83 protein-coding genes (2 of these 83 running past the window's edge) are annotated in these 115,343 nt (G+C 70.3%); 54 read left to right on the top strand and 29 right to left on the bottom strand.

The window, feature by feature from the left end:
* The 3 genes from ACFWGP_RS14260 to glpK all read left to right on the top strand — a co-directional run.
* Window positions 1-1,392: the 3' portion of an FAD-dependent oxidoreductase gene (locus ACFWGP_RS14260; RefSeq protein WP_376931258.1), read on the top strand. The gene continues 354 nt to the left of window position 1, outside the view; the window shows 1,392 of its 1,746 coding nt (coding positions 355-1,746); its start codon lies off the left edge, out of view; the stop codon is at window positions 1,390-1,392.
* 221 nt (window positions 1,393-1,613) lie between these two features.
* A complete protein-coding gene (locus ACFWGP_RS14255; RefSeq protein WP_231431651.1) occupies window positions 1,614-2,363 on the top strand; it encodes an MIP/aquaporin family protein in 750 nt (249 codons plus the stop codon).
* Window positions 2,364-2,424: 61 nt separating this feature from the next.
* Window positions 2,425-3,939, top strand: a complete 1,515-nt coding sequence (glpK, locus tag ACFWGP_RS14250; RefSeq protein ID WP_376931191.1) for a glycerol kinase GlpK — start codon at window positions 2,425-2,427, stop codon at window positions 3,937-3,939.
* A gap of 121 nt (window positions 3,940-4,060) precedes the next feature.
* Here the strand turns inward: glpK and ACFWGP_RS14245 are convergent, their stop codons facing one another.
* Genes ACFWGP_RS14245 through ACFWGP_RS14225 form a run of 5 tightly spaced genes read right to left on the bottom strand, consistent with a single transcriptional unit; the run spans window position 4,061 to window position 8,615 of the window.
* Window positions 4,061-4,849: an HAD family hydrolase gene (locus ACFWGP_RS14245; protein ID WP_231431649.1), complete on the bottom strand. Its 789-nt coding sequence runs from the start codon at window positions 4,847-4,849 to the stop codon at window positions 4,061-4,063.
* Window positions 4,846-5,421: a GNAT family N-acetyltransferase gene (locus ACFWGP_RS14240; protein ID WP_231431648.1), complete on the bottom strand. Its 576-nt coding sequence runs from the start codon at window positions 5,419-5,421 to the stop codon at window positions 4,846-4,848. The genes ACFWGP_RS14245 and ACFWGP_RS14240 overlap by 4 nt, the downstream gene beginning before the upstream one ends.
* Before the next feature lies 1 nt (window position 5,422).
* Window positions 5,423-6,433, bottom strand: a complete 1,011-nt coding sequence (trpS, locus tag ACFWGP_RS14235) for a tryptophan--tRNA ligase (RefSeq protein ID WP_231431647.1) — start codon at window positions 6,431-6,433, stop codon at window positions 5,423-5,425.
* 24 nt (window positions 6,434-6,457) lie between these two features.
* Entirely contained in the window at window positions 6,458-7,297 is an 840-nt protein-coding gene (locus ACFWGP_RS14230) for an exodeoxyribonuclease III (RefSeq protein WP_275506546.1), read from the bottom strand.
* A 10-nt stretch (window positions 7,298-7,307) separates the two neighbouring features.
* The gene (locus ACFWGP_RS14225; protein ID WP_275506547.1) at window positions 7,308-8,615 is read right to left on the bottom strand and encodes a YihY/virulence factor BrkB family protein; all 1,308 of its coding nucleotides are present in this window, start codon (window positions 8,613-8,615) and stop codon (window positions 7,308-7,310) included.
* A 342-nt stretch (window positions 8,616-8,957) separates the two neighbouring features.
* Here ACFWGP_RS14225 and ACFWGP_RS14220 point away from each other — a divergent pair, with 342 nt between their 5' ends.
* The 4 genes from ACFWGP_RS14220 (at window position 8,958) to ACFWGP_RS14205 (ending at window position 33,041) form a co-directional block, all read left to right on the top strand.
* Complete coding sequence (locus tag ACFWGP_RS14220; protein WP_376931190.1) at window positions 8,958-12,473, top strand: VWA domain-containing protein; 3,516 nt, start codon at window positions 8,958-8,960, stop codon at window positions 12,471-12,473.
* Between the two features lie 218 nt (window positions 12,474-12,691).
* On the top strand, window positions 12,692-15,187 hold the full coding sequence (locus ACFWGP_RS14215; protein WP_376931189.1) for a hypothetical protein: 2,496 nt from the start codon (window positions 12,692-12,694) through the stop codon (window positions 15,185-15,187).
* A 381-nt stretch (window positions 15,188-15,568) separates the two neighbouring features.
* Window positions 15,569-22,777 (top strand): collagen binding domain-containing protein, encoded by a 7,209-nt coding sequence (locus tag ACFWGP_RS14210; RefSeq protein ID WP_376931188.1) that lies wholly within the window; start codon window positions 15,569-15,571, stop codon window positions 22,775-22,777.
* 259 nt (window positions 22,778-23,036) lie between these two features.
* Window positions 23,037-33,041, top strand: coding sequence for a hypothetical protein (locus ACFWGP_RS14205; RefSeq protein WP_376931187.1), 10,005 nt, complete (start codon window positions 23,037-23,039; stop codon window positions 33,039-33,041).
* Between the two features lie 145 nt (window positions 33,042-33,186).
* Here the strand turns inward: ACFWGP_RS14205 and ACFWGP_RS14200 are convergent, their stop codons facing one another.
* From ACFWGP_RS14200 to sdhC, 4 genes are read right to left on the bottom strand one after another with little or no spacing between them, the layout of a single operon-like run.
* A complete protein-coding gene (locus ACFWGP_RS14200) occupies window positions 33,187-33,957 on the bottom strand; it encodes a succinate dehydrogenase iron-sulfur subunit (RefSeq protein WP_231431640.1) in 771 nt (256 codons plus the stop codon).
* 2 nt (window positions 33,958-33,959) lie between these two features.
* Window positions 33,960-35,768 carry a succinate dehydrogenase flavoprotein subunit gene (sdhA, locus tag ACFWGP_RS14195; protein WP_231431639.1) on the bottom strand — a complete coding sequence of 603 codons (1,809 nt, stop codon included), beginning with the start codon at window positions 35,766-35,768 and terminating at the stop codon, window positions 33,960-33,962.
* A 7-nt stretch (window positions 35,769-35,775) separates the two neighbouring features.
* Window positions 35,776-36,225: a succinate dehydrogenase hydrophobic membrane anchor subunit gene (locus tag ACFWGP_RS14190; RefSeq protein WP_231431638.1), complete on the bottom strand. Its 450-nt coding sequence runs from the start codon at window positions 36,223-36,225 to the stop codon at window positions 35,776-35,778.
* An 11-nt stretch (window positions 36,226-36,236) separates the two neighbouring features.
* Window positions 36,237-36,659, bottom strand: coding sequence for a succinate dehydrogenase, cytochrome b556 subunit (gene sdhC, locus ACFWGP_RS14185; RefSeq protein ID WP_231431637.1), 423 nt, complete (start codon window positions 36,657-36,659; stop codon window positions 36,237-36,239).
* 169 nt (window positions 36,660-36,828) lie between these two features.
* Between sdhC and ACFWGP_RS14180 the strand changes: the two genes are divergently transcribed.
* The 11 genes from ACFWGP_RS14180 to ACFWGP_RS14130 all read left to right on the top strand — a co-directional run bounded on the left by ACFWGP_RS14180 (window position 36,829) and on the right by ACFWGP_RS14130 (window position 48,484).
* A complete protein-coding gene (locus ACFWGP_RS14180; RefSeq protein ID WP_376931186.1) occupies window positions 36,829-37,947 on the top strand; it encodes a mannose-1-phosphate guanylyltransferase in 1,119 nt (372 codons plus the stop codon).
* 34 nt (window positions 37,948-37,981) lie between these two features.
* Window positions 37,982-39,052 (top strand): BMP family protein, encoded by a 1,071-nt coding sequence (locus tag ACFWGP_RS14175; RefSeq protein ID WP_376931185.1) that lies wholly within the window; start codon window positions 37,982-37,984, stop codon window positions 39,050-39,052.
* A 184-nt stretch (window positions 39,053-39,236) separates the two neighbouring features.
* Window positions 39,237-40,349 carry a BMP family protein gene (locus ACFWGP_RS14170; RefSeq protein WP_231431634.1) on the top strand — a complete coding sequence of 371 codons (1,113 nt, stop codon included), beginning with the start codon at window positions 39,237-39,239 and terminating at the stop codon, window positions 40,347-40,349.
* Window positions 40,350-40,516: 167 nt separating this feature from the next.
* Window positions 40,517-42,034, top strand: coding sequence for an ABC transporter ATP-binding protein (locus ACFWGP_RS14165; protein ID WP_376931184.1), 1,518 nt, complete (start codon window positions 40,517-40,519; stop codon window positions 42,032-42,034).
* Window positions 42,031-43,365 (top strand): ABC transporter permease, encoded by a 1,335-nt coding sequence (locus ACFWGP_RS14160; protein WP_376931183.1) that lies wholly within the window; start codon window positions 42,031-42,033, stop codon window positions 43,363-43,365. Before ACFWGP_RS14165 ends, ACFWGP_RS14160 begins: the two co-directional genes overlap by 4 nt.
* Window positions 43,362-44,678, top strand: a complete 1,317-nt coding sequence (locus tag ACFWGP_RS14155) for an ABC transporter permease (protein ID WP_376931182.1) — start codon at window positions 43,362-43,364, stop codon at window positions 44,676-44,678. The genes ACFWGP_RS14160 and ACFWGP_RS14155 overlap by 4 nt, the downstream gene beginning before the upstream one ends.
* Window positions 44,679-44,743: 65 nt before the next feature.
* On the top strand, window positions 44,744-45,160 hold the full coding sequence (locus ACFWGP_RS14150) for a cytidine deaminase (protein ID WP_244854905.1): 417 nt from the start codon (window positions 44,744-44,746) through the stop codon (window positions 45,158-45,160).
* Window positions 45,157-46,470: a thymidine phosphorylase gene (locus ACFWGP_RS14145; RefSeq protein ID WP_376931181.1), complete on the top strand. Its 1,314-nt coding sequence runs from the start codon at window positions 45,157-45,159 to the stop codon at window positions 46,468-46,470. The genes ACFWGP_RS14150 and ACFWGP_RS14145 overlap by 4 nt, the downstream gene beginning before the upstream one ends.
* A gap of 100 nt (window positions 46,471-46,570) precedes the next feature.
* The gene (locus ACFWGP_RS14140) at window positions 46,571-47,683 is read left to right on the top strand and encodes an adenosine deaminase (protein WP_374201168.1); all 1,113 of its coding nucleotides are present in this window, start codon (window positions 46,571-46,573) and stop codon (window positions 47,681-47,683) included.
* Window positions 47,684-47,750: 67 nt separating this feature from the next.
* Window positions 47,751-48,203 carry a PTS sugar transporter subunit IIA gene (locus ACFWGP_RS14135; protein WP_231431627.1) on the top strand — a complete coding sequence of 151 codons (453 nt, stop codon included), beginning with the start codon at window positions 47,751-47,753 and terminating at the stop codon, window positions 48,201-48,203.
* A complete protein-coding gene (locus ACFWGP_RS14130) occupies window positions 48,200-48,484 on the top strand; it encodes a PTS sugar transporter subunit IIB (protein WP_231431626.1) in 285 nt (94 codons plus the stop codon). The genes ACFWGP_RS14135 and ACFWGP_RS14130 overlap by 4 nt, the downstream gene beginning before the upstream one ends.
* Window positions 48,485-48,677: 193 nt before the next feature.
* Here ACFWGP_RS14130 and ACFWGP_RS14125 read toward each other — a convergent pair whose 3' ends face one another.
* Both ACFWGP_RS14125 and ACFWGP_RS14120 read right to left on the bottom strand, forming a co-directional pair.
* Window positions 48,678-50,402 carry a phospho-sugar mutase gene (locus ACFWGP_RS14125; RefSeq protein ID WP_376931180.1) on the bottom strand — a complete coding sequence of 575 codons (1,725 nt, stop codon included), beginning with the start codon at window positions 50,400-50,402 and terminating at the stop codon, window positions 48,678-48,680.
* Window positions 50,403-50,437: 35 nt separating this feature from the next.
* Entirely contained in the window at window positions 50,438-51,265 is an 828-nt protein-coding gene (locus ACFWGP_RS14120; protein ID WP_231431624.1) for a purine-nucleoside phosphorylase, read from the bottom strand.
* A gap of 85 nt (window positions 51,266-51,350) precedes the next feature.
* On the opposite strand from ACFWGP_RS14120, the gene ACFWGP_RS14115 reads away from it, so the two are divergent.
* The 3 genes from ACFWGP_RS14115 (at window position 51,351) to ACFWGP_RS14105 (ending at window position 55,959) form a co-directional block, all read left to right on the top strand.
* Window positions 51,351-52,781, top strand: a complete 1,431-nt coding sequence (locus ACFWGP_RS14115; protein ID WP_231431623.1) for an NAD(P)H-quinone dehydrogenase — start codon at window positions 51,351-51,353, stop codon at window positions 52,779-52,781.
* Window positions 52,782-52,875: 94 nt separating this feature from the next.
* The gene (locus tag ACFWGP_RS14110; RefSeq protein ID WP_231431622.1) at window positions 52,876-54,378 is read left to right on the top strand and encodes an amino acid permease; all 1,503 of its coding nucleotides are present in this window, start codon (window positions 52,876-52,878) and stop codon (window positions 54,376-54,378) included.
* A 141-nt stretch (window positions 54,379-54,519) separates the two neighbouring features.
* Window positions 54,520-55,959 carry a flavin monoamine oxidase family protein gene (locus tag ACFWGP_RS14105; RefSeq protein WP_376931179.1) on the top strand — a complete coding sequence of 480 codons (1,440 nt, stop codon included), beginning with the start codon at window positions 54,520-54,522 and terminating at the stop codon, window positions 55,957-55,959.
* 86 nt (window positions 55,960-56,045) lie between these two features.
* On the opposite strand, the gene ACFWGP_RS14100 is transcribed toward ACFWGP_RS14105, so the two are convergent.
* Both ACFWGP_RS14100 and ACFWGP_RS14095 read right to left on the bottom strand, forming a co-directional pair.
* A complete protein-coding gene (locus tag ACFWGP_RS14100; protein WP_231431620.1) occupies window positions 56,046-57,815 on the bottom strand; it encodes a biotin carboxylase N-terminal domain-containing protein in 1,770 nt (589 codons plus the stop codon).
* Between the two features lie 92 nt (window positions 57,816-57,907).
* Window positions 57,908-58,549 carry a nucleoside triphosphate pyrophosphatase gene (locus ACFWGP_RS14095; protein WP_231431619.1) on the bottom strand — a complete coding sequence of 214 codons (642 nt, stop codon included), beginning with the start codon at window positions 58,547-58,549 and terminating at the stop codon, window positions 57,908-57,910.
* 45 nt (window positions 58,550-58,594) lie between these two features.
* Between ACFWGP_RS14095 and ACFWGP_RS14090 the strand changes: the two genes are divergently transcribed.
* From ACFWGP_RS14090 to ACFWGP_RS14075, 4 genes are all read left to right on the top strand, one after another.
* Entirely contained in the window at window positions 58,595-59,959 is a 1,365-nt protein-coding gene (locus ACFWGP_RS14090) for a class I SAM-dependent RNA methyltransferase (RefSeq protein ID WP_376931178.1), read from the top strand.
* An 87-nt stretch (window positions 59,960-60,046) separates the two neighbouring features.
* Window positions 60,047-60,724: a response regulator gene (locus ACFWGP_RS14085; protein ID WP_231431617.1), complete on the top strand. Its 678-nt coding sequence runs from the start codon at window positions 60,047-60,049 to the stop codon at window positions 60,722-60,724.
* Window positions 60,711-62,015: a sensor histidine kinase gene (locus tag ACFWGP_RS14080; RefSeq protein ID WP_376931177.1), complete on the top strand. Its 1,305-nt coding sequence runs from the start codon at window positions 60,711-60,713 to the stop codon at window positions 62,013-62,015. Before ACFWGP_RS14085 ends, ACFWGP_RS14080 begins: the two co-directional genes overlap by 14 nt.
* Window positions 62,012-63,022, top strand: coding sequence for a hypothetical protein (locus ACFWGP_RS14075; protein ID WP_231431615.1), 1,011 nt, complete (start codon window positions 62,012-62,014; stop codon window positions 63,020-63,022). Before ACFWGP_RS14080 ends, ACFWGP_RS14075 begins: the two co-directional genes overlap by 4 nt.
* 286 nt (window positions 63,023-63,308) lie before the next feature.
* Here the strand turns inward: ACFWGP_RS14075 and ACFWGP_RS14070 are convergent, their stop codons facing one another.
* Window positions 63,309-63,581, bottom strand: a complete 273-nt coding sequence (locus ACFWGP_RS14070; RefSeq protein ID WP_376931176.1) for an acyl-CoA carboxylase epsilon subunit — start codon at window positions 63,579-63,581, stop codon at window positions 63,309-63,311.
* A gap of 10 nt (window positions 63,582-63,591) precedes the next feature.
* A complete protein-coding gene (locus tag ACFWGP_RS14065; RefSeq protein WP_231431613.1) occupies window positions 63,592-65,214 on the bottom strand; it encodes an acyl-CoA carboxylase subunit beta in 1,623 nt (540 codons plus the stop codon).
* 87 nt (window positions 65,215-65,301) lie between these two features.
* On the opposite strand from ACFWGP_RS14065, the gene ACFWGP_RS14060 reads away from it, so the two are divergent.
* From ACFWGP_RS14060 to ACFWGP_RS14045, 4 genes are read left to right on the top strand one after another with little or no spacing between them, the layout of a single operon-like run.
* Complete coding sequence (locus tag ACFWGP_RS14060; protein WP_376931175.1) at window positions 65,302-66,174, top strand: biotin--[acetyl-CoA-carboxylase] ligase; 873 nt, start codon at window positions 65,302-65,304, stop codon at window positions 66,172-66,174.
* Between the two features lie 7 nt (window positions 66,175-66,181).
* Entirely contained in the window at window positions 66,182-66,742 is a 561-nt protein-coding gene (locus ACFWGP_RS14055) for a PH domain-containing protein (protein ID WP_231431611.1), read from the top strand.
* A gap of 39 nt (window positions 66,743-66,781) precedes the next feature.
* On the top strand, window positions 66,782-68,758 hold the full coding sequence (locus ACFWGP_RS14050) for an acyltransferase family protein (protein WP_275506562.1): 1,977 nt from the start codon (window positions 66,782-66,784) through the stop codon (window positions 68,756-68,758).
* 6 nt (window positions 68,759-68,764) lie between these two features.
* On the top strand, window positions 68,765-69,730 hold the full coding sequence (locus ACFWGP_RS14045) for a DarT ssDNA thymidine ADP-ribosyltransferase family protein (RefSeq protein WP_275506563.1): 966 nt from the start codon (window positions 68,765-68,767) through the stop codon (window positions 69,728-69,730).
* On the opposite strand, the gene ACFWGP_RS14040 is transcribed toward ACFWGP_RS14045, so the two are convergent.
* Window positions 69,688-70,347 carry a GtrA family protein gene (locus ACFWGP_RS14040; RefSeq protein WP_275506564.1) on the bottom strand — a complete coding sequence of 220 codons (660 nt, stop codon included), beginning with the start codon at window positions 70,345-70,347 and terminating at the stop codon, window positions 69,688-69,690. The genes ACFWGP_RS14045 and ACFWGP_RS14040 overlap by 43 nt on opposite strands.
* Before the next feature lie 59 nt (window positions 70,348-70,406).
* Between ACFWGP_RS14040 and ACFWGP_RS14035 the strand changes: the two genes are divergently transcribed.
* The 3 genes from ACFWGP_RS14035 (at window position 70,407) to ACFWGP_RS14025 (ending at window position 73,495) form a co-directional block, all read left to right on the top strand.
* Entirely contained in the window at window positions 70,407-71,558 is a 1,152-nt protein-coding gene (locus ACFWGP_RS14035; RefSeq protein WP_376931174.1) for a 5-(carboxyamino)imidazole ribonucleotide synthase, read from the top strand.
* A gap of 99 nt (window positions 71,559-71,657) precedes the next feature.
* Window positions 71,658-72,125 carry a 5-(carboxyamino)imidazole ribonucleotide mutase gene (gene purE / locus ACFWGP_RS14030; RefSeq protein WP_376931257.1) on the top strand — a complete coding sequence of 156 codons (468 nt, stop codon included), beginning with the start codon at window positions 71,658-71,660 and terminating at the stop codon, window positions 72,123-72,125.
* Window positions 72,122-73,495 (top strand): LCP family protein, encoded by a 1,374-nt coding sequence (locus ACFWGP_RS14025; RefSeq protein ID WP_231431606.1) that lies wholly within the window; start codon window positions 72,122-72,124, stop codon window positions 73,493-73,495. The genes purE and ACFWGP_RS14025 overlap by 4 nt, the downstream gene beginning before the upstream one ends.
* 51 nt (window positions 73,496-73,546) lie before the next feature.
* Here the strand turns inward: ACFWGP_RS14025 and ACFWGP_RS14020 are convergent, their stop codons facing one another.
* Window positions 73,547-74,686, bottom strand: coding sequence for a glycosyltransferase (locus tag ACFWGP_RS14020; protein WP_275506565.1), 1,140 nt, complete (start codon window positions 74,684-74,686; stop codon window positions 73,547-73,549).
* A 143-nt stretch (window positions 74,687-74,829) separates the two neighbouring features.
* On the opposite strand from ACFWGP_RS14020, the gene ACFWGP_RS14015 reads away from it, so the two are divergent.
* From ACFWGP_RS14015 to ACFWGP_RS13995, 5 genes are all read left to right on the top strand, one after another.
* Window positions 74,830-75,780 (top strand): glycosyltransferase, encoded by a 951-nt coding sequence (locus ACFWGP_RS14015; protein ID WP_376931173.1) that lies wholly within the window; start codon window positions 74,830-74,832, stop codon window positions 75,778-75,780.
* Entirely contained in the window at window positions 75,777-76,610 is an 834-nt protein-coding gene (locus ACFWGP_RS14010; protein WP_338029121.1) for a glycosyltransferase, read from the top strand. The genes ACFWGP_RS14015 and ACFWGP_RS14010 overlap by 4 nt, the downstream gene beginning before the upstream one ends.
* 132 nt (window positions 76,611-76,742) lie before the next feature.
* Window positions 76,743-79,094, top strand: a complete 2,352-nt coding sequence (locus ACFWGP_RS14005) for an FG-GAP repeat domain-containing protein (protein ID WP_376931172.1) — start codon at window positions 76,743-76,745, stop codon at window positions 79,092-79,094.
* 41 nt (window positions 79,095-79,135) lie between these two features.
* A complete protein-coding gene (galE, locus tag ACFWGP_RS14000; RefSeq protein WP_275506567.1) occupies window positions 79,136-80,116 on the top strand; it encodes a UDP-glucose 4-epimerase GalE in 981 nt (326 codons plus the stop codon).
* Window positions 80,113-82,068: a DUF6541 family protein gene (locus ACFWGP_RS13995; protein WP_376931171.1), complete on the top strand. Its 1,956-nt coding sequence runs from the start codon at window positions 80,113-80,115 to the stop codon at window positions 82,066-82,068. Before galE ends, ACFWGP_RS13995 begins: the two co-directional genes overlap by 4 nt.
* Before the next feature lie 31 nt (window positions 82,069-82,099).
* Here the strand turns inward: ACFWGP_RS13995 and ACFWGP_RS13990 are convergent, their stop codons facing one another.
* Window positions 82,100-82,501 carry a DUF2304 domain-containing protein gene (locus ACFWGP_RS13990; protein ID WP_376931256.1) on the bottom strand — a complete coding sequence of 134 codons (402 nt, stop codon included), beginning with the start codon at window positions 82,499-82,501 and terminating at the stop codon, window positions 82,100-82,102.
* 2 nt (window positions 82,502-82,503) lie between these two features.
* The gene (locus ACFWGP_RS13985; protein WP_275506570.1) at window positions 82,504-83,205 is read right to left on the bottom strand and encodes a glycosyltransferase family 2 protein; all 702 of its coding nucleotides are present in this window, start codon (window positions 83,203-83,205) and stop codon (window positions 82,504-82,506) included.
* 72 nt (window positions 83,206-83,277) lie between these two features.
* Between ACFWGP_RS13985 and ACFWGP_RS13980 the strand changes: the two genes are divergently transcribed.
* The 7 genes from ACFWGP_RS13980 (at window position 83,278) to ACFWGP_RS13950 (ending at window position 91,742) form a co-directional block, all read left to right on the top strand.
* Window positions 83,278-83,889, top strand: coding sequence for an acyltransferase (locus ACFWGP_RS13980; protein ID WP_275506571.1), 612 nt, complete (start codon window positions 83,278-83,280; stop codon window positions 83,887-83,889).
* Entirely contained in the window at window positions 83,886-84,986 is a 1,101-nt protein-coding gene (locus tag ACFWGP_RS13975) for a DegT/DnrJ/EryC1/StrS family aminotransferase (protein ID WP_376931170.1), read from the top strand. The genes ACFWGP_RS13980 and ACFWGP_RS13975 overlap by 4 nt, the downstream gene beginning before the upstream one ends.
* Window positions 84,986-85,972, top strand: coding sequence for a Gfo/Idh/MocA family protein (locus tag ACFWGP_RS13970; RefSeq protein WP_275506573.1), 987 nt, complete (start codon window positions 84,986-84,988; stop codon window positions 85,970-85,972). Before ACFWGP_RS13975 ends, ACFWGP_RS13970 begins: the two co-directional genes overlap by 1 nt.
* A gap of 17 nt (window positions 85,973-85,989) precedes the next feature.
* A complete protein-coding gene (locus ACFWGP_RS13965; RefSeq protein ID WP_275506574.1) occupies window positions 85,990-87,171 on the top strand; it encodes a glycosyltransferase family 4 protein in 1,182 nt (393 codons plus the stop codon).
* Entirely contained in the window at window positions 87,168-88,586 is a 1,419-nt protein-coding gene (locus ACFWGP_RS13960; RefSeq protein WP_376931169.1) for a glycosyltransferase, read from the top strand. The genes ACFWGP_RS13965 and ACFWGP_RS13960 overlap by 4 nt, the downstream gene beginning before the upstream one ends.
* A 177-nt stretch (window positions 88,587-88,763) precedes the next feature.
* Window positions 88,764-90,551 (top strand): ABC transporter ATP-binding protein, encoded by a 1,788-nt coding sequence (locus ACFWGP_RS13955; RefSeq protein WP_376931168.1) that lies wholly within the window; start codon window positions 88,764-88,766, stop codon window positions 90,549-90,551.
* Between the two features lie 9 nt (window positions 90,552-90,560).
* Window positions 90,561-91,742: a hypothetical protein gene (locus ACFWGP_RS13950; protein ID WP_275506577.1), complete on the top strand. Its 1,182-nt coding sequence runs from the start codon at window positions 90,561-90,563 to the stop codon at window positions 91,740-91,742.
* Window positions 91,743-91,757: 15 nt separating this feature from the next.
* On the opposite strand, the gene ACFWGP_RS13945 is transcribed toward ACFWGP_RS13950, so the two are convergent.
* On the bottom strand, window positions 91,758-93,032 hold the full coding sequence (locus tag ACFWGP_RS13945) for an acyltransferase (protein ID WP_275506578.1): 1,275 nt from the start codon (window positions 93,030-93,032) through the stop codon (window positions 91,758-91,760).
* 140 nt (window positions 93,033-93,172) lie between these two features.
* Between ACFWGP_RS13945 and ACFWGP_RS13940 the strand changes: the two genes are divergently transcribed.
* From ACFWGP_RS13940 to ACFWGP_RS13930, 3 genes are read left to right on the top strand one after another with little or no spacing between them, the layout of a single operon-like run.
* The gene (locus ACFWGP_RS13940) at window positions 93,173-94,249 is read left to right on the top strand and encodes a glycosyltransferase (protein WP_376931167.1); all 1,077 of its coding nucleotides are present in this window, start codon (window positions 93,173-93,175) and stop codon (window positions 94,247-94,249) included.
* Between the two features lie 47 nt (window positions 94,250-94,296).
* Window positions 94,297-95,451 (top strand): glycosyltransferase family 1 protein, encoded by a 1,155-nt coding sequence (locus tag ACFWGP_RS13935; RefSeq protein ID WP_275506580.1) that lies wholly within the window; start codon window positions 94,297-94,299, stop codon window positions 95,449-95,451.
* Window positions 95,448-96,575 (top strand): glycosyltransferase family 1 protein, encoded by a 1,128-nt coding sequence (locus ACFWGP_RS13930; RefSeq protein ID WP_275506581.1) that lies wholly within the window; start codon window positions 95,448-95,450, stop codon window positions 96,573-96,575. The genes ACFWGP_RS13935 and ACFWGP_RS13930 overlap by 4 nt, the downstream gene beginning before the upstream one ends.
* Before the next feature lie 64 nt (window positions 96,576-96,639).
* Here ACFWGP_RS13930 and wecB read toward each other — a convergent pair whose 3' ends face one another.
* Complete coding sequence (gene wecB, locus ACFWGP_RS13925) at window positions 96,640-97,710, bottom strand: non-hydrolyzing UDP-N-acetylglucosamine 2-epimerase (RefSeq protein WP_275506582.1); 1,071 nt, start codon at window positions 97,708-97,710, stop codon at window positions 96,640-96,642.
* A gap of 62 nt (window positions 97,711-97,772) precedes the next feature.
* Between wecB and ACFWGP_RS13920 the strand changes: the two genes are divergently transcribed.
* The 3 genes from ACFWGP_RS13920 (at window position 97,773) to glf (ending at window position 101,398) form a co-directional block, all read left to right on the top strand.
* A complete protein-coding gene (locus tag ACFWGP_RS13920) occupies window positions 97,773-98,846 on the top strand; it encodes a glycosyltransferase family 2 protein (protein WP_275506583.1) in 1,074 nt (357 codons plus the stop codon).
* Between the two features lie 102 nt (window positions 98,847-98,948).
* Entirely contained in the window at window positions 98,949-100,250 is a 1,302-nt protein-coding gene (locus ACFWGP_RS13915) for a nucleotide sugar dehydrogenase (protein WP_376931166.1), read from the top strand.
* Window positions 100,247-101,398, top strand: a complete 1,152-nt coding sequence (gene glf / locus ACFWGP_RS13910) for a UDP-galactopyranose mutase (protein ID WP_275506585.1) — start codon at window positions 100,247-100,249, stop codon at window positions 101,396-101,398. Before ACFWGP_RS13915 ends, glf begins: the two co-directional genes overlap by 4 nt.
* Window positions 101,399-101,457: 59 nt before the next feature.
* Here glf and ACFWGP_RS13905 read toward each other — a convergent pair whose 3' ends face one another.
* Window positions 101,458-103,380 (bottom strand): glycosyltransferase, encoded by a 1,923-nt coding sequence (locus ACFWGP_RS13905; RefSeq protein ID WP_376931165.1) that lies wholly within the window; start codon window positions 103,378-103,380, stop codon window positions 101,458-101,460.
* Window positions 103,381-103,433: 53 nt separating this feature from the next.
* Window positions 103,434-104,663, bottom strand: coding sequence for a lipopolysaccharide biosynthesis protein (locus tag ACFWGP_RS13900; RefSeq protein ID WP_275506587.1), 1,230 nt, complete (start codon window positions 104,661-104,663; stop codon window positions 103,434-103,436).
* Between the two features lie 246 nt (window positions 104,664-104,909).
* Between ACFWGP_RS13900 and ACFWGP_RS13895 the strand changes: the two genes are divergently transcribed.
* Complete coding sequence (locus tag ACFWGP_RS13895; protein WP_376931164.1) at window positions 104,910-106,436, top strand: methyltransferase domain-containing protein; 1,527 nt, start codon at window positions 104,910-104,912, stop codon at window positions 106,434-106,436.
* Window positions 106,433-106,663, top strand: a complete 231-nt coding sequence (locus ACFWGP_RS13890; protein ID WP_275506589.1) for a hypothetical protein — start codon at window positions 106,433-106,435, stop codon at window positions 106,661-106,663. The genes ACFWGP_RS13895 and ACFWGP_RS13890 overlap by 4 nt, the downstream gene beginning before the upstream one ends.
* A 29-nt stretch (window positions 106,664-106,692) precedes the next feature.
* Here the strand turns inward: ACFWGP_RS13890 and ACFWGP_RS13885 are convergent, their stop codons facing one another.
* The 5 genes from ACFWGP_RS13885 to ACFWGP_RS13865 are packed head-to-tail and all read right to left on the bottom strand — an operon-like array spanning window position 106,693 to window position 112,394.
* Complete coding sequence (locus ACFWGP_RS13885; RefSeq protein ID WP_275506590.1) at window positions 106,693-108,084, bottom strand: bifunctional cytidylyltransferase/SDR family oxidoreductase; 1,392 nt, start codon at window positions 108,082-108,084, stop codon at window positions 106,693-106,695.
* A complete protein-coding gene (locus tag ACFWGP_RS13880; RefSeq protein WP_275506591.1) occupies window positions 108,081-108,830 on the bottom strand; it encodes an ABC transporter ATP-binding protein in 750 nt (249 codons plus the stop codon). The genes ACFWGP_RS13885 and ACFWGP_RS13880 overlap by 4 nt, the downstream gene beginning before the upstream one ends.
* Entirely contained in the window at window positions 108,814-109,683 is an 870-nt protein-coding gene (locus ACFWGP_RS13875; protein WP_376931163.1) for an ABC transporter permease, read from the bottom strand. The genes ACFWGP_RS13880 and ACFWGP_RS13875 overlap by 17 nt, the downstream gene beginning before the upstream one ends.
* Window positions 109,684-109,740: 57 nt before the next feature.
* Complete coding sequence (locus ACFWGP_RS13870; RefSeq protein ID WP_376931162.1) at window positions 109,741-110,997, bottom strand: O-antigen ligase family protein; 1,257 nt, start codon at window positions 110,995-110,997, stop codon at window positions 109,741-109,743.
* The gene (locus ACFWGP_RS13865) at window positions 110,994-112,394 is read right to left on the bottom strand and encodes an O-antigen ligase (protein ID WP_275506594.1); all 1,401 of its coding nucleotides are present in this window, start codon (window positions 112,392-112,394) and stop codon (window positions 110,994-110,996) included. Before ACFWGP_RS13865 ends, ACFWGP_RS13870 begins: the two co-directional genes overlap by 4 nt.
* A gap of 79 nt (window positions 112,395-112,473) precedes the next feature.
* Here ACFWGP_RS13865 and ACFWGP_RS13860 point away from each other — a divergent pair, with 79 nt between their 5' ends.
* Window positions 112,474-113,271, top strand: coding sequence for an acyltransferase (locus ACFWGP_RS13860; RefSeq protein ID WP_275506595.1), 798 nt, complete (start codon window positions 112,474-112,476; stop codon window positions 113,269-113,271).
* A 74-nt stretch (window positions 113,272-113,345) separates the two neighbouring features.
* Window positions 113,346-114,956 (top strand): glycosyltransferase family 2 protein, encoded by a 1,611-nt coding sequence (locus tag ACFWGP_RS13855; RefSeq protein WP_275506596.1) that lies wholly within the window; start codon window positions 113,346-113,348, stop codon window positions 114,954-114,956.
* Here ACFWGP_RS13855 and ACFWGP_RS13850 read toward each other — a convergent pair.
* Window positions 114,913-115,343, bottom strand: the 3' end of a protein-coding gene (locus ACFWGP_RS13850) for a CDP-glycerol glycerophosphotransferase family protein (protein ID WP_376931161.1). 2,212 nt of this gene lie beyond the right edge of the window; the window shows 431 of its 2,643 coding nt (coding positions 2,213-2,643); its start codon lies off the right edge, out of view — the gene reads right to left on this strand; the stop codon is at window positions 114,913-114,915. The two genes, ACFWGP_RS13855 and ACFWGP_RS13850, sit on opposite strands and share 44 nt — an antisense overlap.

Below are 115,343 nucleotides of genomic sequence, written 5' to 3'. Positions count from 1 at the left end.
ACCTTCTCGGGCGTCCTCTCGGCCCCGCTGCGCTTCCTGACCCACAAGTCGGGCAAGCCCACCGAGCGCGGGGCCGCCCTCATCAAGACCGGCCTCACGATCTACGACGCGTTCTCGCGCGACGGCGGCGCGGTGCCGCGGCACCGGTTCCACGGTGCGAAGCGCTCGCTCGCGGAGCTGCCGGCGCTGAACCCCGGCGTGAAGTACACCGCGACGTACTACGACGCGAGCATGCACGACCCCGAGCGGCTCGCCCTCGACGTGCTGTTCGACGGCCTCGCCGCGGGCCCCCTCGCCCGGGCGGTGAACTACGTCGAAGCGATCGGCCACGACGGGGCGGGCGTGCGCCTGCGCGACACCACGACGGGCGAGGAGTTCTCGGTCGCGGCCGACGTCGTCGTCAACACGTCGGGTCCGTGGACCGACCTCACGAACGCCGACCTCGGCGAGGAGACCCGGTTCATGGGCGGCACGAAGGGCTCGCACATCGTGCTCGACCACCCAGAGCTCCTCGCCGCGACCGCCGGCCGCGAGATCTTCTTCGAGCACGAGGACGGCCGCATCGTGCTCATCTACCCGCTCAAGGGCCGGGTGATGGTCGGCACGACCGACCTCGAGCACGACATGCGCGAACCCGCGATCTGCACCGAGGAGGAAGTCGACTACTTCTTCGACCTCATCGCGCACGTTTTCCCAGCGATCCGAGTCGACCGGTCGCAGATCGTCTACCGGTTCTCGGGCGTGCGCCCGCTGCCCCGGCACGACGACACGCAGCCCGGGTTCGTCTCGCGCGACTACCGCATCGAACGGGCGGATGCCTCCGGCCGGCCGGGCACGACCGTGCTCAGCCTCGTCGGCGGCAAGTGGACGACCTTCCGGGCGCTCGCCGAGCACCTCTCGGGCGAGGTGCTCGCGCTCCTCGGCGGCGAGCGGGTCGTGTCGACGAAGGGACTCGCGATCGGCGGCGGCGCGGGATACCCGGCGACCGACGACGCGCGACGCGTCTGGCTCGTCTCGCACGGCGACGAGGTCGGCCGCGCCCGTGCCGAGGAACTGCTCGAGCGCTACGGCACCCGGGCTGCGGCCTATCTCGCCGACATCGAGGGCGAGCCCGAGACGCCCCTGGCGCACCACGACGGCTACAGCCGGAACGAGATCGCCTGGCTCGCCCGAAACGAGCGAGTCGTGCGTCTGCAGGACGTCGTGCTGCGGCGCACGAGCCTGGCCTTCACGGGTTCGCTCACCGCGCCGCTGCTCGACGAACTCGCCGCGGTCGTCGGCGCCGAACTCGGATGGCCGGCCGGGCGCATCGCGGCGGAGGTCGCAGCGACCGCGTCGCTGCTCGCCGAGCGCCACGGGGTGGAGCTGGGGGTCCCGGCGCCGGTCGAGTAGGCGCACAGCGCCGTGTCGAGACGACGGCGACGTGGTCTCGATACGCGCTCTCCTCCGTCGAACGCTCCTCGACCGACGGGTGCCGGAATCTGCACGGATGTGCACGCGGAAACGCCTCGCACCGGCCATTCCGGCGGGTACGTTTCATCGGGGCCGAATGCGGCCCGTTGCTCGGAACGGGCGGATGAGGCATCCGCCCCGCCTCTTGAAAGAAGGTCAACGTGGACAATCTCGGTCTCGTCTTCCTCTCGGAAGTCGTCGGCACCGCACTGCTCGTGCTGCTCGGCTGCGGCGTCGTCGCCAACGTCGCGCTCGCGAAGAACAAGGGTCACAACGGCGGCTTCCTGATGGTGAACATCGGCTGGGGCCTCGCCGTCTTCGCCGGCGTCATCGTCTCGTACGCCTCGGGCGCGCAGCTCAACCCCGCCGTCACGCTCGGGCTCGTGGCGAACGGCGCCCAGGAGTTCGGCTCGGGCGTGCCGGTCAACGTCGTCTCGGTGCTCACCTACATCGGCGCCCAGATGGTCGGCGCGTTCATCGGCGCGGTGTTCTGCTGGCTCGCGTACAAGCAGCACTTCGACGCCGAGCCCGAGGCCGGCAACAAGCTCGGCGTGTTCTCGACCGGCCCGGCGATCCGCTCGTACGGCTGGAACCTCGTGACCGAGATCATCGGCACCTTCGTGCTGGTGTTCGTCATCATCGGCTTCACGAACGGCGGAACCCCGGCGGAGCTCGGGGCGATCCCCGTGGCGTTCCTCGTCATCGGCATCGGCGCCTCGCTCGGCGGCCCGACCGGCTACGCGATCAACCCGGCCCGCGACCTCGGCCCGCGCATCGCGCACGCCCTGCTCCCGATCAAAGGCAAGGGCGGATCGGACTGGTCCTACTCGTGGGTGCCGGTCGTCGGCCCGATCATCGGCGGCATGCTCGCCGGGTGGGCCGCGCTCGTGCTGCTCCCCGTCCTCGGCTGACGCCGAGGCCTCCGCACCCACCAACATCACCACCATTCACTGACAGCAACGGAGTTCTCAGATGGCTGACTACGTCCTCGCGATCGACCAGGGCACCACCTCGTCGCGCGCGATCATCTTCGACAAGGCCGGATCGATCGTCTCGACCGGGCAGCTCGAGCACGAGCAGATCTTCCCCCGCGCGGGCTGGGTCGAGCACGACCCGGCCGAGATCTGGCGCAACACCGGCGAGGTGATCGGCCAGGCGCTCGGCAAGGTCAACCTGACCCGGCATGACATCGCCGCGGTCGGCATCACGAACCAGCGCGAGACCACGGTCGTCTGGGACCGGACGACCGGCGAGCCCGTCTACAACGCGATCGTCTGGCAGGACACCCGGACGCAGCCCATCGTGGACCGGCTCGCCGCCGACGGCGGCGTCGAGCGGTTCAAGGCGAAGGTCGGCCTGCCGCTCGCGACCTACTTCTCGGGCACGAAGGTCGTCTGGATCCTCGACAACGTCCCAGGGGCTCGCGAGAAGGCCGAGGCGGGCGACCTGCTGTTCGGTACGACCGACACCTGGGTGCTGTGGAACCTCACCGGCGGCGTCGACGGCGGCGTGCACGCGACCGATGTCACGAACGCGAGCCGCACGATGTTCATGGACCTCGAGACGCTGCAGTGGGACGACGAGATCCTCGCCGCCTTCGGCGTGCCGCGCTCGATGCTGCCCGAGATCAAGAGCTCGTCCGAGGTGTACGGCGTCGCGAACGAGCACTCGCTGCTCCGCGAAACCCCGATCGCGGGCATCCTCGGCGACCAGCAGGCCGCCACCTTCGGCCAGGCCGCGTTCGCGACCGGCGAGGCGAAGAACACCTACGGCACGGGCAACTTCCTGATCTTCAACACGGGCGAGGAGATCGTCCACTCGAAGAACGGCCTGCTCACGACGGTGGGCTACAAGCTCGGCGACGCGCCGGTGCACTACGCCCTCGAAGGCTCGATCGCGGTGACCGGTTCGCTGATCCAGTGGCTGCGCGACAACCTCGGCCTCATCTCGTCGGCCGCCGAGGTCGAAGAACTCGCGAAGTCGGTCGAGAACAACGGCGGCGCCTACTTCGTGCCCGCGTTCTCGGGCCTGTTCGCCCCGTACTGGCGACCCGACGCGCGCGGTGCACTCGTCGGCCTCACCAGGTTCGTCAACAAGGGCCACGTCGCACGGGCCGCCCTCGAGGCGATCGCGTTCCAGACCCGCGACGTCATCGAGGCGGTCAACGCCGACGCCGGCGTCGACCTCACCGAGCTCCGCGTCGACGGAGGCGCAACGGCGAACGACACGCTGCTGCAGTTCCAGGCCGACATCCTGGGCGTGCCCGTGGTGCGTCCGGTCGTCGCCGAGACGACCGCCCTCGGCGCGGCCTACGCGGCCGGTCTCGCCGTCGGATTCTGGTCGAGCCTCGACGAGCTCGCGCAGAACTGGCAGGAGGACAAGCGCTGGACGCCGTCGATGGACGACGCCGAGCGCGAGCGCCTCGACCGCAACTGGAAGAAGGCCGTCTCGAAGACCCTCGACTGGGTCGACGACGACGTCATCTGACGTCGAATGCCCCCACCGCAGGTTACGGTGGGTTCTCGGGCCGAGCGCATGGGGGTGCGCTCGGCCCTCTCTCGTACGCGCGCGCACGAGGGTCGCGAGCGCCGCCCGCCGGAACGGGGGATCAGTCGACGGCGGGGTCGAGCCGCGCGCCGAGCACGGGCGCGAGCTCGTCGAGCGATGCGATCTCGATGACGCCGGCATCGGCAGCGGCCTCAGCGTCGGCGGCATCGGGCCGCGCACCGGTGCGATTGAGCCAGACGCCGACGAGCCCGGCACGGGCGGCACCGATCGCGTCGGTGACGAGGCGGTCGCCGACGTACGCGGCGCGGCCGACCGGGCCCGCCTCGCCGAACCGGGCAACCGCGAGTTCGAAGATCGCGGGATCGGGCTTCGCGACGCCGACGTCGCCGGAGGCGATCACGAGCTCGAAGCGCTCGCGCAGCCCGAGCCGGTCGAGCTTCGTCAGCTGCAGGTCGAGCTCGCCGTTGGTGATGACACCGAGTCGGACTCGGGGCAGGGCGGTCGCGACGGCGTCGAGCGCCGGCAGTGCGTCGTCGTGCAGCGACCAGGATTCGCGGTAGCGCTCGAAGTACCGCTCGAACCAGGCGCTCGCCGCCAGGTCGTCGAGCTCGTCGTCATGGGCGAGGGCGAAGTCGCGTGCCCGTGCCCGGCGCTGCCCCTCGTAGGTCGCCCGACCGGCGAGGTATTCGTGGTAGTGCTGCTCTTCGAGTTCGTGCCAGAGGCGTTGCGCCGAGACGTGGTCGCCCGTGTATGCCCGCTCGCGCATGTGCAACACGATCGCCATGGCGACCGCCTCGCGATGCGCCATGAGCGTGTCGTCGAGGTCGAACAGCACGAGCGGTGCGGCCCCGGTTCGCGGAGCCGTGCTCGGGTCGTCGATCGAGGTCATGCCCCGTCGCCGAGGAGCGGCGCCCAGCTCGAGGGCGCGTCGGCCTCGGGTGTCGGACCGCGCTCGCCAGACCAGCCCGGCAGGTCGACGCCGTCGCGGCCGGGCACGGTCGTCGACCCGGTCGTGGTGTTGCGGAACCCGGCGGCCCTCGCGACCATCGCCGAGGCGATGTTGCCCCGGTTCGCGCGCCACGTGACGGGGTCGGTGCCGGCGAGTCCGACGAACGCCCAGTCGCAGACGGCGATCAGGGCTTCGGTCATGTACGCCGAACCGCGGTGGTCGGCACCGAGCCAGAAGCCGACCTCGCGCGCCTTCGTGCGGAGACCGATCACACCCATCAGCGGGCCACCCGACTCGGTGCGGATGGCCCAGGTCAGCTCGGTGCCGGCCTGCCACGCCTCGGGTACATACTCGTCGAGGAATCCCCGGGCGTGCGACTCGGTGTACGGCCAGGGCGTCGTGAGGAACTGCTCGAAGATCGGGTCTTGGCAGTAGCGGGCGACACGCTCGGCGTCGGCCGGCACGGGCAGGTCGAGCACGAGCCGGGGAGTCTGCAGCGTGACGGGGCGCACGTCAGCCCTTTCGCACGAAGCCGACGCGGTCGTAGACCTCGCGCAGCACCTTTTGTGCGCGTTCGGCTGCCCGGTCGGCGCCGATCGCCAGCAGGCGATCGAGCTCGGCCGGGTCTTCGAGGAGCTCGAGCGTGCGGGCGCGGATCGGCGTGAGCCGGTCGACGACGATCTCCGCGAGGTCCTTCTTCAGGTCGCCGTAGCCGCGCCCGGCATACCGGTTCTCGATCGCGGCGATCGACTCGCCCGAGATCGCGGCGTAGATGTCGAGCAGGTTCGAGATACCGGGCTTCGCCTGCGGGTCGTAGCGGATCTCGCGCTCGGCGTCGGTGACCGCGCTCTTGAACTTCTTCGCGGTGACCGCTGGGTCGTCCATGAGCTTCACGAGCCCGGCCTCGGAAGCGGCGGACTTCGACATCTTCGCCGTCGGGTCCTGCAGGTCGTAGATGCGCGCCGACTCCTTCGGGATGAACGCCTCGGGCACGACGAAGGTCTCGCCGTAGCGCGAGTTGAAGCGGCCGGCGAGGTCGCGGGTCAGCTCGAGGTGCTGGCGCTGGTCGTCGCCGACGGGCACGAACTGCGTGTCGTAGAGCAGGATGTCGGCGGCCATCAGCACCGGGTAGGTGAAGAGCCCGACCGTCGTGGCGTCGGCGCCGTACCGGCTCGACTTGTCTTTGAACTGCGTCATGCGGCTCGCCTCGCCGAAGCCGGTCATGGTGCCGAGCACCCAGGCCAGCTCGGTGTGCGCGGGCACGTGCGACTGCACGAAGAGCGTCGAGCGCTCGACGTCGACGCCGGCGGCGAGGTACTGGGCGGCGGTGCGGCGCACGTTGTCGTGGAGCGCCTTCGGGTCCTGCTGCACGGTGATCGCGTGCAGGTCGACGACGCAGTAGATCGGGTCGTACTCGTCTTGCATCGCGACCCAGTTGACGAGCGCACCCAGGTAGTTGCCGAGGTGGAGCGAATCGCTCGAGGGCTGCATGCCCGAGAAGACGATGGGGCGGGCGGAGTTCATGTATCGGTCCTCAGAGAAGAAAAGTCAGATGGCGTAGTCGACGACGACGGGAGCGTGGTCGGACCATCGCTCGTCGTAGGCGGCCGCACGGTCGACGACGTACGCGGCGACGGTGTCGGCGAGCGCCGGGGTCGCGAGGTGGTAGTCGATGCGCCAGCCGGTGTCGGTGTCGAAGGCCTTGCCGCGCTGCGACCACCACGTGTACGGACCGGGCACCTCGCCCGCGTCGCGGCGGCCGACGTCGACCCAGCCGAGCCCGGCGCCGGCGTTGTACGCATCGTCGCCCTCGGCGCCGATGAACCGGTCGAAGTAGGCGCGCTCGGTGGGCAGGAAGCCGGCCTTCTTCACGTTGCCCTTCCAGTTCTTGATGTCGAGCGTGCGGTGGCCGACGTTGAGGTCGCCGACGACGACGGCGAGCTCGGAGTGGGCGGCGAGCTCGGGCAGGCGCTGCTCCATCGCATCGAGGAACTTGTACTTCTCGACCTGCTTCGGGGTGCCGTCTTCGCCCGAGTGCACGTAGGCGCTCACGACCGTGATCACGCGGTCGCCGACCTCGTAGTCGGCCTCGAGCCAGCGGCCGGCGCTGTCGAAGTCGGCGGCACCGAGCTCGACGCGGTGGATGTGGGCCCGGCGACGGCTCGCGATCGCCACACCGGCCCGGCCCTTCGCGGTCGCGGGGTCGTGCAGGATGTCCCATTCGTCGCCGAGCAGGCCCTGCAGGTCTTCGGTCGAGGCGCGCACCTCTTGGAGCGCGAGGATGTCGACGTCGCGACCGGCGAGCCAGTCGCCCATGCCCTTGCGGAATGCGGCACGCACTCCGTTCACGTTGACGCTGGCGAGACGGAGGGGCTTCGCAGAGGGCATGTCCTCGATCCTACGGGAGCCCTCCGACGTGCTTCGTCGTCGGTGCGCCGTCGTCCATCGCCTCGAGGTCGGCGAGGTCCTGCTCGGCACGCGCGAGCCGGCGCTTGGCGCCGAACTGCTCGAACCAGTTCGCCGAGGCCGTCTCGTTGCGGGCCTCGCGCACGCGGACGCGCGCCGCCGTGAGCAGCGCTTCGCGCTCGCGCTGGCGCGCCTCGGCTGCGAGCTGCTCGGCCGACACCACCCGCAGGCTCTCGTTCGCGTCGGAGGCCTCGACCGCGATCCAGCTCGCGGCGACGAGGATCACGATGCTCGTGAGGTGGAACCAGAGCAGGAGGCCGACGAAGACGGCGAAGGTCGCGAGGAGGGGATTGCTCGTGACACCAGACACGAGGAGACCGCTCAGCATCTGCATCGCCGACAGGGCGGCCGAGCCGAGCAGCGAACCGACCCACATGCGCTTCCACGGCATCGCGGCGCCCGACAGGAATCGGAACATGACGGCGAGGGCGAAGGTGTCGATGGCGAACACGACGAGGAGCGTGCCGAGCTGCACGCTGAACGCCTCCCAACCGTCGGCGTAGGGCAGGTTCAGCGCGTCGAAGACGGAGCTGATGAACGACGTCGTCGCGACCGAGAGCACCGATGCGAAGATCAGGATCGCCCCGAATGCGAGGCCGGCGAGCAGGTCGCGCGCCTTCAGCAGCACGTAGGCCCTGGTGTCCTTCGGCAGGCCGAAGATGCTGCGCACCGCAGTGCGCGCGTACGTGATCCACCCGATGGCGGTCCAGATGAGGCCGATGACGGCGATCGCACCCGTCCACCCGAGCACACCGCTCGACTGCTCGACGATCGCGTTGAGGTCGTCGCTGGAGATCACGCCGGTCGTGTCGGCGTCGCCGATCAGGCCCGGTGCATAGGTGTTGACGAGCTTGACGAGCGCGGCGAGCGTGTCGGGGTTGCTCGTGAGCCAGAGCCCCGCGACGGCGAAGAGCACGTAGACCGCGGCGAACACCGCGAACAGCGCCTGGTAGCTGAGGCCGGCGGAGAGCAGGAACCCGTTGCGGGCGAGGAAGTGCCGCCACACGCGTACCGGGAAGAGCGCCATCGTCTTCCGGGTGAGCGTCGACACCGTGCTGATCGGCTCTTCGAAGCGGTCGAGGATCGGCTGGCTGATCGCGTCGAACCGCTCCTTCGCGCTGGGCCCCGCATCGGAGGTCGCTCCCGGCTCGGCGGCGTCCGCCTGCTCGTCGCTCGGACCGGCGGCGGCCCCGCCCTTCGGCGTCGTCCTGCCGCGACGTCGGGGGGTTCGCTCACTCACGGTCCCAACGATAGCGAGCCGCACGCCCGCGGCCTCGCACGGCTCGTCCGACACGGTGGACGCCTCGGCCGAGGCCGCTCAGGGACTGCACTGAGGCGGCCTCCGCGTGTACCCCGAAATCGCCACATTCTGTACCCCGACTTCGGGGGGTCAGACATGAGGATCCCTTGAAAACGGGGGACAGGCCGAGGAACATCGGCCGGGCCGACCCGAAGGCCGAGCCGGTCGAACCAGCACGAGATGAGCGAAGCCATGCAACAACGCAGGAGAACCCGACCCGAGCACCGTAGGGGTGTTCGGGGGACAGCGAAGCGGAACCTCGGCGGCCTCGTCGCCGTCGTCGTGACCGGTGCGCTCGTGTTCGCCGGAGTCCCGGCGATCGCCTCAGCCGACGAGCCCGTCGCTCCCACTGCCGCGGCGAACGACGCGGGCATCGAGGCGGCCGTCGCCGCTGCCGGCGATTCCGCCGCAGACCAGGCGGGGACCGACACGAGCGACCCGGCCCCCGACCCGTCGGCGGAGCCGTCGCCGGCCGCGCCCGCGGACCCGGGATCCGGGCCGGCCGGAGGACCCGAGCCGGCACCGGAACCCGAGACGGCGCCCGGGCCGTCGCCCGCGGAAGAGCCGGAACCGGCGCCGGAACCCGCTCCGGCCCCCGGTGCGGAATCGCCGCCCGGTACCGCGCCGCCCGCCGTCGAGACGCCGTCCCCGGCCGAGGCGACGACCACGCCGCGGGCGAAGGCGGCCACGCCGGCCGACTGCGCGTCGATCCCGATCGCGAACGACGACCGCAGCGCGCGCGACGACTGCCTCGCGAAGCAGCCCGGTCTCCGCGCCGCCGCAGCGGCTCTGGGCGCCACGGCGACGAACCCCGACCTCCAGCCGAGCTGCGGCATCGACATCGCGCTCGTGCTCGACAAGTCGGGATCGATCGGCGGCGACGGCATCGCGAACCTCACGTCGGCCGCCGACGCGTTCACGACGGCGCTCGTCGACACCGGCTCGCAGGTGTCGGTCACCGCGTTCGACCAGGACGCCACGGTGCTCCTCGGCGCGACCGACCTTACGAGCGCGAACCTCGCGGCCGTCCAGGGGTCGTACGCAGGCCTCACGAGCGACGGCTGGACGAACTGGAAGCGCGGCCTCGAGGTCGCCCACGGCACGTTCGGCGGCTTCGACGATGCCGTCGAGCTGACCGTGATGATCACCGACGGCAACCCGAACACGGTGGACCCGTCGATCGGCGGCGAGTTCCCCGACGGCTCGGCCGCGGCGCTCGACCCCGCGATCGCCGAGGCGAACTCGATCAAGGCCGCACCGTCGCACCTCTTCGGCATCGCCGTGGGCAGCGACCTCGACCTCGACCCGATCCGTGCGATCACGGGCGACGACGGCTACGCCGGCGACCTCGCGAGCGCCGACCACGTCGTGACCGCCGACTACGGCACGCTCGGCGCGCAGCTCAAGCAGATCGCGTTCGAACTCTGCGGCGGTTCGGTCTTCGTGCACAAGGAGATCGCCGGTCAACCGACCGCCGGCTGGGAGTTCTCGACCGACGACGCCGCGGTGGCGCCGTCGTCGCAGACGACCGACGGCAGCGGGGCGACCGCCGCGTTCGAGGTCACCGGCTTCACGACCGATGCGCGCACGGTCGAGTTCTCCGAGGAGGACCGGCCCTTCCACCACCGCACGAGCGTGGTGTGCCAGGACGCCGACGGGCCGCTGCCGGTCACCCTCGTCGGCGACCTCGGCTGGCGAGTCGAGGTCGGCATCGAGGCGATCGTGCACTGCAACGTGGTGAACGAGCTCGAGGCGCCGGTCTGGCGCGTCACGAAGAGCGCCGACCCGCCGAGCGGAACGGCCGTGGAGCCGGGCGACGAGATCGAGTACACGCTCGCGATCGAGCACGTCTCCGGTCCCGCCGCGACCGACCTCGAGATCTTCGACGACGTGTCGCAGCTGGCGCCGTACGTCGACTTCGACGGGTTCGTCGGTGCACCGCCCGTCGTCGAGTCGAGCTGGAACGTGCTGCACCCGGGGCGCCTCTTCCTGAAGCTCGCCTCGCTCGAGCCCGGTGAGACGCTGCAGGTCGCGTATCGCGTCGTCGTGTCCGACGACACGGCGCCGGGAGCGGTGCTGCGCAACCACGTCCTCACGAACTGCCCGGGCGGGGGGCCGGTCATCGTCGGTCCCGACGAGCCAGATCCCGTGGCCGACGAGTGCGTGACCGAGCATCCGACGCCCGGATTCGTGCTGTGGAAGACGAGCGATCCCGCCGACGGGCTCGTCGAACCCGGCGAGACGATCGAGTACACGCTGCACGCGTGGAACTTCTCGCAGGCCGAGGTGGAGGGCGCGACCGCGGTCGACGACCTCGCCGACGTGCTCGACGACGCGGCGCTCACCGAGCCGCTCGACCCGTCGCTGACGCTCGACGGCACGAGCCTCGAGTGGGCGGTGCCGACGCTGGCGGTCGGCTCCGGCGAGGCCACGGTGTCGTTCGAGGTCACCGTCGACGAGAATGCCTGGAACGCCGACCTCGTCAACGTCGTGACCCCCGAGGCACCGGGCATCTGCCCGACGGAGGGCGAGGGCGGAGCACCGCCGGTCCTCGTCGAGCGGCTGGACGGCTCGTCGTCGCGCTCGCCCGAGGCATCCGTCGCCGCCGTGCCTGAGGTGACCGACTGCACGACCGGGCACCGCACGCCGAACGTCGACCTCGCGGTCGCGAAGACCGCGACGACGGCCGACGGCGACGCGGTCGACTCGGGCTCGACGCCGCCCGACGTCGTCTCGTACGAGGTGGTCGTCGAGAACCTCGGCGAGGATCCCGCGTACGGCGTCGAGGTGACGGACGCGCTGCCAGAGGGCGTGGTGTTCTCGGCCGGGTCCGAGGTCGTGGCGACGGCGCCGCCGGGGGAGGAGGCCGACTGGACGATCGACGACTCGATCGACGGCGAGCTGACCTTCCGGTACGCCGGCCCCTTCGCGCCCGGCGACACGGCGACGATCACGTTCGACGTCGAGGTCGGCGAGCTCGAGCAGCCCGACCCGACCGTGCCGATCCCCGATCTCGTGAACACGGTCTGCGTGTTCAGCGGTCCGATGCCGGCACCCGAGCCGCCGGCACTCGTCGCCGCGCTCGACGTCGTCGGCCCCGGGGCCGATGGGCCGAGCCGCGATGCGAACCCCGAGAACGACTGCGACGACGCCTCGACACCGGTCAAGTCGATCGCGCTCGACGGCGCCGCGCAGTGCGTGAACGACACGCCCTGGTTCGAGTACTCGGTCACGCCGGTGAACGTCGACGCGCCCGAGGTCGTCCTCATCTGGTGGACGGCCGACGCCTTCGCGGCGCACGACCCGTCCATCGACGCGGGCGACGAGGCGGCGATCCTCGCCGACGGGGCGTCGCAGGTCGACGACCTCGAGGTGCCCGACGACTGGGCGCCGGGCGACGCCATCGAAGGCCGGCAGCTCTGGCCGGGTGCGGCGATCGACGAGAACGGCGACCCGATCGCCTGGCCGGGCTGGACCGAGCTGGCCGACGGCTCGTGGGTGCTCGACCCGGAGGCGCCGTTCTACGACCTCCGAGACGAGGCCGTCGTCGAGATCCGCATCAACCCGTCGACCGACGTGATCACGGTGTACCCGCCGGCCACGCCGAACTGCACCGCGGCCCCGCCCGAGAACGAGGCGCCGCCCGTGAGCCCCGAGCAGCCGTCGACCCCGTCGTCGATGGCCGCGACCGGTATCGACCCCGCGGGCCTGGTGTCGGGCGCCCTCGCCCTGCTCGTGCTCGGCGCGCTCGGCGCCGCTGCCGCGCGGGTGCGATCGCGCCGGGCGGACGGCGCGTGAGCGCCGCCTGATCGGGCAGGGGATGCCTCGGTGCGACGCGCGCCGAGGCATCCCCTCTTCAGGGCACAAAAGCTGAGGAATCCTTGTCGGTGATGCGACGGGCGGCGCACACTGGCAGTGCTGACCCGTAACCCGAGCCGGCTCCGTACCCGATGTCAGGAGCTGTCATGTACCGTCATCCGCCTGCCCACCGAGCAGCCCGACCCGGAGGCGGGGGCGTGCGCGCCGCGCTCGCCGCCGTCACCGTGGGCGCACTCGTGATCTTCGGCGCCCCCATGGTGGCCGCCGCCGACGAGGCGCCCCCAGCAGAGCAGACCGTCGCGACCGCGACCGAGGCGCCCGCCGCCGAACCCGCACCGGCCCCAGAGGCGGAGGCGCCCGCCCCGGCGCCCGAGGTGGAAGCGCCTGCGCCGGCCGAGGAGCCGGTCGCCGAGCCGGCGCCCGAACCCGCACCGGAACCCGCGCCGGAACCCGCGCCGGTCGCCGAACCCGAGGCGGCGGCGCCGGTCGTCGACGCCCCGGCCGAGGAGGCACCCGCGGCCACGGCTCCCTCTGGCGACGCGCCCGCGGCGCGCTCGCTCGCGCCGGCCGCCGACGACGAGAACGGCGGACCGCCGGTCACGACGATCCCCGAGTGGAACGACCACGTCGCGATCTGCCATGCGACCGCGAGCGAGTCGAACCCCTACGTGTTCATCAGCCCGAGCGTCCGGTCGATCATCGATCCGAACGGCGACCCGAGCGATCCGTACTCGGGAGGTCACGCGCACTCGACCCATCAGGAGCTGCAGGACATCATCCCGGTGTTCGACTACTACGACGATGACGACGTGCTGCAGCACTTCCCCGGCCTCAACACCACGAAGACCGAGCTGACCGAGGAGGACTGCAACCCGGCCCCGCCGACGATCCAGCTCTTCGCCGAGGTGTGCACCGAGGTCGGCGGCACGCCGCCGGCGCTGAAGGTCGCGCTGCTCGGCCTGCTGCTGAACTTCGACTACACGATCACGGTGTTCGTGTCCGGCACCGACGACGTCGTCGCGACGTTCGACTTCACCGACCCCGACGGCGCCCTCGACCACGACTTCCAGCTCCCACCGGGAACGTACGACGTGGTGCTGCATCGCGAAGGCGACGACCCCGAGAACGACCTGCAGAAGACGGTCACCGTGAACCCCTGCCCGACGGCGCCCGTGCCGCACTGGCTCCTCCAGAAGTGGTCCGAGCCGGTCGACGGGGCGACGGTCGAGCCCGGTGACGTCATCACCTACACCCTCCAGGCCTACAACGACTCGGATGCCGTCGTGACCGGGGCGCAGGCGTTCGACGACGTCTCGGACGTGCTCGACAACGGCACGCTCGGCGTCCTGCCCGCTGGGCTCACCGGACCGGTCGGCGATGTGCTGACCTGGAACATCCCCGACCTCGAACCGGGGGCGACCGCGACCGTGTCGTACACGGTGATCGTCGGCGCTGATTCCGCAGGCACGCTGCTGCACAACGTCGTCAGGCCCGGGCCCGGCGGCGAGTGCCCGACCGACGACTCGATCGTCGTCGACGACGACCCGTGCGTCGTCGACCACCCGGTGATCGACATCGACCTCGTCCTCGTCAAGGACGAGGCGACCGAGAACGACGAACCCGTCGACTCGGGCGAGGACGACGTCATCACCTACACGCTGACGATCACCAACGAGGGGGATGACCCGGCGTACCGCAGCCTCGTCACCGACACGCTGCCCGACGGCGTCACGTACGTCGACGGTTCGGCCGTCATCGCGCCCAACCCGGGCGAGTGGGACCCGGTCGAGGTGGCGGACGGCGTGCTCACCGTCCAGCACAACGGCTGGATCAACCCGGGCGACGTCATCACGATCACGTTCGAGGTCACCGTCGGCGAGCTCTCTCAGCCCGCGTCCGACCAGCCGATCCCCGATCTCGTGAACGGCGCGTGCGTCGCGAGCGAGCAGTACCCCGACCCCGAGGTGCCCGAGATCGCCGCCGCAGCCGAGGCCGAGGCATCCGAACCCGGATTCGACTCGAACCCCGACAACAACTGCGACGACGCCGAGACGCCCGTGAAGTCGATCGGCCTCGTCGGGCTCGCCCAGTGCGTGAACGACACCCCGTGGTTCACGTACGAGATCACGCCGTTCAACATCGACGACCCGAGCGCGAACCCGATCTCGCTGATCTGGTGGACCCCGGAGGCGTTCGCGAGCCGTGATCCGTCGATCCCCGCCGACGACGTCGCGGCACTCCTCGCCGACGGCGCCTCGCAGGTCGATCCGATCGCCTATCCCGACGGGTGGGTGAGCGGCGAGACGATCTCCGGACAGCAGCTCTGGCCGGGCGCGGCGATCGACGAGAACGGCGACCCGATCGCCTGGCCGGGCTGGACGCAGCTCGCCGACGGCACCTGGGTGCTCGATCCGAGCGCACCGTTCTACGACCTGCGGTCGCTGGCGGTCGCCGAGATCCGCATCAACCCGTCGAACGACGCCGACGTGGTCTACCCGCCGCCGACGCCGAACTGCAACGCGGCGCCCGACCAGCCGACGCCGCCGACGCCCCCGTCGACCCCGTCGTCGACCCCGCAGGGGCTCGCCGAGACCGGCGTCGAGACCGGCCTGATGCTGCCGTTCGCGGTGCTGCTGACGGCGATCGGGGCCGCGGCGATCGCGCGCGGCCTGCGCCGTCGTCGCGAGAGCTGAACCACTGGGTGCGGATGCCTCGTCGGGAGCGATCCCGGCGAGGCATCCGTCGTTCGTGCAACGACCGGATTCGGGGGACAGGCCGTTCCGGGTGCGACCTGTCGCGGGCGAATCATCCGGATGCATCGAATATGTACCCCGTTTCGAGGAATTCCGGCCGAAATCTGTACCCCAAAGGTGAGGATCCCCCCGTTTTGGTGCCAGCGCGGCCCTTCACGCCGCTGGTCCGCGCTGCGAGGATGAGCGCGAGTCCGCACCCACGGGCTCGCTGGTCCGCATTCAGCGGACTTCGGGGTTCGTACCCGCGAACTCCGGAAAGGCTCGGTCGCCCGGGCCGGAATACAGCCGGAAGTGCCCACTTCCGAAACCCGAAGGCTGATGATGAACGTCAAGCGATCTCTGCGCACCCGTTCCACCGACCCGGCGACCGGCCCTCGGGCCCTGCGCCTCCAGATGAGGAGGGCGAGGCAGCGGCTGATCAGTGCGCTCGCGATCGCCGGCCTCGTCGCGACCGGCGGTGCCGTGTTCGTGGCGGTCGCGCCGGCGCAGTCGGCGGCTGCCGCCACGTTGTCGAACGGCATCCAGACGTCGTTCGAGATCGACGGCAACACCGCGGGGGCGAACGACTGGATCGGCGTCGTCGGGTCGACGCCGAAGCCCGCGTACACCACGGCTTCGGGACATCAGTCGTCCGGCATCCTCCAGGCGCAGCGCACGGCGGACAGCGGGGCGACCTACGGCACGCCAGGCACGTGCGGCGCGTCGGAGACGCTGAGCGTGTTCCCCGGCGGTGCGAAGGTCGACGACGATCCGTGGAAGACGCTCATCAGCAACTCGGCGAACGCCAAGGGCGATGCCTGTACGGGTGGGTCGGCGTACGAGGTCGTCACCGTCAACGGCGTCGCTCACACGATCTTCTACGCCTACTGGACCCGCCTCTCGGGCAACGGCGACATGACGTCGTACGAGATCTTCCAGGGTCCGCAGGCCGGCCGCTCCGACGACTACCTCATCGAGTTCAACTACGATCCGGCCGGCAACCCGACCACGTCGGTTCGCGTGCTCTCGTGGGACGGCAACAGCTGGGAGCCGATCGGCAACCCGATCGTGTACCAGGCGGCCGTCGGCGGGAACACCGACACGAACACGAGCGGCACCGACGCCACGTTCGGCGAGATGGCCGTCGACCTCACCGCGTCCGGCCTGCTGCCGTCCGACGGCTCGTGCCGCTCGTTCCTCGATGCGGGCTTCATCACGCGCACCGGCAACAGCGACACGGCCACCCTCCAGGACATGCTCGTCTCGCAGAACCCCATCACGCTCTCGAACTGCGGCAACCTCGTCGTGAAGAAGATCGGCACCGCCGGGGGACCCGACGCGACGTTCAACTACACCGTCAACCGCACGGGCGGCGGCCTGGTGCACGACGGCACGCTGACCGGTCCGACCGACACGGTCGCCGGCAACAACGGCCTCGGCGCGGCGATCAAGATCGGCGACACCCACAACTGGGGCAACGTCTTCGCCGGCAACGACTACAAGCTCACCGAGGCGGCACCGCCGGCCCCGTGGGCGTTCAAGCAGACCTCGTGCTCGGTGACCAACCCGACGACGAACCAGGTCGAGTCGACGACCGACGGCAGCTTCAAGATGTACGTCGGCGCCACGACGACCTGCACCGTCGAGAACGTCACGTCGGGCGTCAAGATCACGAAGGTCGCGCAGGGCGATGCGGCCACGTTCGACTTCACGATCACCGGGCAGCAGGGCAACGTCCAGGTTCCCGGCAACTCGAGCTCGCAGGTGTTCTACTACACGCCGGGCTCGGTCGTCGACATCAAGGAGATCGCCGAGCCGGGCGACCCGAAGTGGAAGCTCCAGACGATCGCGTGCACCCCGCAGGGCGGCGCCTACCAGACCGATGTGCCGACCGCGTCCGCGTCGGTGCAGACCGTCGCCGGCCAGGTCATCGACTGCACGTTCACGAACCGCCAGGACGGTCAGATCAAGATCATCAAGAAGGTCCAGGGCGACAGCGGCGAGTTCGACTTCGAGGGCAACTGGACCGGCGGCTCGTCGTTCTCGCTGACCCCGGGTGAGAACGGCACCGCTGAGACGCTGTACGCGAGCGTCACGCCCGGTCAGTACAGCGTCAAGGAACTGACCCCGGCCCCCGAGTACGACGTGACCGCGCTCACCTGCGCCGGTGACGTCGCCGACGACACCTCGAGCGGCGACGTCGCGACCGGCGTCGGCACGATCGACCTCGACCCGGGCGAACTCGTCACCTGCACCTACACGAACACGCAGCGCGGCGACCTGACGGTCATCAAGCAGACCATTCCCGACGGCGCGACGCAGGTGTTCGACTTCACGGTCGAGGGTCAGCCGGACTTCTCGCTGCAGGACGACGCGCAGAAGGTGTTCGACAACATCAAGCCCGACACCTACACGCTCGAAGAGGTGAACCTGCCCGACGGCTGGAAGGTCGACAACATCTCGTGCGCGGTCGACGGCGGCGTTCCGTCGCAGACGACCTCGGCGACGCGCGACGTGGTGGTCGGCATCGGCCAGAGCGTCGTCTGCACCGTCACGAACGAGGCGACCAAGGGCAAGCTCGTCGTCGAGAAGCACGTCGAGAACGTGCCCGACGGCGTCGAGTGGGGCCCCTTCTCGCTGAGCCTCAGCGACGCCCCGGCGAGCGAGCAGAACCCGCAGACGGTCGACAGCGACGACCCGACCGCCGAGTGGGACAACCTGGTCGTGGGCAAGACCTACACGATCACCGAGACGGTGCCCGACGGGTGGACGCTCAAGAGCTTCACCTGCAACGTGACCGACCAGGACGGCGACGCGACCAACGCGTCGGTGACGTTCACGGTGACGCCCGGCCTCGTCGTCGAGTGCGACATCACGAACACGGCGAAGGCCGGCGAGGTGACGCTCGAGAAGACGGTGTCGGGGGTGGCCCCGGGCTTCGCATGGTCGTTCGACTTCACGATCGACCCGTCGGCCGGGGTGACGCCGTCGGCGACGCAGACCGTCTCGGGCACGGGCAACTCCACCGAGAGCATCACGTGGAAGAACCTCACGATCGGTGAGACGTACACGATCACCGAGACCGCGAAGCCCGGTTGGGAGTCGAGCCCGGTCGACTGCGGCATCGAGGATGCCGACCCGAACACGGCCGGCGACCAGTTCACGGTGACACCGGGATTCACCCTCACCTGCGAGGCGACGAACCGGGCCGTGCCCGCGACGGCGAAGGTCACCAAGACCGCGATCGGTGCGGCCGGCACCTTCACCTTCGTACTCGACCCGATCGCTCCCGACGGAGCGCCGATCGAGCAGTCGGTGAGCGTGGCCGCCGGCGGGTCGGACTCCACCACGTTCACGAACCTCGTGCCGGGCACGAAGTACTCGATCGCCGAGAAGGCACCCGGCGGCGGGTGGACGGCGGGCGCCCTCATCTGCAAGGTGAAGGCGGTCGGCTCCGACACGTGGACCGACATCGACGAGACCGGGTTCACGGTGCAGCCGGGCGACACGTTCGAATGCACCATCACGAACACGGCGAAGGCCACCATCGTGATCGTCAAGAACATCGACGGTGACGACGCGACGTTCAACTTCACCGGTGACTGGGCGGGGTCGGGTCCGTTCTCGATCTCGACCGACCAGGGCACCGGCTCGACGACGTACAACGACGTGCTTCCCGGCACCTACCACGTGACCGAGATCCTCACGAACGCGCACGTCGGCACCCTGCAGTGCGCCGACCCCGACCAGGGTTCGAGCGTCGACGGCCTCGTCGGCACGATCGACCTCGACCCGGGTGAGACCGTCGTCTGCACCTACTCGAACACGCAGCTCGGCAAGATCATCGTCGACAAGGTCGTGCCGGGTGTCGACTCGATCCCCGGTGGCGCGACGCAGGAGTTCGACTTCGAGTTCGGCGACGACTCGTTCGCACTGACCGACGGCGACGACCCCTGGGAGTCGGCGCTGCTCGTGCCCGGTGAGTACACCGTCGAGGAGCTCGCCGAGGCGAACTGGCACCTCACCGGTCTCCAGTGCACGATCGGCGAGGGCGACACGTCGACCGTCGAGTACGACGACGCGCTCGCGACCATCGACCTCGCCGCCGGCGACGTCGTGCACTGCACCTACACGAACGCGCCCGACACCGGCGACCTGACGGTGCGCAAGACCGTCGACGGCGTGCCCGACGGGTACGACTTCGAGTTCGAGATCTTCCTGACGCCCGGTGACCCGGCGTCGCAGACGGTGACCGACGAAGACCCGAGCGTCAGCTGGAGCGACCTCGAGGTCGGCCAGACCTACACCCTCACCGAGGGCGACGAGTCCGGCTGGAACGAGGGCGACTTCGTCTGCAACAGCGGCCAGCTCGAGGATGCCGACGCGAATGCCGACGGCTTCCAGTTCCTGGTGACGCCCGGCCTCTCGATCAGCTGCACGATCGAGAACGCCGCGGTGCCCGGCAAGGTGACGGTCGAGAAGAGCGTCTCGGGCGTGCCCGATGAGTTCGAGTGGTCGTTCCAGCTCGCGATCAGCCCGACCGCCGGCGTCGTGGGCGACAGCCCGCAGACCGTCAGCGGGACGGGCGACACGACCGACACCGCGACCTGGTCGAACCTCGCGATCGGCGAGCAGTACGTCATCACCGAGCTGCCCGTGCCCGACGGGTGGACGGGCGGCGAGATCACCTGCTCGGTCGGCGGCGACCTGCTGACCGACGAGAACGGCGACGACGCCGGCTTCGCCTTCACGGCGACGCCGGGCCTCGAGGTCGAGTGCGGGCTCACGAACAAGGTGATCCCGCCGACCGGCGTCATCACCAAGGAGCTCACGTCGATCGCCCAGGCGACCGACGGAACGTGGGACCTCGAGTACGAGGTGACAGTGACGAACCAGAGCCCGGTGGCTCCGCTGGTCTACGACCTGACCGACGAACCGCAGTTCGGCGCCGGCGTCGTGATCAACGACGCCGAGGCATCGGGCCCGGCCGACAGCTCGGCCGCGACGTGGAACCCGATCGGCGACCCGCCGAGCTTCGTGCTCGCCGACGACACCTCGGTGCCCGCATCGCAGACCGACACCTACGTGATCACGATCAATGCGACGGTGCCGGCCGAGGTCTACGAGACCGGTCAGGACCAGTGCCAGGAGGGCGACAACGGCGGATTCCGCAACACCGCCTGGCTCACCGTCGGCCACGGCGAGCCGCAGGAGGCCACCGACTGCGACGTTCCCGGCCGCACGACCGTCACCAAGACGCTCGTCGAGAGCACCGAGGAGAGCCCGAACCCGTCGCGCGACGCCGTCACCGGCGACTGGACGGTCCGGTACGAAGTGGTCGTCACGAACCTCAGTGACGTCCGCGACCAGTACTACGACCTGAACGACGACCTCGGCTTCCCCGCCGGTGTCGAGATCGTCTCGGCCACGGCGACGACCGACGCGCCCGACACGGGCTCCGTCGACGTCGCCGACTGGAACGGCGACACCGTGACCGCGCTCGCCGACGACGCCCCGATCGAGAAGTCGGCCGTGCACACCTACGAGATCACCGTGGTGGCCGACGTCGACGAGATCACGGACATCGATGAGGCGACGTGCGTCGAGTCGACGAGCGGCAAGGGCTTCTTCAACGCCGCGACGCTCGACAACGGCACGATCGTCACCGACGTCGATGACTGCGCCAACATCCCGGTCGGTCAGATCACGCTGGCCAAGCACGTCGACCTGAGCGCGTTCGAGGGCATCGACCTCAGCGACCTCGGGCTCGGCGACGGCCAGCTGCTCCTGGCTGCGAAGGACTGGTGGCTCAAGGCCGCAGGCAGCGCCCACACGCTGCAGGTGCTCGGCCAGGCGGGCACCGTGTTCACGGTTCCCACGGGCGACTACGGGCTCACCGAGCAGGTGACCGCCGAGGCATCCGCGCACCCGCTGCTGAAGTACTTCTTCGCGAAGCTGTGGAGCTGCACGATCGGCGACGGCGATCCCGTCGAAGGCGCAATCGCCACGGTCGAGGTGGGCAAGCTCACGAGCTGCGACATCACCAACAAGGCCGAGCTCGTCGACGTCGGCATCGAGAAGGCGTACGACCTCGGCGACGATCCCGACGGGTACATCGAGCAGGGCGACACCTTCGACTTCGTGCTGACGGTGACGAACCACTCGAGCATTCCGGTCGAGGGGCTCGACGTCACCGACGTGATCGACCCCGAGCTCGTGGTCGCCGGTGCGCCGACGTTCGAGGGCCCGGGCACCTGGGCGGAGACGGGCACGGCGGGCGACAACGAGTTCGCCGCCCACGGTGACGGGCCGTTCGCGCCGGGCGACGTGATCACGATCACGATCCCGGTGACGCTGCCCGCGGCGCCCGTCGAGACGCCCGACGCCGTCGGGCCGGACGACCCCGCCCCGACCGTCGAGCCGGTCGACCTCGACGACGTGCCGAACGAGGCGTGCGTGGCGATCACCGCCGGCGAGGGCGTCTTGCCCGACCTCATCGAGCGCAACAACTGCGACTCGGTCGAGGTGCCGAAGAAGGCGATCGACGCCGGCGCGTACGTGCGCTGCGTCGCCGATGTGCCGTGGCTCTACTTCGACATCGAGGTGTCCGACGGCGTCGAGCCGGGCGACATCACGGTGACCTGGACGAGTGCCGACGGCACGCTCACGAAGACGCAGACCGTCCCGTGGGACGAGCGCGACGGCAAGCTGCTCTGGCCGGGGGCCGCGGTCGACGAGAACGGCGTCCCGTACGAGTTCCCGGGCTGGCGTCCGATCACCGAGGAGGACCTCGCGAACCCGCCCACCCCGGGCACGAGGTTCGGCGACCTGATCCTCGACGAGACCGTGCCGACGTACCCGTGGCGCGACATGGAGAACCCCGCGACGATCACGTTCTCGATCAACCCGTCGCAGTCGGTCCTCGCGGTCTACCCGCAGGCCCTCCCGACGTGCGCGATCGACCGTGAGCCCGAGGTGAGCATCGTGAAGGAGGCGAGCGTCACCCAGGCGAAGCCGGGCACCGACTTCGAGTACACGCTCTCCGTCAGCGCGACCGGCACCGGCGCGGCCGACCCGGTGGAGATCTTCGACGAGATCCCGTCGGAGCTGCGGGTCGACGACATCACGACCGCCGGCTCGCCGACCTTCCCGCGCTGGGAGGACTGCGAGGTCACGGGTCAGGACAGCGACGGCTACGGCGGCCTGCTGCACTGCGACCTGCTCGGGGTGCTCGGGCCCGACTACCCGGAGGCGCCGGACATCGTGCTCGACGTGCACGTCGATCCCGACACGACGTCGACCGAGGTCGAGAACATCGGCGAGGTCTGCTGGCAGAACGCCGACGACACGTCCGAGGACCCGGCCGTGGTCTGCGACGACGACTCGGTGACGGTGACGATCCCGCAGCCCAAGCCCGCGATCGCCGAGACCGGCTTCGCCGGTCAGCCGTTCATCTGGGGCGCTGCCGGGCTCGTCATCCTGGGCGGCATGCTGGTCGCCGCGGGCGTGGTGATCCGTCGGCGCAAGCAGCACGGGGCACCGCAGGCATAGCTCCGCACTCACCTTCCGGGGGTCGGGCCAGTAGGCCCGGCCCCCGGTTGTCTTGTCCCCCGAGCAGAAGAATTCGAGTACCCCGCTTTCGGGTGACAAGAATTTCGTAAGTCCTGATCAGCGCGTAATCGAAACCTGTTCTGTCCCCCGTTTTGGTGCCAGCTGTACCCTGTTGTGTCCCCCGAATTCTCTGATTGACTCAGCGCAACTGCGCGACCTCCGAATGCCGCGGCATACCCGATCAGAAGGTTCGACGACCATGGACAGCTTGTTCGACCCGTTCCGCTCAGCCTCGAATCCCGACGGCCGTCGTGCGCGCCGCCGCCGCGCCGAGCGCCGGTCCCGATCGGTCCGCGCGACGATCGCGGCGATCACCGCGGGCGCCATGCTCGCGATCGGCCTGCCGACGATGGCGTTCGCCGCGGCCGGCGGCGTCGACGCGTCGGACGCCTCGTCGACGGCGTCGTCGCAGACGCCCGAGCAGCTCGCGGCGGACGCATCCGAATCGGAGCCGAGCGCGGGGGACGGCTCAGGCGAGGGGGCGGACGCCCGGGAGACGGGCTCGGATTCGGCCGCGACGCCGAGCGAGGCGCCCGCCGACGAGCCGACGACCGAGCAGCCGCCGGCCGAGCCCCAGTCCGGTGACGAGCCGCCCGCCGCCACGGAGACGCCCGACGTCGAGGCGCCCGAGGCGAGCGACCCGCCGAGCTCCGAGCCGAAGGCGACATCGGGCACCGACCCGCCGGCGGACCGGCAGCAGCAGGCGGCCGCGATCGCGCCGCTCGCGGCGTTCCCTGCGGACACGGCCGACTGCACGAGCAACTGCTCGGACCTGACGATGCGCATCGAGGTCGTCGGCGGGTCCGCGACGGCGGACGCCTGGACGCTGCACGCGATCCGCGCGAACGCCGCGCAGGACAACTACGACTTCGACGACGACGAGGAGCGCCCGGTACCGCGCAACTCGACGTACACGCTGTACGCCGACGGCGGCGCCGCCGGGTACTCGCTCACCGGGTTCGACTGCGACGTCAGCAGCCAGCAGGGTGCCGATCCGAGCTTCGACGCCGATGACCGCACGGTGACCTTCCCCAACTCCAACGGCCGCTGGGCCGACTGCACGTTCACGTTCACGCTCGTCGAGCCCGCCACCATCGCGGTCCGCGTCGGCGGCGACCGCACCGGCCCCGCGAGCGTCTCCGGACTCGCCGGCGTGCAGCTCGAACTGCGGGCCGACAGCGCAGGCACCCCCGGTGCGCTCATCGGCCAGCCGTGGTCGACCTGCACGTCGAACGCCTCGGGCGTCTGCACCTTCACCGTGCCGACCCCCGACGGCAGCCGCTACTGGGTCGTGCAGCGCGTCGCGCCGGACGACGTTCCGGCCGGCTGGTTCTCGAACGACACGCTCGCCATCGGTTCGACGCCCGGCTCGCAGGCGTACCGCTTCCGCACACCCGCCGTCGGCAGCGGTGACGACCTCGCCTCGAGCGCCGATTTCATGATCGCCTCGGGCAACGACAACAACCAGGCGTCGGGTGGCATCTGGCAGAACTCCCGCGTCAACCCGGTGGCTCCGCAGCAGTGCGGCATCGACGTCGCCCTCGTCATCGACCTGTCGGGCTCGGTGGCACCGTACGAGACGCAGCTGAAGAACGCCGCGAACGACTTCGTGGACGCGCTCACCGGCACCCCCTCGCAGATCGGCATCTACACGTTCAACAACGTCGCACCGGCCTCGGCCGGATCGAACCTGTCGATGACCCCCGTCTCGACGCCCGCCGGCGCCGAGACCGTCAAGGAGCACATCGACGACTTCGGCACCCCGACCGAGGCGACGAACTGGGATCGCGGCATCAGCCAGGTCGCCGCGAGCGGCATCGACTACGACCTCGCCGTCATCCTCACCGACGGCAACCCGACGGTGTACTCGAACGACGAGGGGCCGGGCAACCGCACGCGTTTCCGCGAGGTCGAGAACGGCGTGTTCTCCGCGAACGCGGTGAAGGCGCTCGGTATCCGCATGGTCGCGGTCGGCGTCGGCGACGGCATCGACGGCTCGCCCGACAACCTCGTCGCGATCTCCGGCCCCGATGCGGGCTCCGACTACTTCCAGACCGAGAACTACGAGGCGGCAGGCGAGACCCTGCGCGAGCTCGCGCTCGGCGACTGCGAAGGGTCGGTCTCCGTCGTCAAGCAGGTGGTCGACGAGGGAACGACCGGTGAGCAGAAGACCGGTGCGATCCCGACAGCGGGCTGGGAGTTCGCGGTCGACTCGAACGACCCCGAGATCACGCCCGCGACGCAGAGCGGCACGACGCAGGACGGCACCGGCGCGGTCAACTTCCCGCTCGAGTTCGACAACGCGTCGTCGGCGGGGTCGGTGACCGTCACCGAGTCGCAGCAGTCCGGCTACTCGCTCGTCACGACCGGCGGCAAGAACGCGGTCTGCACCGAGGTCGAGTCGGGTGACCCGGTCGCCGTCGTGAACGACGGTGCGGTCGGCTTCACGATCGACGTCGGCCCGACCGTCGCCGTCACCTGCACGGTCTGGAACCGCCCGCCCGAGCCGCAGGCCGACGTCCGGATCGACAAGATGTGGATCGTGAACGGGCAGACCTTCACCAACGGCAACCAGCCCGCCGGACTCACCGCGCAGCTGAAGCTCGACGGCGCGAACAAGCCGTTCGGGGTCGTGCAGACGGGATACACCGCGGGCGACGAAGTCTCGATCTCCGAGACGACCGGCGTCGGCGACCGCGACCTGTGTCGCGTGACGAAGAGCACGGTCACGCTCGCGAACGGTGAGGTCGTCGACGAGACGCTGCCGTTCTCGCCGACCCTCGAATCCGGCGGCAACACGTTCACGCTCACGAACGTCGTCACCTGCACCGCGGAGCTCACGCTCGTGAAGAGCGTCGCGAACGGCGACGCGCAGCCGGCCGACTGGACGCTCGACGCCGTCGCCCCCGTCGGCGCGCTCGCCGGCCCGAACGGCACGAGCGGTGCGACCGCACCGGTCACCCCGGCGGTGCGCTATCCCCTTACCGAGGACGGCGATCCGCGGTACGTCCAGACGATCCTTCCGGGCGGCATCCCGACCCCGCCCGCGACCGGCAGCTGGAACTGCGTGCAGGTCGACGAGGAGGGAACCACGATCCCCGGGTTCGCCGACGGGATCAACGGCGGCGTCACCGTGCCCCTCGGCTTCCGGGTCAGGTGCACCGCGGTCAACCAGACGGCGTCGCTGACGCTCGTCAAGAACGTCGTCAACGATCTCGACATCGACGCCGACCCCGCCGACTGGACCCTGGTCGCGACGCCCGAGGCGCCGGCGCCCGCCGGCCTGGACCCCGTCGAGGCGACCTCGGGCGACACGGTCTTCGTGCGCCCCGGCCAGACCTACACGATCTCCGAGACCGGCGGCCCCGACGGCTGGGAGCAGACGTCGATCATGTGCCGCACGACGCCGAACGGCCAGTTCGTCGAGACGAACGAGATCACGGTGGCGGCCCTCGGGCAGGGCACGTGCGTCGTGCACAACGACCCGATCGCCCCGACGCTCGAACTCACGAAGATCGTGACCGGTGATGTCGCGCCCGCGGACGGCTGGACGCTCAGCGCGAGCCGTTCCGACGACCACCAGGTCGTGGCCCAGGGCCCGGGTGGCACGGGTGGCCCGGTCACCGTGCCGGCGGGCGTCGCGTTCGAACTCGCCGAGACCACCGACCTCGCGGACGCCGACCAGTTCGCCGCCGGCGTCTGGAGCTGTTCGCTGAACGACGGGCCGGGCGTTCCCGGTGCGGCCGTGCCCGCCCTCGGCGCCGGCGACGAGGTGTCGTGCACGGTCACGAACACGCTGAAGCCGATCACCCCGTCGATCACGAAGACGGCGGCGGTGCCCGTGCCGAACGCCGACGGCAGCTGGACCGTCACGTACGACGTCGTGGTGACGAACCCGAGCGCCTTCCAGCCGCTCGGCTACATCCTCTCCGACGAGCTGCACTTCGGCTCCGACGTCACGGTGAACAGTGCCAGCTACCAGCGCGTGCTGCCGCTGCCGGCCGGGTCGAGCCAGCCGTGGACGGTCGCGTTCGACCAGATCCAGCCGTTCGACGGCGAGCCCGCGCTCGCCGCGGGCACCTCGCACACCTGGCGGGTGACCGTGAACGCGACCGTCGACGACGGCGCCGACTTCGACGGCACGACCGCTCCCGCGTGCGATGAGCTCGAGCCGGGCACCGTCGGCTTCCTCAACACGGCGACGATGTACGTCGGACAGACCCCGTACGAGGCATCCGACTGCGCCCTGCCGGTGAAGCCGACGATCGCCAAGACCGGCGGCACGGCGGTCGACAACGGCGACGGGACGTGGACCCTGCCGTACACCATCACCGTCACGAACCCGTCGGCCACGACGAGCGTCGTCTACGACCTCGTCGACGAGCTCGACCTGCCGGCCGGCGCGGTCCCGACGGGTCCCGCGACGGTGGTCGCACAGCCCGTGCCGACCGTGGCCTCGTGGACGGGCTTCGCGCCGAACACCCTGCTCGCCGACGACGTGACGCTGCCGGGCACGGCCGGCCTCGACGAGCACGTCTACGAGGTGCAGGTCGTCGTGGAGATCGGCGCCGACCAGGCGGGCTTCCGCTGCCCGGGCGACGGCGGCCTCGACAACACCGCCACGCTCGAGTCCGGCAACCAGACCGACGGTGCCACGGGGTGCGTGACCCTCACGCCGCCGACCATGGCGATCGACAAGCAGGTCGCCGCCGGCTCGGTGGCCCAGCACTCCGACGGCCTCTGGAGCATCGCCTACGACCTGGTCGTGACGAACACCGGCGCGGCCGGCGGCACCTACTCGCTCGCCGACGCGCTGAGGTTCGGCGCGGGCGTCGACCTCTCGGCGGCCTCCTACGCCATCACGAAGGACGGCTCTCCGTTCCCGAGCGCGTGGGCCGGATCGGGCGCGATCGCGAGCGACGTCTACCTCGCGGCGGGCGACCCCGATCCGAAGCACACGTACCGGATCACCGTGACGGGCATCGCGCTCGACGGGCCCGCGCTGACGGACGCGCAGGCGCTCTGCCCGCGGGATGGCGCGAACGGCGCGTTCAACAACCTCGCGACGCTGACCGCCGGTGGGGCGATCCTCACCGACACCGCCTGCGACGCGCCGAGCGCGCCGACGGTCGAGAAGACGGGGGCGACGGCGGCGCAGCAGCCGGATGCCTCGTGGAACGTGAGCTACACCGTCACGGTCGACAATTCGGCCCCGGGCGCCAAGCCCGCCCACTACTCGCTGGCCGACACGCCCGCCTACCCGGGCGGCGTCGCCTTCAACACCGTGAGCATCAACGGCGGTCCCGCACAGCCGTACGCGGGCGGTGCGATCACCCTCGCGACGGACGCCCCGATCCTCGGCGGCGACCTGGCGGTCTACACCCTCGTGTTCAACGTCGACGCGCCGGCCGGCGCGGTGACGGCCGACGACCGGCAGTGCACCGAGAACGGCACACCGGGCAGGGGCTTCCTGAACACGGCGACGGTCACGAGCGGGGCGATCACCGACTCCGACTGGGACTGCACGCCCGTGCGGGAGGGCGGTCGCCCGACGATCGCGAAGTCGGACCCGACGGTGACGCAGGCCGGAGACGGCACGTGGACCGCGGTCTACGAGATCACGGTGACCGGCAACCCCGACTACGTGTCGACCTACACGCTCGACGACACGCTGCACGTCGGCGGCGCGATCGACATCGAGTCGGCCACGTGGTCGGGCGGGGGCGACGACGGCACCTGGGGCGCCGACCCGCAGACCGGCGACACCGCGACGATCGTCGGTCCGACGCCGAAGCCGATCGCCGAGGGGGCCACCCACACCTACACGGTGACGGTCACGGCGAAGGCGGACGAGGCGGCGTTCGCCGACCCGACGACCACGACCTGCGCGCCGACCGAGGAGTCGCCGAACGTCGGCTTCCTCAACCGGGCGACGCTCACGTCGGGCGGCGTGCCGCAGTCGGACGACGGCTGCGCCGTGCCGGCCCGGCCGGTGATCGCGAAGACCCCGATCGGCAGCGAGGCCGTGAAGTCGGGAGACCACTGGGAGGTGTCGTACGAGCTCACGGTGACGAACTCGAGCGCTACGCAGGGGCTCGTCTACGATCTCGCCGACACCCCCGACTTCGCCGGCGGCGTCACGATCACCGACCGCTCGGTCGAGAGCACCGACGTCACGGTCGACCCCGACTGGAACGGAGCCGACCCGGCCACCGACGTGATCGCCCTGGACCAGGCGCTCGCCGGGGGAGCGATGCACACCTACACGGTGACCGTCTCGTTCACGGTCGACGCCGACGCCGAGGGTCCGGCGCTCCGCTGCGGCGGCGACGACGGCCAGGGCCTCCTCAACCGGGCGGTCGTCACCTCGGGCGGCGAGTGGAGCGATGACGGCTGCGTCGACGTTCCCGTCGTCGTCATCGTCGACAAGGCCTGGGTCATCGACGGCGGCGATCCGATCGCCTGGGACGGCGACGACCTGCCCGCAGGGTTCGGCGCTCAGGGTCAGCTCGACGGCTCCGACGTCGACTGGGGTGCCGAGAGCGGTCCGTATGCGATCGGCGACGAGGTCGCGATCGGCGAGACCGACGTGGTCGTCCCGATCGGGTGCGAGATCGTCGACGCGGTCTCGAACGGCACGGGCGAACACCGGCTGGATGCCTCGGTGTCGACGTTCCTCGTCACGAACGAAGTCGAGTGCGTGCAGACGGTGAACCTCGAGAAGCACGTGGTGAACGCCCACGGCGGCGACGCGGTCGCGTCCGACTGGACGGTCTCGGCGACCGGCCCGGACGACGGATTCGGCGGCCCGGCCACGGCGAGCGGGGCGGTCGACCTCGACGTCGCGTACACGCTCGGCGAGGTGTCGCCCGCCTGGGAGGACGGCGTCGACTACGAGGTCTCTGCCACGTGGAGCTGCAGCTCGGAGCAGGGCGATGACGCGTTCACGCTCGTCTCCGACGACGGCGCGGCGACGGCGCAGCTGACCGTCGACGAGCTCGGCGCCACCGTCGACTGCGTGATCGAGAACACCGACATCGCACCCACCCTCACGCTCGTGAAGGACGTCGCGCCCGATTCGGTCGAGGCGGAGTTCCCGCCGACGCTGTGGACGGTCTCCGCCACCGAGGAGGGCGAGTCCGCGATCGTCGCCGGCGCGGGCACCGCCACCGGTGAGGTCGAGGCGAACGTCGACTACGTGCTGGGCGAGCTCGCGAGCGACTTCGACGGCGCCGACGAGTTCGACGCCGGCGCATGGAGCTGCGACGCAACGGGCGTCCTCGACGACGACACCGTGAACCTCGAACCGGGCGACGACGTCACCTGCACGATCGTGAACACGGCGCAGCCCGCGGAGTACTCCCTCGACAAGCAGGTCATCGGCGTCGAACAACTCGACGACGGCACCTGGAGCATCGAGTACCGGGTCACGGTGTTCAACGAGAGCCACGTGTCGGCCGTCACGTACGACCTGGTCGACTCGCTCGCCGGGTTCGGCGATGGCATCGACATCGATGAGGCCGTGTGGACCGGACCGGACGGTGCCGAGGGCGAATGGGAGGACCCGGCCGGCGAGCCCGTCGAGGAGCTCGCGAACGACGTGGTCCTGCCCGCCTCGGCGGGGAGCCACGAGTACGTCGTGACCGTGCAGGCGACCGTCGCCGCCGATGCGGTGTGGGACGACCCGGCGACCGAGGAGGTCGAGGGATCGACGAGCTGCGTGCCGGGCGAGCAGGGCGGCTTCGCGAACACCGCCGTGCTCACCGTGGCCGGGGTGCCGTCGGGTGCCGACGCCTGCGACGAGCCCGGCCGCACCACGGCGACGAAGGTCGCGCACCCGGCGACGAGCCTCGGACTCGGCGACTGGGAGGTGACCTACGACATCACCGTCGGCACGGTCGGCGATCACGATCTCGTCTACGACCTCGACGACGCGCTCGCCTTCCCCGACGGCGTGACCATCGAGTCGGCGACCGCCGAGGATCCCGACGGCGATGAGGTGGCGGGGTGGAACGGGCAGGACGCCACGACCCTCGCGACCGCGCAGCCGATCACCGCGGGCGACACGCACGTGTGGACCGTCACGGTGCGCGCGAACGTCGCGTCGATCACCTCGATCGACCTCGCGACGTGCGAGGCGAGCGAGACCGGCGGCGGGTTCCTGAACACCGCCGAGCTGCGGAACGGCACGCTCGTCACCGAGCTCGAAGGCTGCACGGAGATTCCGGTCGGCAAGCTGAAGCTGTCGAAGACCGTCGACAACTCGGCGCTCCTCGACCTCGGGATCGATCCCTCCGAGCTGCTCGTCGCCGCCGACTGGAACCTCAGCGGCGACTCCGGATCGCTCCTCGCGCAGTTCCTGAACGGCGGCGGCGTCGAGCTCGTCGTGCCGACCGGTTCGTACCTGCTCGCCGAGCAGCTGGCCGCCACGCATGCGGGCAACCCCTTCGCCGCCTACTACCACCCCGATGCCTGGCTCTGCGGCGACGCCGCGGTCACGCACGCGCTGGTGGCGACCGGCGGCACCACGGCGTGCACCCTGAACAACGTCGCCGACTCGCTCGACGTCGGCATCGGGAAGGACGTCCTGCTGCCCGAGGGGACGACGGCCGTCCAGGCCGGCGACGCCTTCGAGTACACCCTGACCGTGACGAACCACGGCACGCTCGACGCGCCGGGGCTCGAGGTCGGCGACGTGCTGCCCGACGACCTGATCGTCACCGGAGCGGCGACCTTCGAAGCCGCCGATTCGCCGGCGCAGCCGGGAACGTGGGCGCAGACCTCGGGCGTCACCGAGAACGCGTTCGCGGCGACCTATACGGGGACGTACCCGGCCGGTGCGGTGACGACGATCACCATCCCGGTGCAGGTGGCCGTGCCCGCGCCGCTGCCGCCGGTTCCGCCGGTCGGACCCGACGACCCGGCACCCGAGCTGCCGACCGTCGACCTCGGAGACATCCACAACGAGGCGTGCGTGGCGATCGTCGCAGGCCAGGAGCCCGAGCTCGCCCGGGTCATGCCCGTGGCCGAGGACGGGGTCATCCCCGACATGGTGCCCGAGAACGACTGCGACGACGTCGACGTGCCGACCAAGGCGATCGACTCGGCGGCGTACACCCGCTGCGTCAACGACGTGCCGTACCTCTATTACGACGTCGCGATCTCCGACGACGTCGAGCCCGGTCCGATCACGGTGACCTGGACACCCGATCCGAGCGTCTACCCCGACGCCGAGCCGATCGTCACCGAGATCCCGTGGAGCGAGCGCGCGGGGCGCCTGCTCTGGCCGTACGGTGTCGTGGACGACGACGGCATTTCGATCGGGTGGCCCGGGTGGCGCCTCGTGGAGGAGGGCGACGTCGTCGGCGAGAACGGCATCGTCGCCGGGTGGGAGAACATGGTCAAGGACTCGAAGCTCGAGAGCTACGCGTTCGCGGACCAGGTGAACCCGATGACGATCACCTTCTCGGTCAACCCGAGCGAGTCGATCCTCGCGGTCTACCCGCAGGCGACGCCCGCGTGCGAGGTCGTGCGCGATCCGTCGGTCGAGATCGTGAAGACGGCGAGCGTCGACGAGGTGAAGCCGGGCGGCGCGTTCGACTACACCCTCTCGGTGACCAACTCGGGCCTCGGCGCGATCGAGAACATGGAGCTCTTCGACGAGATCCCGTCCGACCTGAAGGTCACGGCCATCACGACCGACGAGGCGCCCGCGTTCCCGCGCTGGGACGACTGCGCGGTGAACGACGCGGATGCCGACGGCTACGGCGGCACGCTGCACTGCGTGCTCACCGGCATGATCGGAGGAACCGAGCCGGATGCCCCGGACGTCGTGCTCTCCGTGGTGCTCGATCCCGAGTCGAGCGTCGGTCGCGTCGACAACACCGGCGAGGTCTGCTGGAACGACCCCGACGATGCACCGGTCGAACCGGAGGCCGAGGACGACGCGACGGGCGGAGACGGTGTCGCCCCGACCTCGGCGGTCGATCCCGAGCTTCCCGTGCTGTGCGACGACTCGACCGTCACGGTCACCGTCGTGACGGACCCGTCGCCGACCCCGAACCCGACCCCGGGCATCGCGTCGACCGGGTTCGCAGGGAGCCCCTTCCTGTGGGGAGCTGCCGGGCTGCTGCTGACCGGCGCGCTGCTGGTCGCGGTGACGATCGTCCGTCGCCGCCGGCCGGGGGAGCGGCGCACCGAGTAGCACCCGACGGAACGGCCGCCGCCGCCCGAAGCCCCCCAGCTCGGGCGGCGGCGACCCGACAGGTCGGAGGTCGGCGCAGCGGGTGCGTCGACGCGAACGGGGCCGGTCGCCATCGGCGACCGGCCCCGTTCGAGGTGCTGCGAGGTTACGGCTTTCCGCGCATGACGGCCTGCTTCACCTCGGCGATGGCCTTCGTGACCTCGATGCCGCGGGGGCACGCCTCGGTGCAGTTGAAGGTCGTGCGGCAGCGCCAGACCCCCTCCTTGTCGTTGAGGATGTCGAGGCGGGTCTGCGCGTTGTCGTCGCGAGAGTCGAAGATGAAGCGGTGCGCGTTCACGATCGCGGCCGGACCGAAGTACTGGCCGTCGGTCCAGAACACGGGGCACGACGAGGTGCACGCGGCGCAGAGGATGCACTTCGTGGTGTCGTCGAAGATCGCACGCTGGGCGACCGACTGCACGCGCTCCTTGCCCGCCTCGGGCGTCGAGGTCGCCACGAGGAACGGCTGCACCTCGCGGTAGCTCGCGAAGAACGGCTCCATGTCGACGATGAGGTCCTTCTCGAGCGGCAGGCCCTTGATCGCCTCGACGTAGATGGGCTTCGAGATGTCGAGGTCCTTGATGAGGGTCTTGCACGCGAGCCGGTTGCGGCCGTTGATGCGCATCGCGTCGGACCCGCAGATGCCGTGGGCGCACGAACGGCGGAAGGTCAGCGAGCCGTCCTGCTCCCACTTGATCTTGTGCAGCGCGTCGAGCACGCGGTCGGTCGCGTACATCTCGACGTCGAAGTCCTGCCAGCGCGGCTCGGTGTCGACGTCGGGGTCGAAGCGGCGGATGAGGAAGGTGACGGTGAACGACTGGATCGCGTCGGACGCCGATGCGCCGGGCTGCTGTGCTTCGAGCGTGGCGGTGCTCACGATCAGTACTTCCTCTCCATCGGCTGGTAGCGCGTGATGACGACCGGCTTCCAGTCGAGCCGGATGTGGTCGCTCGCGTCGGACGAGTGCGCGTCGCCCGACAGGTAGGCCATCGTGTGCTGCATGAACTTCTCGTCGTCGCGGTTCGGGAAGTCGTCGCGCATGTGACCGCCACGGCTCTCCTCGCGGTTGCGGGCGCTCGTGACGACGACCTCGGCGAGGTCGAGCAGGAACCCGAGCTCGACGGCCTCGAGCAGGTCGGTGTTGAACCGCTTGCCCTTGTCCTGCACCGCGACGTTCTTGTAGCGCTCGCGGAGACCCGCGATGACACCGGCCGCGTGGGCGAGCGACTCGTCGGTGCGGAACACCTGGGCGTTGCGGTCCATCTCGTCCTGCAGCTCCTTGCGGATCGCGGCGATCCGCTCGGTGCCCGTCGAGTCGCGGAGGCCCACGAGCATGTCGCGGACGGCGGCAGCGGGATCATCCGGCAGCGGCAGGAAGTCGACGCCCGAGTTCACGTACTCGACCGCGTTGCGACCGGCGCGCTTGCCGAAGACGTTGATGTCGAGCAGCGAGTTCGTGCCGAGTCGGTTCGAGCCGTGCACCGAGACGCACGCGCACTCGCCGGCGGCGTACAGGCCCGGCACGACCGTGGTGTTGTCGCGCAGCACCTCGGCGTTGTTGTTGGTCGGGATGCCGCCCATCGCGTAGTGCGCGGTCGGCATGACGGGCACCGGTTCGTACACCGGGTCGACACCGAGATAGGTGCGGGCGAACTCGGTGATGTCGGGCAGCTTCGTCTCGAGCACCTCGGCGCCCAGGTGGGTGCAGTCGAGCAGCACGTAGTCCTTGTGCGGTCCGGCGCCGCGACCCTCAGCGACCTCCTGCACCATGCAGCGCGCGACGATGTCGCGGGGCGCCAGGTCCTTGATGGTGGGGGCGTAGCGCTCCATGAAGCGCTCGCCGCTCGCGTTGCGCAGGATCGCGCCCTCGCCGCGGGCGCCCTCGGTGAGGAGGATGCCGAGCCCGGCGAGCCCGGTCGGGTGGAACTGGAAGAACTCCATGTCCTCGAGCGGCAGGCCCTTGCGCCAGATGATGCCGACGCCGTCGCCCGTGAGGGTGTGCGCGTTCGACGTCGTCTTGAAGATCTTCCCGAAGCCGCCGGTGGCGAAGATGATCGCCTTCGCCTGGAAGACGTGCAGTTCGCCGGTCGCGAGCTCGTAGGCGACGACGCCCGACGGCTGGGCGACGCCGTCGACCTCGGTCATCACGACGTCGAGGGCGTAGTACTCGTTGTAGAACTCGATGCCGAGCTTGACGCAGTTCTGGAACAGCGTCTGCAGGATCATGTGACCGGTGCGGTCGGCCGCATAGCAGGCGCGGCGCACCGGCGCCTTGCCGTGGTCGCGGGTGTGGCCGCCGAAGCGCCGCTGGTCGATCTTGCCCTCGGGCGTGCGGTTGAACGGCAGACCCATGTTCTCGAGGTCGATGACCGCGTCGATCGCCTCTTTCGCGAGGATCTCGGCCGCGTCCTGGTCGACGAGGTAGTCGCCGCCCTTGACGGTGTCGAAGGTGTGCCACTCCCACGAGTCCTCTTCGACGTTCGCGAGCGCTGCGGCCATGCCGCCCTGCGCCGCGCCCGTGTGCGAGCGCGTCGGGTACAGCTTCGAGATGACGGCCGTCTTCGCGCCGGGGCCGGCCTCGATCGCGGCTCGCATGCCGGCGCCGCCGGCGCCGACGATCACGATGTCGTACTGGTGGTAGTGGACGCCGTCGATGACCTGGGTCTCGGCGTGGGTTTCGCTGGTCACGTGTCTCCTAGAGCGCGGCGCAGAAACTGGGGAGGAGGTCCGCCGGGGCGCCGGCGGGGCACGGGTCGAAGGTGAACACCACGAGCGTGCCGAGCACGATCAGCACCGCGGCCGCGGCGAACAGCGCGCCCTTCAGGAGCTTCTGCACCGTGCCGGGGTTCGTGTAGTCGTTCACGAGGGTGCGCATGCCGTTGGCGCCGTGGATGAGCGCGAGCCAGAGCATCAGCACGTCCCACCACTGCCAGAAGGGGTCGGCCCACTTGCCGCCGACGAAGCCGAAGTCGATGGCGTGGATGCCGTCGCCGAGCATGAGGTTCGTGAAGAGGTGCCCGAAGATGAGCACGAGCAGCAGCACGCCCGAGGCGCGCATGTAGATCCAGCCCCACTTCTCGAGGTTCGCGCCGCCCTTGCGGGCCGGTCGCGCAGGGGTGCGAGGAGCTTCGATGGTCGCAGTCATGTCGCTTCCCCTCAGTGTCCGAACACGTTCATCAGGTGGCGGGGCGTGAAGGCCAGCATCGTGACGGCCCAGAGGGCGACGACGACCCAGAACAGCACCTTCTGGTGGCGCGTTGCCCAGGCCCAGAAGTCGACCAGGATGATGCGCAGCCCGTTGTAGGCGTGGAACACGATCGCACCGACGAGGGCGACCTCGCCGAGCCCCATGATCGGCGTCTGGTACGCGCCGATGACCGTGTTGTAGGCCTCGGGGCTCACCCGCACGAGTGCCGTGTCGAGGATGTGCACGAGGAGGAAGAAGAAGATGGCGACACCTGTGATGCGGTGCAGCACCCATGACCACATACCCTCGTGGCCGCGATAGAGCGTGCCGCCCGGCTTCTGCTTCGCCGGCTTGTCGGGTGCGGTCAGGGTTCCTGCCGAGGTCTCTGGCATGAACAACCCTCCCTGGCTGTGTGAATCTCGTCCGGACATGCGGACGCAGGGGCACGACGGCCCGCTCCGAGTCTAGACCCGGCTCGCTCGCCATGCAGGTGAGGGCACCCTTAGCCGCTCGCCGCCGCGGCGAATCGTCGCCGGCCGGGTGCACGGCTATCCTGAGCGGATGACTCCCGAACCGCTCGAGGGCTTCTACACGATCATCCCGGCCGGGGGCGTGGGATCCAGGCTGTGGCCGCTCTCGCGCGCCGACGCGCCGAAGTTCCTGCACGACCTCACCGGCTCGGGGCAGACGCTCCTCAAGGACACGTGGGACCGCCTGGCCCCGCTCTCGGGCGACCAGCGCATCATGATCGTCACGGGCCGCGCGCATCGCGGCGCCGTCGAAGAGCAACTGCCCGACCTCGCCGACGCGAACATCGTGCTCGAATCCGAGCCGCGCGACTCGACGGCCGCGATCGGGCTCGCCGCGGCGATCCTCGAGCGCCGCGAGCCCGGGGTCGTCATCGGCTCCTTCGCCGCCGACCACGTCATCTCGGGCGACGCGCTGTTCCAGGCCGCGGTCACCGAGGCCGTCGCCGCGGCGAAGGCCGGGTACATCGCCACGATCGGCATCACGCCGACCGAGCCGGCGGTCGGCTTCGGCTACATCGAGTGCGGCGACCCGCTCGACATCCCGGGCACCGAGCACGCCGAGGCGGTGTCGAGCTTCGTCGAGAAGCCCGACCTCGCGACCGCGAAGCGCTACCTCTCGGGCGGCCGCCACCTCTGGAACGCGGGCATGTTCATCGCGCGCGCCGACCAGCTGCTCGCCGAGATCGAGCGCAACAAGCCCGAGCTGCACGCCGGACTCCTCGAACTCGCGGAAGCGTGGGAGGACCCGGCCACCCGAGGCCCCGCGGTCGACCGCATCTGGCCGAAGCTCGAGAAGATCGCGATCGACTACTCCGTCGCCGAGCCGGCGGCCGCCGCGGGCCGGCTCGCCGTCATCCGCGGGCACTTCCAGTGGGACGACGTCGGCGACTTCGCCTCGCTCGCGAAGCTCAACACGGCAGGGCGGTCGGGCGAGCTCGCCATCCTCGGCGAGCACGCCCGGGTCCTCGCGGACGCCTCGAGCGGCATCGTCGTGAGCCGTTCGAAGCGGGTGATCAGTCTCATCGGCGTTCGCGATATCGTCGTGGTCGACACTCCCGACGCGCTGCTGGTCACCACGAGCGAGCACGCGCAGCGCGTGAAGGCGGTCGTCGACGCCCTGCGGCTCGGCGGCTCGAGCGACGTGCTCTGACCGAACGACATTCGACGGAGAGACAGGGTTCAGGATGCCTCGGACACAGCGCAGCATCGTCGTCGTCACGCTGGCCGTGGCATCCCTCGCCCTCGTCTCGTGCGCGACCGCGCCCGAGACCGGCCCCACCGACGCGGCGAGCGACGTCTGCGCGCGGATGGTGACGAACTCGGGAGGGCTCGAGGACCGTTCGTTCAACCAGTCGAGCTGGGAGGGCCTGCAGGCCGCAGAAGCGGAGTACGGCATCGAGGCCGAGGCGATCGTCTCGACCGGCGAGACCGATCTCGCGCCGAACGTCGCCCAGGCGGTCGACTCGGACTGCGAGCTGATCGTCACCGTCGGCTGGGAGCTCGCCGAGCCCACGACCGACCAGGCGTCCAAGAATCCCGACCTCGACTTCGTGATCGTCGACGAGACGGTCGAGGGCGAGAACATCAAGCCCGTCGTCTTCGACACGGCGCAGGCGTCGTTCCTGGCCGGCTACCTCGCGGCAGGCGTCTCGAAGACGGGCGTCGTCGCGACGTTCGGCGGCGGCAACCAGCCGCCCGTCACGCTCTTCATGGACGGCTTCGTCGACGGCGTCGCGAAGTACAACGAGGTGCACGGCACGAAGGTGCGGGCGCTCGGCTGGGACAAGGCGAAGCAGGACGGCGCGTTCACGGGCGACTTCGAAGACGTCAACAAGGGCAAGACGCTCACGCAGGGCTTCATCGACCAGGGTGCCGACGTGATCCTGCCGGTGGCCGGACAGGTCGGCGAGGGGTCGGCGGCGGCGGCGCTCGAGCACGACGGGGTCTCGGTGATCTGGGTCGACAGCGACGGCTACGAGACGCTCTCCGTCGAGTACCGACCCGTGATCCTCACGAGCGTGCTGAAGAACACGCAGGACGCGATGGTCGAGATCGTCGGCGACGTCGTCGGCGACGAGTTCACGAACGACCCGTACATCGGCAGCCTCGCCAACGGCGGGGTAGAGATCGCCCCGTACCACGACCTCGCGCCCCTCGTGTCGGAGGAGCTCGACGCCGAGATCGAGGGGTTGCGCCAGGAGATCATCTCGGGCGACCTGATGGTCGACTCCCCGAGCGCTCCGCAGCGGTCCTGACCCCCGGGTACCGCTTCACCCCCGTTCGCGGGGCAGATCACTTGCTCATATGAGCAGAATGTCGCGTATTCATAACCATTGACGATCGCGCGCCCCGGGAACGATCGCGCTCGACGAAACATTGGGTAACGTGACATCGATCAGCCCCCGCGAAGGTCGGGGTCTTGCGTCTTTGGAGGACACAGTGAAGGTCACGACCAAGAAGGCCGCGCTCGGCGGTCTCGCGCTGCTCGGCAGCAGCGCACTGCTGCTCGCGGGCTGCGCATCCGCGCCCTCGGAGGAGACTGCCGAACCGACTGCGCAGGCGATCGACGGCTTCCAGCCGTGCATGGTCTCCGACGCGGGCGGTTTCGACGACAAGTCCTTCAACCAGCTCGGATTCGAGGGCATCACGAAGGCCGCCGACGAGCTCGGCGTCGAGGCGATCACGGTCGAGTCGAAGGACGAGACCGAGTACGCCCCGAACCTCTCGAGCCTCGTCGACCAGGGCTGCTCCGTCATCGTGACCGTCGGCTTCGCGCTCTCGGCCGCCACGGTCGAGTCGGCACTGGCGAACCCCGACATCGAATACATCATCATCGACGACGCGGCCGACAACGACTTCGACGGCACCGTCGACTCGGAGAACATCAAGCCGATCCTCTTCGACACCGCCCAGGCCGCGTTCCTCGCGGGCTACGCGGGCGCCGACTTCTCGGAGACCGGCGTCGTCGGCACCTACGGCGGCATGAACTTCCCGACCGTGTCGATCTTCATGGACGGCTTCGCCCAGGGCGTCGACTACTACAACGGCGAGAAGGGCACCGACGTCAAGGTCGTCGGCTGGGACCGCGCCAAGCAGGACGGCTCCTTCACCGGCGGCTTCGAGGCGAACGACCAGGCCCGCCAGACCGCGCAGGCGCTCATCGACCAGAACATCGACGTGCTGCTGCCCGTCGGCGGCCCGATCTACCAGTCGGGCGCGGCCGCCGTGCGCGACTCGGGCCGTGACATCGCGATGCTCGGCGTCGACGCCGACCTCACGCAGACCGACCCCTCGGTCGCCGACCTGATCCTCACCTCGATCCTCAAGGGCATCGACGTGGCGACCTACGACTCGGTGCTCGCCGCCGGCACCGGCGAATTCGACCCGGCCCCGTACGTCGGCACGCTCGAGAACGAGGGCGTCGGCATCGCGCCGTTCCACGACTTCGAGTCGAAGGTCTCGCCCGAGCTCCAGGGCGAGCTCGACGACCTGAAGGCCGCCATCATCTCGGGTGACGTTCCCGTCGAGTCGTACCTCTCGGCGCAGGAGTAGCTCGTGACCGCCTGATCGGGGAGGCCGGTTCGCCGGCCTCCCCGATCTGCGTTCCACCGGTCGCGCGCTTTCGCGCCGGCCGCAACATCTGAGCGGCCCGCGATCCGGGCCGCCGACATCCGCGCAGCATCTGCTGCAGATGCAGCGCGCTCACTAGGATTCTGAACATGAAGCTCGAACTTCGCGATATCACGAAGCGGTTCGGCAGCCTGGTCGCGAACGACCATATCGACCTCACCGTGGAGGCCGGAGAGATCCACTGCCTGCTCGGCGAGAACGGTGCGGGCAAGTCGACGCTGATGAACGTGCTCTACGGCCTGTACCAGGCCGACGAGGGCGAGATCCTCCTCAATGACGAGGTGCAGCACTTCTCCGGGCCCGGCGACGCGATGGCCGCCGGCATCGGCATGGTGCACCAGCACTTCATGCTCATCCCCGTGTTCACGGTCGCCGAGAACGTCATGCTCGGCCACGAGGCCACCAAGGGGGGCGGGTTCCTCGACCTCGACGCCGCCCGTCGCCGGGTGCGCGAGATCAGCGAGCGCTTCGGGTTCGACGTCGACCCCGACGCGCTCGTCGACGACCTCCCCGTCGGGGTGCAGCAGCGGGTCGAGATCATCAAGGCGCTCTCGCGCGACGCGAAGGTGCTCGTGTTCGACGAGCCGACCGCGGTGCTCACCCCGCAGGAGACCGACGAGCTGATGCAGATCATGCGGCAGCTCAAGGCCTCCGGCACGTCGATCGTCTTCATCACCCACAAGCTGCGCGAGGTGCGCGAGGTCGCCGACCGGATCACCGTCATCCGGCTGGGGAAGGTCGTCGGCGAGGCATCCCCGACCGCCTCGAACACCGAGCTCGCCTCGCTCATGGTGGGGCGTGCGGTCGAACTGACCGTGCACAAGGACGCGCCGAAGCTCGGCGAGGCGGCGCTCGTCGTCCAGGGCCTCACCGTCATCGACCACATCGGCCAACTCGTCGTCAACGACGTGAGCTTCGAGGTGCGCCGGGGCGAGATCCTCGCCGTCGCGGGCGTGCAGGGCAACGGCCAGACCGAGCTCACCGAGGCGCTCCTCGGGCTGCAGCCGCGGGTGCGCGGCTCGATCGCGCTCGACGGCATCGAGCTCACGACCGAGAGCGTCCGCAAGATCCTCGACTCCGGCGTCGGCTTCGTTCCCGAAGACCGCAACGAAGACGGCCTCGTCGGCGAGTTCACGATCGCCGAGAACCTCATGCTCGACCGTTCCGACAGCGCGCCGTTCGTCAAGGCGGGCACCATCCAGCGCGGCGTCCTCGCCGACTTCGCGCGCGACCGGGTCAAGGAGTTCGACGTCCGCACCCAGGGCATCGACGAGAAGGTGCGGCAGCTCTCGGGCGGCAACGCGCAGAAGGTCGTGCTCGCGCGCGAGCTCAGCCGTGAGCTCAGGCTGCTCGTCGCCGCCCAGCCCACGCGCGGCGTCGACGTGGGGTCGATCGAGTTCATCCACAAGCGCATCGTCGAGACCCGCGACAGCGGCGTCCCCGTCGTCGTCGTGTCGACCGAGCTCGACGAGGTCGCCGCGCTCGCCGACCGGATCATGGTGATGTATCGCGGCAAGGTCGTCGGCATCGTGCCGGGCGACACCCCGCGCGACGTGCTCGGCCTCATGATGGCCGGCGAACAGCCCGCAGAAGGAGCCGCAGCATGAGCGACGCGCAGAGCCCGCACGGCACGCCGCACACCACCTCGCCCGTCGCCGACGCGACGCCGACCGGCACGACCCCGCGCGACACGTCGACCGTGCCGGCCCAGGTGCCCGAACCGTCGCGATGGCACACGATGTGGCAGCAGATCGTCACGGGCAACGCGCTCATCTCGGTGCTCTCGGTCGTACTCGCGCTCATCGTCGGCGCGATCATGATCGCCTTCACCGACGAGAACGTGCAGCAGGCGAGCGCCTACTTCTTCGCCCGGCCTGGTGACACGCTCATCGCCGTCTGGGACTCGGTCTCCGGAGCCTACGTGGCGCTCTTCCAGGGGTCGGTGTACAACTTCCGGCGCGACAGCTTCGTCGACGGCATCAAGCCGCTGACCGACACGCTCACCTTCGCCACCCCGCTCATCGCGGGCGGTCTCGGCGTCGGGCTCGCGTTCCGCGTCGGCATGTTCAACATCGGTGGTCGCGGCCAGATGCTGATCGCCGCCTCGGTCGCCGGCTGGCTCGCCTTCGGCTTCGACCTGCCGTGGGGCCTGCACATGCTCGTCGCGCTCATCGGCGGCCTGCTCGGCGGCGCCCTGTGGGGCGGCATCGCCGGCCTCCTGAAGGCGCGCACGGGCGCGCACGAGGTCATCGTGACGATCATGCTCAACTTCGTCGCCTTCTACCTGGTGTCCTGGATGCTTCGTACGCCGGGCCTCCTTCAGGCTCCCGGTTCGTCGAACCCGAAGACGCCGCCGATGGCGGAGACTGCACAGTTCCCGAAGCTGTTCCAGTGGATGGGGTTGCCGTACAACCTGCACTTCGGCTTCATCCTCGCGCTCGCCGCGACGGTGCTCGTGTGGTGGATCCTCAGCCGTTCGAGCCTCGGTTTCCGCTTCCGGGCCGTCGGCGAGAACCCGAACGCCGCGCGCGTCGCCGGCATCAACGTGCCGTCGATGTACGTCTACGCGATGCTCATCTCGGGTGCACTGCTCGGCCTCGCCGGCGTGAGCCAGGTGCTCGGCACGGTCACCACTGGCTTCACCGCCGGGATCGACGCGGGCGTCGGCTTCGACGCGATCACCGTGGCGCTGCTCGGCCGCTCCTCGCCGTGGGGCATCTTCCTCGCGGGCATCCTGTTCGGTGCGTTCAAGGCCGGCGGCTACTCGATGCAGGCCGCCGAGGGCGTGCCCGTCGACATCGTGCTCGTGGTGCAGTCGCTCATCGTGCTGTTCATCGCTGCGCCGCCGCTCGTGCGCACCATCTTCCGCCTGCCCGACCCCTCCCGCGGGCCGAAACGACCGCGCCCGATCGTCACGAAGGAGGTGACGGCGAAGTGAGCACCGTCACCGAGCACCAGAAGGTCGCGCCGCCGCCCGACGCCCTCGCCAAGACCGTCGTCGTGAGCTGGAAGGCGCCGATCGCCTACGGCATCTTCACGCTCCTGACGCTCGCGCTCGCGGTGTTCGCCCCGCGCGACGGCGACACCAACTACCGGCTCATCGCCTCCGACAAGGACGCGATCAAGGTCGCCGACATCTCGGTGCCGGCCATGCCCGCGCTGTGGACGGTCGTGGTCCTCCTCGCCGTCATCACGGCCGTGTCCGTCTGGCTGGTCGCCTCGAAGCGCCGGGTGCCGCTCTGGCTCACCGTCGTGTACGCGGTGCTGTTCCTCTTCGGCTTCCTCACCTGGGCCGGCGCAGGTGCGACCCTCCCGATGATCGGCCTGCTCTACGGCGCGCTCAGCCTCTCCGTGCCGCTGATCTTCGGTGCGCTGACCGGCGTGCTCGGCGAGCGGGTCGGCATCATCAACATCGCGATCGAGGGTCAGCTGCTCGCCGGTGCCTTCACCTCGGCGGTGACCGCGTCGGTCGTCACCTCGTCGACGGGCGTCGTCTGGATCGGCCTGCTCTCGGGCGTGGTCGGCGCGATGATCGCGGGCATGCTCGTCGGCATGGTGCTCGCGGCGTTCTCGATCAAGTACTTCGTCGACCAGGTGATCGTCGGCGTCGTGCTCAACGTGCTCGTCACGGGCCTCACGAGCTTCTTCTTCTCGCAGGTGCTCTCGAACAACGCCGCCGTGCTGAACTCGCCGCCGAGGTTCCCGAGGCTGCCGATCCCGCTGCTCAGCGACATCCCCGTCATCGGCCCGGTCTTCTTCCGCCAGACGCTCGTCGTGTACATCATGTACATCGCGGTCGCGGCGGTCTACGTCGGGCTCTTCCACACGCGCTGGGGCCTCCGCCTCCGCGCGGTGGGCGAGCACCCGCAGGCGGCCGACACGGTCGGCATCAACGTCAACCGCACCCGGTTCTGGAACGTCGCCTTCGCCGGCGCCATCGCGGGCTTCGGCGGCATCTTCTTCACCCTCGGCTCGGGTATCGCCTTCAACAAGGAGATGACCGCCGGCATGGGCTTCATCGCCCTCGCCGCCGTCATCTTCGGCGGCTGGGACCCGATCCGAGCCACGCTGGCCGCGCTCCTGTTCGGCTTCGCGTCGAACCTGCAGAACACGCTCTCGGTGATCGGCTCGCCCGTGCCGAGCGAGTTCATGCTCATGCTGCCGTACGTGGTCACGATCATCGCGGTGGCCGGACTCGTCGGCAAGGTGCGCGGGCCTGCTGCGGCGGGCAAGCCGTACATCAAATCCTGACCGGACGCCTCGGGGCCGGCCCGGCCCCGAGGCATCCGTCACCCATCTCGAACCGGGGGAGCAGCATGACCGCCACCGACGTGATCGACTGGGCCGACCTGCGCGAGCGCGCACGCGAGGCCATGGCCAAGGCGTACGTGCCGTACTCCGAGTTCCCCGTCGGAGCGGCGGCCGTCGTCGACGACGGCCGCATCGTGAGCGGCTGCAACGTCGAGAACGCCTCGTACGGCGTGACGCTGTGCGCCGAGTGCTCGCTCGTGTCGGCACTCGTGATGTCGGGCGGCGGCAAGCTCGTCGCGTTCACGTGCGTCGACGGGCACGGGGCGACGCTCATGCCCTGCGGTCGCTGCCGCCAACTGCTCTACGAGCACTCAGCCGAGGGCATGGTGCTCGACACCGTCTCCGGCTTCAAGACCATCGACGAGGTGCTGCCCGACGCATTCGGGCCGCGCCAGCTCGCCGAATTCCGAGGAGAATCATGACCGACGCCGCCATCGAACCGTTCGACGCGGTCGACCTCATCCGCGCGAAGCGCGATCGCCGCGAGCTGACGACCGACGAGATCTCCTGGCTCGTCGACGCCTACACCCGCGGGTACGTCGCCGACGAGCAGATGTCGGCGATGACGATGGCGATCTTCCTCAACGGCATGGGCCGGCGTGAGATCCGCGACATGACGATGGCGATGATCGCCTCGGGCGAGCGCATGGACTTCTCGGGCCTCGGCAAGCCGACGAGCGACAAGCACTCCACGGGCGGCGTCGGCGACAAGATCACGCTGCCGCTCATGCCCCTCGTCGCGACCTTCGGCGTCGCGGTGCCGCAGCTCTCGGGCCGCGGCCTCGGCCACACCGGCGGCACGCTCGACAAGCTCGAGTCGATCCCGGGCTGGCGCGCCGACCTCACGAACGACGAGATGTTCGCGCAGTTGCGCGACGTGGGCGGCGTCATCTGCGCCGCCGGCGCCGGGCTCGCGCCCGCCGACAAGAAGCTGTACGCGCTGCGCGACATCACCGGCACGGTCGAGGCGATCCCGCTCATCGCCTCGTCGATCATGTCGAAGAAGATCGCCGAGGGCACGGGCGCGCTCGTGCTCGACGTGAAGTTCGGGTCGGGTGCGTTCCTGCAGGACATCGAGCGCTCGCGCGAGCTGGCCCGCACCATGGTCGAGCTCGGGGAGGACGCCGGCGTCGCCACGAGCGCCCTCATCACGAACATGAACGTGCCGCTCGGCCTCACGATCGGCAATGCCAACGAGGTGCGCGAGTCGGTCGAGGTGCTCGCGGGCGGCGGCCCCGCCGACGTGCGCGAGCTGACGGTCGAACTCGCCCGCGAGATGCTCGCGCTCGCGGGCCGCGACGGCGACGGCGACGACGTCGAGGCCGCACTCGACGACGGTCGCGCGATGGACACCTGGCGCCGATCGATCGTCGCCCAGGGCGGCGACCCCGATGCGCCGCTGCCCGTCTCGCGCGAGCAGCACGTCGTCACCGCCGACCGCGACGGCGTGCTCGTCGCCCAGGAGGCGCTGCCGTTCGGCATCGCAGCCTGGCGCCTCGGCGCGGGCCGCGCGCGCAAGGAGGACCCGGTGCACCACGCCGCTGGCATCGACCTGCACGCGAAGCCCGGCGACGCGGTGCGCGCGGGACAGCCGCTGTTCACGCTCCACGCCGACGAGCCCGCGCGCTTCGAACGCGCCCTCGCGGCGGTCGAGGGCGCCTGGCGCATCGGCGACGAGGGCGACCCGATCGACGACGGCGGGCCGCTCATCGCCGACCGCATCGGGCGCTGAGCCCCTCGGGCGATCGGGTAGCGGAGCGGCTCGAGATCCCAGCTTCGAGATTGCCGAGACTTCGCGGCAGCCGCGCCGCTATCGTTGTCTCGTGAACACGATTCCGACCGAGTACCGCCTCGAGGGCGACGGCACGAACATCCAGGCGCTGCCGAAGATCTCGCTCCACGATCATCTCGACGGCGGCCTGCGCCCGCAGACCCTCATCGAGCTCGCCGACGAGCTCGGTCTCGAGGTGCCCGCCGCCGATGCGGAGTCGCTCGCGACGTGGTTCACCGACCAGTCGAACTCGGGTTCGCTCGTCGAATACCTGAAGACCTTCGACCTCACCACCGCGGTCATGCAGACCCGCGCGGGGCTCACGCGCGTCGCACGCGAGTTCGTGCAGGACCTGGCGGCCGACGGCGTCGTCTACGGCGAGATCCGCTGGGCGCCCGAACAGCACCTCACCCGTGGTCTCACGCTCGACGAGGCCGTCGAGGCGGTGCAGGCCGGCCTCGAGCAGGGTGCCGACGACGTGCGGCACCAGGGCGGAGCCATCCGCACCGGACAGCTCGTCACCGCGATGCGCCACGCCGACCGCGGCCTCGAGATCGCCGAGCTGGCCGTGCGGCACCGCGACCGCGGCGTCGTCGGATTCGACATCGCCGGCGCCGAAGCGGGCTTCCCGCCGAGCCGGCACCGCACCGCGTTCGACTACCTCGCGAGCCAGTTCATGCCCGTCACCGTGCACGCCGGCGAGGCCGACGGGCTCGAGTCGATCCGCGGAGCGCTGCTCGACGGCCGCGCGCTGCGGCTCGGGCACGGCGTACGCCTCGCCGAAGACCTGGTGATCGAGCGTCAGGACGACGAGAACACCTACGTCTCGCTCGGCCCGGTCGCGCAGTGGGTGCGCGACCGCGAGATCGCCCTCGAGACGAGCCCGTCGTCGAACCTGCAGACCGGTGCGATCGCGGCCTGGGGCGACGAGCTCATCGATCACCCGTTCGACCTGCTGTACCAGCTGGGCTTCCGGGTGACGGTCAACACCGACAACCGCCTGCAGTCGGGCACGAGCCTCACCCGCGAGCTCGCGCTGCTGAGCGACGCGTTCGGCTACGACCTCGACGACCTCGAGACCTTCCAGCTCAACGCCGCAGCCGCGGCCTTCCTGCCGCTCGACGATCGCGACGAACTCGCCGAGCTCATCCAAGACGGCTTCGACGAAGCCTGACGACGAGCCCTGCGGCCGGATGCCTCGCGCCTCCGCCGTCCGCCCGCCGCCCCCGAACGGACCCGAGATGAACCTCCCACCGCTGCCCGACGACGCCGTCGTCATCGGCGCGCACGCATCCGACTGGCGAGCCGCCGTCCGTGAGGCCGGCCGCGCCCTCACCCGGTCGGGTTCGACGCGCGCCGAGTACGCCGACCGCATGGTCGCCGTCATCGAGGAGTTCGGTGCCTACGTCGTGATCGCCCCGGGCCTCGCGCTCGCGCACGCGCGCCCCGGCCCCGACGTGCGACGCGAGGGCATCGCGGTGGTGACGCTCGCCGAGCCCGTGCCGTTCGGCCACCCGCACAACGATCCCGTGCGCGTCGTCGTCGGGCTCGCCGTGTCGAACGCCGAAGAGCACGTCGCCTCGGTCGCGACGCTCGCGAACGTCTTCAACGACCCGCACGCCGTCGGTCGCATCGCCCGCGCGGGCGACGCCGCCGAGGTGCGCGGGCTGCTCGGCCTCGAGGCCGCCGCGTGAAGATCGTGGCCGTGTGCGGTGCCGGCATCGGCACCTCGGCGATCCTGAAGGTGAACGCCGAGCGGGCCCTCGAGCGGCTCGAGCTGTCGGCCGATGTCGACGCGAGCGATCTCGCCGGCGTCGCCGTCGCGGCGGCCGATGCGCAGGTCATCCTCACCTCGACCGAGCTGTCGGGTGCGGTGCGCGAGGCGATCGGTCGCAGCTACACCGAGGTCGTCGAAGTCGTGAACTACTTCGACGTCGACGAGATCACGCGGCTGCTCGAGCGCTCGCTCGGCTGAGGCACGCGGTCGCTCCGGCGGTGCCGCCTGCGCGCTCGTCGCGCAACTGCGTGCCCGTCCCAGCGCATCGAGCGTGCACTCACCGCCCGCTTCAGGGCGACGAGTGCACGCTCGAAGCGCTGTGGCGAGCCGCACTCCTCGAGTGTCGTCGGCGAGGGGACGTCGACCACCGCATGCTCGACGAGGTGGGGCCTCAGGCGACGAGCTCGCGCATGCCCGCCTCGAGGGCGGCGATCGTCGCCGTCGCCGCGGCGCGGCGGTCGGCGACCGTGCCCCGGTCGGACACGGCGTCGAGATAGACCTTGAGCTTCGGCTCGGTGCCGCTCGGGCGCACCATCACCCGCGAACCGCCCTCGAGCACGATGCGCAGCACGTCCGACGGCGGCAGGTCGCCGAACCCGTCGGCGAGGTCCTCGATGCGCTCGACCCGGATGCCGCCGACCGACGCCGGCGGTTCGGCGCGCAGGCGCGTCATGACGGCGCCGATGCGCGAGAGGTCGGTGACGCGGATCGACACCTGGCCCGAGGCATGGCAGCCGAACTTCTCGACGAAGTCGTCGAGGTGGTCGGCGACCGTCTTTCCGGCGGCCTTCAGCTCGGCGGCGAGCGAGAGGAACGCGACCGCTGCCGAGATGCCGTCCTTGTCGCGTACGACATCGGGATTCACGAGATAGCCGAGCGCCTCCTCGAAGCCGAACACGAGGCCCGGTGCCCGCGAGATCCACTTGAAGCCGGTGAGCGTCGCCTCGAAGTCGAGCCCGTAGGCGCGGGCGACGGCCTCCAGCCCGGGAGAGGAGACGATCGAGCACGCGAGCGCGCCGTTCGGCCCGCCTTCGCCGGTGGCGGCATCGGCGGCACGGCGTGCGGCGAGCCATCCGAGCGTGAGGCCGACCTCGTTGCCGGTCAGGCGGCGGTAGCCGACGCCGTCGGGCGCCGTCGGGTCGGGGATCGCGATCGCGAGCCGATCGGCGTCGGGGTCGTTCGCGACGATGAGCTCGGCGCCGACGGCGCGGGCGCGCTCGAACGACAGGTCCATCGCGCCCGGCTCCTCGGGGTTCGGGAACGAGACGGTCGGGAACGCCGCGTCGGGGGCGATCTGCGCCTCGACGAGCGTGGGGGCGTCGAAGCCCGCGGCCTCGAGCACGCGCGACGCCGTCTCCCATCCGACGCCGTGCATGGCCGTGTAGACGACGCGGGGCTGCGCGGCCGGCGTGCCGGGGGAGGCGCTCGCGGCCGTCCGCCGCACGTACTCGTCGACGACCGACTCTGGGGCGAGCTCGAACGCTCCGCGAGGCAGCGCGGGCACCGTCGTCGCCGACGCGACGCTCAGGATGTGCGCCGCGATCTCGGCGTCGGCCGGCGCGACGATCTGGGACCCGTGGTTCGAGCCGCCGAGGTACACCTTGTAGCCGTTGTCGTTCGGCGGGTTGTGCGAGGCCGTCACCATGACGCCCGCCGAGGTGTCGAGATGGCGCACCGCGAAGGCGAGCACGGGGGTCGGCAGCAGGCGCGGCAGCAGCACGGCGCGCACGCCGGCGCCGGCGAAGACCTCGGCCGAGTCGCGGGCGAACACGTCGGAGTTCTTGCGGCCGTCGTAGCCGATCACGACCGACGGGGTCGTGCCGGGCTCGGCCCGCTCGAGCAGGTACGACGCGAGGCCCGCCGCGGCCTGCGACACGAGCACGCGGTTCATGCGGTTCGGTCCCGCGGCGATCTCACCGCGCAGTCCCGCGGTGCCGAAGGCGAGCCGGGAGTCGAAGCGGTCGGCGAGGTCGGCCGCGGCCGCGGCGTCGCCGCCGCGCACGGCCTCGACGATCGCGGCGAGCTCGGCGCGGGTCTCGGGGTCGGGGTCCTGCGCGATCCACGCCTCGGCGAGGGCGACGCGCTCGGCGTCGCGAGGGTCGAATTCGTGCGACATCCGTCGTCGTCCTTCCTGCGGTTCCTGCGCTGGGCCTAGAGCGAGGCGACGATCTTCGCGAGCAGGGCGCTGATCACGGGCTCGGCGGCCTGGCCGGCCTCGATGACCTCCTGGTGGCTGAGCGGCGTCTGCTGGATGCCGGCCGCGAGGTTCGTGATGAGCGACATGCCGAGCACCTCCATGCCCGACTGGCGCGCGGCGATGGCCTCGAGCGCGGTCGACATGCCGACGATGTGCCCGCCGATGGCCTTCGCCATCTGCACCTCGGCGGGAGTCTCGTAGTGGGGGCCGGTGAACTGGCAGTAGACGCCCTCGTCGAGGGTCGGGTCGATCGAGTGCGCGAGGTCGCGCAGCCGCTGGGAGTAGAGGTCGGTGAGGTCGACGAACGTCGCGCCCTCGAGCGGCGAGTCGGCCGTGAGGTTGATGTGATCGCTGATGAGCACGGGCGTGCCGGGCTTCCAGTGCTCCTTGATGCCACCGGCGCCGTTCGTGAGGATCATCGTCGTGGCACCCGTCGCGGCCGCCGTGCGCACCGAGTGCACGACCCGGCGCACGCCGTGGCGCTCGTAGTAGTGGGTGCGGGCGCCGATGACCAGCGCGCGCTTGCCGGTCGGCAGCAGCACCGAGCGAAGCGTGCCGACGTGGCCCTCGACGGCGGGCTTCGAGAAGCCGGGCACGTCGGTCGCGGCGATCGTGTGCGTCGTCTCGCCGATGAGCTCCGCGGCCTTGCCCCAGCCCGAACCGAGCGTGAGGGCGATGTCGTGCCGCTCGACCCCGGTCAGGGCGGCGATCTGCGCCGCAGCCTCACGGGCGATGGCGAAGGGGTCAGCTGAGGGCGCGTCGAGCGGGTTGGCATCGTGCATCCCACCACTCTAGAACCCACCGGATGCTTCGGGCACGGCGCCGCTCATGTGCTGGCCGGGCACGGGGAACTGACAGAATATGAGCATGGCCTACGAGTTCGAGCGCACGCAACGGATCGCCGTCCTCGGAGGGGGGCCCGGCGGGTACGAAGCCGCACTCGCCGCGGCGCAGCTCGGGGCCGAGGTCACCTTGGTCGAGCGGGCGGGCGTGGGCGGTTCGGCCGTGCTCACCGACGTCGTGCCCTCGAAGTCGCTCATCGCTACGGCGGAGGCGTCGAACGCGGTGAAGGAGGCGGCCGACCTCGGCGTGCAGTTCTACGCGAAGGGCGAGGCCGACAAGGCCGTGAAGCCCCAGGTCGCGATCAACCTCGCCGCCGTGAACAAGCGGCTGCTCGGCCTCGCGGCGCAGCAGTCCGAAGACATGCGCTCGAACCTGCTCGAGGCCGGCGTGCACCTCGTGCACGGCGAGGGTCGCCTCGACGGTCCGAACGCCGTGATCGTCGCGACCGCCAAGGGCGGCACCGACTTCGACCGCATCGAGGCCGACACGCTCGTGCTCTCGGTCGGCGCGACGCCGCGCGTGCTGCCGACCGCGGTGCCCGACGGCGAGCGCATCCTCACGTGGACCCAGCTCTACTCGCTCCAGCAGGTGCCCGAGCACCTCATCGTCGTGGGCTCCGGCGTCACGGGCGCCGAGTTCGCCTCGGCGTACCGCGCCCTCGGGGCGAAGGTCACGCTCATCTCGAGCCGGGACCAGGTGCTGCCCGGGGAGGACGCCGACGCGGCATCCGTCATCGAGAAGGTGTTCAAGCGCAACGGCATGAAGGTGCTGAACAAGTCGCGGGCCGAGTCGGTCGTGCGCGACGGCGACGGCGTCGTCGCGACGCTGTCCGACGGACGGCAGGTGCAGGGCTCGCACTGCCTCATGGCGGTCGGATCGGTGCCGAACACCCGTGACCTCGGCCTCGAGGAGGCGGGCGTGCAGCTCGCCGAGTCGGGGCACATCCGGGTCAACCGGGTCGCGCGCACGTCGATGCCGAACATCTACGCCGCCGGCGACTGCACGACGTTCATGCCGCTCGCCTCGGTCGCCTCGATGCAGGGGCGCACGGCCGTGTTCCACGCGATGGGCGACGTCGTGAACCCGCCCGAGAACCGCAACATCACCTCGAACATCTTCACGCAGCCCGAGATCGCGACCGTCGGCTGGACCGAGAAGGAGATCGAGGAGGGCGTCGTGCCGGGCGTCGTCTACAAGCTGCCGCTCTCGTCGAACCCGCGGGCGAAGATGATGGGCATCCGCGAGGGCTTCGTGAAGCTCTTCGCCTCGAGCGGTTCGGGCTCGATCATCGGCGGCGTCATCGTCGCGCCGAAGGCGTCGGAGCTCATCTTCCCGCTCGCGCTCGCCGTCGAGCACCGGCTCACGGTCGACCAGTTCGCCGAGGCGTTCCCGGTGTACCCGTCGCTGTCGGGCTCGCTCACCGACGCCGCGCGGGCCATGCACATCGTGCGCTGACGCGCGCGTCCCGACGCCCCGCCCGCACCGACCCGGGCGTACGCTGGGCACACGCAGCGCCGCGCCCGCGGCGCGATGACCGCTTGGGGGAGCGATGAACCTGCGCGTGAAATCGGTCGAGGCCTCGATCGCCGACTCGAGCGACGAGAGCCGCAGCCTCAAACGCTCGCTCGGCACCTGGGACCTCGCGCTCATGGGCATCGCCGTCGCGGTCGGGGCTGGCATCTTCTCGGTCGGGGCGCAGGCCGCGGCGAACTACGCCGGCCCGAGCGTGATCCTCTCGTTCGTGCTCGCTGCGATCACGTGCGGGCTCGCGATCATGTGCTACGCGGAGTTCGCCTCGACGGTGCCCGTCGCGGGCAGCGCGTACACCTTCACGTACGCCACGATGGGCGAGCTCCTCGCGTGGATCATCGGCTGGGACCTCATCCTCGAGATGTTCACGGCCGCCGCCGTGCTCGCGAAGTACTGGGGCGTGTACCTCTCCGAGGCGCTGCTCGCCTTCGGCGTGCCGTTCCCGGCGACCCTCTCCATCGGCGGGGTCGAGGTCAGCTGGCCGGCATTCCTCATCGTCGCGGTCTTCACCGTCCTGCTCGTCGCCGGGACGAAGCTCACGGCGCGCGTCGGCGCCGTGTTCACGCTCATCAAGGTCGCGATCGTGCTCTTCGTGATCGTCGTGGGCTTCTTCTTCGTGCAGGCCTCGAACTTCACGCCCTTCATCCCCGAGGCGGTGCCGACGACGGGCGGTGCCGAGGATGCCTGGACGCAGTCGCTCTTCGCCTGGCTCACGGGTGCCGCGCCGGCGCAGTACGGCGTGTTCGGCATGCTCGCCGCGGCCTCCCTCGTCTTCTTCGCCTTCATCGGGTTCGACGTCGTCGCCACGAGTGCCGAGGAGGTGCGCGAGCCCCAGAAGCGGCTGCCGCGCGGCATCTTCCTCGGCCTCGGCATCGTGACCCTGCTCTACGTACTCGTCTCGATCGTGATGACGGGCATGGTGTCGTACACCGAGCTCGCCGCGGAGGAGACGCCGTCGCTCGCGACCGCGTTCCGGCTGGTCGGGCAGGACTGGGCGTCGGCCGTCATCTCGCTCGGCGCGCTCGCCGGCCTCACGACGGTGATCATGGTGCTGCTGCTCGGCCTCTCGCGCATCGTGTTCGCGATGAGCCGCGACGGGCTGCTGCCGCGATGGCTGTCGAAGACGACCGAGCACACGAAGACGCCCGCCCGTATCCAGATCATCGGCGGCACCGTGGTCGCGCTCGTCGCCGCCTTCACCGATGTGGGGCTCCTCGAGGAGATGATCAACATCGGCACGCTGTCGGCCTTCGTGCTCGTGTCGGTCGGCATCGTCGTGCTGCGTCGCACCCGGCCCGACCTGCCGCGCGGGTTCCGCGTGCCGTTGTCCCCGGTGCTTCCGATCCTGTCGGCCGCGCTCTGCGTCTGGCTCATGCTCAACCTCACGACGCTCACCTGGGTGCGCTTCCTCGTCTGGCTCGCGCTCGGCGTCGTCATCTACCTGCTCTACGGTCGGCGTCGCTCTCGGCTCGCCGGCGAGCGGGTCAGCGAGGTCGAGCTGCCGACGGCCCAGGGAACCTGACGGGTCGCTGCTCCACTCCGATCCTGTCAACAGCGTTGACATCGATGTTCACCCGTCGATAGTCTCCGAATCATCCAGCGTCGATCGGGCGATGACGCCGCGACCGACCCACCGGTGACGACGAGGTTCCAGGAGGCGGAGATGACCGCGACACGCGCGACGGGTACGACGACGACCACGGCCGGCGGGGGAGGTGTCACGCGACGGGCCGTGCTCGGGATCGGCGCAGCAGGCGTGGCCGGTGCGGCGACCGTCGCGCTCACCGCTGGCGCTCGCCGGCCGGTCGGCACGGGCTCCGACCACCGCATGTGGGATGCGATCGTGCTCGGTGCCGGCGCATCCGGGCTCGGCGCCGCACGCACGCTCGCCGACGCGGGACGCAGCGTGCTCGTGCTCGAGGCGCGCGACCGGATCGGCGGGCGCATGTGGACCGATCGCACGACCATGTCCATCCCGATCGAGCGCGGTGCGGAGCTCGTACACGGCAGCCGGGCCTCGACCTGGGACCTCATCGAGGCGGAGGGCATCACGACCCGGCGCCAGCAGTCGATCTGGGGCCGGCTCGCGCCCGGTACGCCGTGGCTCGACGGCACGACGTACGCGTCGTTGAAGTTCCCGCTCGGTTCGCCGGTCGGCCCGCTGCCCGAGCCGGCCGACGGCGAGACGGCGCTCGCCTGGCTCGAGCGCGTCGGCATCCCGCGCGAGAACTACCCCATCCTGCTCGCCGCGATCGAGGTCGACTCCGAGCAGTTCGACGTGCTGCCGGCGGCGTGGGTCGTCGACACGGTCGCGTGGGCGATCGCCGAACAGGACGTCTCGGCGTCGACGCCGTTCCCGGATCCCTACGACGATCACCGTGTGATCGGCGGCTACGACCAGGTGCTCAGGCCGCTCGCGGCCGGGCTGCCGATCCGGCTCGGCGCGCGGGTGCACACGGTCGAGCATCGGGCCGGCCGCGTCGACGTGCACACGAGTCGCGGCAGCTACCAGGCGAAGACGCTCGTCGTGGCGTTGCCGGGCGGCGTGCTGAAGCACGGCGACGTGACCTTCGACCCGCCGCTGCCCGCCGACCGTCGCGACGGGCTCCAGGAGATCGAGTACCTGCCGGTGTTCAAGGGCATCCTGGAGTTCGCGGCGCCGGTGGTGCCGCCGGGCCACCCGGTCGCGCGGCAGTGGGACGTCATGACGACCTTCTCGAAGCGCCCGCCGAGCCTCTGGAACGCCTCACTCGGAACGCCCGGCTATCACGGGGAGATCGCGGTCGCGTGGGCGACCGGCGGTGTCGCGCAGGATCTGCTCGACCTGCCCGAGGCCGAGCGGCTCGCGGCGGCGCTCGACAACGTGCGCACCGCCGTCGGCGACCAGGGGTTGCAGGCCGTCAACGCCTCGACCTACGACTGGTCGAAGGACGAGTTCGCCCGGGGCGCCTACCCTGGCCCGTTCTCGCGACGCACCGGGCTCAACGGGCCGATCGACGACACGGTCTTCTGGGCCGGCATGGTGACGAGCACGATCCACTCGTCGCGAAACTCGGGCATCACGGCGGCGAAGCAGGCGCTCGCCGCGCTCGCACTCCGCTGAGGGTCCGTGCCGTGCCGGCACTCCCCGGACGGACGAACGGGATGCCGCGAGCGATGAGCTCGCGGCATCCCGTTCGTCCGTGGGGATCAGGCGTCGGCGATCGAGAGCAGCAGGTGCCCGCTCGACACGGTCGCGCCGGGCTCGGCGTTGATGCCGCCGATGACGCCGTCCTTATGGGCGACGATCGGCTGCTCCATCTTCATCGCCTCGAGCACGAGCACGAGGTCGCCCTTGACGACCTTGTCGCCCTCGGCGACGGCGACCTTCACGACGGTGGCCTGCATGGGCGCCTTCACGGCATTGCCGGTGCCCGTGTCGACGGTGTGCGAACCGCTCCGGCGGCGCGGCGCGGCGCCGGCGGTGTGCGAGAGGGATGCCCCGCCGGCGAGTCGCTTCGGCAGGCTGACCTCGATGCGACGACCGGCGACCTCGACGACGACGTTCGAACGCGCGGCGGGGCCGCTCGTCTCTTCGAGCTCGCCCGACCACGGTTCGAGGCGGTTGTCGTACTCGGTCTCGATCCAGCGGGTGTAGACCGAGAAGGGCTCGTCGCCGGCCGGCGCGAAGGCGGGGTTGTCGACGATGTCGCGGTGGAAGGGCAGCACCGTCGGGAGCCCCGCGACCTCGAACTCGTCGAGGGCGCGTCGTGCACGCTCGAGCGCGTCCTTGCGATCGCGTCCGGTGACGATGAGCTTCGCGAGCAGCGAGTCGAACGCCCCCGAGATCTCGTCGCCGCTCGTGACGCCCGAGTCGACGCGCACGCCGGGCCCGCCGGGGAAGCGGAGCTGGTGGATCGGGCCGGGAGCGGGGAGGAAGCCGCGACCGGGGTCTTCGCCGTTGATGCGGAACTCGATCGAGTGCCCCTGGGTCACGGGGTCGGGGTAGTCGAGCACGCCGCCCTCGGCGAGGCGGAACTGCTCGCGCACGAGGTCGAGCCCGGTGACCTCCTCGGAGACGGGGTGCTCGACCTGCAGGCGGGTGTTCACCTCGAGGAACGAGACCGTGCCGTCCTGGCCGATGAGGAACTCGCAGGTGCCCGCGCCGACGTAGCCGACCTCCTTGAGGATGGCCTTCGAGGCGCTGTAGAGGGCCTCGACCTGGGCGTCGGTGAGGAAGGGCGCGGGCGCCTCTTCGACGAGCTTCTGGTGGCGGCGCTGCAGCGAGCAGTCGCGGGTCGACACGACCACGACGTTGCCGTGCTGGTCGGCGAGGCACTGGGTCTCGACGTGGCGCGGCTTGTCGAGGTACTTCTCGACGAAGCACTCGCCGCGGCCGAACGCCGCGACGGCCTCGCGGGTGGCCGACTCGAAGAGCTCGGCGACCTCGTCGCGTTCGCGGGCGACCTTGAGGCCGCGACCGCCGCCGCCGAACGCCGCCTTGATCGCGACGGGGAGACCGTGCACGTCGACGAAGTCGAGCACCTCCGAGGCGTCAGCCACTGGGTTGAGCGTGCCGGGCGCGAGCGGTGCGCCCACCTTCTCGGCGACGTGCCGCGCCGAGACCTTGTCGCCCAGCCGCTCGATCGCCTCGGGCGACGGCCCGATCCAGATGAGGCCCGCCTCGATGACGGCGCGGGCGAAGTCGGGGTTCTCGGCGAGGAAGCCGTAGCCCGGGTGCACGGCGTCGGCGCCCGAGCGCCGCGCGACCGAGAGGATCTTGTCGATGACCAGGTACGTGTCGGCGCTCGTGGTGCCGTCGAGGGCGTACGCCTCGTCGGCGAGCTTCACGTGGCGGGCGTCGCGGTCCTGGTCGGCGTACACGGCGACCGAGCCGAGGCCGGCGTCGCGAGCGGCGCGGATGACGCGGACGGCGATCTCTCCACGGTTGGCGATGAGGACCTTGGTGATGCGCGGCATAATCCCCAAGCCTATTGCGCGGGCACGTCACACCTTTGGGCGACCTCCACAAAATGAATGGATGTCTCTTGCGGCAGTCGACAATCGCGCGATCAGCCCGCGCGGTTCCACAGCGAGGTCCAGTCGACGCCGAGTTCGCGGACGAGGTCGCGCAGGGTCGACAACGAGAGGCCCACGACCGTCGACGGATCGCCCTCGACCCGTCGGATGAACGGCCCGCCGAGCGAGTCGACCGTGAACGCGCCCGCGACGAGGAGCGGCTCACCCGACGCGATGTACGCGTCGATCTCGGCCTCGTCGAGGGCCGCGAACCGCACGGTCGCGACATCGGGGCGCCCGACCGCGCCGTTCACCCGGCCGTCGCGGTGGTCGATGAGCCAGTGCCCCGACCAGAGGTCGCCGTGCCCGCCGTTCTGGGCGAGCCAGCGCGCCTTCGCGACCTCGGGCGTGTGCGGCTTGCCGTGGATCGCGCCGCTCGTGAGGAACGCCGAGTCCCCGCCGAGGATGAGTCCGTCGATCGGCTCGCCGCCGGGCTCGGCGCCCACGAGGGCCTCGGCCTTCGCGCGGGCGAGAAGCTGCACCATGTCGCGCGCGGCGAGCGGCCCGTGGTCGGCCTCGTGCGCCGCGACGGCGGCCTCCTCGTCGACGCCGGGCGGCACCGCGATCGGCTCGATGCCCGCCGCACGCAGGGTCTGCAGGCGGGCGGGCGACGTCGAGGCGAGGTAGAGGCGCATCCTCCCATCCTGCCCGCGGTCAGGCTGCTGTGGAATGCTCGACGCATGGTGAATCCCGATCGTCGACGCACCGACCGCTCGCGCCGCCGCCCGGCGGGAACCGGCACGACTGCGCCCCGCACGCCCCGCCCGGCCCCCGCCGAGCCCCGGCTCGACGGGCCGGTGCTCGAGCTCGACGTCGAGCGCATCGCCCACGGCGGTGTCGCCGTCGCACGGCATGAGGGTCGGGTCGTGTTCGTCGCCGACGCCATCCCGGGCGAGCGCGTCCGCGCCCGTGTGAGCGACAGCGGCAAGGCGAGCTTCTGGCGCGCCGACACGCTCGAGGTGCTCGACGCCTCGGCCGACCGCCGCGAGCACCCGTGGTCCGAGGCGGGCGTCGACCGCGCCCCCGAGCGCCGCGCGGGCGGCGCCGAATTCGGCCACATCGCCATGGCGCGCCAGCGTGCGCTGAAGGCCGAGGTGCTCGTCGACGCCCTCGCGCGGTTCGGCGGGATCGAACGGGCCGTCGAGGTCGAGGCGGTCGACCCCGCACTCGCGCCGGGAGCCGATGCCGAACTCGGCACGGGCTGGCGCACGCGACTGCGACTGCAGGTCGACGCCGAGGGCCGAGTCGGCCCGTACGCCGCTCGGAGCCACCGGGTGGTGCCCGTCGCGTCCGTCCCGCTCGCCGTGCCCGAACTGACCCCTCTCGCGCCCCTCGACGAGCGTTTCGCCGGGGCGCATGCCGTCGACCTCGTCGCCCCCTCGGTCGGAAACCCGTGGGTCGTCGTCGACACCGGCGAGACGACGCGGGGCGGACGCCGCCAGCGCGTCGAGGAGCAGGTCGGGGATCGTGTCTTCGGGCTCGACCGGGGCGGCTTCTGGCAGGTGCACCGCGCCGCCGCCGCCACCCTGACCGCGGCAGTGCAGCAGCTCGTCGACGCCGACCTGTTCGACCCCCGCGCCGCGAACCACGACCTCTACGGCGGCGTTGGCCTGCTCGCGGCCGCCGTGGGAGACCGCTTCGGCGAGACGGTGCGGATCACGAGCGTCGAGTCCGACGCCCGCGCGACCGAGCACGCCGGCGCCAACCTCGCGGACTGGGTCGGCGCACGGGCGGTGACGGGGCGCGTCGACCGCTACCTCGACGAGCTCGCCGCGAGCGCGGGGCGCACCGAGCGCGACCGCCTGCGCGCCGCCACGGTGGTGCTCGATCCGCCGCGGTCTGGCGCGGGGCGGCAGGTCGTCGACCGGCTCGCCGAGCTCCGTCCGCGCCAGCTCGTCTACGTCGCCTGCGACCCGGTCGCGCTCGCCCGCGACATCGGGCTCCTGCGCGAGCACGGCTACGAGCTCGACGAGCTTCGCGCGTTCGACCTCTTCCCCAACACCCATCACGTCGAGGCGGTGGCCCGGCTGACGGTGCACGAGTAGCGCGGGGCCGCACGCCGCGACGCGGCCGGCGGGCCGCTCGAGCGCTATCGTGTACTCGAGCCCGCAACCGACGAGAAGGGGGACCTCGTGGCAGACGGCGCGCATCCGGCGACCGTGGCGATCGTCGACGACCACGAGGCCGTGCGGCTCGGCCTCCGGGCCGCCTGCGAGTCCGCCGGGTACGTCGTGGTGGCCGACACGGCCGACGTCGCGAGCCTGATCCCCGTCATCGACGGGCGTCCGTGCGACGTCGTGGTGCTCGACCTCTCGCTCGGCGACGGCACGACCGTGACCGAGAACGTGCGGGCCGTCCTCCGCACCGGCAGCGCCGTGCTCGTGCACAGCATCGCCGACCGCGTCGCGGCCGTGCGCGAGTCCCTCGCCGCCGGTGCCGCGGGCGTCATCCCGAAGGCCTCTCCGATGTCCGCGGTCATCGCCGCGATCGCGACGGTCGCCGGCGGCGGCGTGCTGAACAACGTCGAGTGGGCGAGCGCGATCGAGGCCGATCGCGACTTCGCGAAGGCGCAGCTCGGCCGGCGCGAACGCGACGTGCTGCACCTCTACGCCTCGGGGCTGCCCCTCAAGGCGGTCGCGATCCAGCTCGGCATCGCGCACTCCACCGCCCGTGAATACCTCGACCGCATCCGTGCGAAGTACGTCGAGGTCGGGCGGCCCGCCCCCACGAAGGTCGACCTGCTGCGTCGGGCGGTCGAAGACGGCATCCTGCCAGGGCTCGACTCCGACGGCGGAGATGCCCGCGCCTGAATGGCGGGTGCCCCGCCTCGCGCGGCGCCGTGCCACCGTGACCCGGGCCCAGGTCGAGACGATCGTCTCCCGGGCGCTCGGGCTGTTCGGCCTCGTGTTCGGCGCGCAGACGGTGCCGCTCGCGCTCGCGCAGGCCGATGCGCTCGGGCGGGGCTCAGGGGCCGCGCTCATGGCGGGGCTCTATGGGGCGATCGCCGCGCTCGCCGTGGCGACCGTCATGAAGTCGGCCGTGCGGGTCGCGTGCCTCGTCTTCGCCGGGCTCTACGCGGTCGCGCTCATCGTCTGGCCGTTGCTCGTCACCGACACCGAGGCGCTCGACGGATCGACCCCATGGCTCTACTACCTCTGCACCGTCGCGACGACCGCCGCCGTCGTCGCCCTGCCGCCGGTCTGGGCGGCCGCGTACACGTTCGTCGTGCCGGCGATCTACGGGGTGATCCGCGCCACGCCGTCCGGCGGCGGGGCGCCACCGCTGCTCGCCGTGCTCGACGCGGTCTACGCGATGGTGCTCGGCGTCGTGGTGCTCGGCGTCGTGGTGCTCGCGATCATCACGATGCTCCGCGAGGCCGCCGAGTCGGTCGACAACGCGCAGGAGGCGGCGCTCGAGCGATACGACCTCGCCGCCAGGCAGCACGCCACCGAGACGGAGCGGATCAAGGTCGACGCCCTCGTGCACGACAGCGTGCTCACGACGCTGCTGTCGGCCGCCGCGGCGACCACGCCGGGCGAGCAGCAGCTCGCCGCGAGGATGGCGCGCGACGCGCTGCACCGGCTCGACGAGGCGGGTGCGACCGGACCACGGGCGCTCGACCGGGTCGGGCTCGCCGTGCTCGTGCGTCGCCTGCGCGCCGCCCTCACGACGTTCTCGACGCCGTTCACGGTGCGCGTCGTCAACGCGGCGGGCGTCGAGTTGCCGGTCGAGGCGATCGATGCGCTCTACACCGCCTCGGTGCAGGCGATGGTCAACAGCCTGCAGCACGCCGGTGAGCCGGGCCGCCGGGTCCGTCGCGACATCCGCATCCGAGGAGTTCGGGCGGGTGGCTGCGTCATCGAGATCTCCGACAACGGCGTCGGGTTCGACATCGCGGCGGTGCCGCCCGTGCGGCTGGGCCTCCGGGTCTCGATCGAGGAGCGGATGTCGAACGTCGGCGGCAGCGCCGACATCGACTCACGGCCCGGCCACGGCACGAACGTGACGCTGGCATGGCCGGCGGGGGCCGGGCACGCGCCGCGGACGGAGACGGGCCGGCTGGGCGGGCCGGCCGAGGACGGCGAGGGGGCCGACACGTGATCACGATCCCGCGCTGGCTCCTGCTCGTACTCGGCGCGCTCTTCTCGGCCTACCACGTCGTCCTCGGCATCTACTCGATCGGCGTGCCTGCGTCGCCGTGGCCCGCGGCCGCCGCGCTCGTGCTCTACGCGGCGGCGACGACCATGAGCCTCTGGCCGACACGTCGCATCCGCATGCCCGACTGGCTGGCCGCCTTCGACCTCGCCGTGAGCATCGTCGTGCCGGTGCTCGTCACCGGCCAGCTCGATCCGTCCGCCGACAACGGCTACGCGACCTGGTACGTCGCTGCGGTCGGCACCCTCATGACCATCGCCGCGGCGCGTCGCCGGCTCGTTACGGCCTGGCTCGGCGTCGGCGCGCTCGCCGTGCAGACCGTCATCTGGGCGGGACCGTTGGCACTGGGCTCGCTCGGCGTGATCGGCAGCATCGTGTGGGTGGCGATCGCCCACATGCTCACGAGCGCGCTCACGAGCGCGGGCCGCGAGACCCGCCGGTACGCGCAGGCCGAGCGCGAGGCCGCCGCCTGGCAGGCGGCGCAGGACGCGCACCTGTTCGAGGGCCGCATGCGGCTGGCGCACACGAACCGCGTCGCCGCCCCGATGCTGCGCCGCATCTCCGACCTCGACGGCCGGCTCGACGAGGCCCAGCGTGCCGAGTGCCGCCTGCTCGAGGCGACGGTGCGAGACGAGATCAGGGGTCGGATGCTGCTCACCGACGCCGTTCGCGTCGAGGTGCACCGGGCGCGCCAGCGAGGCATCGACGTGACGCTCCTCGACGAGGGCGGCATCGACGACCTCGACGAGTCAGCCCGCGACCGCGTGCTCTCGCAGCTGGCGGAGGCGATCGCCGGCTCGCAGGCCGATCGGATCATCGCGCGGACCGCGGCGGAGGGCTCGCCCACCGCCGTGACGGTCGTCGGCCTGGTCGAGAGCGGTGAGTCCGAAGCCGGCATGGGGGACACCGACGACCTCGACGTCGAGCTCTGGCTCGAGATCCCGCGGGAATGAAGGAGGGGGACCGATCCTCGATCGGTCCCCCTCAAGCCCGAGCCACGGCGACAACCCGAATATCGCCCTGGCTCGCCCCCAACAGGTCATCGGTTACCCGACCGATGACTGTGGCGGCTCCAGTGGAGCCTGCAGAATCAATACTTCCCGATCCGCAAGCCCGATACCAGTCAGCATTTCGGGGGACACCCCGGTCCCCCCTGCGAGGTACACGAGACGACGGCATCGTGCGTCCCCGGCGCGAGACGGGTTCGGGCCGCCCTCGCGTATCGGGGGACACGCGCGCTCAGCGCGCCGAGCGCACCCATCGGCCGGGGCCGACCTCGACCGGGCTGCGGAAGGCGCGGCTCGATCGCACCCAGGGGTCGCGACCGGGTTCGGCCTCGGCGGCCGAAGCGTCGCCGGCGGCCTCGGCGTCGACGGCCGAGAGCAGCACCGCGGTCACGGCTGCCGCCTCCTCGTCGCTCACGGGCGTGAGGATGCGGAGGTCGGCCGCCCGAGGGTCGGCCTGGCGGTCTGCGACGGCTCCGGCCGAGGCATCCGAATCGTGATCGTTCATGGCCGGCCCCCTACAGCGGGATGTTCCCGTGCTTCTTCGACGGGAGGCTCGCGCGCTTCGTGCGCAGGGCGCGCAGCGCCTTCACGACGGCGACGCGGGTGGCAGCGGGCTCGATGACGCCGTCGAGCTCACCGCGCTCGGCGGCGAGGAACGGCGAGGCCACGTTGTACGTGTACTCGTTCGCGAGCTTCGTGCGCACCGCCGCCACGTCTTCGCCGGCCTCCTCGGCGCGCTTGATCTCACCGCGATAGAGGATGTTGACAGCCCCCTGGCCGCCCATCACCGCGATCTCGGCCGTCGGCCACGCGAGGTTGATGTCGGCGCCGAGCTGCTTCGAGCCCATGACGATGTAGGCGCCGCCGTAGGCCTTGCGGGTGATGACGGTCACGAGCGGCACGGTCGCCTCGGCGTAGGCGTAGAGCAGCTTCGCACCGCGGCGGATGACCCCGGTCCACTCCTGGTCGGTGCCCGGCAGGTAGCCGGGCACGTCGACGAGGGTGAGGATCGGGATCGAGAACGCGTCGCAGAACCTGACGAAGCGCGACGCCTTCTCGCCCGCGGCGATGTTGAGCGTCCCGGCCATCTGCGAGGGCTGGTTCGCGATGATGCCGACGGTGCGGCCCTCGACGCGGGCGAAGCCGACGACGATGTTCGGCGCGTAGAGCGGCTGCACCTCGAGGAAGTCGCCGTGGTCGACGACGCCCTCGATGACCGCGTGCATGTCGTACGGCTGGTTGGGCGAGTCGGGGATGATCGTGTTCAGCCGCTTGTCGTCGTCGGTGATCTCGAGCTCGACCTCGGAGTCGTACACGGGCGCGTCGGTCATGTTGTTGTCGGGCAGGAACGAGACGAGCGTGCGCGCGTAGTCGAGCGCGTCGGACTCGTCGCTCGCGAGGTAGTGCGCGACGCCCGAGACCGTGTTGTGCGTGAGCGCGCCGCCCAGCTCCTCCATGCCGACGTCCTCGCCGGTCACCGTCTTGATGACGTCGGGGCCCGTGACGAACATCTGGCTCGTCTTGTCGACCATGATCACGAAGTCGGTGAGCGCAGGGGAGTAGACCGCGCCGCCCGCGGCGGGGCCGCAGATGATCGAGATCTGGGGGATGACGCCGGACGCCTGCGTGTTGCGGCGGAAGATCTCGCCGTACTTGCCGAGTGCGACCACGCCCTCTTGGATGCGCGCGCCGCCCGAGTCGAGGATGCCGATGATCGGCACGCCCACCTTGATGGCGTGCTCCATGATCTTGATGATCTTCTCGCCGGCCACCTCGCCGAGCGAGCCGCCGAAGATCGTGAAGTCCTGCGAGTACACCGCGACCTGGCGCCCGTGGATGGTTCCGGTGCCGATGACGACCGAGTCGCCGTAGGGCCGCTTCGCGTCCATGCCGAAGGCGTGGGTGCGGTGGCGCACGAACTCGTCGAACTCGACGAACGAGCCCGGGTCGAGGAGCTCGGCGATGCGCTCGCGCGCGGTCATCTTGCCCTTGGCGTGCTGCTTCTCGATCGCCGCCTCGCCCGACGCGGTCACCGCTTCGTGGTAGCGCAGCTTGAGGTCGGCCAGCTTGCCGGCGGTCGTGGAGAGGTCGGGGCCGTCAGTCGCTTCGGTCACGTCGTTCACTCTACCGGCGAGCATCCGGGCGACTTCGTTGAGGTTTTCCACAACCTCGCCCCCTGACCTTGTCGAAGGGAACGAGGTCGCCGCGTGGCTAGGGTGTGTGTCATGGGATGGGAGCGATCGCGCGCGGCGGTGCCGCGCTTCGAATTCCTCGACGAGGCGGGGTCGACGAACGACGAGCTGCGCGCGGCGGCCACGGGCGAGGATGCCGCGGCCTGGCCGCACGGCTCGGTCATCGTCACCGACAACCAGACGAGGGGCCGCGGCCGTCTCGGCCGCACGTGGCTCGCCCCCACGGGCAAGACGCTCGCGATCTCGCTCCTGCTCAGGCCGGAGCTGCCCGGCGGCCGCGTGTTCCCGCCCGACGCGTTCGGATGGATCCCGCTCATGGCGGGGGCGGCGATGACCGAGGCCGTGCGCGCGGCGGTCGACGCCGCCGAATCCGTCGTCGCCGCGAGCGACCCCGAGTACGACGCCGACGACCGCTCGGGGGGCGTGTCGGTCGAGTTGAAGTGGCCGAACGACGTGCTCGTCTCGGACTACAAGATCTGCGGCATCCTGTCGGAACTCGTGCAGGGCGTCGCCGACGAGCCGCCCGCCGTCGTCGTCGGCGCCGGGCTCAACCTGACCCTCGACGAGCACGACCTGCCGACGCTCACGTCGACCTCGCTCCTCCTGGCGACGGGCGTGCGCCCCGACGGCGACGCCGTGCTCGCCGACTACCTCGGGCGGATCCTCGCGATGTTCGACGACTTCTGCCTTGCCGGCGCCGACGCGGCCGTCGCCGGCATCGACCGCAGGGTGACGGCGCTGTGCGGCACGATCGGCGCCGAGGTGCGGGTCGAGCTGCCCGGCGATCGCGAGCTGCTCGGCCTGGCCGAACGGCTCGACGCCGACGGCCGGCTCGTCGTGATCGACCGCGAGAACGGTGAGCCGTGGTCTGTCGCCGCGGGCGACGTGACCCACCTGCGCTATTAATGGGCGTATGACGAGAGCCGACGCGCCGGTGACGGCCGCGCCGACCGTCCCGCCCGAGCGGGTCGTGGCACGGCTGCGTCGCCACGCGCGCGTGCTGATCCTCCCGGTGCTGCTGCTCATCGCGGTCTCGGCGGCCTCGGGCTATGCGGTCGGCCTCGTCGACGAGTCGTGGCAGCTGCTCGCGATCGGCGCCGGCGCGCTCCTCGTCATCGTGCTCGGCTGCCTGCTGCCGTACCTCGCCTGGCTCACCGGCCGGACCACGATCACGACCCGGCGCATCATCATGCGACGCGGGGTCTTCGTGCGGGTGCGCAACGAGATCGCGCACGCCCGTGTGCGGGAGGTCACCGTGCGGAAGACCCCTGGCCAGAGCATGTTCGGCTCAGGCGACGTGCGCATCGACGTCGGACACGAGGAGCCCGTCGTGCTGCGCGACCTGCCGAAGCCGCAGCTCGTGCAGTCGGCGCTCCACGAGCTCATGGAGGACGCCCACCGGACTCCGTTCGGCGGCGCCCAGGTCATGCCCGGCGTACTCGACGGCGACACCGTGGCGTGGGGCGGCCGCTGAGCGCGGCATCGACTCAGATGCACCCCGTATCCTCCTACGGTGGTGAAATCGTTCCGAACCGACATCCAGGGTCTCCGCGCGATCGCGGTTGCCCTCGTGGTGCTGTATCACTGCGGCGTCCCCTGGCTGAGCGGCGGATACGTCGGGGTGGACGTGTTCTTCGTGATCTCCGGCTTCCTCATCACCGGGCACCTCATCGACGGGCTCGATCGCACCGGGCGGGTCGATTTCGGTGCCTTCTACGCCCGGCGCGTCCGCCGGATCCTTCCCGCCTCGTTCGCGGTGCTCGTCGCGAGCCTGGTGATCGCATGGATCGTGTACCCGCCGCTCGCCCGCGGCGAGCTCCTCATCGGCGCGGCCGCGACGGCGCTCTACGTACCCAACGTGCTCTTCGCCGTGCAGAGCACGGACTACCTCGCCGAGAGTGCGCCGTCGGTGTTCCAGCACTACTGGTCGCTCGGGGTCGAGGAGCAGTTCTACCTGCTCTGGCCGCTCGTGCTCCTCGCCGGGTTCCGGCTCGTCCGCCGCACCACCGCTCGGCTGTTCGTGGTGATCGCGGTGCTGACGGTCGTCTCGTTGATCGCCTGCATCGTGCTGACGCCGAGGGCCGAGTCGCTCTCCTTCTTCCTGCTGCCCACCCGCGCATGGGAACTCGGCGTCGGCGGCCTCGTCGCCGCACTGCTCCACCGGTGGAACGGCGTCGGGCCTCGAGGTGGTGCAGTGCTCGCCTGGGGCGGGCTCGCCGCCGTCGGCTTCGCCGCGCTCGCCTTCGACGCCACGACGCTGTTCCCCGGTGCTGCGGCCCTCGTGCCGGTGATCGGTACCGCCGCCGCCATCCTGGGTGGCGCCTCTGCCATGCGATGGAGCCCGGCATGGCTGTTGAACCGTGCACCGATGCAGTTTCTCGGCAAGATCTCCTATTCGGTGTACCTCGTTCATTGGCCGCTGCTCGTGATCCCCGCGCAGGCGCTCGGTGTCGAGTTGCCGCCGTGGGCGCTCGCCGCGGCGGCCGTGCTCAGTGTCGTCCTCGGCGCCCTCAGCCATCGATTCATCGAGGAGCCGTTCCGCACGAGCAGGCGGTTCGCAGGAGTTCGACCGGCGAGGGTCCTCGGCGGCGCGGCGCTCGCCTCCGCGATCGTGCTCGCGGTCACGGGGGGCGCTGCGCTCGCGTCGCGCCCGGTCGGTACGAACGGGATCACGGCTGCACCGCCCACGCTCTCCGCGCATGCGGTCGTCGGCACGCCGGTCGTGCCGGACAACCTCGTGCCCTCGCTGGAGGACGCTGCTGACGACAACCCGGTGATCTACGCCTCCGGGTGTCACCTCTCGGCGGAGGACACCGACCCCGCAGGGTGCGTCGTCGGAAGCGATCGCGATGCGCCACGCGTCGTGCTGTTCGGCGACTCGCATGCCGCGCAATGGTACCCCGCGCTCGCGGCGCTCGCCGACGAGGGGCGCATCGTGCTCGAGTCGCATACGAAGAGCTCGTGCCCGTCCGCGGACATCGTGGCCGCCGTCGACGCACCATATCCCGAGTGCGGAGCGTGGCGTTCCGACGTCATCGAACGGCTCGACGAGCGCCCGCCCGCACTTGTGGTCATGTCGAACTACGGCTCGTACTACACGGCCGATTCGGCTCGGCCGGCGCGCGACTGGATGGCGGCCTACGACCGAACGCTCGAGCGGCTTCCCGAGGCGTCCCGCACCATCGTGCTCGCGGACACCCCGCGATTCAGCGGGACGCCGGCCGTGTGTCTCTCCGCTCACCTCGCGGACGCCGACGCCTGCGGCCGAGCATCTTCTGAAGCGTTGGTGCCGTCGTTGCGTGCGGCCGAAGCCGACCTCGCCGGCACGACGTGGGTCGATCTGACCGATCTCGTGTGCAGTGACTCCTTCTGCCCGGTCGTCCTCGGCGATACCCTGGTGTATCGCGACGAGCACCACATGACCGCCACGTTCGGCGCATTGCTGGCACCCGAGCTCGGTCGCGTCATCGACACCGAGCTCGCGCGCTGACCCGTGGTGCTCACCACCGATTCGGCGAGTAATGTGGTCGGTCGGTTCTCGCGCGCCCCCGAGCGCGAGACGCTCGATGAGCGCGAGGCGCTCGATGAAGGGTTCCAATTGGCCGACGAATGCATCCACGGTTTCGACGAAGGGCTCTGCGCCACCTGCTTCCCCCCCAAGCAGCCAGAGCCGACGGCGACGACCACGTCGCCCGTGCGCGGGTCGACGCGTGAGAACGCGCGCACGGCGACGCACTCGACCCGGACGGCGACGGCCGAGGCGTCACGACCGTCGAGCCGTCCCACGTCGTCGGGCCGCCCGCTCACCGCGCCGCCGCTCGAGGTCGGCACGATGCGCATCTACCACGTGACCCACCTCGACAACCTCGCGAAGATCCTCGGTTCGGGCGCGATCGTGCCCGATTCCGGCGGAGCGAACCCTGCCGTCGACATCGCCGCCCCCGCGGTCCGCGAGTACCGTCGTGCCGCCGAGGTGCCCGGCACGGACGCCGTGCTCGCCGACTACGTGCCGTTCCTGCTCACACCCGACGCCCACGTGTGGGACGCGGTGCGCACCGGGACGCCCGATCCCCGGCTTCGCCCGGACGCCGTCGAGCGGCCCGCTGCCGACCACGTGCTGCTCGTCGGTTCTGTCGCCGCCGCCCGCGGGGCGCTGACCGCGTCGGGAACGATCGCCGCCAGTGCGACCGACGCGTCGCTCCCCGGCGCGCAGGTCGTGGTGGAGTGGGCCGACGTCGAGCGACTGCTCCGCCGGCTCGCGCACGACGACGAGACGGCCCGCCTCGCGACGGCCGAGCTCCTCGTCCGCGGCGACGTGCCCCTCGAGCGGATCGCACTCATCGCCGTCGCCAACGAGAAAGTGCGCGACCGGGTGCGGTCGGCGCTCGCCGCCGTCGGCGTGCGCGCCCGAGTGGCGGTCTACCCGCCCTGGTTCCTGCCCGCCGGCGACGACGTGGTCTGATCGGTCTCGGGGGCGCGGTCGTGCGACGGCCCGCTCTCGTCCGGCCGGTGCCCCGAGACCCCTTCGGCCGGCTCCGGCGACCCCGGCTCCTCGAAGATGGCACGCTGCGCCTCTTCGACGCGATCGACCTGCGAAAGCCCGTCGGAGCGGTGGTGCCCGTAGACCCAGTACCGGTACAGCACGAAGCGGAACGCGGTGCCGAGCCCGAGGCCGATGACGTTCGACGAGACATTGTCGGCCACGAGGTTCGTGAGCCCGAGGGCGTGGTGACTGATCCAGAGGCACGCGAGCGAGATCGCCATGCCGCCGAGCGACACGACCACATACTCGGCGAACTCGCGGAGGTAGTTGCGCCGCCGGTGCTTTCGGAACGTCCAGTACCGGTTGCCGAGCCAGTTGAAGACGATCGCGACGCTCGTCGAGATCGTCTTCGCGCCGATCGCCGACTGCGCCCAGCCGTCGGCGCCGAACATGCCGAGGCGCAGCGCGTTGAAGAGCGCCACGTCGATCACGAGCCCGATGAGGCCCACGACGCCGAACTTCAGCGCGTAGGCGAGCAGGCCGTGCCAGGCGCGTGCGGCGAGCCCGGCGGGGCGATCGGGCGCGACGGTGGACACCGCCACATCATATTCCCCGACCCGTAGACTGAACTGGGCGTCGGCCGGGCGCCACTGCGATGAGAACAGGGGTGCACGGAGTGCGGGTCGGTGTGATCGGCGGCGGACAGCTGGCCCGAATGATGATTCCCGCGGCGATCGAGCTCGGCGTCGAACTCCGGGTGCTCGCCGAGCAGGAGGGCATGTCGGCCGAGCTCGCCGCCGACCGGGTCGGCGACTACACCGACACGGCCACCGTGCTCGAGTTCGCGAGCGAGGTCGACGTGATCACGTTCGACCACGAGCATGTGCCGCAGGACGTGCTCCGCGCGATGGTCGACGCCGGTGTCCCGGTGCGCCCCGGCCCCGACGCGCTGCGCTTCGCGCAGGACAAGCTGCTCATGCGCGAGCGGCTCTCCGAGCTGGGCCTCCCGGTGCCCGACTGGGCGCGCATCGAGACGGCCGACGAGCTCGACGCGTTCATCGCCGACCACGGCGGCGCCGCCGTCGTGAAGACGCCGCGGGGCGGCTACGACGGCAAGGGCGTCAAGGTCGTGCGCAGTGCCGGCGAGGTCGCCGAGTGGTTCTCCGCCATCGTCGAGGACGGCCGGCAGGGTGCGCTCCTCGTCGAGGAGCTCGTCGACTTCCGCCGCGAGCTCGCACAGCTCGTCGCGAGGCGGCCGAGCGGTGAGATCGCGGCCTGGCCCGTGGTCGAGACCGTCCAGGTCGGCGGGGTCTGCAGCGAGGTGATCGCCCCCGCGCCGCGCTCGGCCGGGCGGCTCGCGGAGGTCGCGGCCGACGTGGCCGTCACGATCGCCGAGGGGCTCGGCGTCACGGGCGTGCTCGCCGTCGAGCTCTTCGAGACGACCGACGACCGCATCCTCGTGAACGAGCTCGCGATGCGCCCGCACAACAGCGGGCACTGGTCGATGGACGGGGCGACGACCGGACAGTTCGAGCAGCACCTGCGCGCGGTACTCGACCTGCCGCTCGGTGCCACCGGCACACGCGACGAATGGTCGGTCATGGTCAACGTGCTCGGAGGTCCCGCCGAGGGCTCGCTCACCGACCGCTACGCCGAGGCGCTCGCAGGGCACCCGACGGTGAAGGTGCACAACTACGGCAAGGCGCCGCGCCCCGGCCGCAAGATCGGCCACGTCACCGCGACGGGCGACGACCTCGACGCCGTCGTCTACGAGGCGCGGGCGGCGGCGGCTTTCTTCCAGGACTGACGTCGACCCGCGGTGGGGCGTTGCGGGGTTCTCCCAGCGCCCGGCCGTACACTCGATCAAGTGACTGAGACGAACACCAGCCCGCTCGTCGGCGTCGTGATGGGGTCGGACTCCGACTGGAGCGTCATGCGCGACGCCTCCGCCGTGCTCGACGAGTTCGGCATCGCCCACGAGGTCGAGGTCGTCTCGGCGCACCGCACGCCCGAGAAGATGATCGACTACGGCAAGCAGGCGGCCGCGCGCGGCCTCAGGGTCATCATCGCCGGCGCAGGCGGCGCAGCTCACCTGCCGGGCATGCTCGCCTCGGTCACGACGCTGCCGGTCATCGGGGTGCCCGTGCCGCTGGCGAAGCTCGACGGCCTCGACTCGCTGCTGTCGATCGTGCAGATGCCCGGAGGCATCCCCGTCGCGACCATGGCGATCGGCGGGGCCAAGAACGCCGGCCTCTACGCCGTGCGCGTGCTCGGCGCGTCCGACCCCGCCCTGCGAGCGGCCCTCGACACCTACGCCCGGGACCTCGCGGCGCTCGTCGAGCAGAAGAACGAACGGCTGAAGCAGACGCGATGAGCGTGGCAGCAAGCCCCATCCGGTACCCGGATGTCGCGTCGCGCACCGTGATGACCCGCCGCGGCTGGTGGCTCGTCGTCCTCAACTTCCTCATCCCGGGCGCGCCGCAGGTGCTCGCGGGCAATCGTCGACTCGGCCGCTTCGGACTCGGCGCCACCCTCGTGCTCTGGGCGCTCGCGATCCTCGCGCTCGTCGCCTGGTTCTTCTGGCGCTCGGCGCTGTTCACGCTGTTCACGACGACGTGGAGCCTGTGGCTCGTCGCGCTCGCGCTCCTCTTCTACGGCGTGCTCTGGGTGGTGTTGACCCTCGACACGCTCCGGCTCGTGCGCATCGTGAAGACGGCGCCCTCCGCTCGCGGCTGGATCGCGGGGCTGACGACGCTCGTCATGGTCTTCCTCTCGGGCGGCGCGGCCTACGGCGCGTACCTCTCGATCACCGCGAGCGGACTGATCTCGTCGATGTTCGTCGCCGGCCCCACCGAGCCGCCCGACGAGAACGGCCGCTACAACATCCTGCTGCTCGGCGGCGACTCCGGACCCGACCGCGAGGGCATGCGCCCCGACAGCATGTCGGTCGTGTCGATCGACGCCGAGACCGGCGCGGCCGTCACGATCGGCCTGCCGCGCGACCTCGAGTACTTCCCGTTCCCCGAGGGGTCGCCGCTCGCCGACGTCTATCCCGAGGGCTACGGCGCGATCGACGGCTGCGAGGTCGACGTCTGCCAGCTCAACTCGGTCTACACCGAGGTGGAGCTCAAGAGCCCCGAGATGTATCCGAACGCCGTGGCCGAGGGGTCGGAGCCGGGCATCGAGGGCATGCGCGACGCGGCCGAGGGCATCACGGGGCTCGACATCCAGTACTACGCGCTCATCGACATGCAGGGCTTCGAGGCGCTCATCAACGCGCTCGGCGGTGTCGACATCGACGTCGAGACGCGCATCCCGATCGGCGGCGACGAGGACAACAACGGGGTCGACGGCTGGATCGAGCCGGGTCAGCAGCACCTCGACGGCTATCACGCGCTCTGGTACGGCCGGGCGCGCTACGGGGTGGCCGGCGGCGACTACGAGCGGATGGCGCGCCAGCGCGTGCTGCAGGAGGCGATCCTGCGCCAGTTCACGCCGACGAACGTGCTCGCGAAGTTCCAGGAGGTCGCGTCGGCCGGTGCCGACACGGTGAAGACCGACGTGCCGCAGTCGATGCTCGGGTACTTCGTGAACCTCGGCATGAAGACCAAGGAGCTGCCGATGGGTCACGTCGAGCTCACGCCCGAGAACGACATCGACCCGACCGACCCCGACTACGAGTACATCAGGCAGCTCGTGCACGACGCGGTCGTGCCGCCGGCGACCGAGGAGCCGGCCGAGTAGGGCGGGCCTCCGCCCGGCCGCCGGCATCTCGGATGCCTCGGCGCGCGCCGCTCAGATCTCGGCGTGCAGCGCCCAGACGCGCTCGGCGGAGTCGCGCCAGCTGAACGCGTGCGCGCGGTCGGTGCCGGCGACCGAGAGCCGTTCGGCGAGGTCCGCGTCGCCGACGACGTCGGCGATCGCGCCGGCGAGCCGCTCGGCGTATCCGGCACCCCCGTCGCCGATCTCGACCGCACGGCCGGCGTCGGCTGAGATCTCGACGTACGCGGGCGTGTCGGAGTGGACGACGGGCACGCCGAGGTGGAACGCCTCGATGAGGGACGTGCCCGCTCCCTCATCGTGGCTCGGCGCGACGTACGCGGTCGCCCCGGAGAGCACGGTCGCCAGGTCGGCCGGATCGGCGAGCTCGAGCGCCCGTACCCGCCCGGGCGCGACGCCGGCCTCTTCGGCGACCGCCGCGAGGTGCAGCTCGCCCCAGTTCTCGGGACCGAGCACCACGAGCGGCACGTCGGGGGCGCCCTGACGGCCGAGCGCCGCGAGCAGGTCGACGACCCCGCTGCGGGGGTCGAGCGACCCGCTCGTCACGAGGTAGTCGCGGGGCAGTGCGAACCGGGCGGCCCGGTCCGCCGCGTCGCGAGGCATCTTCAGGCCGAGCCGCGGTGCCGTGCCGATGACCCGGACGCGGTCGCCGAAATCGGCGACCATCGCGAGCCGCTCGGCGAGCGCATGAGTGGGCACGACGACCGCGTCGGCGTGCTTGCGGGCCCGCTTGAGCATGCCCTTGTGCCACGAGACCGTGGTCGCGGTGAGCGACTCGGGGTGGGTCCACGCGAGGAGGTCGTGCACCGTCACGACCGTCTGGTCTCCGCTCGAGCGGTCGTGTCGCCGCAGCGGTGCGAAGAGACCGGGCGCGTGCACCATGCCGCCGCCGGGCGACGTGGTCAGGCCGAACTGCCATGCGGCCGCGAGCTCGCGGCGCGCGAGGCTCGTCTTGTAGAGCCCGGACAGGCCGGGGAACCGGGCGAGCAGCCGGTCGTAGTCGGCGGGGAGCGATGACGAGACGATGCCTTCGACCTCGCAGCCGGAGGGTGCCGAGGCGATGAGCGACTCGGTCAGCGCCTCGGTGTACCGGCCGAGCGCGCCGGGAACCGGCGCGACCACTTGGTCGACGATCATCCGAAGCGTCGTGGGCATGCCCCTCCTTCGAGTGTCACAGGCGACCCTCCAATCTATCGCGCCGCTACCCGAGAATCCGGCGAGAGCCCCGTGCTGTGGAAAGTCCGACGTCGGGGACAGGGCAAGATAGTGGGGAGCAATCCCGAGATCAGCGAGAGTCGATGAGTCCGTCACCTGTGCCACCGCGCGTCGTCGCCGTCGTCGTCGCCTACAACCGCGCAGCCCTCCTGACCGAGGTGCTCGCCGCGCTCGCGACGCAGCACGCCGCGCTCGCGAAGGTCGTCGTGGTCGACAACGCCTCGACCGACGACTCGGCCGACGTGGCTCGTGCCGCAGGCGAGCTCGTCGACCTCGTCTCGCTGCCGCGCAACACGGGCGGGGCCGGGGGATTCGCCGCGGGCATGGCCGTCGCCCTCACCGACCACGAACCCGACTGGCTCTGGCTCATGGACGACGACACCGTGCCGACCGCGTCGTCGCTCGCCGAGCTGCTCGCCGCCGTCGACGGCACCGACCTCGTCGTCGCGGGCTCCCGCGTCGTCTGGCACGACGGTACCGAGCACCCGATGAACACACCGCGGGAGAAGCCGTTCGTGGCTCGCGACGAGCGCATCGCCGCGGCTCGCCGCGGAGGCATCCCGATTCGCAGCACCTCGTTCGTCTCGATGCTCGTGCGAGCCGACGTCGTGCGCGAGGTCGGCCTGCCGATCGCCGACTACTTCATCTGGAACGACGACTTCGAGTACTCGACCCGGGCGTTGCGCGGCCGGCGGGGCGTGCACGTGCCCGCATCCGTGGTCGTGCACAAGACGAAGGTGCTCGGCGCGACCGACGCCGATCCCGGGCCCCGCTTCTACTACGAGGTGCGCAACAAGCTCTGGATGTTCCGCCGCTCCGCGAGCCTGTCGAGGGGTGAGAAGCTCCTCTACGGCGCCTCGAGCGTGCGCCGGTGGGTTCGCACGGTCGTACGGTCTAGCGACCGCACGACCCTGCGCGACGGCTGGCGGCGCGGCTATCGCGACGGCACGCGCACTCGGCCGCGGCCGAACGCGATGGCGCTCGACGGGCTCGGCCGCGCGAGCGACGCGGTGCGCCTGGTGGAACCGACGTGAGCACGCCCTTCTCGCTGCTCATGCCCGTGTACCGCGGCGACGACGCCGCGCACTTCGCGAAGGCCTTCACCTCGAGCGTCGGCGACCAGACCGCCCGACCGGCGCAGGTCGTGCTCGTGCAGGACGGCCCCGTCGGCGACGACCTCGCGGCCGCGATCCACCGCGTCGTCGGCGAGAGCCCCGTGCCCGTGATGCACCACGCCATCGACGAGAACGTCGGGCTCGCTCGAGCCCTCGAGACGGGCCTCGGCCTCTGCGAGCACGAGATCGTCGCCCGCATGGACGCCGACGACATCTCGCTGCCCGAGCGGTTCGCACGGCAGCTGCCCGTGATCGAGGGCGGCGTCGACCTCGTCGGCACCGGCATGTTCGAGTTCCTCGACGACGGCGGGGCGATCGTCGCCCGACGCACCCCTCGCACGGGCCACGACGAGATCTCGCGCTACGCACGCTTCCACGACCCGTTCAGCCACCCCACCGTCATGTACCGGCGCACCGCGGTCGAACGCGCGGGCGGCTACCAGCCGCTGGGGCTCATGGAGGACTACTGGCTGTTCGCGAGGATGATCCACGCCGGGGCCTCGGTCGAGAACCTGGCGGAGCCCCTCGTGATGTACCGCGTGGGCGCGGGCGCGTACGCGCGCCGCGGTGGACGCGCGCAGTGGCGCAGCGAGCTCGAGCTGCAGCGGGCGCTGCGTCGGATCCGATTCACCAGCCGCTGGGAGTACCTGCGCAACGTGACCGTGCGCGGGGTGTACCGGTTCGTGCCCGAGCGAGTGCGCAAGGTCGCCTACCGGCGGCTGATCGCGGGCGGCGGCACGGCGGACTGAGCCGGGCCGTCGAGCGGCGGGTCCTCGATGCGGCGACCTCCCGACGCGCGCGGGAACGCTGCATCTCCACTTCATGCGCCCGGATGGATACCATGGGCGAGACCGGTGTTCGGGGGCGGGACGGTTCGGAAGATGCGTACAGGGTTGAAGCGGCGGATGCTCGCGGTCGTCACGGCACTGGTCCTGGTGGTCGGCTTGGCCACGGCCGACGGCGTCACCCACGAGGATCCCGCGACGGCCGCCGTCGGCTCCGCGTTCAACCCGGGCATGATCATCAGCGACGCGGTGTTCTACGACAGCGGGACGATGACGGCGACGCAGATCCAGTCCTTCCTCAACGCGAAGGTGCCGACCTGCCGCTCAGGGTACGTGTGCCTGAAGAGCTATCGGCAGACGACGACGTCCCAGCCGGCACGCAGCGAGGGATGCACCGCCTACACCGGTCAGCCGAACGAGCTCGCCTCGCAGATCATCTACAAGGTCGCACGCGCGTGCGGCATCAATCCCCGATCGCTCCTCGTGCTGCTCGAGAAGGAGCAGGCGCTCATCACCGACACCTGGCCCACCTCGCGCCAGTACCGCTCGGCGACGGGATACGGGTGCCCCGACACCGCGGACTGCGATGCCAACTACTACGGGTTCTTCAATCAGCTGTACAACGCCGCATGGCAGTTCAAGAAGTACCGCGCGCGCCCGGCGGATCGGGCCTATCAGGCCGGGCGGTACAACACGATCGCGTGGCACCCGAACTCCGCGTGCGGCTCGTCCCGTGTCTACATCCAGAATCAGGCGACTGCGGGCCTCTACCTGTACACGCCCTATCGCCCGAACGCTGCTGCGCTCGCCAACCTCTACGGCACCGGCGACAGCTGCTCGAGCTACGGGAACCGCAACTTCTGGCGCATGTTCACCGACTGGTTCGGTTCGACATCTGCTCCCGCTCAGGTCGACGTCGCGATGGACGCGATTCCGTTGGCGTATGCACGAGACCGAGTCGGCGATCTCTGGCTGTACCCGGGTACCGGCACGGGGGCCTGGAAGAGCAGCGTACGGATCGGCGTCGGATGGGGTTCGCTCAAGCAGGTGGCCGGCGCAGGCGACCTCGACGGCGACGGCCATCGCGACATCATGGCGATCGACTCGGCAGGGTCGCTCTGGAACTACCCGACGAACGGCCGTGGCCGGTTCGGTACGAAGTCGAAGATCGGTGACGGCTTCGCAGGCGTCACCGCGCTCGTCGCGGCGGGTGACTTCAATTCCGACGGCGCGGTGGACTTCTTCACCCGCGCCTCGAACGGCGATCTGCGCCTGCATGCCGGGAACGGGCTCGGACAGTTCGCCCCGGCGAAGCGGGTCGGCGTCGGCTGGTCGGGCCTCACGGCGATCATCGGCGGTGTCGACTTCGACGGGGACGGGCTGACGGACGTCCTCGGCCGGTTCAGCAACGGCGACCTCCGTCTGTATCCGGGGAACGGACGGAGCGGCTGGAAGAGCTCACGACTGATCGGGGTGGGGTGGTCGTCCTTCACCGGACTGTTCACGCCGGGAGATTTCGACGGCGACAAGGTCGCGGACGTGCTCGCTCGCGACGCAGCCGGTGGGCTGTGGCTCTATCCGGGCAACGGTGCAGGCGGATGGAAGACGAAGCGGAAGGTCGGCAGCGGCTGGTCCGAGCTCACCGTGCTCTCCGGGCCGGGCAGCGTGGCGAAGGGCGCCTTCACCCCGGTGGGAGGAATGGGAGACCTGTCCGGCGACGGCCCGGCGGACCTGATGGTGCGGACCGGAGACGGCGCGGGCTGGATCTACCCCGGGAACGCCGTGGGCGGATTCCTCACCCGTACGAAGTTCTCGTCGGCGTGGAACTGGCCGACCGCGGTCGTCGCCGCCGGCGACCTCGACCGGAATGGCCGTCGCGATGTGCTGGTGCGTGAGTCGAGCGGCGTCCTCTGGCGCTACCCGTCGAACGGAGCGGGAGGCTTCTCGACACGCGTGAGCCTCGGCGCCGGCTGGGCCGGGTACACCGCGCTCGCCGGCGGGGTCGATCTCAACGGCGACCGCAAGCTCGACCTGCTCGCGCGAACGGCATCCGGTGACCTCGTGCTGCACAAGGGCGACGGCACGGGGGCGTTTCCGACGCGTGCGACGGTCGGGCCGGGCTGGCAGGCGATGCGGTGGATCTTGACTCCGGGCGACCTCAACCGCGACGGACGCGCGGACGTCATCGCGGTGAATGCCGACGGCGACCTGCTGCTCTATCGCGGCAACGGAGTCGGCGGCTTCGCCGCGGCGGTGCAGGTCGGGCACGGGTGGTCGGGGATGACCTGGGTGATGACACCAGGTGACTTCGACGGCGACAGGATCCCCGACCTCATCGCGCGGACGAGCACGGGCAACGTCATGCTCTACCCCGGCAACGGAAGCAGCGGTTGGAAGCCGGCGAAGCAGATCGCGACCGGCTGGCAGCGGGCCACCTTCATCGGTTGAGCCCCCGGGAAGGCGGAGCAGCCGACGGTAGACTGTCGGCCGTGTCAGTTCTCATCACCGGCGGCGCCGGGTACATCGGCGCGCACGTCGTTCGGCTGCTGAGCGAACGTGGCGACGCCGTCGTGGTGGTCGACGACCTCTCGAGCGGTGACCCGGCGCGCTTGTCAGGCGCCCGTCTCGAGAAGCGTGACCTGACCACCGGAGATGCCCGTAGCGCGCTCGCGCAGGTGATGCGCGAGCATCAGGTGACGCGGGTCGTCCACTTGGCGGCGCGGAAGCAGGCGGCCGAGTCGGTCGAGGTGCCCGAGGAGTACTTCCGCGACAACATCGGCGGACTCGCGGCGGTCATCGGCGCATGCGCCGATGCGGGGGTTCGCCGACTCGTCTTCTCGTCGTCGGCGGCCGTCTACGGCATGCCGGCGACGGCGACGGTCGACGAGCGCACGCCGACCCTGCCGATCAATCCGTACGGAGAGTCCAAGCTCGTCGGAGAATGGCTCGTGCGCGACGCAGTGCGAGCACACGGCATCGACGCGGTCAGCTTGCGGTACTTCAACGTGGCCGGCGCAGGCTGGCCCGACCTCGGTGATCCGCATTCGCTCAACCTTGTCACGATCGCGATCGATCGCATCCGACGGGGGCTGCCTCCCATCGTGTACGGCGGCGATTTCGACACCCACGATGGCACCGGCGTGCGTGACTACATCCACGTTCTCGATCTGGCCGGAGCGCATCTCGCCGCACTCGACGCACTCGATTCGGCCCCCGATTCCCCACGTGCCCGGGTCTTCAACGTCGGCACCGGGTCGGGGGCGAGCGTCCTCGAGGTGCTCGATCGACTCCGCTCGGTTTCGGGCATCCCGTTCGAACCGGTCGTCGAGCCCCGCAGGCCCGGCGATCCCGATGCGGTGGTCGCCGATGCGAGTCGCATCGCCGAGGAACTCGGCTGGCGCGCGACGCGATCACTCGACGAGATGATCACCAGTGCCTGGACGGCGGATCGCACGGCGCAACTCGCATGAGCTGGCTGGAATTCGTGCCATCGCTTGCGGTGGCGGTCGCGGTGCTGTTCGGCCCGGGACTCGCACTCGGCCTCTCGATCGGCGCCCGACGGCTGACGCTGTGGGCGATCGCGCCCGCGATCACGGTCGCGTTCCTCTCTCTTCTCGCGATCGTGTACGGCGGCATCGGCATCAGTTGGTCGTTGCTGCCGGTGGCGGCGGCCGTCATCGTCATCGCGGTGCCGATCGCGATCGTCCGACAGCTCCTGCGCGGACGCATCGGGCGCCCCGACCGACCTGAATCGGTGCTCAGCGGGTGGACGGTGGCCGGGCTCGGGCTGGCAGCCGTCGTCATCGGCGCCCAGCTCGTGGTCGGCCTGCAGGCGCCCGACCGGATCTCGCAGACGTTCGATGCCTACTTCCATCTCAACGGCATCCGCTACATCCTCGACACCGGTAGCGCGTCGTCGTTCGACATCCAAGGCCTCGTGCTTCCCGAAGGGCAGCGACCGTTCTATCCGGCGGGGTGGCATGCGGTCGCCTCGCTCGTCGCGTCGAGCGGCATCGCGAGCATCCCCGTCGCCGTGAACGCCGTGAGCGTCGTCATCGCGGCCCTCGTCTGGCCGGCGGGATGTCTCCTGCTCATGCGTTCCCTCATGCCGAGGAGCCGTACTGCGGCGCTCGCCACCGGTGTGCTGGCCGCGGCGTTCCCGGCGTTCCCGATCATGATGCTCACGTTCGGTGTGCTGTACCCCTACTTCCTCGCCCTCGCGATGCTGCCGGCCGCGCTCGGGCTCGGCTTCGCGATCGGACAGGCGCGCAGCCTCCACGGCAGCGGCACCCTCTTCCGCTGCGTCCTCCTCGTGCTCGCCCTCCTCGGCATCGCCTTCGCCCAGCCGGCCGGGGCGTTCGCCTGGGCCGCCTTCGTCCTGCCGCTCGTCCTGTGGCGTGCCGTACCCGCCATCACGCGCCTCGGGGGCGTGCGCCGTATCGTGTGGTGGGCGGTGCTCGGCCTCGGACTCGTCGCCTTCGCCGGACTATGGATCTGGTTCGGCCGCATCGGCGCGAACACGCCCTGGATCGCCTACACCAACCTGCTCGGCGCGCTCGGCGAAGCGCTCTTCCACGGATTCAAGGCGTCGTTCCCCTCGATCGTCCCGTGCGTGCTCGCGCTCATCGGGGTCGTCGACCTCATCCGCCGCCGTGAGAAGCTGTGGTTCGTCGCCACGTGGGCGGTGAGCATCGTGCTGTTCGTCGTCGCGGCCGGCGGCCCGTCGTGGAAGCTGCGCGCGTGGGTCGACGGGATCTTCTACCGCGATCCGCCGCGCCTCAGCGCCCTGCTCGTGATCACCGCCGTGCCGATGGCGGTGTTCGGCGTCGTCGCGCTGTGGCGATTCGTGCAGCGCCGTGCCGGAAACCGGCTCGCGCCGGGGTCGGCGACCGCACGGGCACTCGCCGCGGCATCCCTGGCGGTGCTTCTCATCGCGACGCAGGCGAATCCCGCGATGTGGACGCAACTCGGGCTCACGATACGCGCGTACACCGACGCGGCGGACGCGCCGATCCTCTCAGGAAGCGAGCGGAAGCTCATCGAGCGCATGCCCGAGCACATCCCCGCCGACGCGCTCGTCGCCGGCAACCCGTGGACGGGGACGCCGTTCGCCTACGCGCTCACCGGCATCCGTATGATGAGCCCGCACTTCAATTCCTACCTCTACCCCGGAGCGAAGATCATCAACGAGCGGCTCAATGAGGCGCTCGAGGATCCGGCGGTGTGCGATGCCGTGCGCTCGGCCGGTGTGACCTACGTGCTGGACTTCGGCGGGTACTTCAAGGACGCCGGCGAGACGGGGCTGGAGATCGACGGCACGACGCCCTACCTCGGCCTGCGCGACCTCGCCGAGGCGGGCGTCGGCGAGGAGGTCGACCGGGAGGGTGACGCGGTCCTCTACCGGATCACGGCGTGCGACTGACCCCGGTTGTACCGATGCGACACCGACGCGGTCAGCGCTCGGCGTCGTCGGGCGCGGCCTGCGATCCGCCGTTCGGGACTGCGGGCGGGGCGGAGTTCCTCGCGTCCTCCGCCGAGGCCTGGGTGAGTGCGATCTGACGCGACAGCAGCGTGATGCGTCGGTTGACCTGCACGTTGCGGCGGTACGTCGTGGCGACGAAGACGAGGAACGCGAGAATCAGCGCGTAGAGCATGAGGTCGGCCCCGCGACCCACGCCGATGGCGTTGGCGATCCAGCTCAGCCACTGGGGGAAGAGGATCGAGACGATCGCGACGAGCACGAAGCCGGCCATGAACAGCCGGCGGAGTGCCAGATGGCTGTCGCCCCCGGTCGGACGCGCCAGGAAGAGCCCGATGACGAGCACCCCGGCGACGAGGAGGATCTGGATCCACATGTTCACCTCACCAGCAGGTCGACGAGGATGTTGACCGAGTTCAGCAGGGACTGGCCCTTGGATTTGGAGTAGTCGGTGTAGAGGACCTCGACCGGGAACTCGCGCCAGGGGAGCTTCGTGCGCCCCAGCTTCAAGACGATCTCGGAGGCATGGGCCATGCGGTCCTGCTCGAGGTGGATCTGGGCCGCCGCGTCGGTGCGGATGACCCGCAGTCCGTTGTGGGCGTCGGTGAGCTTCAGGCCCGTCGTCAGGTTGGTCACCTTGACGGCGGTCTTCAGCACGATCCGCTTCAGCAGGCCGGGATTGGTGCGATCGTCGAGGAAGCGGGAGCCGAACACGATCGCCACGTCATCGCGCTTCGCGAGGTCGAGCATCAGCATGGCGTCTTCGATGCGGTGCTGACCGTCGGCGTCGAACGTCACGAGATACCGTGCCCCCGGCTGCTTCACGGCATATTCGAAGCCGGTCTGCAGGGCCGCGCCCTGCCCGAGGTTCACCGGGTGCCGGATGACTCGGGCGCCCGCCTCCTCGGCGGCGACGATCGAGCCGTCGGTGCTGCCGTCGTCGATGCAGACGACGTGCTCGAAGTGCTCGTGGAGCTCGGTGACGACACGGCCGATGACGGTCTCCTCGTTGTAGAGGGGGATCACGATCCACGTGTCGTCGGAGTGCCGCCGAGCCTCGGCCTGGGCGGAACTGTCCATCAGGCCATTGTTGCAGAACACGGTAGGCTGTCTGCGCAGCCGCGGCTGCCCGGACGGCATGAGGAGCCCAGATTGTCAACACCTTCGAGCGCCCGCATCGTCGACTCCGCAGACGTCTCACCCGAAGCGACCATCGGTGACGGCAGCTCGGTATGGCACCTCGCCCAGGTGCGCGAGCAGGCCGTGCTCGGCGAGAACTGCGTGATCGGCCGCGGGGCCTACATCGGCACGGGCGTCCGCCTCGGCGACAACTGCAAGGTGCAGAACTACGCGCTCGTCTACGAGCCGGCGCAGCTCGCCGACGGCGTCTTCATCGGACCGGCCGTCGTGCTCACGAACGACACGTACCCGCGAGCAGTGAACCCCGACGGCACGCTGAAGAGCGCCCACGATTGGGAACCCGTGGGTGTGACCATTCGCGAGGGCGCCTCCGTGGGGGCACGGGCGGTGTGCGTGGCACCGGTTACGATCGGTGCCTGGTCGACCATCGCCGCCGGCGCCGTCGTCACCAAGGATGTCCCCGACTTCGCGTTGATGGCCGGCGTGCCGGCACGACGCCTCGGGTGGGTCGGACGTGCCGGGCAGCGCCTGGTGTCCGACGGAGAGATCTGGCGCTGTCCCGCGACTGGCGCCGAGTACGTCGAGACCGATGGGGTCTTGAGAGAGATGAGTGAGAACGCATGACCGAGTCGTTCATTCCCCCCGCGAAACCGATCATCGGTGACGACGAGCGCGCTGCCGTCGACCGGGTGCTGCAGTCCGGAATGGTGGCGCAGGGTCCCGAGGTCGCCGCCTTCGAGCGAGAATTCGCCGAGGTGCTCGTCGAAGGCCGCGAGTCGGTCGCGGTGAACTCCGGCACGTCCGGCCTCCACTTGGGCCTCCTCGCGGCGGGCATCGGCCCCGGCGACGAGGTCATCGTGCCCTCGTTCACGTTCGCGGCGACGGCCAATTCGGTCGCGCTCACCGGCGCCACGCCCGTGTTCGCCGACATCGAGCCCGAGCAGTTCACGCTCGACCCCGCGTCGGTCGAGGCCGCCGTCACCGAGCGCACGGCCGCCGTGATGCCGGTGCACCTCTACGGCCACCCGGCGCACATGACCGACCTGCAGGCCGTCGCCGACCGCCACGGCCTCGCGCTCTTCGAGGACGCGGCGCAGGCGCACGGCGCCTCGCTCGGAGGACGCAAGGTGGGGACCTTCGGTCGCTTTGCGATGTTCAGCCTCTACCCGACGAAGAACATGACGAGCGGCGAGGGCGGCATGGTCACGTGCGAAACCCCCGAGCTCGTGCGCAACGTCAAGCTGCTGCGCAATCAGGGCATGGAGGCGCAGTACCAGAACGAGGTCGTCGGCTTCAATGCCCGCATGACCGACATCCACGCGGCGATCGGCCGCGTGCAGCTCACCAAGGTCGGTGGATGGACGGCGACCCGACAGGCGAACGCCGCCTTCCTCGATCGCGAGCTGCGCGGTGTGATCGTGCCGCCCGTCGCGGACGACGCGGTGCACGTCTACCACCAGTACACGATCCGGGTTCCCGAGGACCGCGACGGCTTCGTCGCGGCGCTCAAGAACGAGTACGCGGTCGGCAGCGGCGTCTACTACCCGGTGCCGAACCACCGGCTCGCCTCGCTCGCGCACTTCGCCCCCGGCCTGCACCTCGTGGAGACCGAGCGGGCCGCGGCGGAGGTCGTGTCGCTGCCGGTGCACCCGTCGCTCTCGCAGCGCGACCTCGAGCGCATCGTCCAGGCCGTGAACGCCGTCGCAGGAGCGGGCGCCTGATGGCCGAGCTGCGCGCCGGCCTCATCGGCGTGGGCATGATGGGGCGCCATCACGCCCGCGTGCTGCGCGAACTGCCGGGGGTCGACCTCGTGGCGATCGCCGACCCGGGCGGCGACCCGCACGGCGTCGCCGGCGACCTCGAGGTGCTGCCCGATGTCGACGCGATGATCGCGGTCGGGATCGACCTCGCCGTCGTCGCCATTCCGACCCGGTTCCACTACGACGCGGCGATGAAGCTCGCCGACGCCGGGGTGCACACGCTCGTCGAGAAGCCGATCGCGCAGACGGTCGAGCAGGGTCGCGAGATGACGGACGCCTTCAAGGCGCGCGGCCTCGTCGGCGCCGTCGGGCACATCGAGCGGTTCAACCCCGCGTTGCAGGAATTGCGCCGTCGCATCGCGGCGGGCGACCTGGGCGAGGTGTATCAGATCGCGACCCGTCGGCAGGGCCCGTTCCCGGCCCGCATCGCCGACGTCGGCGTCGTGAAGGACCTGGGCTCGCACGACGTCGATCTCACTGCGTGGGTCGCGCAGAGCGACTACGCGTCGATCTCGGCGCGCACGCTGCACAAGAGCGGTCGTGAGTACGAGGACATGGTGCTCGCGAGCGGGATGCTCCGCAACGGAGTCCTCGTCAACCACATCGTGAACTGGCTCAGCCCTATGAAAGAGCGCGTGACGATCGTCACCGGCGAGCTCGGCGCGTTCGTCGCCGACACCTCGACGGGCGACCTGACGCTCTTCCGCAACGGCACCGTTCCGACCGAGTGGGAGGCCGTGTCGGCGTTCCGCGGTGTGAGCGAGGGCGACATGACCAGGTTCGCCTTCGCCAAGCGGGAGCCGCTGCGGGTCGAGCACGAGGCCTTCCGCGATGCCGTCCTCGGCGAGCGTCAGGACGTCGTCACGATGGAGGAGGGGCTGCGCACTCTCGAGGTCGTCGAAGCCGTCATCACGTCCGCGGCGTCCGGCGCGGTCGTCGACCTCTGAATCGGAGTCGCCCGCCGATGCGCGTCGTGATCACCAGTCGCATCTTCGCGCCCGAGCCCGCTGCGGCGGCATATCGTCTCGCGGCGCTCGCCGGCGCGCTCGCGCGCAGCGGCGCCGAGGTGACCGTGCTGACGACGCGTCCGCCTGCGGGCACCGCACCTGAGGCGGCCGGCTGGCGGGCGGCCGAGGCCGACGACGCCGCGGGCGCGGTCCGGGTGCGGCGAGCGCCCGTCCTGCGCGACGCGTCGGGACAGGTCCGCGGTTACCTGCAGTACCTCAGCTTCGACGTACCGCTCGCCTTCCGCCTGCTCTTCTCACGGGCTGCCGACGTCGTCGTCACCGAGCCGCCGCCGACGACCGGGTTCGTCGTGCGCGTCGTCTGCGCCCTCCGACGACGTCCGTACGTGTACTACGCGGCCGACATCTGGTCCGACGCCGCCGAGTCCACCGGCGCTCCCGGATTCGTCGTGCGCGCAGTGCGCAGCCTCGAGCGTCGCGCACTGCGCAGGGCTCGGCACGTGGTCGCCGTGACTGACGGCGTCGCCGATCGGGTGCGCGCACTCGCCGGACACGACCGCGTGACGGTCGTGCGCAACGGCATCGACACCCGTGTGTTCTCTCCCGACGGTCCGACCGTCGAGGGGCCGCCCACGGCGGTCTACGCCGGCACGACCTCAGAATGGCAGGGCGCCGACGTGTTCGTCCGCGCATGGCCGGCGGTGACCGCCACGATTCCCGATGCCAAGCTCGTGTTTCTCGGACAGGGCAGCGCATGGGACGACCTGCGCGAACTCGCAGAGGAGGTCGCGCCCGGCGCCGTCGAGTTCCACGACCTCGTGCCGCCTGCAGAAGCGGCGACCCGCCTGCGGTCCGCGGGCGCAGGCCTCGTCAGCCTCAAGCCCGGGCAGGGATACGACTTCGCGTTCCCGACGAAGGTCTATGCGGCGCTCGGGTGCGGCACCCCCGTCGTGTACGCGGGCCCCGGCGCGGCGGCCGAGGTGATCGATCGGGGCGACCTCGGCCGCGCCGTCGACTACGACACGGACGCGGTCGCGTCCGCGGTCGTCGAGGTGCTGCGGCGCGAGCCCGGCGCCGATGCCGAACGATTGGCCGCATGGACGGCGCGGCACGCATCGATCAGCTCGGCGGCGAAGTCCGCCGCCGACGTCGTGCGGCATGCGGCGGGGGGAGTCGAATGACCGAGGCCCGATATGCACCGGGCGACGGAGCGTCGCCGCGCGTCGCGTTCGTCGTCTACAACGACGTTCATCGCGACGCTCGCGTGATGAGGATCGCGAAGGCCGCCGTGGACGCGGGAGCGAAGGTGCGCGTGTTCGCGTTCGGCGGCCCGCGCGTCAGCCGTTACCCGGCGGGCATCACCGAGCACGAGGACGGCTTCGAGATCGAGCGGGTGGCGATCCGCTCCATCGGCCACGTGCTCGTCGACGCAGGCCGTACGGCACGCCTGGTGATCGGTCGCGGGGCGCCCGCCGCCGTTGCCCCGGCCGGGGCGCCGGCCGTCGCGGTCGCGACCGCAATAGTGCCCGCCGAAGGCGCGGCCGCCGCGCTCCCCGCGACGCCGAGGGGAATCAAGGGCTGGACCGTCAAGCAGTGGCGGCGCGCCGACCGCACCGTCCGACAGTTCTCGTTCTGGCGCCGAGCGCGTGCCGCCGTCCGGTCGTGGGCGCCCAACCTCGTCCACGCGCACGACGCCAACACCCTGCCGGTCGCGACGCGCGTCGCCGGTCGGCTCGGCATCCCGTTCGTCTACGACTCGCACGAGCTGTGGACCCGTCGCAATGTGAGCGCCGATCGTCCGATCGCAAAGCGCCTCGAGGGTCCGATGGAGCGGCGGGGCGCCCGGCGGGCCGCCGGCGTCATCACCGTCTCGCCGAGCATCGCCGAATGGCTGCAGGAGCGCTACCGGCTACGCGAGCTCCCGACGCTCGTGCGCAACATCCCCCCGCTCGGGGACAGATCGATCGAACGGTCGGATGGTCGACTGCGTGAACTCGCCGGCCTCGACGACGACACGCGGGTCGTTGCCTACTGCGGGGGCATCACGTTCAACCGAGGTATCGAACGCGTGATCGAGGCGATGCCGCACCTGCCCGACGACACCCATTTCGTGCTGCTCGGCGAGGGGTCGGAAGTCTACGTCGACGGTCTGCGCCGGCTCGTCGCCCGGACGGGCGACGGCGACCGGGTCCACTTCGTCGGCGCCGTTCCGCCCGCCGAGGTGTCGGCGGCGCTCGCCGACGCGGACGTCTCGGTCGCGCTCACGCAACCGACGGTGCTCTCCTACGAGTATTCGTTGCCGAACAAGCTCTTCGAGTCCGTTCACGCAGGCGTCCCCGTGCTCACCTCCGCGACGAAGGACGCGTCGGAAGTGGTCCGGCGATACGATCTCGGCGGTGTCGTCGACCCTCACGCATCGCCGGAAGCACTCGCAGGGGCGATCGAGGCGGTCATCGGTGCCGCGTCTCGCCATCGGGCTGCGGCTCGCGCCGCGGCTGCCGAGTTGAGTTGGCAGCAGGAGGCGAGCCGTCTGATCGACCTGCACCGCCGGCTGCTCGAATCGGACGCGAGTCGGCGAGGCTCCATCGGTGTCTGACCCGGTGCGTGGGCTCGCGGTGATTCCCGGGAGCGGAGAGGTCATCGACAAGACTCCGATCCAGTCTGTGCGAGGATTAACGATCGATCGCCCGCCGACGAGACGCTCGCTCCAGGGCGCCGCCGTCGGACCACCCACGTACCGCCGTCCGCGATCGCAGCCGAGAAGGAATCGACAGTGAACGACAATCTCCAGACGTTCCGACGGCTGCTGCCATTCCTGCCGGCCAAAGCGCGTGCCTTCCTCTGGGTCTACGTGGTCTTCTCGAGCGCCCTGGCCGGGCTCGACGTCGCCGCGTTGATGCTCCTTGCGGTCTCGCTCACGGGCATGGTGAACAACCAGCCGATCAGCCTCCCGGTGGTCGGGACGATCGAGCCGAGCGGTTTCGCCTGGGTGCTGCTCGTAGTGTGCGGGATCATCATCGTGAAGGCCATCATCGCGATCATCCTCCAGTGGGTCGCCACGCGCCGGTTCGCGTCGTACGAGTTGGAGATCGGCGATCGTCTGTTCGCCGCATACATCAAAGCGCCGTGGACCGAGCGGCTCCGGCGCAACACCTCGCAGCTGATCCGACTGGCGGATGTCGGCATCGCAAGTGTCGTCGGCGGGTTCATGCTGCCGGTGCTCTCGCTTCCGGCGATGTTCACGACGTTCGTCGCCGTGGTCGCCGTGCTCGTCATCGCGCAGCCGCTCACCGCTGCGATCACGCTCGGCTATCTCGGACTGATCGCGTGCATCCTGTACTTCATCGTCGCTCGGAAGTCGATCGAGGCGGGGCGCGTCAACCGCACCTACTCGTTCAAGGTCGCACGGCTGATGACCGACATGGTGAACGCACTCAAGGAGATCACGCTCCGCAACAGCGCGCCGACCGTGGCCCGGGCGGTCCATGACAACCGGATCCACACGACGCGAGCTCGCTCCAACCTGAGCTTCCTCGGACAGCTTCCGAAGTTCGTCTTCGATGCCGCCCTCGTCGGCGGGTTCGTGCTCGTCGGCGGCGCCTCATACCTCGGCAGCGGCGGAAACCTCGCTGCGGCGTTCTCGTCGGTCGCCCTCTTCGGGGTGGCAGGCTACCGGCTGGTGCCGTCACTCACGGGCTTCCAGTCGGTCATGACGCAGACGCATGCGAACGTGCCGATCGTCAACGACGTGATCCGCGACATCGAGAAGTCCGCCGACTACATCGAGTACGCCGACACGGTCGGGCGCCGACCGATCACGGGTGAGCCCCGCGAGCTGCAGCTGAAGGGAGTTCGATTCACCTACCCGCATCGGGAAGAACCTGCGCTGCATGACGTCGACCTCGTGCTTCCGATGGGTGCGACGCTTGGAATCGCGGGATCCTCGGGCGCGGGCAAGACGACGCTCGTCGACCTCATCCTCGGTCTCCTCGTGCCGTCCGAGGGCAGCATCCGCCTCGACGGGGTCGAGCTCGAGGACGTGCTCATGGACTGGCGCTCGCGGGTGGGGTACGTACCGCAGGACGTCTCGCTGTTCGACGGCACGGTGGCGCAGAACGTCGCGCTCACGTGGGGCGACGACATCGATCGCGACAAGGTGCGTGAGGCGCTCGAGCGCGCCCAGCTCTTGGACACGATCTCGCAGCGTCCCGGCGGCATCGACTCGCGAATCGGCGACCGCGGTATGGCACTCTCCGGCGGCCAGCGGCAGCGACTCGGCATCGCCCGGGCGCTCTACGGCGACCCTCTCGTCCTGGTGATGGACGAGGCCACGAGCGCGCTCGACACGAAGACCGAGTCGGATGTGGCCTTCGCGATCCGCAACCTGCGGGGGCAGGTGACGATCGTCTCCGTCGCTCACCGTCTGTCGACGATCCGCGACAGCGACCAGGTGGTCTTCATGCGCGATGGGACGATCCTCGCGAACGGGACGTTCGACGAAGTCGTGGCCGCCGTCCCCGACTTCGCGACGCAGGCCGCCTTGGCCGGCCTGGTCAAGTAGGCGTCCGGGATGCTACCACGCGGACTCGCGGCGATGGCCGGTCGCGCGTCGCGGCTGGTGCCGGAGGCGCTGCTCGTCCGCGTCCTGCCGAAGCGGTTGCGCTATGACCCGGCCGCGCTGGCGGTCGCGGTACCACCGCAGACGCCTGTGCGGCTCTTCGTCGGCCCGGTGAACTTCGCCGGGCAGGGCTGGCAGTGGGCCCGTGCGGCCGAGCGAGTGCCGGGGGTCGGGGCGGTGAGCATGGCCTACCGGATCGGTACCGAGTTCGGCTTCCCGGTCGATCAGACGGTGCCGGCGTCCGCGTACGTGCTCTCGCGGAGCTGGCAGCGACATCAGCACGACGCGGTCTCGTCGGGATTCGGCCACGTGCTGGTCGAGGCCGAGCGGCACCTGTTCGGCCGCGTCTACGATCAGACGGTCGAGCAGCAGGTGCGCGACCTCATCGTCCGCGGGGTGCGCGTGGCGATGGTGGCACACGGCAGCGAGGTGCGGCTGCCGAGCCGCCACGCCGCGACGCACCCCGACTCGCCGTTCGCCGACCGTGATTGGGACCAGGTGGCGGTGTTCGAGCGTCAGGCGGCCGAGAACCTCGCACTGCTCGATCGGCTCGGACTGCCGGTGTTCGTTTCGACGCTCGGCCTCTTGGAAGATCTGCCCGCGGCCGAGTGGCTGCCGGTGGTGGTCGATCCAGAGGCGTGGTCGGGTGGTGCGGAACCGCTCGAGCGCCCGCGCCCGGTCGTGGCGCACGCACCGAGCAGCGGCCGGATCAAAGGATCGGACCTGGTCGATCCCGCGCTGGCCCGACTCGAGTCGGAGGGGCTCATCGAGTACCTCCGGGTCACCGGCGTACCGGCCACCCAGATGCCCGACGTCTATCGCGGCGCCGATATCGTGCTCGACCAGTTCCGTGTCGGCGACTACGGCGTCGCCGCGTGCGAGGCGATGGCCGCGGGCCGTGTGGTGGTCGGACACGTCGACCGTACCGTTCGCGACGGGATCCTGGCCCGCACCGGTCTCGAGCTTCCGATCGTCGAGTCGCGCGGCGGTGAGATCGAGCGGATCCTCCGATCGCTCGTCGCGGATCGCGACGCCGCGCGCCGGGTGGCCGAGCGCGGGCCCGCGTTCGTGCGCGCAGTGCACGACGGGCGTCGCTCGGCGGAGGCGCTTGGCGGCTTCCTCGGCGCCCGCTGAGTCGGGCCGGGTCGGTCAGCGGGCGGGCGTCGCGCGGGGGTCGCGGTCGGCATCGGTCGCCGACGCGTTCGCGCTGGGCGCGGCCGTGCCGGCGGTGAGCTCGTCACCGGCCGGTGCCGGCGCCCCCTCGGGCGGGGCCGCTCCGGCTGCCGGGCTCCCAAGCGCCGGTCGCGCACGCCGGCGCTCGGCACGGGAGTCCCACCACCGGCGCATGCGACGCTCGAGCGGGCGCTCGACGAGGTGGTGCAGGGCGGCAGCCGCGGCGAGCGACAGTACGAGCAGCAACGCGGTCCACGCAAGTGCGCTCCAACCCGCCGGCTGGCGGCCGACCACCGCGAGCAGCGCGTAGATGACCGTCGCGTGCACGAGGTAGAACGCGTACGACCAGTCGCCGAGCGCGACGAGCACCTTGGACCGCAGCAGCGAGAAGCCGCCGACGAGGTCACGGCGCGCGACCGCGGCGATCGTGATCGCGCAGAGGATGACGATCCACTCGTTCGAGGAGGAGAGGAAGAACCGGGTGACCGGGTCGACGGCTTCGCGGGTCGCCGAGTAGCCGATCCAGACGAGGAACGCGCCGCCTGCGAGATAGCAGTACAGCGGCTTGATACGCACGCGCCAGCCAGCGAGCATCGCGCTCGCGAGGCACATGCCGAGCACGAACTCAGGCAGCCGCGAGACGGGCAACGGCAGCGTCGCCAGCCAAGTCCCCGGCCAGAGCATCACCGAGGCCCGGTACGCGAACATGATCGCGACGACGACGCCGGCGGCGATCAGCGAACCGCGCAGCCTGAGCGGCAGCAGGACCTTGTTGATGAACGGGTGCAGGGCGTAGAAGAACGCCTCGCACGTCAGCGTCCACGCGGCCGGGTTTCCGGAGAACAGGATCACCGGATCGCGCGACCAGCCCTGCACGAGGAAGACCGACAGCAGCAGAATGCCCGGGACGAACGGCTTCACCCACCATTGGGCGGGATCAGGGTCGAAGCTGTAGAAGACCGGGATCGCGAGGAGCAGGGCGACGAAGCTCGCGGGGTAGATCCTGGAGAAGCGGCGCCACCAGAAGGTGGGCATCGTCGTCGTCGCCCGCGCCGACCACGTGAGCACGAAGCCCGACAGCACGAAGAAGAAGGCGACGCCGTAGTGTCCGAGTGTCAGCACCGCTGCGCCGGGCAGGGGAGCGAAGTTCAGCATGTGATGGCCGAACACGGCGAAGGCGGCCCACCACCGGAGGCCGGTGAGCGAATCGAGTCGTCGCGTGCCGGCAACCGGCGCAACCGCAGTGCTCACCACGTTGTGCCCGATGCTCGCGACGATTCGACATGCCTCACAGACAGCGAGTCTAGGTCAGGCGCGGCCGTGCGCACGCCGTGAGGGCCGACGGACGGCACGGTTTGGCAGCGGCGCATGGGGCTGGGAGAATGCAGTCCATGCCCAGTGCGCCAGCGGTCGACGTCGTGATCGCGGTGCACGATCCCTCGCGACCGCTCGCCCGGGCCGTCCGGTCGGTGCTGCACGACCGCGTTGAGGGCGTCCGAGTACTCGTCGTGTGCCACGGAATCCCGGTCGCCGCGTTCGACGACGTCCGCCGGGAGTTCGACGAGGCCCCGGTCGTCTGGCTCGAATTCACCGACGGTGTGCGTTCGCCGACCGGTCCGTTCATGCACGGTCTCCGTACGGCGACCGCCGAGTACGTCACGATCATGGGCTCCGACGACTTCATGGAGCCGGGTGCGGTCGCCGCCGCGGTCGACCACCTGCGTGCCGATCGTCCAGACGCGCTCGTGCTGCCGCTCATGCACCAGTCCGGTGAGATCTTGCGCAATCCGCTCGCGCGGAAGGGGCACGTCCGGCACCTCGACCCGATCCGCGATCGCCTCGCGTACCGTACCGCTCCGCTCGCCTACCTCCGGCGCAGCATGCTCGGCGCCCTCGACCTCGTGCTGACCCCTGAAATGCCGGCCGGGAACGACATCGAGTTCTCCGCGAAGCTCTGGTACTCCGGCGCGAGGATCGATTTCCACCCGGCCGACCCTTCGTACGTGATCGGCGCCGATGCCGACACGCGGGTGACGACCGCTCCGCGCCCCGCGCGCCTCGAACTCACGGCGCTGCGGCTCCTGCTCACCCGCGACTGGCTCGTCGATGCCCCTGCCGCGGTGCGCACGAGCCTCATGATCAAGGTGCTCCGCATCCACGTGCTCGGGCCGGTGCTCCGCCGGGCGTCCGGCGGTGCGCTCGCGGCCGACGACATCGATGCCTACGCCGAGGTCGTTCGTACCGCGGTCGGCCTCGCCCCTCGGGCGCGACGTCCCTTCGCCCGCGCCGATCGCGACCTCCTCGACGCCCTCGCATCGGATCCCCACGATCGCACCGCCGTCGCGGGTGCCGCCGCTGCCCACCCGACGGCCGGACGGTTCGCGCGCCTGATTCCGCGCAACCCGTTCGCCGTGGCCGACCGCGAGGGCGCCATCCGTCGCTTCCTCCGATACCGGAGCTGGCCATGACCGCAGCTCGCGGCGCAGACCGACCTCGCAATGAAACGGATCCACACGTGACCACCGACACGCCCCCCGCCCGACGCCGCCTCCTGATCCTGTCGTTCTCACCGATCGCGGCCGACGCGCGAGTCCTCAAGCAGGTGACCGAGTTCTCCGGTCGCTACGAGGTAATCACGTGCGGGTACGGCGAGGCGCCCGCCGGCGTCGCACGCCACATCCGCATCCCCGACGCAGAGCGCATCAACGATCTCGACGGACGGCTCATCACGCTGCATTGGTACTCGCGCGCCTACTGGCGGCTGTCGGCTGTGCGCTGGGCCCGGCGCGCCCTGGCCGGGCTGCAGGTCGATGCCGCCATCGCGAACGACGTCGAGGCCGTGCCGGTCGCGCTCGCCATCCGACCGCGGTTCGGCGTGCACGCCGATCTGCACGAGTACTCGCCCAGGCTGCACGAGGAGATCCCGGCTTGGCTGAAGCGGATCAAGCCGTACTACGACTGGCTCTGCCGCCGGTACGTGTCGAAGGCGTCGTCGTGGTCGACGGTGAGCGAGGGCCTCGCGCGCGAGTACGCCCGGCAGTTCGGCTTCGTGCCGGTGATCGTGACCAACGCGGCGCCGTATGCCGACCTCGGGCCGCACGACGTCCGCGATCCCATCCGGCTGGTGCACAGCGGCGCCTGCCTGAAGAACCGCAACCTGATGGCGCTCGTCGAGGGCGTCGACGCGGCGGACGGTGCGGCGACGCTGGATCTGTACCTCACACCGAACGATCCCGGCCTCCTCGCCGAGCTGGCGTCGCGGGCGTCGCGGTCCGAGTGGGTCGAGGTGCGCGATCCCGTGCCGTACCGGGAGCTCGTATCGACGCTCAACGGCTACGACGTCGGCGTGCATCTGCTGCCACCGGTCAACTTCAACAACGAGTGGGCGCTCCCCAACAAGATCTTCGACTACGTTCAGGCCCGCCTCGGCGTGATCGTCGGTCCCTCGGCCGAGATGGCCGAAGTCGTCCGGCAGCACGGCTTCGGTGCGGTCACCGCCGACTTCAGCGCCGACGGACTCCGGCGAGTCGTCGCCGACCTCGACCGGGCGACGGTCGCCGGCTGGAAGCGGCTCGCCGACGCGCACGCGCGCGAACTCTCCTCGGAGGCGCAGGTCGCGGTCTGGGCGGACTGCGTCGATGGGCTCATCGGCAGCGGGGCGGCGCGGTGAGCGGCGCCGACGGGCGGCCGCGTCTGCTGATCCTCTCGTTCTCGCCGATCGCCTCCGACGCACGGGTGCTCAAGCAGGTGCGTCTGTTCGCAGGAGACTACGCCGTGACCACGTGCGGTCACGGTCCCGCTCCCGAGGGCGTGGTCGAGCACCTCGCGATCCCCGACTCGCTCGCGGTGTGGCGATACGACCGTGGACTCGTCGCGACGCGGCGCTATCGGCGGGCCTACTGGGCGAATCCGGCGGTCGCGGCCGCGCAGCAGCTGCTCGAGGGCCGGACCTTCGACGCCGTGCTCGCCAACGATGTCGACGCGGTCGGGCTCGCGCTGTCCGTCCCGTCGCGCGGCGTCCACGCCGACCTCCACGAGTACGCGCCCCGGCAGAAGGAGGATCTGCTTCGCTGGCGCGTGTTCGTCGCCCCGTTCATCCGCTGGATGTGCCGTGCGTTCGTCGCACGCGCGGCCAGCGCGACGACCGTCGGCCAGGGGATCGCCGAGGAGTACCGTCGGCGGTTCGGCATCGATGCGGGTGTGGTGACGAACGCTGCGCCCTACGTCGACCGCGAGCCGCGGCCCGTGCATCGACCGATCCGCCTCGTGCACAGCGGCGCGGCGCTGCACGACCGCAACATCATGACGATCGTCGATGCCGTCGATGCGGCATCGGGCGACTGCACCCTCGACCTGTACCTGACGCCGAACGACCCCGCCTACCTCGACGCGCTCAAGGCGCGGCAGAATGCGCGGGTCACGGTGCACGACCCGGTGCCGTACGACGAGCTCAACGAGACGCTGAGCCGGTACGACGTGGGCGTGCACGTGCTCCCGCCCGTGAACTTCAACAACACGTGGGCCCTGCCCAACAAGTTCTTCGACTACGTGCAGGCCCGGCTCGGACTCGTGATCGGTCCGTCGCCCGAGATGGCGCGCGTCGTGCACGAGCGCGGGCTCGGTGCGGTCGCAGACGACTTCTCGACCGAAGCGCTCGTGCGCGAGATCGAGCGCCTCGACCCGGCCGACGTGGTTCGGTACAAGGCCGCATCCGCGGCCGCGGCGCGGGACCTGTCGGCCGAGGCGCAGGTCGAGGGCTGGCATCGCGCGATCGACCGCATCGTCGGTCGCTGAACGCGCTCGACGTTGTTCCCGGGCTCGTCGCCGGGCACCGGTGCCGACGGCACCGGCGTCGGAATCAGGCGCGCGTCGCGGCCAGCAGCTCGGCGATGACCCGCTCGGCTGCCCGGCCGTCGCCGTACGGCGACGCCTCGGTCGGCGTCGGCGCGGGGCGGGCGACGGCCGCAGCGATCTCCTCGGCGGTGTTGGCGAGCACGTTCCAGCCGAGCTCGACGGTCTCGACCCACTCGGTCTCCGGGCGCACCGTCGTGCACGGTATCCGCAACAGGAACGCCTCCTTCTGCAGGCCCCCCGAGTCGGTCACGACGCCGCGGCTCGCGAGCACGGCCGCGATGAGATCGGGGTAGGCGAGTGGTGCGTGCGCGATCAGCGAGCCCTGCGTGAGTTCGATGCCGTGGGCTGCGGCCTTCGCGACGACCCGCGGGTGGGCCAGTAGGATCACGGGGTGCTCGAGCGACCCGAGTGCGCGTGCGATCTCGGCGAGGCGGGTCGGGTCGTCGGTGTTCTCCGCGCGGTGGATGGTGGCCACGTGGAACCCGCCGGGCACCAGACCCAGCTCGTCGACGAGCACGGACGGGGTGGCGGCGACGGCGTCGCGCACCTGGAACAGGACGTCGGTCATGACGTCTCCGACGAGCACCGCACGAGCGGCGAGGCCCTCCGTCGCGAGGTGCGACATCGCGACCTCGGTCGGCGCGAGGCAGAGGTCGGCGGCGTGGTCGGTGAGCACCCGATTGTGCTCCTCGGGCATGCGACGGTTGAACGAACGGAGACCCGCCTCGAGGTGAGCGAGCGGGTAGTGGAGCTTGACGGCGCTGACCGCCGCGGCGAGCGTCGAATTCGTGTCGCCGTAGACGAGCACCCAATCGGGGGAGTGCTCGTCGAACACTGCGTCGAGCGCACCGAGCATGGCGCCTGTCTGGACGCCGTGGCTGCCTGAGCCGACGCCGAGGTGCACGTCGGGGGCCGGGATGCCGAGATCGTCGAAGAAGACGTCCGAGAGCATCGGGTCGTAGTGCTGGCCGGTGTGCACGATGACGTGCTCGACACCGGCGGCCGCCGCCGCCTTCGCGACCGGGGCGAGCTTGACGAACTGGGGGCGCGCGCCGACGACGCTGATGACCTTCACGTGCAGAGAGTCTAGGCGAGGATGCCGCGGCGCGACCACGATCGCGCTGGTAGCGTCGAGGCGTGCAACCGTCATCGCCCGAGGTCGACGTCGTCATCGCCGTCCACGACCCGAGGCGGAACATCTCGCGGTCGGTCGGATCGGCGCTCGCCTCCGCGTCCGTCTCACGCGTGATCGTCGTGTGCCACAACACGCCCGTCGACGGCATCGCGGCCGGGCTTGGTCCGTTCGCAGCCGAGCGGCGAGTTCGGCTGGAGTCGTTCGACGACGGCATCCGCAGCCCGGCCGGCCCGTTCAACCGTGGCCTCGAGCTCGCCGAGGCGCGGTTCGTGTCGATCATGGGCTCGGATGACGAACTCGTCGCGGGTGCCGTCGACGCATGGGCCGCCGTCGCACGGAAGCATGCCGCCGCGGTCGTCATCCCGGTCGTCCGATATGCGGAAGACGGCCGGCGAATGCCGACGCCGCCGACGCGTCCCGGTCGGACGGCACGCCTCGATGGGGTGCGCGACCGGCTGGCGTATCGCACGGCCCCGCTCGGGCTCATCGCTCGCGAACGGTTCGGCGGGCTGCGGTTCACACCGGGCCTCGCGAGTGGTGAGGACCTGATGTTCTCCACGCGGCTCTGGTTCTCCGGCGCCCGCATCACGCGCGTCGGTCGTGGTGCGGAGTACCTCGTGCACGACGACGCGGAGCGGGTGACGTTCACACGGCGTCCGGTTGCCGAAGACCTGGCGGCGGTGACGCACCTCGTCGCCGATGACTGGGTGGGGGCCCTCGGCGAGCGCAGCCGGAACGCGCTGGCGGTCAAGCTCTGGCGCCTGCCGCTGTTCGGCGCAGTGCACTCCCGCGCCGGTGCCTGGCTCGGCGGCGATCGCCTCGCGCTCGCCGGCATCGCCGACGCGGTCGAGCGCTTCGCCCCGGAGGCGCTGGAGCTGCTCTCACGCGCCGACCGCGCACTCGTCGGCGGCATCCTCGATCCGCGGGTCCCCGATGCCGAGGTGGATGCGCTGTCGCGAGCGCGCCGTCGGTTCGCGACGCCTCCCGCGCTCGTGCCGGCTCGGATGTCGCGCTTCGCCGCGCGCGAAGCGCCGCTGCGCTTCGCCGCGGCGACGTGGTTCGCCGGGCGCGGGTGAGACGATCGAACGCGGTGACCGCCGGACGCGTGCTCGTATCGGGCGCCCGCGCGGCGGTGCCCGCGTCCTGGGGCCGGATCCCGCCGCGATAGACTCGAGCCCATGCGTATCGCCGTCGTGGCCCTCGGAAAGATCGGCCTCCCTCTTGCTGTGCAGTTCGCCGATCAGGGCCATGAGGTCATCGGCGTCGACGTCAACCAGGCCGTCGTCGACCTCGTGAACGCTGGTACCGAGCCCTTCCCGGGTGAGGCGCACCTCCAGGAGAAGCTCGCCGAGCTCGTGCCCGCCGGGCGCCTGCGCGCGACGACCGACTACGCCGACGCCGTGCCCGGCGCCGACGCCGTCGTCATCGTGGTGCCGCTGTTCGTGAACGACGCGACCTGGGAGCCCGACTTCGGCTGGATGGACGCGGCGACCCGTTCGCTCGCCGAGCACCTCACCCCCGGCACGCTCGTCTCCTACGAGACGACGCTGCCGGTCGGCACCACCCGCAGCCGCTGGAAGCCGATGATCGAGGAGATCTCGGGCCTCGCCGAGGGCACCGACTTCCACCTCGTGTTCTCGCCCGAGCGCGTGCTCACGGGCCGGGTGTTCGAAGACCTGCGCAAGTACCCGAAGCTCGTCGGCGCGATGAGCCCCGAGGGCACCCGCCGTGCGGTCGAGTTCTACGAGGCCGTGCTCGAGTTCGACGAGCGCCCCGACCTCGCCCGAGCCAACGGGGTGTGGGACATGGGCTCGCCCGAGGCATCCGAGATGGCGAAGCTCGCCGAGACGACCTACCGCGACGTCAACATCGGGCTCGCGAACCAGTTCGCGCTCTACGCCGACGAGATCGGCGTCGACGTCTACGCCGTCATCGAGGCGTGCAACTCGCAGCCGTTCAGCCACATCCACCGACCCGGCATCGCCGTCGGCGGGCACTGCATCCCGGTGTATCCGCGTCTCTACCTCTCGACCGACCGCGACGCCGAGATCGTGCGCACCGCGCGCCTGCTCAACGCCTCGATGCCCGAGCGGCTCGTCGGCCAGGCCGCGGGCGTGCTCGGCGACCTCACGGGCCTCACCGCCGTCGTGCTCGGCGCCGCGTACCGCGGAGGTGTGAAGGAGACGGCGTTCTCCGGCGTCTTCGCGACCGTCGATGCGCTCGAGGCCCGCGGAGCGAAGGTGCTCGTCCACGACCCGATGTACACCGACGACGAACTCGCCCGCTACGGATGGACGGCGTACCACCTCGGCGCGCCCGTCGATCTCGCGATCGTGCAGGCCGACCACGCCGACTACAAGACCCTCGCCGCGAGCGACCTGCCCGGCGTGCGGCTCGTCGTCGACGGCCGCAACGTCACAGCCGCCGACCGCTGGGTCGGCACGCCGCGGCTCGTGATCGGCGCGGGGGGCGCTCGATGACCGATCTCGTCGTCGTCGGGTCGGGGTTCTTCGGTCTCACCATCGCCGAGCGTGCGGCGAACGAGCTCGGCCTCACCGTGCAGGTCATCGACCGCCGCGACCACATCGGCGGCAACGCCTACAGCGAGGTCGACCCTGCGACCGGCATCGAGGTGCACCGCTACGGAGCGCACCTGTTCCACACCTCGAACGAGAAGGTGTGGGAGTACGTCAATCGCTTCACGACCTTCACGAACTACGTGCACAAGGTCTACACGAACCACAACGGCGTCGTGTTCCCGCTGCCGGTGAACCTCGGCACGATCAACCAGTTCTTCGGCGCCGCCTACTCGCCCGACGAGGCCCGGGCGCTCATCGCCTCGCAGGCCGACGAGTTCGACACGAAGCAGGCGGCGAACCTCGAAGAGAAGGCGATCTCGCTCATCGGGCGCCCGCTCTACGAGGCGTTCATCCGCGACTACACGGCGAAGCAGTGGCAGACCGACCCGACCGAGCTGCCGGCCGAGGTCATCAGCCGTCTCCCGGTGCGCTACAACTACGACAACCGCTACTTCAACGACACGCATGAGGGCCTGCCGGTCGACGGCTACACCGCATGGATCGAGCGGATGGCAGACCACCCGAAGATCGACGTCAGGCTCTCGACCGACTTCTTCGACGCGTCGCAGCCGTTCAACAAGGCGGCCGTCGTCGGCAACGTGCCCGTCGTCTACACCGGACCCGTCGACCGCTACTTCGACTCGTCGGCCGGGCACCTGAGCTGGCGCACCCTCGACTTCGAGCGCGAGGTCGTGCCGGTGGGCGACTTCCAGGGCACGTCGGTCATGAACTACGCGGATGCCTCGGTGCCGTTCACCCGCATCCACGAGTTCCGCCACTTCCACCCCGAGCGCGAGTACCCCGCCGACAAGACGATCATCATGCGCGAGTTCTCGCGCTTCGCGGAGCACGGCGACGAGCCGTACTACCCTGTGAACACCCCCGAGGACCGCGCGGCACTGCTCGCCTACCGCGAGCTGCAGGACCATGAGCCCGACGTCTACTTCGGCGGGCGCCTGGGCACCTATCAGTACCTCGACATGCACATGGCGATCGGTTCGGCGCTGAGCATGTTCCAGAACAGGCTCGTGGAGCGCTTCGCGCGCTGACACCGCAGACGAGCACGGCCCGGGGCGGATGCCTCGGGCCGTGCTCGTCGCGTCGGCGACTACTTCTTCGTCGTGAAGTGCGGCGCCCACGCCTCGGGCGAGGTGATCTCGGGCAGCGCAGCGCGATACTCGCGTGCGAGCTCGGGCCAGCGCTTGCGCAGCTCGCGGTGCAGGCGACGGCTCTCGCGCAGCAGGCGGCGGAAGGTCTTCGGGTCGCGCGTGTACCGGACCTTGCCCGAACCATCCGCGGTCGACACGAGCGCGCTGTCGAAGTGGGGCAGGCGGAACCAGGTCCCGTCGCGCTTGGCCAACTCGACCTGGGGTTCGGCGATGTTCTTCGAAGCGGGGCGCGTGAACCACTGGCGTACGGTCATCCGCACGGTGAACAGCACGAGCGGGATACCTCGCGGCCCCTTCGGCCCCGCCGACGTCGCGGGCACAGGGTAGACCCGCTTGCCCTCGACCGTCATCGGGATCTCGGACTCGTGCCGGAGCACGGTCTTCTCCGGGAAGTCGGCGGCCGCGGCGCGGAGTTCGCCGAGGATGGTCGCCATGCCGAGCTGCATGTGCACGGGCCCCGACAGGATGTCGCGGAGCGCGCGATGGCGCAGGGTCACGGGGTAGTACTGCATCGAGAGCAGGTGCTTGAGGTCCCACCGCTCGCTGTCGCGGGCGAGCAGCCCGCCGTTGGGGTAGGGGGAATGCAGCAGGCCCGCGACGATTCGGTTGCGGGCGTGGAAGTAGGCCTGCCAGTCGATCGAGTCGTCCTTGTCGAGCCATGACACGTGCCACAGTGCCATTCCGGGCAGGGTCACCGTCGGATAGCCGGCGTCGCGGGCGCGCAGGCAGTACTCGGCGTCGTCCCACTTGATGAAGGCCGGAAGCGAGAGCCCGACCGACCGGATGACCTCGGTCGGGATGAGGCAGAACCACCAGCCGTTGTAGTCGGCGTCCATGCGGGCGTGCATCCACCGCGTCTGCCGAAGGTTCGAGAACCGGAAGTCGTGCGGGACCTCGTCGTGCGGCTGGGCGTGCCAGACGAACGGCTTGAGGTCGACCGTCTCGGCGAAGGCGTGCAGCACCGGGCGGTTCAGCAGGTCGAACATGTGCCCGCCCACGACCACGGGGCGGGTCGTGTGCCGGGCGAACCGCACAGCGCGTGCGATGCTCTCGGGCTCGACCGTGACGTCATCGTCGAGCAGGATGAGGAAGTCGCTCGTGTCAGCCTCGAGGGTCTCGGCCATCGACCGCGCGAACCCGCCGGAGCCGCCGAGGTTCGGTTGCTCGATCATGGTCAGCGTGTCACCGAGACGTTCGGCGACCTGGTCGAAGCCGGGTTCGTCGACGACGCGCTGGTTGCCCTGGTCGACGATGTAGATGCGGTCGATCACGTCGCGCGCCGTCTCGTCGCCGGCGAGGGCCTCGAGTGTGCTGACGCAGTAGTCGGGCTTGTTGAAGGTCGTGGTGCCGATGGAGGCGCCGCCCGAGCGCAGCTCGGAGGCATCCGTCTGCCAGCGGCCGTCCGCGACGACCACGTCGGCGTCGCCCGCCACGATGTCGAACCAGTACCAGCCGCCGTCGCCGAAGGTCGTCACCGGCAGCTCGATCTCGTGGCGCACCGTGCCTGCGAACGGCTCGGAGGCGACGCGCTGCGGAACGCCCTGCGCGGTCGAACGGTAGACGAGCAGGGTACCCTCGCCGCTCGTCTCCACCGAGAGGCGGATGCGCTCGACGTTCGTCCACTGCTGCCAGTACGAGGCCGGGAAGGCGTTGAAGTAGCTCGCGAACGAGACGCGCTCGCCGGAGGAGATGCGGAATCGGTCACGCCCGAGCACGTCATCGAGGTGTGCGCGGTCGCTCACGCGGACTTCGCGGTCGCCGACCTTCGCCCAGACGTCGGCGTCGACGTACAGCGAGATGACGTCGGGGTCGGCGTCCTGTGGGAAGACGACGCGTTGGATCTCGTTCCAGGTTGCGCTCACGCTGCGGTGCTCCGTGTGGTTCTCGTGGGATCGCGCCGCGGCCCCCGGCGCGACTACGAGCCTACTGGTTCGGTTCGGCGAAGTCTGGGAGACAGCGTCACGAGCTGCACGCCCAGCACGCAGAGCTCGGCGATGGCGAGCCCCCAGGCGACGCCCGGCGCGCCGATCCAGAGCAGCAGGGGATACATGAGCAGTGTGCCCACGACCGCGCCGACGATCGTGCTCGTCGCGAGTGCGCGGGTGAGGCCGAAGGCCGTGAGACAGGCGAACCCGGTCAACTGGGATGCGAGGATCGCGGCGAGGTTGACCGCCATCGGGATCGCGAGATCGATCGGGATCGCGAGCGTGCCGCCCGAGAGCAGATCTCCGATCCACGGGCCGGCGACGGCGTAGACGAGGCCGCCGAGCCCGCCGAGGCCGAGCGCGATGAGCGTGACGCGCCGCGCGCGCGCCGACTGAACCTCGGGAACGGGGTTCGGCACCCAGCCCTGGGCGATCTGCACGACCGGTCGCGTGGAGTACAGGGCGAGGCGCACGATGCGCTCGGCGAGGGCGTACACGGCGGTCGCCTGGGGCAGGAACAGGTCGATGAGCACGATCGGCACGTTCACGTAGACCGCCGCCGTCGCGCTCATCGCGACGGGGCTCGCCTGCCCGGCGAGATTTCGCACGGCGCGCACCGGGGAGAGGCCGAAGCGCCACCCGCGGTAGCGGGCGAGGATGTTCCAGTTCGCGATGACGGCCGATGCGACGACGCCGGCGAGCTGCAGCGCGGCGAACGCGATGACGTCGCCCGTCGCGATGAGCACGATCGCGCCGATCACGGTGCCCGCGATGCGGGGGAGCGTGTCGATGAGCAAGAAGCGGATCGGGCTCGCTTCGCCCACGTAGAACCAGCCGGCACCGAGAGCCACGAGCACGCCGCTCGCGACCGTGAGGGCGGCGAGCAGCGCGTCGCCGTCGACGATCGCGACGGCGACCACGATCGCGATCGGCACGATCACGAGGCAGAGCCAGACGCGGCTGAGCAGGGAGTCGAAGTAGTACGCGCCTCGTTCGACGTCGGGGCGGGCGGCGACTTCGGTCGGGCCGACGACACCCCATCCATAGACGGCGAAGACGAAGGCGAAGCCCGCGACGGCCTGGGCGACGGCGATCGTCGCCCACGAATCGGCTCCCGCGGCGACGATGATCGCCGGGATGACCGCAAGGCTCACCACGCCGCTGATCGCCACTGACAGGCCGTAGCCGCCGGCGTAGCGCAGCGCGGTCTTCGTCTTCACGCGCGCGACCTCCTTGCGATCGGGTTCGGGCAGTCGGCGCCCGGGTGTGTCGTGCGCGTTCCCGGCTATTCTCCCCCAGAAGAGGGCGGCGTCGCGAACGGATCGCGGATGGGTGGATCGCACGCGTTCGCATAGACTCGGGACATCCCCTGGCCAACTGTCCGCCGACCCGAAGGAAGCGTGTTCGTGACCCTCTTCCGACGCGGTGCCCGGCGCGCATCGCTCAGGGCAGGTCGACGAGGCCTCGTGGTGCGTTTCGACTCGCCCGCGATCGGCCGCATGGTCGACGTCGAGATCGACGGCCGGAAGCTGTGGACCACGCAGGTGCCCGAGGCAGCCGGCCGCGCCGCGCACGTGCGCTGGCCCACGGTGCTGCACAACCACATCAACGGAGCGGGCACGGTCGTGCTGCGAGACCAGCGCAACGGCCTCGCGCTCGCCGAGGGCCGCTACTCGTGGCCGGCGAAGCCCGGGGCGGTCGGCCTCGCCCAGCTCGTCGCGGCCGGGCAGGTCATCGACAAGTGGGGCAAGCTGACCGACGCCCCCTCCGACGAACTGCACCGACGGCTCACGCGATCGATGCAGACGGTGCTCGCCGACCTCGCCGACCTCGGCTATACCGCGGCCATCACGGGCGGCACGCTGCTCGGTGCCGTGCGCGAGGGGCGCATCCTCGCGCACGACGACGACATCGACCTGCTCGTCTACCTCGGCGAGGTCGCTCCGCCCGACGTCTCGATCGCGTCGTACGAGCTCGAGCGCCGGATCCGTGCCCGCGGCCACGAGGTGATCCGGCACAGCGACGCGCACCTCCAGGTCCTCTTCGCCGATGAGGCGGCCGGCGACGCTCGCCTGCAGGACGAGGTCGGATCGGCGGTCCACGTCGACCTCTTCCTCGGCTTCCACGACCGAGGCGTCTACAACCAGCCGATCGCCGTGCGCGGTACCTTCGCACCGGCGTCGCTCCTGCCGCTCGGCGAGGTGACGCTCGAGGGCGTGCCGGTGCCGTCGGTCGCCGACGGCGACGCCTGGCTCGCGCTCTGCTACGGCAAGGGGTGGCGAACGCCCGACCCGTCGTTCCGCTTCCGCACCCCGTCGTCCACTCGGCGGCGCTTCGAGAACTGGTTCGGCGTCTACGACCTGAACCGCGACTTCTGGGAGCGTCACATCAGGCTCGGGCGTTCTCGCCACTGGTACGGCGACGTCGAGCGGCTGCTCGCGGCGACGAAGCCCGGCGACCGGGTCATCGATCTCGGCTGCGGCGACGGCGAGCTCGCGGAATCGCTCGCGGCCGCGGGCCGCCGGGTCGTCGCGGTCGACTACGCCCGCGCGGCACTCGCCGCCGCGTCGTCGCGCGCGGACCTCGCCGTGCATCGCCTCAACCTCGCCGACCGGCGGGCAGTGCTCGACTTCATCGCCGACGAGCTCGCCGTCGGCGGCACTCGGCACTTCCTGCTGTCGAACGTGCTGCACACCCTCACCCGAGAGGCCCGCGCGAACACGTTCCTCCTGCTGCGCGCCCTGATCGACGCCGGCTCGGTCGCGCTCGCCTCGTTCTCCGTGAACGCGTCGTTCGTCTACGACCACGACCGGCCCGACACGTGGCACCTGCCGTTGAGATGGCTCCGCGACGAGGCATCCGCGTTCGGACTCGGGTGCGCAGTCGAGGCCAGGCAGATGCGGAAGACGGCGGCCGGACCGCGCACGGTCGCAACCGTCAGGCTCTACAGTACGAAGGTGGCCGCATCGGCGGTCCGGGAGGAGGCACGGTGAACCGGTTCGAAGCGGCACTGCGCAAGCTCAAGCGCCGCGGCCCGGCCGTGCCCGAGTCGGCCGAGATCGCTCGGCTGCACGGCGAAATCGACGCACTGCGCGCCGAGATCGACGAACTGCGCGTCGACTCGCGGCGGATCGCCGAGCTCTACGACCTCGTGTTCGAGCGGTTGCGTGCGCAAGGTGATGCGAAGACGGAGGGTCGACCCTTCCCGTCGGTCGAGTAGTCCCGCGCATCGAGACGAGGCAGACCACGTCAGTGCTTCGCCGCGGACACCCGAACGTCGACGATCTGGCCGGTGAGCTCTGAGTCGAGGAGGCGGAGCGATACGACGGCGACGTGCTCGGGGTCGAGCAGTGTGTGCGTCGGTTCCTCGCCGAACGCGTTGATCCGCATCGGTGTGCGGGTGCGCTGCGGGTTGAGGCAGTTCACGCGCACGCCCGACTCTGCCCACTCGTCGGCGAGGGCCTGCGTGAGGTTCACGACGCCCGCCTTCGTCGCCGAGTACATGCTGTAGCCGGCACGGCCGCGAGTGTAGGAGCTCGAGGTGAAGAGCAGCAGTTGGCCCTTCGTCGCCTCGAGGTACGGGTACGCCTCCTGGGCGATCTTCGCCGGGGCGAGCAGGTTCGTCTCGAGCGTGTTCCGGAGCCGCTTCTTCGATGTATCGGTGAGGTTCGCGATCGAGAGGACCCCTGCCGTGATCACGATGTAATCGATCGGCCCCTCGGCGGCCGCGGCTTTCAGCGCGCGGCGAACCTGCTTGCGCGAGGTGACGTCGGTGCCGGTGGCCGACCGGCTGAACGAATGCACTCGGGCACCCGCAGCCTTCGCACGCTCGGCGATGCTCGCGCCGATGCCGTAGCTGCCACCGAACACGACGAGAGCCTTCCCGGCGAGATCGAGCGATGTGGCTCCATCGGCTGCGTATGCGGTCAATGAGGTGGTCTGCAGCTGGAAGATCTTGTCGGCGATGTGGATGTCGAGCGGCTCGGTGACCTTCATGTTCTCGGCAGTGCCCGCGACGACCTTGATCGGGACGTCGGGCAGGTAGTTGAAGATCACGCCGCAATCGTCGGTGGCGGCGAAGTCGGGGTCGCCCGCGGCGAGCTCGTACGCCCGACGGATCGTCGAGAGTCGGAACGCCTGCGGGGTCTGCCCGCGGCGCAGGCGCGAGCGCGCCGGGATGCCCGTGATGATCGAATGCTCGTCGACCTCGATGATGGTATCGGCTGAGGCGATCGCGGTGTCGACCGCGTCGTACTCGTCGAGCGCCGCGACGCAGTCCTCGATGATGCGCTCGTCGACGAACGGGCGCACAGCGTCGTGGAACAGGACCTTTGCGTCGCCGTCTGCAGGCAGGGCGTCGAGGGCGAGCTTCGTCGTATCGTTCCGCGTCTCACCGCCGGGCAGCACCGCGGTGAGCTTCGTGAACCGGGGGTCGGACTTGAGGTGGTCGAGCTCATGGATGGACCCCGCGTTCATCATGACGAGCACCTCGTCGATGAGCGGGCTCGCCTCGAGCGCCTCGAGCGTGTGCTCGACGATCGCCTTGCCGGCGATTCGAATGAGCTGCTTCGGCATGCCGAGCCCGACGCGCACGCCGACGCCGCCGGCGAGCACGACCGCGTGCGTCTTCGCCCGCCTCAACGGCTGCTGCCCTTGAGGGTGGTGATGGCTTCGGCGACCGGGCCGTCGTACATCATCTCGCCTCGACGGATGACGATGCCGCGCGAGCAGATGTCGGCGATCATTCCGAGATCGTGGCTCACGATGAACAGCGTCTTGCCCGCCGCGACGAGTTCGCGGATCTTCGCCTTGCACTTCTCGCGAAATGGGGCGTCACCGACGGCGAGCACCTCGTCGACGAGCAGGATGTCGAGTTCGGTGTGGATGGCGACCGAGAACGCGAGGCGTACGAACATGCCGGAGGAATAGTGTTTGACCTCCGTATCGATGAACTCGCCGATCTCGCTGAACTCGACGATCTGGTCGAAGCGCGCCTCGATCTCCTCCTTCGACATGCCGAGGATGGCCGCGTTGAGGTAGACGTTCTCGCGACCCGAGAGATCGGGGTGGAAGCCCGCGCCCACTTCGATGAGCCCGGCGACGCGGCCGCGGGTGAGGATACGGCCGGCATCGGGACGCAGGACGCCGGAGACCAGCTTGAGCAGGGTCGACTTGCCCGAGCCGTTGTAGCCCATCAAGGCGACAGCCTCGCTTTCGCCGACCGTGAAGTCGATGCCGTTGAGCGCCTCGAACGAGGTCGACGTCTTCTTGCGCTTGAGCCACGCGACGAACGTCTCCTTGAAGGAGTGCGTGTGCCGGAGCGTATACGTCTTGCGAACGCCTTCGACGATGATGCGCGGCGGTTCGAGCTCAGAGGTCTTGGGCAAAGCGACCCTCCAGCCTGCGGAAGACGAACTGCCCGACGAGCAGCATGACGAGCGCGACGACGATCGAGATGCCGGCGAACAGCCAGAGATGCTCGGGCCGATTGGCGGTCTCGGAGGTCGTCGGGAACCAGAACGCCGAGTGGAAGAGTTCCACCGCCGACGTGAGCGGATTCAGCATGTAGATGTCGTAGACCAGGGGCGGCAGCTTCGCCTGCACCATCTCGTACGAATAGAGCACCGGCGACGTGTACGTCGCGAACATCAGGATGAGTTCGACGAGGTTCTGCGAGTCGCGGTACGACACGTTGATCGAGCCGAAGAACAGCCCCAGTCCGGTGGCGATGAGTAGCACGATCAGCATCGCGAGGATTGCTCCGCCGAGCTGCACCACGGTCGGTACCCAGCCGGCGATGAGACAGACCATCACGAGGATCGTCAGTTGCGGCAGGAAGTGCACGAACGCGATGAACACGTCGGCGATCGGGAAGAGCTCGCGCGGCAGGTAGATCTTCTTGACGAGCGCCTTGTTGTTGACGATCGACTTCGTCGCATTGCCGAACGCCTCGTTGAAGAGATTGACGACGACGATGCCCGAGAACAGGTAGATCGGGAAGCCCTCGATGCCGCGATTCAGGCCGAGGAAGACGCCCATCACCATGTAGTAGATGAAGAACTGAGCGGTCGGCTTCACGTACGACCATGCCCAGCCGAGCACTGAGCCGTGGTAGCGCGTCAGGATTCCCTTGCGTACGAGCAGCCGGAGCAGGTAGCGGTAGCCGAAGACGTCGAGTATGCCGCGCCCCGACCCGGGTACGGAGAACGCCGAGAGGTCGACGGGATCGGTCTTGGACATCTCGACGATTCTATTCGCCTCGAGACCGCGAGAACGCCGAACTCTCGCAGCGGTCGTTCAGCTTCGCTTGAGCGCGTCGCGCCAGCTCATGTCGCGGGCGGCCTTGACCGCGCAGATCACGACGAGCATCCAGCCGCCCTCGTAGAGCGCGAAGCTCTCCGCGGCGCTCGTCACCGCGATCGCGACGAGGACCAGTGCCGGCCACAGGTAGACGACGCTGCGACGGTTCGAGGCCAGCAGCCACGAGCGCACGAGCGCGACGCCGATGAGCGCGGCGAATGCGAGCGCGCCGATGACGCCGACTTGGAAATACGCGTCGAAGTAGGCGTTGAGTGCCGATTCGTGCGGCCGACCGACACCGGCTTCGAGCCAGGTGTACGGCGGGGCATCGGGCCACTTTCCGACCCAGCCCCAACCCTGCAGCGGGTTCAGGCTCAAGTAGCGCGAGAGCTCGCGCCAGAGGTCGAGCCGCACATCGAACTCGGCGCGCGCGTCGAGCAGCTCGATGATGCGGATTCGCAGGATCCAGCCCGTGACGAGTGCCGCGGCGACGAGTACGAGCAGTCCGAGCTGCCATCGCCAGCGGCTCTGTTCGGGCACACGGCGGAGACCGTAGAGTGCGGCGAGGGCGACCAGTGCCGCTCCGAGCGCGATCCACGTGGTCGGCGAGCCGGCGAACACGATGCACAGCGCCCCGAGCACGATCGAGAAGATCGTGCGGGTGCGCGACACGATCTGCGTTCGCCACTCGACGATGAACGTGATGAGCGCGATGAGTGCGACGAAGCCGAGCAGGTTGCGCGATCCGAAGATTCCCTGGATCGGTCCCAGGGCGGCGATGTTCCCCTCGACGCCGAGGAACCGGATCGGCTGATCGACGAGGACGCCGGCGAACACCTCGAGCGCGAGCGACGCGCCGAGCAGCAGCCGGAACGTATCGCCGAATGCGCGCACGATCTGGATCGTGTCGCGCATGAGCGCGACGTAGACACCGAGTACCGCATACGCGACGAGATAGGCGACCCGTACGCCGGAGGCGAGCGGGGCATTGCTCCACAGCACCGACGCCGCGCTCCAGCCGACGAAGACGAGGATCGTGAGCGGCAGGATGCCGTACCACTCGATCGCCCGCCATCGAGTCACGAGCGAGGCCGCGCACAGCATGAGCAGCCCGCCGAGCGCGGCGAGGAGGCCGGGCCAACCGATGAGCGAGCGCACTGCGTGAGTGGAGAACGCGAGGCCGATCGCGATGAGCGCGAGCGCCTGGGCGAACCGCGCCGATCCGACGAACTCGCGAACCGCGGCCCAGTTCAAGCGTCGCCCTCCGACGAGCTGGTCGAGGAGGAGCGGAGCGACGTCTCGAAACCCATCCCACTCGGCAGGCGTCGTCGGTCGACCCCCGCCTCGAGCGGCTCCGGCTTCCACTGCCGCTGCTTCGTCGCCCAGGCGATCGCGATGAGCAGCGCCCATCCGCTTTCGACGAGCAGCCGGCTCTCCGCGAGGCTCTGCCCGAGGAGCGCGACCATCAGGAGCACCGGCAGCAGCGCGGCAGCCGAATAGGGGCGCGCCCGCCCCGAGGCATCCATGGGCCGGTCGACCGCGAGGAACCACGATCGCCAGAGTGCGCCGATCACGATGGCGGCGAACGCCAGCAGCCCGACGATGCCGATCTGCATCCACACGTCGAGCCACGCGTTGTGCGCCTGCAGGTACGTCACGCCCTTACGTACCGCGAGGTCCGTGAACGGCTCGACGAACGGGTTCCAGTAGCCGACCCAGCCCCACCCGAACCACGGCCGTTCGGTGATCATGCCGATCACCGAGTTCCAGATGTCGAGTCGGCCGGTGAGGTCTTCTCCCTTGCCGAACAGTTCGAGCAACCGGCTCCAGAACACCACGAGCACCGTGACGGATGCCACCAGCGCGCCGCCGGCCGCCCAGTAGACGCCGCGCCGACGGTCGGGTCCGGCGCGCCGCGCCCACAGCGCGAACCCGAGCGCGACGGCCACGACGACGGCGACGAGGATGACGGTGGCCGACCGGGTGAGGGCGAAGGTCGCGCCCGCCACGATGAGCCAGAAGATGCCGCTCCCGCGCCGCATGGCGCCGGAGGCGAGCATCGTCCCGAACGCGATGATGGCCAGCAGGGACGCCATCGCCAGCAGGTTGCGGCTCGCGACGATGCCCTCGACGGGGCCGCCGTGGAACAGCAGCGCGCGCGACCAGTAGAACGCCATCGGCAGCTTCTCGGTGCTCGCATCGAAGTCGGGGAAGTTCGGCAGCAGCGGCTGGCGTACGAACGCCGCGACCCAGAACTCGAAGAGCAGCGAAAGAGCGAGCAGCCATTTCAGCGCCGAGCCCAACGAGCGCATGAGTCGTGGCCACGGGAGGCAGAGCGCGAGCGCGACGCCGACGAAGGTCGTCGCGAGGGTGAGCGCAACGCCCAGCGCGGATGCGCCGGGGTAGTACGACCACGCGATCGAGAGTGTCGCGATGACGAGGAAGACGAGGGTCGACTTGGGCACCCGTCGCCAGGTCCAATCGGGCTTCACGGCGATGATGAGCCAGACCGCGCCGATGATGACGAGCGCGGCGACGATGCCGAAGCCCCACCAGCCCAGCAGGTTGCGCCAGAATTGCCCGGCGAGCAGGGTGAAGATCGCGAACGTCGCGTATGCGCTCGTAAGCGCGTTGCGGCGTGCGTGAGTCATGGGGACAGCGTACAAGTTCCGCCGGCGCCTCTTGCCGGGAGCGAGCGGGTGGCATCGTTCGACCGCCTAATCTGGCTACATGGTCGTACTTACGAAGCTTGAGCCCTATAGCGACTCCGACGGGAACCGGATCGACTACGCCGGTCCCTCGCTCGAGAACGTGAAGATCGTGTTCTCCGGTTCGAACAACATCCTCACGGTCGCACGGACGGCGAGCCTCGGAAGATTCGTTGTCGAGTTCAATTGCAGTAACGGCATCGTGGAGGTCGGATCGAGCCGCGGGGTTCCCGCGTTCAGTGCGACCGTTCGCGTCGGCGAGGACTCGCGCGTCCTGATCGGCGACAACGTGTCGACGACGGCGACGTGCGGTATCTCCGCGACCGAAGGCACGACGGTCTCGATCGGCGCGGACACCATGATCGCGAGCGGGGTGCAGCTGCGGGCCGATGACGGACACCCGATCTTCGATGTCGCCAGTGGTAGGCGGGTGAATCGCTCGAAGGACATCACGATCGGCGACCACGTCTGGCTCGCCGTGAACTCGACGGTGCTCGGCGGTGCGCAGGTCGGTTCCGGGACGGTGGTGGGGTTCGGGAGCATCGTCACGAAGTCCCTCCCGAACAATTGCGTCGCGGCTGGAAACCCCGCTCGCGTCGTGAAGCGGAACACGGCATGGGAACGCCCCCACCTCTCGCTGGTGAAGCCGTACTACAAGTTGGATGCGTCGACGGTCAAACGATCGGACTACTGGGCGCCGACCGTCGACCTGCCGCAGACGTCGCGTCGAAGGGGTGGCGTCCGCCGAATTGCAGCGGCGCTTCGTGCCGTGGTGCGATCCGGATCGTCGGCAGGCGTGAGTGATCGGGCACCCGGTTAGGCGGCGGTTCCGTCGCAGCCGAGGCGGCGACGGGTTCTGACGGGCCGGTAGCCTTGGGGGATGCGTTCGAAGCAATGGCCGTCGCGGTGACGGGGCGCGCGACGGTATCCCGTGTGGGGCGGGCCGCCTCCTCGATCGTCGTACGGTGCGCTGCGGTGTTCCGGCCGACGCACCCGATCGTGAGCGTTGTCGTTCCTGCGCACAACACCGCCGAGTACATCGACGATGCCCTCGATTCGGTGCTCGCGCAAGAGTTCCGCGATCTCGAGGTGATTGTCGTGGACGACGGGTCCACGGATCGCACGTACTGGCGAGCGCTCCGCAAAGCAGTCGGCGACCCGAGGATCCGCGTCCTCCGCCAGCGAGCGGCCGGTGCGGGACCGGCACGGAACCGTGGGATCGGTCGGGCGAGAGGGCGGTATCTCGCCTTCCTCGACTCGGACGACGTGCTGCCCGCGGATTCCTTGTCGAGTCTGATCGAGTCCGCCGAGCGGACTGGATCGCAGGTGGCCGTCGGGGCATTCCGACGGTTCGACGAGAACGATGCATGGGTGCCGGAATGGGTGGGCGAGGTGAACGCCCGGCCCCTCAGCGGAACCACGCTGGAGTCGGTGCCGAAGCTCCTCCGAAACAACTACCCTTGCGGAAAGGTGTTCCGTCGCGATTTCTGGGACGAGTCGGGACTCGGGTTCCGAAGCGACGCGATCTACGAGGATCAGCCCCTCATCGCCCAGTTGATGCTGGCCGCGACGTCGATCGACGTGCTCGACACGGTGACGTACGACTACCGTCGGAGAAGCGATCGATCGTCGATCAGCCAGCGTCCCGAAGAGCTCGTCGATCTCCGCCAGCGGGTCGCCGCGTGGATGCGGACGCTCGCTGCGTTCGAAGCCGGACGGACTTCCGAAGCCGTCATTCGCGGGTGGTACTGGACCGTCTACCAGACGCACATGCACTGGTACCTCGACAATGACGCGATCGCCGATGCCGAGTACTGGCGATTGTTGCGGGGCGCGCTCCTCCACCTTCGCGACCGAGAACCGACGGGCGTGTGGACCGAGGTGACGGCCTCACGACGCGCCGCACTGGCCCTTCTCGCGGAGGACCGTCATGCCGACCTTCTTGCGTTCCGCGATGCCGGCGGATACGAGCCAGCCCGCTATTTCAGTGGCCCCACGACAGCCGGCCTGGTCTACGACTTTCCGATCGACCTCCCCGAGCGATCGCGGACGACTGAGCCTGCAGGCGTCAGGGTGGACCACGTCCTCGACACGATCCACGCCGCGGATGGCGCGATCATCGTCTCCGGACGGATCTGGTTGCACGACACCCCTGCGGACACGCCGATGAACCTCGAGATTCTGATGCGCGAGGACGTCGACGAAGCCGTTGAGCCTCGATCAACACCGGTGGCGCTGATTCGGACCCCGGATGGCGGGTTCAGGGCTCGACTCCCGATCGACGACCTCGAGATCGGCACGTTCATCCTCGCTGCACGCGGCAGCGTCGGGCCGATCGATTACGCCATCGAACTGGCTGAGCCGAGTTGGGTCGAGCCGACGAGCATGGAGTTGACCGCCGGAGACCACCGTGTCACGGTACGACGTCATCCGAACCGGTTCGTCCCCGTTCGATTCGATATCACCCCGATGTATCCGGCCGGAACGGCTGCGTCGACTGCGTGAAGGTGAGCGGTCGACCGGCGTCGATGACGGCATCGTAGACTCGCTCGCTGTTCCGGCCGTCTCGGAATGGGAACGCACGCTCGATTCGGTCGGCGAAACGGTGCGCCAGCGGGCCTTCGAACATGGAGGCCAGCCCACCTGCGGCCTCTGTCGGACTGGCGATGACCGGGCCGAAGCCGTGCTCACGATAATCGAAGTATCCACGGCGCTCGGTGTGCTCGTTCCAATAGCGCGCCTCATCGAACTGGAAGTAGAGCGTGGGCCGGCCGAGGAAGGCGAAGTTGAAGGCGATCGACGAGTAATCGGTGATGAGCGCCGCCGACCGCGTGACGAGATCCTGGACATCGTCCGCCTCATAGCTCTTGGTGCTGATGACCTCCGGAAGGT

It is taken from the genome of Agromyces sp. NPDC127015 (genome assembly GCF_042725165.1).
Classification (GTDB): domain Bacteria; phylum Actinomycetota; class Actinomycetes; order Actinomycetales; family Microbacteriaceae; genus Agromyces; species Agromyces chromiiresistens.
Note: the sequence above shows the minus strand (reverse complement) of the source record. Positions and strands in the feature narration are given on the sequence as shown.

What these genes read in the sequence shown, in the direction of transcription:
- glpK (WP_376931191.1), top strand. Translation starts at nt 2,425, where the DNA reads ATGGCTGACTACGTCCTCGCGATCGACCAGGGCACCACCTCGTCGCGC.
- ACFWGP_RS14245 (WP_231431649.1), bottom strand. Translation starts at nt 4,849, where the DNA reads ATGACCTCGATCGACGACCCGAGCACGGCTCCGCGAACCGGGGCCGCA.
- trpS (WP_231431647.1), bottom strand. Translation starts at nt 6,433, where the DNA reads ATGAACTCCGCCCGCCCCATCGTCTTCTCGGGCATGCAGCCCTCGAGC.
- ACFWGP_RS14230 (WP_275506546.1), bottom strand. Translation starts at nt 7,297, where the DNA reads ATGCCCTCTGCGAAGCCCCTCCGTCTCGCCAGCGTCAACGTGAACGGA.
- ACFWGP_RS14210 (WP_376931188.1), top strand. Translation starts at nt 15,569, where the DNA reads ATGAACGTCAAGCGATCTCTGCGCACCCGTTCCACCGACCCGGCGACC.
- ACFWGP_RS14205 (WP_376931187.1), top strand. Translation starts at nt 23,037, where the DNA reads ATGGACAGCTTGTTCGACCCGTTCCGCTCAGCCTCGAATCCCGACGGC.
- ACFWGP_RS14190 (WP_231431638.1), bottom strand. Translation starts at nt 36,225, where the DNA reads ATGACTGCGACCATCGAAGCTCCTCGCACCCCTGCGCGACCGGCCCGC.
- sdhC (WP_231431637.1), bottom strand. Translation starts at nt 36,659, where the DNA reads ATGCCAGAGACCTCGGCAGGAACCCTGACCGCACCCGACAAGCCGGCG.
- ACFWGP_RS14180 (WP_376931186.1), top strand. Translation starts at nt 36,829, where the DNA reads ATGACTCCCGAACCGCTCGAGGGCTTCTACACGATCATCCCGGCCGGG.
- ACFWGP_RS14175 (WP_376931185.1), top strand. Translation starts at nt 37,982, where the DNA reads ATGCCTCGGACACAGCGCAGCATCGTCGTCGTCACGCTGGCCGTGGCA.
- ACFWGP_RS14165 (WP_376931184.1), top strand. Translation starts at nt 40,517, where the DNA reads ATGAAGCTCGAACTTCGCGATATCACGAAGCGGTTCGGCAGCCTGGTC.
- ACFWGP_RS14160 (WP_376931183.1), top strand. Translation starts at nt 42,031, where the DNA reads ATGAGCGACGCGCAGAGCCCGCACGGCACGCCGCACACCACCTCGCCC.
- ACFWGP_RS14150 (WP_244854905.1), top strand. Translation starts at nt 44,744, where the DNA reads ATGACCGCCACCGACGTGATCGACTGGGCCGACCTGCGCGAGCGCGCA.
- ACFWGP_RS14145 (WP_376931181.1), top strand. Translation starts at nt 45,157, where the DNA reads ATGACCGACGCCGCCATCGAACCGTTCGACGCGGTCGACCTCATCCGC.
- ACFWGP_RS14135 (WP_231431627.1), top strand. Translation starts at nt 47,751, where the DNA reads ATGAACCTCCCACCGCTGCCCGACGACGCCGTCGTCATCGGCGCGCAC.
- ACFWGP_RS14125 (WP_376931180.1), bottom strand. Translation starts at nt 50,402, where the DNA reads ATGTCGCACGAATTCGACCCTCGCGACGCCGAGCGCGTCGCCCTCGCC.
- ACFWGP_RS14120 (WP_231431624.1), bottom strand. Translation starts at nt 51,265, where the DNA reads ATGCACGATGCCAACCCGCTCGACGCGCCCTCAGCTGACCCCTTCGCC.
- ACFWGP_RS14115 (WP_231431623.1), top strand. Translation starts at nt 51,351, where the DNA reads ATGGCCTACGAGTTCGAGCGCACGCAACGGATCGCCGTCCTCGGAGGG.
- ACFWGP_RS14110 (WP_231431622.1), top strand. Translation starts at nt 52,876, where the DNA reads ATGAACCTGCGCGTGAAATCGGTCGAGGCCTCGATCGCCGACTCGAGC.
- ACFWGP_RS14105 (WP_376931179.1), top strand. Translation starts at nt 54,520, where the DNA reads ATGACCGCGACACGCGCGACGGGTACGACGACGACCACGGCCGGCGGG.
- ACFWGP_RS14100 (WP_231431620.1), bottom strand. Translation starts at nt 57,815, where the DNA reads ATGCCGCGCATCACCAAGGTCCTCATCGCCAACCGTGGAGAGATCGCC.
- ACFWGP_RS14095 (WP_231431619.1), bottom strand. Translation starts at nt 58,549, where the DNA reads ATGCGCCTCTACCTCGCCTCGACGTCGCCCGCCCGCCTGCAGACCCTG.
- ACFWGP_RS14090 (WP_376931178.1), top strand. Translation starts at nt 58,595, where the DNA reads ATGGTGAATCCCGATCGTCGACGCACCGACCGCTCGCGCCGCCGCCCG.
- ACFWGP_RS14080 (WP_376931177.1), top strand. Translation starts at nt 60,711, where the DNA reads ATGCCCGCGCCTGAATGGCGGGTGCCCCGCCTCGCGCGGCGCCGTGCC.
- ACFWGP_RS14070 (WP_376931176.1), bottom strand. Translation starts at nt 63,581, where the DNA reads ATGAACGATCACGATTCGGATGCCTCGGCCGGAGCCGTCGCAGACCGC.
- ACFWGP_RS14065 (WP_231431613.1), bottom strand. Translation starts at nt 65,214, where the DNA reads ATGCTCGCCGGTAGAGTGAACGACGTGACCGAAGCGACTGACGGCCCC.
- ACFWGP_RS14060 (WP_376931175.1), top strand. Translation starts at nt 65,302, where the DNA reads ATGGGATGGGAGCGATCGCGCGCGGCGGTGCCGCGCTTCGAATTCCTC.
- ACFWGP_RS14055 (WP_231431611.1), top strand. Translation starts at nt 66,182, where the DNA reads ATGACGAGAGCCGACGCGCCGGTGACGGCCGCGCCGACCGTCCCGCCC.
- ACFWGP_RS14035 (WP_376931174.1), top strand. Translation starts at nt 70,407, where the DNA reads ATGAGAACAGGGGTGCACGGAGTGCGGGTCGGTGTGATCGGCGGCGGA.
- purE (WP_376931257.1), top strand. Translation starts at nt 71,658, where the DNA reads ATGGGGTCGGACTCCGACTGGAGCGTCATGCGCGACGCCTCCGCCGTG.
- ACFWGP_RS14025 (WP_231431606.1), top strand. Translation starts at nt 72,122, where the DNA reads ATGAGCGTGGCAGCAAGCCCCATCCGGTACCCGGATGTCGCGTCGCGC.
- ACFWGP_RS14020 (WP_275506565.1), bottom strand. Translation starts at nt 74,686, where the DNA reads ATGCCCACGACGCTTCGGATGATCGTCGACCAAGTGGTCGCGCCGGTT.
- ACFWGP_RS14015 (WP_376931173.1), top strand. Translation starts at nt 74,830, where the DNA reads ATGAGTCCGTCACCTGTGCCACCGCGCGTCGTCGCCGTCGTCGTCGCC.
- ACFWGP_RS14005 (WP_376931172.1), top strand. Translation starts at nt 76,743, where the DNA reads ATGCGTACAGGGTTGAAGCGGCGGATGCTCGCGGTCGTCACGGCACTG.
- ACFWGP_RS13995 (WP_376931171.1), top strand. Translation starts at nt 80,113, where the DNA reads ATGAGCTGGCTGGAATTCGTGCCATCGCTTGCGGTGGCGGTCGCGGTG.
- ACFWGP_RS13990 (WP_376931256.1), bottom strand. Translation starts at nt 82,501, where the DNA reads ATGTGGATCCAGATCCTCCTCGTCGCCGGGGTGCTCGTCATCGGGCTC.
- ACFWGP_RS13985 (WP_275506570.1), bottom strand. Translation starts at nt 83,205, where the DNA reads ATGGACAGTTCCGCCCAGGCCGAGGCTCGGCGGCACTCCGACGACACG.
- ACFWGP_RS13975 (WP_376931170.1), top strand. Translation starts at nt 83,886, where the DNA reads ATGACCGAGTCGTTCATTCCCCCCGCGAAACCGATCATCGGTGACGAC.
- ACFWGP_RS13970 (WP_275506573.1), top strand. Translation starts at nt 84,986, where the DNA reads ATGGCCGAGCTGCGCGCCGGCCTCATCGGCGTGGGCATGATGGGGCGC.
- ACFWGP_RS13965 (WP_275506574.1), top strand. Translation starts at nt 85,990, where the DNA reads ATGCGCGTCGTGATCACCAGTCGCATCTTCGCGCCCGAGCCCGCTGCG.
- ACFWGP_RS13960 (WP_376931169.1), top strand. Translation starts at nt 87,168, where the DNA reads ATGACCGAGGCCCGATATGCACCGGGCGACGGAGCGTCGCCGCGCGTC.
- ACFWGP_RS13950 (WP_275506577.1), top strand. Translation starts at nt 90,561, where the DNA reads ATGCTACCACGCGGACTCGCGGCGATGGCCGGTCGCGCGTCGCGGCTG.
- ACFWGP_RS13940 (WP_376931167.1), top strand. Translation starts at nt 93,173, where the DNA reads ATGCCCAGTGCGCCAGCGGTCGACGTCGTGATCGCGGTGCACGATCCC.
- ACFWGP_RS13915 (WP_376931166.1), top strand. Translation starts at nt 98,949, where the DNA reads ATGCGTATCGCCGTCGTGGCCCTCGGAAAGATCGGCCTCCCTCTTGCT.
- glf (WP_275506585.1), top strand. Translation starts at nt 100,247, where the DNA reads ATGACCGATCTCGTCGTCGTCGGGTCGGGGTTCTTCGGTCTCACCATC.
- ACFWGP_RS13875 (WP_376931163.1), bottom strand. Translation starts at nt 109,683, where the DNA reads ATGTCCAAGACCGATCCCGTCGACCTCTCGGCGTTCTCCGTACCCGGG.
- ACFWGP_RS13865 (WP_275506594.1), bottom strand. Translation starts at nt 112,394, where the DNA reads ATGACTCACGCACGCCGCAACGCGCTTACGAGCGCATACGCGACGTTC.
- ACFWGP_RS13860 (WP_275506595.1), top strand. Translation starts at nt 112,474, where the DNA reads ATGGTCGTACTTACGAAGCTTGAGCCCTATAGCGACTCCGACGGGAAC.
- ACFWGP_RS13855 (WP_275506596.1), top strand. Translation starts at nt 113,346, where the DNA reads ATGGCCGTCGCGGTGACGGGGCGCGCGACGGTATCCCGTGTGGGGCGG.